This window comes from Rhodococcus sp. WB9 (assembly GCF_007558985.1).
GTDB classification, from domain to species: domain Bacteria; phylum Actinomycetota; class Actinomycetes; order Mycobacteriales; family Mycobacteriaceae; genus Rhodococcus_F; species Rhodococcus_F opacus.
The window spans coordinates 2,834,507-2,949,849 of record NZ_CP041769.1; the positions used below are offsets into that span (position 1 = coordinate 2,834,507).

General features: G+C 67.5%; 105 protein-coding genes and 2 pseudogenes (2 of these 107 running past the window's edge). 83 read left to right on the plus strand and 24 right to left on the minus strand.

The genetic code is table 11. From position 1 onward, the window contains the following. Positions 1–19,572 carry the 3' portion of a non-ribosomal peptide synthase/polyketide synthase gene (locus FND50_RS13010; protein WP_260850977.1) on the plus strand. The gene continues 14,154 nt to the left of window position 1, outside the view, so 19,572 of the gene's 33,726 nt are visible here — the last part of the coding sequence; its start codon lies off the left edge, out of view; its stop codon occupies positions 19,570–19,572. Between the two features lie 72 nt (positions 19,573–19,644). Here the strand turns inward: FND50_RS13010 and FND50_RS13015 are convergent, their stop codons facing one another. Genes FND50_RS13015 through FND50_RS13030 form a run of 4 tightly spaced genes read right to left on the minus strand, consistent with a single transcriptional unit; the run spans position 19,645 to position 24,039 of the window. Further along, positions 19,645–20,604, minus strand: coding sequence for a diiron oxygenase (locus FND50_RS13015; RefSeq protein ID WP_054245390.1), 960 nt, complete (start codon positions 20,602–20,604; stop codon positions 19,645–19,647). Then, positions 20,601–21,533 (minus strand): prephenate dehydrogenase, encoded by a 933-nt coding sequence (locus tag FND50_RS13020; RefSeq protein ID WP_144286040.1) that lies wholly within the window; start codon positions 21,531–21,533, stop codon positions 20,601–20,603. Before FND50_RS13020 ends, FND50_RS13015 begins: the two co-directional genes overlap by 4 nt. Then, positions 21,530–23,602 carry an aminodeoxychorismate synthase component I gene (pabB, locus tag FND50_RS13025; RefSeq protein WP_065490294.1) on the minus strand — a complete coding sequence of 691 codons (2,073 nt, stop codon included), beginning with the start codon at positions 23,600–23,602 and terminating at the stop codon, positions 21,530–21,532. Before pabB ends, FND50_RS13020 begins: the two co-directional genes overlap by 4 nt. Further along, the gene (locus tag FND50_RS13030) at positions 23,602–24,039 is read right to left on the minus strand and encodes a chorismate mutase family protein (protein ID WP_144286041.1); all 438 of its coding nucleotides are present in this window, start codon (positions 24,037–24,039) and stop codon (positions 23,602–23,604) included. The genes pabB and FND50_RS13030 overlap by 1 nt, the downstream gene beginning before the upstream one ends. A 232-nt stretch (positions 24,040–24,271) precedes the next feature. Between FND50_RS13030 and FND50_RS13035 the strand changes: the two genes are divergently transcribed. After that, entirely contained in the window at positions 24,272–25,207 is a 936-nt protein-coding gene (locus FND50_RS13035) for a triacylglycerol lipase (RefSeq protein WP_144286042.1), read from the plus strand. A gap of 28 nt (positions 25,208–25,235) precedes the next feature. Here the strand turns inward: FND50_RS13035 and FND50_RS13040 are convergent, their stop codons facing one another. Together FND50_RS13040 and FND50_RS13045 are read right to left on the minus strand one after the other, a co-directional pair. Further along, a complete protein-coding gene (locus FND50_RS13040) occupies positions 25,236–25,931 on the minus strand; it encodes a GntR family transcriptional regulator (protein ID WP_025432228.1) in 696 nt (231 codons plus the stop codon). A gap of 47 nt (positions 25,932–25,978) precedes the next feature. Continuing rightward, complete coding sequence (locus FND50_RS13045) at positions 25,979–27,121, minus strand: acyl-CoA dehydrogenase family protein (RefSeq protein ID WP_144286043.1); 1,143 nt, start codon at positions 27,119–27,121, stop codon at positions 25,979–25,981. Between the two features lie 156 nt (positions 27,122–27,277). On the opposite strand from FND50_RS13045, the gene FND50_RS13050 reads away from it, so the two are divergent. Continuing rightward, positions 27,278–28,810 (plus strand): aldehyde dehydrogenase family protein, encoded by a 1,533-nt coding sequence (locus FND50_RS13050; protein WP_144286044.1) that lies wholly within the window; start codon positions 27,278–27,280, stop codon positions 28,808–28,810. Positions 28,811–28,833: 23 nt separating this feature from the next. After that, the gene (locus tag FND50_RS13055) at positions 28,834–29,766 is read left to right on the plus strand and encodes an oxygenase MpaB family protein (protein ID WP_144286045.1); all 933 of its coding nucleotides are present in this window, start codon (positions 28,834–28,836) and stop codon (positions 29,764–29,766) included. Positions 29,767–29,804: 38 nt separating this feature from the next. Here FND50_RS13055 and FND50_RS13060 read toward each other — a convergent pair whose 3' ends face one another. After that, positions 29,805–31,043: a TetR/AcrR family transcriptional regulator gene (locus tag FND50_RS13060; RefSeq protein WP_144286046.1), complete on the minus strand. Its 1,239-nt coding sequence runs from the start codon at positions 31,041–31,043 to the stop codon at positions 29,805–29,807. A gap of 437 nt (positions 31,044–31,480) precedes the next feature. On the opposite strand from FND50_RS13060, the pseudogene FND50_RS13065 reads away from it, so the two are divergent. The 13 genes and pseudogenes from FND50_RS13065 to FND50_RS13125 all read left to right on the plus strand — a co-directional run. Continuing rightward, positions 31,481–31,906 (plus strand): annotated as a pseudogene (locus FND50_RS13065) (3-hydroxyacyl-CoA dehydrogenase); the annotation flags it as partial. Continuing rightward, on the plus strand, positions 31,907–32,896 hold the full coding sequence (locus FND50_RS13070; RefSeq protein WP_144286047.1) for a nitronate monooxygenase family protein: 990 nt from the start codon (positions 31,907–31,909) through the stop codon (positions 32,894–32,896). It abuts the pseudogene before it with no gap. Next, positions 32,893–33,684, plus strand: a complete 792-nt coding sequence (locus FND50_RS13075) for an enoyl-CoA hydratase (protein ID WP_144286048.1) — start codon at positions 32,893–32,895, stop codon at positions 33,682–33,684. Before FND50_RS13070 ends, FND50_RS13075 begins: the two co-directional genes overlap by 4 nt. 126 nt (positions 33,685–33,810) lie before the next feature. After that, complete coding sequence (gene fadD5, locus FND50_RS13080; RefSeq protein ID WP_144286049.1) at positions 33,811–35,403, plus strand: fatty-acid--CoA ligase FadD5; 1,593 nt, start codon at positions 33,811–33,813, stop codon at positions 35,401–35,403. Between the two features lie 63 nt (positions 35,404–35,466). Further along, positions 35,467–36,276 carry an ABC transporter permease gene (locus tag FND50_RS13085; RefSeq protein WP_144286050.1) on the plus strand — a complete coding sequence of 270 codons (810 nt, stop codon included), beginning with the start codon at positions 35,467–35,469 and terminating at the stop codon, positions 36,274–36,276. Beyond that, on the plus strand, positions 36,276–37,136 hold the full coding sequence (locus FND50_RS13090; RefSeq protein WP_144286051.1) for an ABC transporter permease: 861 nt from the start codon (positions 36,276–36,278) through the stop codon (positions 37,134–37,136). Before FND50_RS13085 ends, FND50_RS13090 begins: the two co-directional genes overlap by 1 nt. Then, positions 37,136–38,188, plus strand: a complete 1,053-nt coding sequence (locus tag FND50_RS13095) for an MCE family protein (protein WP_144286052.1) — start codon at positions 37,136–37,138, stop codon at positions 38,186–38,188. The genes FND50_RS13090 and FND50_RS13095 overlap by 1 nt, the downstream gene beginning before the upstream one ends. After that, entirely contained in the window at positions 38,185–39,201 is a 1,017-nt protein-coding gene (locus tag FND50_RS13100) for an MCE family protein (protein ID WP_144286053.1), read from the plus strand. The genes FND50_RS13095 and FND50_RS13100 overlap by 4 nt, the downstream gene beginning before the upstream one ends. After that, positions 39,198–40,238: an MCE family protein gene (locus tag FND50_RS13105; RefSeq protein ID WP_144286054.1), complete on the plus strand. Its 1,041-nt coding sequence runs from the start codon at positions 39,198–39,200 to the stop codon at positions 40,236–40,238. The genes FND50_RS13100 and FND50_RS13105 overlap by 4 nt, the downstream gene beginning before the upstream one ends. Beyond that, on the plus strand, positions 40,235–41,326 hold the full coding sequence (locus FND50_RS13110) for an MCE family protein (RefSeq protein WP_260850978.1): 1,092 nt from the start codon (positions 40,235–40,237) through the stop codon (positions 41,324–41,326). The genes FND50_RS13105 and FND50_RS13110 overlap by 4 nt, the downstream gene beginning before the upstream one ends. Then, positions 41,323–42,372, plus strand: a complete 1,050-nt coding sequence (locus FND50_RS13115) for an MCE family protein (RefSeq protein WP_144286056.1) — start codon at positions 41,323–41,325, stop codon at positions 42,370–42,372. The genes FND50_RS13110 and FND50_RS13115 overlap by 4 nt, the downstream gene beginning before the upstream one ends. Next, positions 42,369–43,556, plus strand: a complete 1,188-nt coding sequence (locus FND50_RS13120; protein WP_144286057.1) for an MlaD family protein — start codon at positions 42,369–42,371, stop codon at positions 43,554–43,556. Before FND50_RS13115 ends, FND50_RS13120 begins: the two co-directional genes overlap by 4 nt. A 30-nt stretch (positions 43,557–43,586) precedes the next feature. Next, positions 43,587–43,964 (plus strand): hypothetical protein, encoded by a 378-nt coding sequence (locus FND50_RS13125; protein ID WP_144286058.1) that lies wholly within the window; start codon positions 43,587–43,589, stop codon positions 43,962–43,964. 19 nt (positions 43,965–43,983) lie between these two features. Here the strand turns inward: FND50_RS13125 and FND50_RS13130 are convergent, their stop codons facing one another. From FND50_RS13130 to FND50_RS13145, 4 genes are all read right to left on the minus strand, one after another. Continuing rightward, entirely contained in the window at positions 43,984–44,832 is an 849-nt protein-coding gene (locus FND50_RS13130; protein ID WP_144286059.1) for an ABC transporter permease, read from the minus strand. Continuing rightward, positions 44,829–45,644, minus strand: coding sequence for an ABC transporter permease (locus FND50_RS13135; RefSeq protein ID WP_144286060.1), 816 nt, complete (start codon positions 45,642–45,644; stop codon positions 44,829–44,831). The genes FND50_RS13130 and FND50_RS13135 overlap by 4 nt, the downstream gene beginning before the upstream one ends. Next, positions 45,641–46,609, minus strand: a complete 969-nt coding sequence (locus tag FND50_RS13140) for an ATP-binding cassette domain-containing protein (protein WP_005253854.1) — start codon at positions 46,607–46,609, stop codon at positions 45,641–45,643. The genes FND50_RS13135 and FND50_RS13140 overlap by 4 nt, the downstream gene beginning before the upstream one ends. A 288-nt stretch (positions 46,610–46,897) precedes the next feature. After that, positions 46,898–47,374 carry a hotdog fold domain-containing protein gene (locus FND50_RS13145; RefSeq protein ID WP_144286061.1) on the minus strand — a complete coding sequence of 159 codons (477 nt, stop codon included), beginning with the start codon at positions 47,372–47,374 and terminating at the stop codon, positions 46,898–46,900. A gap of 466 nt (positions 47,375–47,840) precedes the next feature. Between FND50_RS13145 and rpsJ the strand changes: the two genes are divergently transcribed. The 24 genes from rpsJ to map all read left to right on the plus strand — a co-directional run bounded on the left by rpsJ (position 47,841) and on the right by map (position 60,415). Further along, positions 47,841–48,146 (plus strand): 30S ribosomal protein S10, encoded by a 306-nt coding sequence (rpsJ, locus tag FND50_RS13150; RefSeq protein WP_003938093.1) that lies wholly within the window; start codon positions 47,841–47,843, stop codon positions 48,144–48,146. A gap of 20 nt (positions 48,147–48,166) precedes the next feature. Continuing rightward, positions 48,167–48,823, plus strand: a complete 657-nt coding sequence (gene rplC, locus FND50_RS13155; RefSeq protein ID WP_005239628.1) for a 50S ribosomal protein L3 — start codon at positions 48,167–48,169, stop codon at positions 48,821–48,823. Continuing rightward, positions 48,820–49,509, plus strand: a complete 690-nt coding sequence (rplD, locus tag FND50_RS13160) for a 50S ribosomal protein L4 (RefSeq protein ID WP_005239630.1) — start codon at positions 48,820–48,822, stop codon at positions 49,507–49,509. Before rplC ends, rplD begins: the two co-directional genes overlap by 4 nt. Continuing rightward, positions 49,506–49,811 carry a 50S ribosomal protein L23 gene (gene rplW / locus FND50_RS13165; RefSeq protein WP_005239632.1) on the plus strand — a complete coding sequence of 102 codons (306 nt, stop codon included), beginning with the start codon at positions 49,506–49,508 and terminating at the stop codon, positions 49,809–49,811. The genes rplD and rplW overlap by 4 nt, the downstream gene beginning before the upstream one ends. A 40-nt stretch (positions 49,812–49,851) precedes the next feature. Next, positions 49,852–50,688: a 50S ribosomal protein L2 gene (rplB, locus tag FND50_RS13170; protein ID WP_005239633.1), complete on the plus strand. Its 837-nt coding sequence runs from the start codon at positions 49,852–49,854 to the stop codon at positions 50,686–50,688. A gap of 13 nt (positions 50,689–50,701) precedes the next feature. Beyond that, positions 50,702–50,983, plus strand: a complete 282-nt coding sequence (rpsS, locus tag FND50_RS13175) for a 30S ribosomal protein S19 (protein ID WP_003940820.1) — start codon at positions 50,702–50,704, stop codon at positions 50,981–50,983. Then, positions 50,980–51,384, plus strand: a complete 405-nt coding sequence (rplV, locus tag FND50_RS13180) for a 50S ribosomal protein L22 (protein ID WP_005239634.1) — start codon at positions 50,980–50,982, stop codon at positions 51,382–51,384. Before rpsS ends, rplV begins: the two co-directional genes overlap by 4 nt. Continuing rightward, positions 51,384–52,190, plus strand: coding sequence for a 30S ribosomal protein S3 (gene rpsC / locus FND50_RS13185; RefSeq protein ID WP_005239635.1), 807 nt, complete (start codon positions 51,384–51,386; stop codon positions 52,188–52,190). Before rplV ends, rpsC begins: the two co-directional genes overlap by 1 nt. 3 nt (positions 52,191–52,193) lie before the next feature. Continuing rightward, on the plus strand, positions 52,194–52,610 hold the full coding sequence (gene rplP / locus FND50_RS13190; protein WP_005239636.1) for a 50S ribosomal protein L16: 417 nt from the start codon (positions 52,194–52,196) through the stop codon (positions 52,608–52,610). Beyond that, on the plus strand, positions 52,610–52,846 hold the full coding sequence (gene rpmC, locus FND50_RS13195) for a 50S ribosomal protein L29 (protein WP_005239637.1): 237 nt from the start codon (positions 52,610–52,612) through the stop codon (positions 52,844–52,846). Before rplP ends, rpmC begins: the two co-directional genes overlap by 1 nt. Next, positions 52,843–53,124 carry a 30S ribosomal protein S17 gene (gene rpsQ, locus FND50_RS13200; RefSeq protein WP_005239638.1) on the plus strand — a complete coding sequence of 94 codons (282 nt, stop codon included), beginning with the start codon at positions 52,843–52,845 and terminating at the stop codon, positions 53,122–53,124. The genes rpmC and rpsQ overlap by 4 nt, the downstream gene beginning before the upstream one ends. A gap of 170 nt (positions 53,125–53,294) precedes the next feature. Continuing rightward, a complete protein-coding gene (gene rplN / locus FND50_RS13205; protein ID WP_005239639.1) occupies positions 53,295–53,663 on the plus strand; it encodes a 50S ribosomal protein L14 in 369 nt (122 codons plus the stop codon). After that, positions 53,663–53,980, plus strand: a complete 318-nt coding sequence (gene rplX / locus FND50_RS13210) for a 50S ribosomal protein L24 (protein ID WP_005239640.1) — start codon at positions 53,663–53,665, stop codon at positions 53,978–53,980. The genes rplN and rplX overlap by 1 nt, the downstream gene beginning before the upstream one ends. Position 53,981: 1 nt before the next feature. After that, positions 53,982–54,548: a 50S ribosomal protein L5 gene (gene rplE, locus FND50_RS13215; protein ID WP_005239642.1), complete on the plus strand. Its 567-nt coding sequence runs from the start codon at positions 53,982–53,984 to the stop codon at positions 54,546–54,548. A 4-nt stretch (positions 54,549–54,552) separates the two neighbouring features. After that, positions 54,553–54,738 carry a type Z 30S ribosomal protein S14 gene (locus FND50_RS13220; RefSeq protein ID WP_005239644.1) on the plus strand — a complete coding sequence of 62 codons (186 nt, stop codon included), beginning with the start codon at positions 54,553–54,555 and terminating at the stop codon, positions 54,736–54,738. Positions 54,739–54,891: 153 nt separating this feature from the next. Further along, positions 54,892–55,290, plus strand: a complete 399-nt coding sequence (gene rpsH, locus FND50_RS13225; protein WP_005239657.1) for a 30S ribosomal protein S8 — start codon at positions 54,892–54,894, stop codon at positions 55,288–55,290. 14 nt (positions 55,291–55,304) lie between these two features. Beyond that, on the plus strand, positions 55,305–55,844 hold the full coding sequence (rplF, locus tag FND50_RS13230; protein WP_005239658.1) for a 50S ribosomal protein L6: 540 nt from the start codon (positions 55,305–55,307) through the stop codon (positions 55,842–55,844). 1 nt (position 55,845) lies between these two features. Next, positions 55,846–56,253: a 50S ribosomal protein L18 gene (rplR, locus tag FND50_RS13235; protein ID WP_005239660.1), complete on the plus strand. Its 408-nt coding sequence runs from the start codon at positions 55,846–55,848 to the stop codon at positions 56,251–56,253. Positions 56,254–56,290: 37 nt separating this feature from the next. After that, positions 56,291–56,947, plus strand: a complete 657-nt coding sequence (gene rpsE / locus FND50_RS13240) for a 30S ribosomal protein S5 (protein ID WP_005253858.1) — start codon at positions 56,291–56,293, stop codon at positions 56,945–56,947. Next, positions 56,947–57,126: a 50S ribosomal protein L30 gene (rpmD, locus tag FND50_RS13245; protein ID WP_005253859.1), complete on the plus strand. Its 180-nt coding sequence runs from the start codon at positions 56,947–56,949 to the stop codon at positions 57,124–57,126. The genes rpsE and rpmD overlap by 1 nt, the downstream gene beginning before the upstream one ends. Positions 57,127–57,128: 2 nt before the next feature. Continuing rightward, entirely contained in the window at positions 57,129–57,572 is a 444-nt protein-coding gene (gene rplO / locus FND50_RS13250; protein ID WP_005239667.1) for a 50S ribosomal protein L15, read from the plus strand. A gap of 190 nt (positions 57,573–57,762) precedes the next feature. Next, positions 57,763–59,076 carry a preprotein translocase subunit SecY gene (gene secY / locus FND50_RS13255; protein ID WP_005239668.1) on the plus strand — a complete coding sequence of 438 codons (1,314 nt, stop codon included), beginning with the start codon at positions 57,763–57,765 and terminating at the stop codon, positions 59,074–59,076. Continuing rightward, positions 59,073–59,618, plus strand: a complete 546-nt coding sequence (locus FND50_RS13260) for an adenylate kinase (RefSeq protein WP_005253860.1) — start codon at positions 59,073–59,075, stop codon at positions 59,616–59,618. Before secY ends, FND50_RS13260 begins: the two co-directional genes overlap by 4 nt. Next, on the plus strand, positions 59,618–60,415 hold the full coding sequence (map, locus tag FND50_RS13265; protein WP_144286062.1) for a type I methionyl aminopeptidase: 798 nt from the start codon (positions 59,618–59,620) through the stop codon (positions 60,413–60,415). Before FND50_RS13260 ends, map begins: the two co-directional genes overlap by 1 nt. Before the next feature lie 21 nt (positions 60,416–60,436). On the opposite strand, the gene dtd is transcribed toward map, so the two are convergent. After that, complete coding sequence (dtd, locus tag FND50_RS13270) at positions 60,437–60,874, minus strand: D-aminoacyl-tRNA deacylase (protein ID WP_144286063.1); 438 nt, start codon at positions 60,872–60,874, stop codon at positions 60,437–60,439. 265 nt (positions 60,875–61,139) lie between these two features. Here dtd and infA point away from each other — a divergent pair, with 265 nt between their 5' ends. The 9 genes from infA to FND50_RS13315 all read left to right on the plus strand — a co-directional run bounded on the left by infA (position 61,140) and on the right by FND50_RS13315 (position 66,521). After that, positions 61,140–61,361: a translation initiation factor IF-1 gene (infA, locus tag FND50_RS13275; protein ID WP_003418601.1), complete on the plus strand. Its 222-nt coding sequence runs from the start codon at positions 61,140–61,142 to the stop codon at positions 61,359–61,361. An 86-nt stretch (positions 61,362–61,447) separates the two neighbouring features. Then, complete coding sequence (gene rpmJ, locus FND50_RS13280; protein ID WP_003938068.1) at positions 61,448–61,561, plus strand: 50S ribosomal protein L36; 114 nt, start codon at positions 61,448–61,450, stop codon at positions 61,559–61,561. Between the two features lie 221 nt (positions 61,562–61,782). Then, positions 61,783–62,157, plus strand: a complete 375-nt coding sequence (rpsM, locus tag FND50_RS13285) for a 30S ribosomal protein S13 (RefSeq protein WP_005239677.1) — start codon at positions 61,783–61,785, stop codon at positions 62,155–62,157. Next, complete coding sequence (gene rpsK / locus FND50_RS13290; protein WP_144286064.1) at positions 62,157–62,570, plus strand: 30S ribosomal protein S11; 414 nt, start codon at positions 62,157–62,159, stop codon at positions 62,568–62,570. Before rpsM ends, rpsK begins: the two co-directional genes overlap by 1 nt. 22 nt (positions 62,571–62,592) lie before the next feature. Next, positions 62,593–63,198, plus strand: coding sequence for a 30S ribosomal protein S4 (gene rpsD / locus FND50_RS13295; protein WP_005253863.1), 606 nt, complete (start codon positions 62,593–62,595; stop codon positions 63,196–63,198). A 116-nt stretch (positions 63,199–63,314) separates the two neighbouring features. Continuing rightward, positions 63,315–64,376, plus strand: a complete 1,062-nt coding sequence (locus tag FND50_RS13300) for a DNA-directed RNA polymerase subunit alpha (protein WP_005239684.1) — start codon at positions 63,315–63,317, stop codon at positions 64,374–64,376. Between the two features lie 27 nt (positions 64,377–64,403). Next, positions 64,404–64,973, plus strand: coding sequence for a 50S ribosomal protein L17 (rplQ, locus tag FND50_RS13305; RefSeq protein WP_144286065.1), 570 nt, complete (start codon positions 64,404–64,406; stop codon positions 64,971–64,973). 5 nt (positions 64,974–64,978) lie between these two features. Then, positions 64,979–65,872 carry a tRNA pseudouridine(38-40) synthase TruA gene (gene truA / locus FND50_RS13310; protein ID WP_186301281.1) on the plus strand — a complete coding sequence of 298 codons (894 nt, stop codon included), beginning with the start codon at positions 64,979–64,981 and terminating at the stop codon, positions 65,870–65,872. A gap of 82 nt (positions 65,873–65,954) precedes the next feature. Further along, the gene (locus FND50_RS13315) at positions 65,955–66,521 is read left to right on the plus strand and encodes an NADPH-dependent FMN reductase (protein WP_144286067.1); all 567 of its coding nucleotides are present in this window, start codon (positions 65,955–65,957) and stop codon (positions 66,519–66,521) included. Here the strand turns inward: FND50_RS13315 and eccE are convergent. After that, positions 66,518–68,167, minus strand: a complete 1,650-nt coding sequence (eccE, locus tag FND50_RS13320) for a type VII secretion protein EccE (protein ID WP_144286068.1) — start codon at positions 68,165–68,167, stop codon at positions 66,518–66,520. The two genes, FND50_RS13315 and eccE, sit on opposite strands and share 4 nt — an antisense overlap. A gap of 112 nt (positions 68,168–68,279) precedes the next feature. Here eccE and eccB point away from each other — a divergent pair, with 112 nt between their 5' ends. Then, positions 68,280–69,758 (plus strand): type VII secretion protein EccB, encoded by a 1,479-nt coding sequence (gene eccB, locus FND50_RS13325; RefSeq protein ID WP_144286069.1) that lies wholly within the window; start codon positions 68,280–68,282, stop codon positions 69,756–69,758. Between the two features lie 10 nt (positions 69,759–69,768). Here the strand turns inward: eccB and mycP are convergent, their stop codons facing one another. Next, the gene (gene mycP / locus FND50_RS13330; protein ID WP_144286070.1) at positions 69,769–71,160 is read right to left on the minus strand and encodes a type VII secretion-associated serine protease mycosin; all 1,392 of its coding nucleotides are present in this window, start codon (positions 71,158–71,160) and stop codon (positions 69,769–69,771) included. Then, positions 71,157–72,629 carry a type VII secretion integral membrane protein EccD gene (gene eccD / locus FND50_RS13335; RefSeq protein ID WP_144286071.1) on the minus strand — a complete coding sequence of 491 codons (1,473 nt, stop codon included), beginning with the start codon at positions 72,627–72,629 and terminating at the stop codon, positions 71,157–71,159. Before eccD ends, mycP begins: the two co-directional genes overlap by 4 nt. Before the next feature lie 284 nt (positions 72,630–72,913). Here eccD and eccCa point away from each other — a divergent pair, with 284 nt between their 5' ends. The 4 genes from eccCa to FND50_RS13355 all read left to right on the plus strand — a co-directional run bounded on the left by eccCa (position 72,914) and on the right by FND50_RS13355 (position 79,089). Continuing rightward, on the plus strand, positions 72,914–76,915 hold the full coding sequence (gene eccCa, locus FND50_RS13340; RefSeq protein WP_144286072.1) for a type VII secretion protein EccCa: 4,002 nt from the start codon (positions 72,914–72,916) through the stop codon (positions 76,913–76,915). 56 nt (positions 76,916–76,971) lie between these two features. Continuing rightward, positions 76,972–78,309, plus strand: a complete 1,338-nt coding sequence (locus tag FND50_RS13345) for a type VII secretion-associated protein (protein WP_260850979.1) — start codon at positions 76,972–76,974, stop codon at positions 78,307–78,309. 131 nt (positions 78,310–78,440) lie between these two features. Next, positions 78,441–78,758, plus strand: a complete 318-nt coding sequence (locus FND50_RS13350; RefSeq protein ID WP_144286073.1) for a WXG100 family type VII secretion target — start codon at positions 78,441–78,443, stop codon at positions 78,756–78,758. Positions 78,759–78,801: 43 nt separating this feature from the next. Next, on the plus strand, positions 78,802–79,089 hold the full coding sequence (locus tag FND50_RS13355) for a WXG100 family type VII secretion target (protein WP_005253873.1): 288 nt from the start codon (positions 78,802–78,804) through the stop codon (positions 79,087–79,089). 78 nt (positions 79,090–79,167) lie between these two features. On the opposite strand, the gene FND50_RS13360 is transcribed toward FND50_RS13355, so the two are convergent. After that, entirely contained in the window at positions 79,168–79,620 is a 453-nt protein-coding gene (locus tag FND50_RS13360) for an Lrp/AsnC family transcriptional regulator (RefSeq protein ID WP_005253874.1), read from the minus strand. Between the two features lie 81 nt (positions 79,621–79,701). On the opposite strand from FND50_RS13360, the gene ddaH reads away from it, so the two are divergent. From ddaH to FND50_RS13400, 8 genes are all read left to right on the plus strand, one after another. After that, on the plus strand, positions 79,702–80,628 hold the full coding sequence (gene ddaH, locus FND50_RS13365) for a dimethylargininase (protein WP_144286074.1): 927 nt from the start codon (positions 79,702–79,704) through the stop codon (positions 80,626–80,628). Positions 80,629–80,634: 6 nt separating this feature from the next. Further along, a complete protein-coding gene (gene rocD / locus FND50_RS13370) occupies positions 80,635–81,861 on the plus strand; it encodes an ornithine--oxo-acid transaminase (protein WP_144286075.1) in 1,227 nt (408 codons plus the stop codon). Between the two features lie 168 nt (positions 81,862–82,029). Next, entirely contained in the window at positions 82,030–82,473 is a 444-nt protein-coding gene (gene rplM / locus FND50_RS13375) for a 50S ribosomal protein L13 (protein ID WP_005239728.1), read from the plus strand. Beyond that, entirely contained in the window at positions 82,470–83,006 is a 537-nt protein-coding gene (rpsI, locus tag FND50_RS13380; protein ID WP_005239729.1) for a 30S ribosomal protein S9, read from the plus strand. Before rplM ends, rpsI begins: the two co-directional genes overlap by 4 nt. Before the next feature lie 137 nt (positions 83,007–83,143). Further along, complete coding sequence (gene glmM, locus FND50_RS13385) at positions 83,144–84,481, plus strand: phosphoglucosamine mutase (RefSeq protein ID WP_144286076.1); 1,338 nt, start codon at positions 83,144–83,146, stop codon at positions 84,479–84,481. An 86-nt stretch (positions 84,482–84,567) separates the two neighbouring features. Then, positions 84,568–84,876 carry a type VII secretion target gene (locus tag FND50_RS13390; RefSeq protein WP_144286077.1) on the plus strand — a complete coding sequence of 103 codons (309 nt, stop codon included), beginning with the start codon at positions 84,568–84,570 and terminating at the stop codon, positions 84,874–84,876. Further along, positions 84,873–87,005, plus strand: coding sequence for a hypothetical protein (locus tag FND50_RS13395; RefSeq protein WP_313905317.1), 2,133 nt, complete (start codon positions 84,873–84,875; stop codon positions 87,003–87,005). Before FND50_RS13390 ends, FND50_RS13395 begins: the two co-directional genes overlap by 4 nt. A 38-nt stretch (positions 87,006–87,043) precedes the next feature. Continuing rightward, complete coding sequence (locus FND50_RS13400; RefSeq protein WP_144286079.1) at positions 87,044–87,226, plus strand: hypothetical protein; 183 nt, start codon at positions 87,044–87,046, stop codon at positions 87,224–87,226. A 9-nt stretch (positions 87,227–87,235) separates the two neighbouring features. Here FND50_RS13400 and FND50_RS13405 read toward each other — a convergent pair whose 3' ends face one another. Continuing rightward, positions 87,236–88,072, minus strand: a complete 837-nt coding sequence (locus FND50_RS13405; RefSeq protein WP_039953024.1) for a dienelactone hydrolase family protein — start codon at positions 88,070–88,072, stop codon at positions 87,236–87,238. A gap of 97 nt (positions 88,073–88,169) precedes the next feature. Between FND50_RS13405 and glmS the strand changes: the two genes are divergently transcribed. Further along, the gene (glmS, locus tag FND50_RS13410) at positions 88,170–90,032 is read left to right on the plus strand and encodes a glutamine--fructose-6-phosphate transaminase (isomerizing) (protein ID WP_144286080.1); all 1,863 of its coding nucleotides are present in this window, start codon (positions 88,170–88,172) and stop codon (positions 90,030–90,032) included. Positions 90,033–90,065: 33 nt separating this feature from the next. On the opposite strand, the gene FND50_RS13415 is transcribed toward glmS, so the two are convergent. Continuing rightward, entirely contained in the window at positions 90,066–90,494 is a 429-nt protein-coding gene (locus tag FND50_RS13415; RefSeq protein WP_144286081.1) for a cupredoxin domain-containing protein, read from the minus strand. On the opposite strand from FND50_RS13415, the gene FND50_RS13420 reads away from it, so the two are divergent. The 7 genes from FND50_RS13420 to tsaD are packed head-to-tail and all read left to right on the plus strand — an operon-like array spanning position 90,493 to position 96,966. Next, positions 90,493–91,977, plus strand: coding sequence for an NAD(P)H-hydrate dehydratase (locus FND50_RS13420; RefSeq protein WP_144286082.1), 1,485 nt, complete (start codon positions 90,493–90,495; stop codon positions 91,975–91,977). The two genes, FND50_RS13415 and FND50_RS13420, sit on opposite strands and share 2 nt — an antisense overlap. Positions 91,978–91,994: 17 nt before the next feature. Next, positions 91,995–93,200, plus strand: a complete 1,206-nt coding sequence (alr, locus tag FND50_RS13425) for an alanine racemase (protein WP_144286083.1) — start codon at positions 91,995–91,997, stop codon at positions 93,198–93,200. A gap of 3 nt (positions 93,201–93,203) precedes the next feature. Further along, on the plus strand, positions 93,204–94,268 hold the full coding sequence (locus tag FND50_RS13430) for an alpha/beta fold hydrolase (protein WP_144286084.1): 1,065 nt from the start codon (positions 93,204–93,206) through the stop codon (positions 94,266–94,268). Further along, positions 94,258–94,746 carry a tRNA (adenosine(37)-N6)-threonylcarbamoyltransferase complex ATPase subunit type 1 TsaE gene (gene tsaE / locus FND50_RS13435; protein ID WP_005239749.1) on the plus strand — a complete coding sequence of 163 codons (489 nt, stop codon included), beginning with the start codon at positions 94,258–94,260 and terminating at the stop codon, positions 94,744–94,746. Before FND50_RS13430 ends, tsaE begins: the two co-directional genes overlap by 11 nt. A 50-nt stretch (positions 94,747–94,796) precedes the next feature. Further along, positions 94,797–95,456, plus strand: coding sequence for a tRNA (adenosine(37)-N6)-threonylcarbamoyltransferase complex dimerization subunit type 1 TsaB (gene tsaB, locus FND50_RS13440; protein ID WP_037244766.1), 660 nt, complete (start codon positions 94,797–94,799; stop codon positions 95,454–95,456). After that, entirely contained in the window at positions 95,453–95,932 is a 480-nt protein-coding gene (rimI, locus tag FND50_RS13445) for a ribosomal protein S18-alanine N-acetyltransferase (RefSeq protein ID WP_144286085.1), read from the plus strand. Before tsaB ends, rimI begins: the two co-directional genes overlap by 4 nt. Continuing rightward, the gene (gene tsaD, locus FND50_RS13450; protein WP_007301251.1) at positions 95,929–96,966 is read left to right on the plus strand and encodes a tRNA (adenosine(37)-N6)-threonylcarbamoyltransferase complex transferase subunit TsaD; all 1,038 of its coding nucleotides are present in this window, start codon (positions 95,929–95,931) and stop codon (positions 96,964–96,966) included. The genes rimI and tsaD overlap by 4 nt, the downstream gene beginning before the upstream one ends. Here the strand turns inward: tsaD and FND50_RS13455 are convergent. After that, the gene (locus tag FND50_RS13455; protein ID WP_144286086.1) at positions 96,959–98,563 is read right to left on the minus strand and encodes an Hsp70 family protein; all 1,605 of its coding nucleotides are present in this window, start codon (positions 98,561–98,563) and stop codon (positions 96,959–96,961) included. The two genes, tsaD and FND50_RS13455, sit on opposite strands and share 8 nt — an antisense overlap. 207 nt (positions 98,564–98,770) lie before the next feature. On the opposite strand from FND50_RS13455, the gene FND50_RS13460 reads away from it, so the two are divergent. Continuing rightward, positions 98,771–99,307: a potassium channel family protein gene (locus FND50_RS13460; RefSeq protein ID WP_144286087.1), complete on the plus strand. Its 537-nt coding sequence runs from the start codon at positions 98,771–98,773 to the stop codon at positions 99,305–99,307. On the opposite strand, the gene FND50_RS13465 is transcribed toward FND50_RS13460, so the two are convergent. Continuing rightward, on the minus strand, positions 99,304–101,022 hold the full coding sequence (locus tag FND50_RS13465) for a TIGR03767 family metallophosphoesterase (RefSeq protein ID WP_144286088.1): 1,719 nt from the start codon (positions 101,020–101,022) through the stop codon (positions 99,304–99,306). The two genes, FND50_RS13460 and FND50_RS13465, sit on opposite strands and share 4 nt — an antisense overlap. A 230-nt stretch (positions 101,023–101,252) precedes the next feature. Here FND50_RS13465 and groES point away from each other — a divergent pair, with 230 nt between their 5' ends. Together groES and groL are read left to right on the plus strand one after the other, a co-directional pair. After that, positions 101,253–101,552, plus strand: a complete 300-nt coding sequence (gene groES, locus FND50_RS13470) for a co-chaperone GroES (protein ID WP_003940763.1) — start codon at positions 101,253–101,255, stop codon at positions 101,550–101,552. A 92-nt stretch (positions 101,553–101,644) separates the two neighbouring features. Then, the gene (gene groL, locus FND50_RS13475; RefSeq protein ID WP_005253893.1) at positions 101,645–103,258 is read left to right on the plus strand and encodes a chaperonin GroEL; all 1,614 of its coding nucleotides are present in this window, start codon (positions 101,645–101,647) and stop codon (positions 103,256–103,258) included. 97 nt (positions 103,259–103,355) lie between these two features. Here the strand turns inward: groL and FND50_RS13480 are convergent, their stop codons facing one another. From FND50_RS13480 to FND50_RS13490, 3 genes are all read right to left on the minus strand, one after another. Next, positions 103,356–104,075, minus strand: a complete 720-nt coding sequence (locus FND50_RS13480; RefSeq protein WP_144286089.1) for an anti-sigma factor domain-containing protein — start codon at positions 104,073–104,075, stop codon at positions 103,356–103,358. Between the two features lies 1 nt (position 104,076). Next, positions 104,077–104,709, minus strand: a complete 633-nt coding sequence (locus FND50_RS13485) for a sigma-70 family RNA polymerase sigma factor (RefSeq protein ID WP_005253895.1) — start codon at positions 104,707–104,709, stop codon at positions 104,077–104,079. Between the two features lie 170 nt (positions 104,710–104,879). Then, positions 104,880–105,173 (minus strand): WhiB family transcriptional regulator, encoded by a 294-nt coding sequence (locus tag FND50_RS13490; RefSeq protein ID WP_005239766.1) that lies wholly within the window; start codon positions 105,171–105,173, stop codon positions 104,880–104,882. Positions 105,174–105,517: 344 nt separating this feature from the next. Between FND50_RS13490 and FND50_RS36745 the strand changes: the two are divergent. The 5 genes and pseudogenes from FND50_RS36745 to FND50_RS13510 form a co-directional block, all read left to right on the plus strand. Further along, positions 105,518–105,622 (plus strand): annotated as a pseudogene (locus tag FND50_RS36745) (MerR family transcriptional regulator); the annotation flags it as partial. Between the two features lie 144 nt (positions 105,623–105,766). Beyond that, the gene (locus tag FND50_RS13495; protein WP_260851034.1) at positions 105,767–106,438 is read left to right on the plus strand and encodes a transcriptional regulator; all 672 of its coding nucleotides are present in this window, start codon (positions 105,767–105,769) and stop codon (positions 106,436–106,438) included. 34 nt (positions 106,439–106,472) lie between these two features. Continuing rightward, positions 106,473–107,306, plus strand: coding sequence for a hypothetical protein (locus tag FND50_RS13500; RefSeq protein ID WP_144286091.1), 834 nt, complete (start codon positions 106,473–106,475; stop codon positions 107,304–107,306). A 160-nt stretch (positions 107,307–107,466) separates the two neighbouring features. Continuing rightward, positions 107,467–108,045: a sigma-70 family RNA polymerase sigma factor gene (locus FND50_RS13505; protein WP_005239770.1), complete on the plus strand. Its 579-nt coding sequence runs from the start codon at positions 107,467–107,469 to the stop codon at positions 108,043–108,045. After that, positions 108,029–109,045, plus strand: a complete 1,017-nt coding sequence (locus FND50_RS13510) for an anti-sigma-D factor RsdA (RefSeq protein WP_144286092.1) — start codon at positions 108,029–108,031, stop codon at positions 109,043–109,045. Before FND50_RS13505 ends, FND50_RS13510 begins: the two co-directional genes overlap by 17 nt. An 85-nt stretch (positions 109,046–109,130) precedes the next feature. Here FND50_RS13510 and FND50_RS13515 read toward each other — a convergent pair whose 3' ends face one another. Further along, complete coding sequence (locus FND50_RS13515; protein WP_005239778.1) at positions 109,131–109,535, minus strand: DUF5319 domain-containing protein; 405 nt, start codon at positions 109,533–109,535, stop codon at positions 109,131–109,133. A 243-nt stretch (positions 109,536–109,778) separates the two neighbouring features. Here FND50_RS13515 and guaB point away from each other — a divergent pair, with 243 nt between their 5' ends. The 4 genes from guaB to guaA all read left to right on the plus strand — a co-directional run. After that, positions 109,779–111,302, plus strand: a complete 1,524-nt coding sequence (guaB, locus tag FND50_RS13520; protein WP_144286093.1) for an IMP dehydrogenase — start codon at positions 109,779–109,781, stop codon at positions 111,300–111,302. A gap of 33 nt (positions 111,303–111,335) precedes the next feature. Then, entirely contained in the window at positions 111,336–112,475 is a 1,140-nt protein-coding gene (locus FND50_RS13525; RefSeq protein WP_005257142.1) for a GuaB3 family IMP dehydrogenase-related protein, read from the plus strand. A gap of 210 nt (positions 112,476–112,685) precedes the next feature. Further along, positions 112,686–114,428, plus strand: a complete 1,743-nt coding sequence (locus FND50_RS13530; RefSeq protein WP_144286094.1) for a GMC family oxidoreductase N-terminal domain-containing protein — start codon at positions 112,686–112,688, stop codon at positions 114,426–114,428. Positions 114,429–114,492: 64 nt separating this feature from the next. Continuing rightward, positions 114,493–115,343 carry the 5' portion of a glutamine-hydrolyzing GMP synthase gene (gene guaA / locus FND50_RS13535; protein WP_144286095.1) on the plus strand. Its footprint extends 721 nt past the window's final position, so only the first 851 of its 1,572 coding nucleotides appear in the window; it begins with the start codon at positions 114,493–114,495; its stop codon lies beyond the right edge, outside the window.

Genomic DNA, 115,343 nt, shown 5'->3' on the forward strand with positions numbered 1-115,343 from the left:
CGGATGCTGGACTTCGTGGGCGAGTTCGTGCCCACGTACATGGTGCCGTCGACGATCGTGACCCTCGACGCCATCCCGCTCACCCCGGTGGGCAAACTCGACCGCCGCGCCCTGCCCGAGCCCGAGTTCCTGGCGGAGGACCGTGAGTTCCGTGCCGCGAGAACCGCTCTCGAGCAGCGGGTCGCCGCGGTGTTCGCGGAGGTGCTCGGTGTCGACGTGGTCGGTGCCGACGACTCCTTCTTCACGCTCGGCGGAAACTCGCTCGCTGCCACCCGCGTGATGGCGCATATCAACGAGGCCGTCGGCATCGACGCTCCGGTGCGCGAGATCTTCGAGGCTCCCACGGTGGCGCAGCTGGCGCGCAGGCTGGAAGAGCTCGGTGTGGACGGCGGCGCGCGTCCGCCCCTCACCGCCGGACCGCGTCCGGACCGGCTGCCGCTGTCTCTGGCACAACAGCGGATGTGGTACGCCAACCGGTTCGATCCCGAATCGGCCGAGTACAACATCCCGTTGGCGCTGCGGCTCACCGGCGCACTGGACGTCGACGCGCTGCGGTCGGCGATCGCGGATGTCGTTGCCCGGCACGAATCGCTGCGCACGGTGTACCCGGATTCGGTCGACGGCCCCTACCAGGTCGTCCGGTCCGCATCCGACACGAAGTCCGGGCTCGACGTCGTCCGCGTGGCCGACGAGCAGGAACTGCGGGAGCGGGTCGTCGCGCTGGCATCGGCCGGCTTCGACGTCACCGCCGACGTGCCGGTGCGCGCCGCCCTGTTCGAACTCGGGGAACGCGACCACGTCCTCGTGGTCGTGGTCCACCACATCTCGGCGGACGGTTCGTCGATGGCCCCGCTCGCACGGGACTTGTTCGGCGCCTACGGCGCTCGCGTGCAGGGGGAGGAGCCCAGCCTCTCACCGCTGCCCGTGCAGTACCCGGACTTCGCCCTGTGGCAGCGGAATCTCCTCGGCTCCGAGGACGACCCGGAGTCGCTCGCGGGCAAGCAGATCGCGTACTGGACGCACGCGCTCGGCGATGCACCGGAGGTCCTCGACCTCCCCGCCGACCGGCCGCGCCCGGCCGTCCGCAACCCGCAGGGTGGCCTGATCGAGTTCGAGATCGGGCAGGACGTGCACCGGTCGCTGAACGAACTCGCGCAGATCCATCAGGCGTCGCTGTTCATGGTGGTGCACACCGCACTCGCCGTGCTCCTGGGACGTCTGAGCAACACCAGCGACATCTCCGTCAGCACCCCCGTCGCGGGCCGCGGTGACCGCGCGCTCGACGACCTCGTCGGGATGTTCGTCAACACGCTCGTGCTGCGCACCGATGTCGACCCGAACGCCCGCTTCAGCACGCTGCTCACGCAGGCACGCGAGGTCGATCTGAATGCATTCGGCAACGCCGACGTGCCGTTCGAGCAGATCGTCGAGGTGCTCCGTCCGTCGCGCACCGCCGCGTACGCGCCGCTCGCGCAGGTGATGCTGAGCTTCCAGAACCTCGAACGCCCGAAGCTCGAGCTCGCCGGGCTGACCGTCGAGGTCCTCGAGAGCGGACTCACCACGAGCAAGACCGATCTCGGTGTCGCCGTCGAGGAACGGTTCGACGAGGGCTCCGTCGCGACCGGTATGCGGGGCTGGTTCTCCTACGCCACCGATCTCTTCGACGAGTCGACGGTCCGCGGTTTCGCCGATCGCTTCGTTCGCGTGCTCGAGGCCGTCACGGCCGACGCGGATGCTGTCGTCGGTGACATCGACATCCTGACCGAGGACGAGAAGGCCGGTCTGGCCGTGCCGGATGAGGGGGCGCAGTCCCTGATGTCGCACTCGATCTCGCAGGAGCTGGCGGCCACCAAGTCGCTGCCCGAACTCCTCGACGGTGCGGCGACGATCAACCCGGACGGAATCGCGCTGTCGCACAACGGCACCGATGTCACGTATGCGCAGTTGCGGGACAAGTCCGCGGAACTCGCGCGCACGCTCGCCGGTGTGGGTGTGGGCCCGGAGGCCGCGGTCACGGTGGCCCTGTCCACTCTGCTGCCCGGACTGCTCGACGGGTCGTCGGGTGAAGGCTTCGCCGACACGTTCGCCGGTGTCCTCGCCGGCGTGATCGCCGACGCGACGTCGGCGACCTCCGCGACCGCGGCGGAGGAGCGCACGCTCGTCGACCTGTTCGACGAGCAGGTGGCGCGGACGCCGGACGCGGTTGCCCTGGTGTTCGGCGACGACGCGCTGACGTATGCCGAGTTCGACGCCAGGACCAACCGACTGGCACGGGAACTGCTCGCACGGGGTGTCGGCCCGGAGTCCCGGGTCGCGGTCGCGCTGCGCCGCTCCCTCGAGATGATGATCGCGATCTACGCGATCGAGAAGACGGGCGCCGCCTACGTGCCGCTCGACCCGGATCATCCGGCGGCGCGCACCGCGTACGTGATCGACAGCGCCTCCCCGGTCTGCGTGCTGACCTCGTCGGCCGATCGGGATGCAGAGACGGCTGCGCCGCGGATCGAGGTGGACACCGTCGACCTCTCCGGTCACCCCGACGGTCCGATCACCGATGACGAGCGCGGGGCACCGGTCCGTCCGGATTCGACCGCCTACGTGATCTACACGTCCGGATCGACCGGTAAGCCGAAGGGCGTCGCCGTCAGTCACCGGGCGATCGTCAACCGGTTGCTGTGGATGCAGGACACCTACCCGATGGATTCCACGGACGTCGTCCTGCAAAAGACCCCCGTCACGTTCGACGTGTCCGTGTGGGAACTGTTCTGGCCGCTCGAGGTCGGAGCCAAGCTCGTTCTCGCGATCCCGGACGGGCACCGCGACCCGGTGTACCTCTCCGAGGTCATCGCCGGGCACAGCGTGACCACGATGCACTTCGTGCCGTCCATGCTGGCGGTGTTCACCGCAGGTGCGGACGCCGCGCTGTGCGGTTCGCTGCGTCAGGTGTTCTGCAGCGGTGAAGCCCTTCCGCCTGCCTCCGCGGCCGCGTTCCGGGACTTCTCCTCCGCAGCGCTGCACAACCTGTACGGCCCGACGGAGGCCGCGGTCGACGTCACCTACTGGGAGTGCACCGAAGCGGACCGCACGACGGTGCCGATCGGCGCGCCCGTGTGGAACACGCAGCTGTACGTGCTCGACTCCCGGCTGCGTCCCGTCCCCGCGGGCGTGCACGGCGAGCTGTACCTCGCCGGCATCCAGCTGGCCCGCGGCTACGTCGGCCGCAGCGACCTGACGTCGGACCGGTTCGTCGCGAACCCGTTCGGCACGGCCGGGCAGCGGATGTACCGCACCGGCGATATCGTCCGCAAGCGCGCCGACGGCATCGTCGAGTACATCGGGCGCCGCGACTTCCAGGTCAAGCTCCGCGGACAGCGGCTCGAGCTCGGCGAGGTCGAGTCCGCGCTTCTGGCGCACCCGTCGGTGGCGCAGGCCGTGGTCGTCGTGCACCGCAGCGAGACCACCGGCGAGAACCTGGTGGGCTACGTGATCCCGGTGGCCGATGTGGCGATCGATACCGCGTCGGTTCTGGACGCGGCAGCGGAGACGCTGCCCGCGTACATGGTGCCCGCCCGGATCCTCGTCCTGGACAGCTTCCCGCTCGGCGCCACCGGCAAGCTGGACCGGGGTGCACTTCCCGAACCGGACTTCGTCACGTCCGAGGCCGAATACGTCGCACCCCGTACCCCGATCGAGGAGATCGTCGCCGGGGTGTTCGGCGAGGTGCTCGGCGTCGAACGCGTCGGTGCCGCCGACTCGTTCTTCGACCTCGGCGGAAACTCGATCAGCGCAACGAGGCTCACCGCCAGGCTGACCGCCGCGCTCGGCGCGCACCTTTCGGTCCGGGAATGCTTCGAGCATCCGACCGTCGCAGAACTCGCTGCGCTGCTCGAAGCGAGCGCGGGAACCGCCGAACACCGTCCCGCACTCGTCGCACGTCCCCGCCCCGACCGTATCCCGCTGTCGCTGGCGCAGCAGCGGATGTGGTTCGTCAACCAGTTCGATCCGTCCTCCCCGGCGTACAACCTGCCGCTGGCGGTGCGGTTGACCGGCTCGATCGATACGGCGGCGCTGAATGCGGCGTGGGCGGACGTGGTCGAGCGGCACGAGTCGCTGCGGACGGTCTTCCCGGTCGGCGACGAGGACGCGCACCAGGTCGTGCTGCCCGCAGCCGACGTGGTGTCCGACCTGACCCCGACCCCGGTCGCCGACGAGCAGGACCTGTACGCGCGGTTGCGTGAACTCGGCGCCACCGGATTCGACGTCACCGAGACGGTGCCGGTGCGGGTCGCCTGCTTCGAGGTGAACCCCACCGACCACATCCTGATGATGGTCGTGCACCACATCTCGGCCGACGGTGCGTCGCTGGCGCCCCTGTTCACCGACATCATGACCGCCTACGCGGCGCGTGCGACCGGCACTGCTCCCGGGTGGGAACCGCTGCCCGTCCAGTACGCCGACTACGCGTTGTGGCAGCGTGAGTCGCTCGGCGACGAGTCCGACCCCGAATCGCTGGTCGCCCGCCAGCTCGGCTACTGGCAGCAGGCGCTCGGCGGGCTCCCCGAGGTGCTCGAGTTGCCGACCGACCGGCCCCGGCCGCCCGTGCAGTCGCTGCGCGGTGCGTCGGCACGGTTCACGATCGACGCGCAGACCCACAGCGGGCTGCTCGCGATCGCCCGGGAAACGAACTCGACCCTGTTCATGGTCGTGCACGCCGCGCTCGCTGTCCTGCTCGAGCGGCTGTCTTCGCAGACGGACGTCGCGATCGGCACGCCGGTCGCCGGCCGCGGCGAGCAGGAACTGGACAGGCTCGTCGGCATGTTCGTCAACACCCTCGTGCTCCGCGCGTCGGTGCGTCCCGACGACACCTTCGCCGACCTGCTGGCGCAGGTGCGCACCACCGATCTGAATGCGTTCAGCCACAGCGACGTTCCGTTCGAGCGTCTCGTCGAGGTACTCGACGTCCCGCGGTCGACGGCGCACCAGCCGCTGTTCCAGGTGGCGTTGTCGTTCGACAACAACGAATCGGTCCGGATGGAGTTCCCGGGTCTCGAGATCTCCGCGCTCGACGCCCCGCTCGAGGTCGCCAAATTCGACCTCCAGCTCAGCGTCGGCGAGCGCTACGTCGACGGGGCCGCCGCGGGTATCGCCGCGACGTTCAACTACTCGACCGACATCTTCGACGAGCAGACCATAGTGAGCTTCGCGGACCGGTTCGGCCGGATCCTCGATGCCGTGTCGGCCGACCGCGACGTGGTCCTCGGCGACATCGAGATCCTCGACGCCGTGGAGAAGGCCGCGATCGCCCCGGTCCGCGGACCGCAGTCGATCGAGCCGCGCACACTGCCCGAACTGCTGCGTTCGGGTGTCGAGATCTCCCCGGAGTCGGTCGCGGTGACCTTCGAAGGACGTGAGGTCACGTACCGGGAACTCGACGAGCGGTCGAATCAGCTCGCGCGCGTCCTGATCGATCGGGGCGTGGGGCCGGAGACCTATGTCGCACTGGCGATCACGCGTTCCGTCGAATCCATCCTCGGGATCTGGTCGATCGCCAAGGCCGGCGGCGCCTACCTGCCCGTCGACCCGAAGCTGCCGTTCGAGCGGATCGCCGAGATGCTGTCCGATTCGGCGGCGGTCCTCGGACTGACGGTCGCCCGCCATCACGACGACCTTCCCGGCACGGTGCCGTGGATCGTCCTCGACGAGACGGCGGCGGCCGAGGAGATCGGAGCCCGCAGTGCGGGCGCGGTGGAGGACGCGGATCTGCGCCGCGCGCTGACGGTCGACCACCCGGCGTATCTCATCTACACCTCGGGTTCGACGGGTAAGCCGAAGGGCGTGGTGGTCACCCACCGCGGTCTGGCGAACCTCACCCGCGAGGTGCGCGAGCACTACGTCGTGTCGCCGAACTCCCGATTCCTGCACGTGGCGTCGCCGAGCTTCGACACGTCGGTCGGGGAGATGCTCGCCGCGTTCAGCGCGGGCGCCACCCTGGTGATCTCGCCCGCGGACGTCTACGGCGGCGACGAACTCGCCGACCTGATCCGCCGCGAACGGGTCAACAACGTGGTCATGACACCGACGGCGCTGATGACCGTCGACCCCGACGGCCTCGACTCCGTCACGTCCGTCGTGGTCGGCGGCGACACCTGCACACCGGAACTCGTGGCACGGTGGGCTCCCGGCCGCGAGATGCGCAACGCCTACGGTCCCACCGAGACCACGGTCATCGTCACCATCACCGAACCGATGGTGGCGGGTGAGCGCGTGACGATCGGTTCGCCGCTGCGTGGCGTCGAATCCCTCATCCTCGATTCACGGTTGCGTCCGGTGCCGGAGGGAGTGCCCGGCGAGCTCTACATCTGCGGCCCGTCGGTGACCCGCGGCTACCACAACCGTCCGTCGGTCACGGCGGAGCGGTTCGTGGCCAACCCGTTCGGCGAACCCGGCGCGCGCATGTACCGCACCGGCGACGTCGTGCGCTGGGCGGACGGACATCGAGTGGAGTACGTCGGCCGGTCCGACTTCCAGGTGAAGGTCCGCGGGTTCCGCGTCGAACTCGGTGAGATCGACGCCGCCCTGGCCGCACAGTCGGATATCGAGTTCGCCGTGACCGTGGGTCGCGAGAACCCGGCCGGGCTGACGACCCTCGTGTCGTACGTCCTGCCCGCCGACGGTGCAACGGTCGATCCGGAATCGCTGAAGTCGGTTGTCGGCGAGACGCTTCCGCCGTACATGGTGCCGTCCGTCGTGATCCTCCTCGACGAGATCCCGCTGACGGGCATCGGCAAGCTGGATCGCGCGCGGCTGCCCGAACCCGAGTTCGTCACCGCGGGCGCGGAGTTCCGTGCCCCGACGACGCTCGCGGAAGAGACGATCGCAGACATCTTCGCCGACGTGCTCGGACTCGAGCAGGTCAGCGTCGACGACAGCTTCTTCGACCTCGGCGGGAACTCGCTGAGCGCCACCCGTGTCGTGTCGCGGGCCGGACAGGTCTTCGGTCGCCGCATCGGCGTCCGGGAACTGTTCGAGGCGCCGACGGTCGCTGGTCTGGCCGCCCGCATCGGCACCCCCGACGAGAACATCCGACAGCGACCCGTCCTCGCGCCGCGGGAGAGGTCTGCCTTCGTCCCGTTGTCGCTGGCGCAGTCCCGGATGTGGTTCATCAACCGCTTCGACCCGGACTCGCCCGCCTACAACATTCCGCTCGCGGTCCGATTGACCGGTGCGCTGGACGTGGACGCCCTGCAGTCCGCCGTGCTCGACGTGCTCGACCGCCACGAGTCGCTGCGCACGATCTATCCGGACTCGCCGGAGGGCCCGCACCAGGTGATCCTCCCCGCCGACCAGGTCCGGTTGGACCTGACGCCCGCCGCGGTGTCGGACGACGAACTGCGCGAGCAGTTGGTGGAGATGGTCACCGCCGGATTCGACGTCACCGCCGACGCCCCGCCGATCCGGACGCGACTGTTCGAGGTCGGCCCGCAGGACTACGTGCTGGCACTCGTCGTGCACCACGTGTCCACCGACGGCGAATCCACTGCGCCGTTCGTGCGCGACGTCATGGTGGCGTACGCGTCGCGGGCGGCAGGCCGGGAACCCGGCTACGCGCCGCTCCCGGTGCAGTACGCGGATTACGCGATCTGGCAGCGTGAACTCCTCGGCAGCGAGGACGACCCCGACAGCCTGATCGCCGCCCAGCTGGCCTTCTGGAAGAAGACGCTGGCCGGCGTGCCCGACCTCCTCGAGCTGCCGGTGGACCGGCCGCGACCGCCCGTACAGTCCCTGCGCGGGTCGCGGATCGACTTCACCATCGACGCCGAGGTGCACCGCGGTCTGGCCGCACTGGCCCGGAGGCACAATGCCAGCGTGTTCATGGCCGTGCACGCCGCATTCGCGGTGCTGCTCAGCCGTCTGTCCGGCACCGAGGACATCTCGGTGGGCACCCCGATCGCAGGCCGCGGCGAGCGCGAACTCGACGACGTCGTCGGCATGTTCGTCAACACCCTCGCACTGCGGGTACAGGTCGACGGGCAGCAGACGTTCGACGAGATCCTCGACCGTGCCCGAGAGGCCGACCTCGAGGCGTTCTCGCACGCCGACGTCCCGTTCGAGCGCCTGGTCGAGGTCCTGAACCCGGCACGCTCGATGGCCCACCACCCGATCTTCCAGGTGGGCTACTCGTTCCAGAACACGACGAAGGCCGAGCTGGAACTGCCCGACCTCACCGTCACACCGCTCGAGGTCGAGGGCGACACCGCGCAGTTCGACCTGCATCTGATCCTGGGGGACAGCCCCGAGGGGGAGCAGATGTCGGGCGTGTTCACGTTCGCCACCGACCTGTTCGACGCCGCCACCGTCAAGCGTTTCGCGGCCATGTTCCGCCGCGTCCTCGCCGCCGCGGTGGATTCGCCGCGGACCGCGGTCGGCGACCTGCCCCTCGCAGGCAGCGACGAGCGTGCGCTCGTGGTGTCCGGATGGAACGACACCGAGCGGGCGCTGCCGGAGACGACGCTCGCGGACATGTTCGCGTCCGCCGCCGCGGAGAACCCGGACGTCACCGCTCTCGTGTTCGAGGGCGAGTCGCTGACGTACGCCGACTTCTCGACGAGGGTCAACCGGTTGGCCCGGCACCTCGTCGGCCGCGGGGTCGGCCCGGAAACCGTGGTCGGCCTGGCGATTCCGCGTTCGGTGGAACTGCTGGTCGGCATGTACGCGATCGCCGCGGCCGGCGGCGCTTACCTGCCGATCGACCCGGACCATCCGGCCGAGCGCACCGCGTACGTGCTGGAGAGCGCGCAACCCGTCTGCGTCCTGGCGAGCCGCGCCGTCGTCGGGGGACTGCCGGGCGGGGTCGACTACCTCCTCCTCGACGAACTGGATCTGGGTGGAATCAACGCGGCTCCGCTGACCGATTCGGAGCGGATCGCACCGCTGCGGCCGGAGAACGCCGCGTACGTGATCTACACGTCCGGCTCGACCGGTCGCCCGAAGGGTGTGGCGATCGCGCACCGTGCGATCGCGAACCAGTTGCGGTGGAAGCAGTCGGAATACCCGCTCACCGCGGAGGATTCGGTGCTGCTCAAGACGGCGGCGACATTCGACCTGTCGGTGTGGGAGTTCTGGTGGGCGCTGACCGCGGGTGCACGTCTGGTCGTCGCCACACCGGACGGCCACCGCGACCCGTCGTACCTGGCCGCACTCGTTGCGGAGCAGCAGGTCTCGACCGTGCACTTCGTGCCTTCGCTGCTGTCGGCGTTCGTCGCGGTGGCGGAGCCTGCCCAGCTGGTGTCGTTGACACGGGTGCTCTGCATCGGTGAGGCACTGCCCGCCGACACGATGCTCCGTTTCCGCGACGTCTCGAACGCGGAGATCTTCAACCTGTACGGCCCCACCGAGGCCGCCGTCAGCGTCACCCACTACCGGTGCGGCGACGAGCGCGACGGTTCGGTCCCGATCGGCAGACCCGAATGGAACACGCAGACCTACGTTCTCGATTCGCGTCTGCACCCCGTTCCCGCCGGAGTCACAGGTGAGCTCTATCTCGCGGGCGAGCAGTTGGCGCGCGGCTACTTCGGCCGCCACGACCTCACCGCGGAACGGTTCGTCGCCAACCCGTTCGGCGACGCCGGACACCGGATGTACCGCACCGGTGACCTGGTGCGATGGAACCGCGACGGCAACCTCGACTACGTCGGCCGGAGCGACTTCCAGGTCAAGGTCCGCGGTTTCCGGATCGAACTCGGCGAGATCGAGCGGGCGCTCGTGGCGCATCCGTCGGTGGCGCAGGCCGTCGTCGTGGTCCACCACGACCGTCATACCGGGGACCGGCTCGTCGGTTACGTGGTGCCGGAGCAAGGCAACTCCGTCGACGACACCGACGTTCTCACGTTCGCCGGCCGGTCGGTGCCGGGGTACATGGTGCCGTCCGCGCTGATCGCCCTCGATGCGCTGCCGCTGAACATCAACGGCAAGCTCGATCGCAAGGCGCTCCCCGAACCCGAGTTCGGTGGCGCCGCGGACCATTACAAGGGCCCGCGCACCCCCGTCGAGGAGATCGTCGCCGGAGTCTTCGCGGACGTGCTCGGTCACGAGCGGGTCAGCGTGGACACGAGCTTCTTCGACCTCGGCGGCAACTCGCTGGTCGCGACGCGCGTGGTCGCCCGCGTCAATGCCGCGCTCGACACGTCGATCGGTGTGCGCGAACTGTTCGAGGCTCCGACGGTGATCGCGCTGTCGGCACGCGCCGAGCAGTCCGATTCGGCGGGCGCGACCCGCCCGGCGCTGGTGCCCCAGCCACGTCCGGCCCGGATTCCGCTGTCCCCGGCGCAGTCCCGCATGTGGTTCATCAACCAGTTCGACACGGCGTCGGCGGCGTACAACATTCCGCTGGCGATCAAGCTGACGGGCCACCTCGACGTCGCGGCGCTCGAACAGGCACTCGGCGACGTCGTCGAACGGCACGAGACGCTGCGCACGACGTACCCCGACACCGGCGACGGCCCGGGCCAGGTCGTGTTGTCGCGGGCCCGGAGTTTCACCTCACTGGACGTGGAGAACGTCGCCGACGAGAACACCCTGCGTGAGCGCGTGATCTCCCTCGTCACCGCCGGTTTCGACGTCGCGAAGGCCGTCCCGGTCCGCGCGCGTCTCCTGCGGATCGACGCCGAGCAGCACGTGCTGGTCATCGTCGTCCACCACATCTCGTCCGACGGCGCCTCGACGGCACCGCTGGCACGGGACGTGGTGATCGCCTACAGCGCCCGCGCCGCCGGTTCCGAACCCGCCTGGGCTCCGCTCGACGTCCAGTACGCGGACTTCTCGCTCTGGCAGCACGAGTTGCTGGGCGACGAGAACGCGTCGGATTCGCTGGCCACCCAGCAGATCGACTACTGGCGGACCACGCTCAGCGGTCTGCCGGACGTGCTGCCGTTGCCGACGGACCGGCCGCGGCCGCCCGCGCAGTCGATGCGCGGCGCGAACTTCGACTTCGAGATCGACGCGGAACTGCGCGATCGGCTCGGGGCGCTGGCGCGTGAGCACAACGCGTCGCTGTTCATGGTCGCGCACGCGGCACTGTCGGTGCTGCTCGCTCGGCTGAGCGCCACGGACGACATCGCGGTGGGTACTGCCATCGAGGGCCGCGGCGAGGCCGCGCTCGACGATCTGGTCGGCATGTTCGTCAACACGCTCGTGTTGCGCGCGCAGGTCGACGTCGACGCGACGTTCTCCGACCTCCTCGCGCAGGTGCGTCAGCACGACCTCGGTGCGTTCACGCACACCGACGTGCCGTTCGAGCGGCTGGTCGAGATCCTCCAGCCGGAACGTTCGACGGCGTTCTCGCCGCTCTTCCAGGTGGCTCTGGCGTTCCAGAACATCGAGCAGGCGCACCTGGAGCTGCCCGGCCTGACGGTCGAGGGACTCGACGGTGGCATCAGCGCCGCGAAGTTCGATCTGCAGCTCACGCTCGCGGACGCAGCCGACGCGGACGGGGACGCGCCGATGCGGGGCGTCTTCACCTACGCGACGGATCTGTTCGACGAACGCACCATCGCGTCGTTCGCGTTCCGTTTCCAGCGCATCCTCGAGGCGATCACCGCCGACGCGTCCGTGCTGATCGGGGACATCGACGTCCTGAGCGAGAACGAGCACGAGGTGCTGGCACCCGTCCGCGGCGCCGACAGCGCCGCACCCGAGCTCCTGTCGAGCATCCTGGCCACCGCCGCGGCGGTCGACCCCGACGCCGTCGCCGTCGTGTGCGGCGACGAGCAGGTCACCTACCGTGAGCTCGACGAGCGCTCGAACCGTCTCGCCCGCGTCCTGATCGGCAGGGGCATCGGAGCCGACGACTTCGTCGCGCTGGCACTGACGCGTTCCGTCGAATCCATCCTCTCCATCTGGGCGGTCGCGAAGACCGGCGCGGCATTCGTGCCCGTCGATCCGAGCTACCCGTTCGACCGGATCCTGCACATGGTCACGGACTCTCGCGTGGAGGTCGGTCTCACCACCGGCGCCCACGTCGGCGAGCTGCCCGACACCGTGCGGTGGCTGGTGCTCGGTGAGGACGAGATGGACGGCGACTGCGCGTCCGTGTCCTCCGAGGCCGTCACCGACGCCGACCGCATCCGTCCGACACGGGTCGACGACGCGGCGTACGTCATCTACACGTCCGGGTCGACGGGTCTGCCCAAGGGCGTCGTCGTCACCCACACCGGGTTGGCGAACGTCACGACCGAACAGGTCGAGCGGCTCCGGCTCACCCCGCAGTCGCGGGTGCTGCACTTCGCCTCGCCGAGCTTCGACGCGTCCGTGTTCGAGTTGCTGCACGCCGTCGCCGCCGCGTCGACGATGGTCATCGCGTCCGGCGTCGTCTACGGTGGCGACGAACTCGCCCGGTTGCTGAAGAAGCAGAAGGTCACGCACGCGTTCATCACACCCGCGGCCCTCACCACGGTCGACCCGGCAGGGCTCGAACGCATCGAGGTGCTGTCGGTGGCCGGCGAGGCCTGCCCGCCGGAACTCATGCAGAAGTGGGCACCCGGCCGGCGCATGTTCAACCTGTACGGCCCGTCCGAGGCGACGATCTGGAGCACGTCGAGCAACCCGATGAAGGCGGATCGGCCCGTCACCATCGGCGGTCCCACCCGGGGTGTCGACGTGGTCGTGCTCGACTCCCGTCTCACGCCGGTCCCGGTAGGGGTCGCGGGTGAGCTGTACGTGGCGGGTCCGAGCGTGGCGCGCGGCTATCACAACCGGTTCGCCCTGACGGCGGAGCGTTTCGTCGCCAACCCGTTCGGCGGTCCCGGTGAGCGGCTCTACCGCACCGGCGACGTCGTCCGCTGGGTGCACGACGCGGAGACCGGCGACCTCGTCCTTGACTACGTCGGCCGGTCCGACTTCCAGGTGAAGGTCCGTGGGTTCCGCATCGAACTCGGCGAGATCGACGCCGAACTCGGCAGCCACCCGAGCGTGGACTTCGCGGTCACGCTGGGCCACCACCGCGAGCAGACCGGTCAGACCGTCCTGGTGTCGTACGTGATGCCCGCTCAGGGCGCGTCGATCGACGTCGCGGAACTGTCGGCGTTCGTGTCCGAGACCCTGCCCGGGTACATGGTGCCGTCGTCGATCATGGCGATCGATTCGGTGCCGCTGACGCCCGCCGGAAAGCTCGACCGCAAGGCGCTTCCCGAGCCGCAGTTCGTGTCGGCCGCCAGTGAGTACTGCGCGCCGTCGACGCCGATGGAGAAGGCCATCGCCGACGTCTTCGCGCAGGTGCTCGGCGTGGACCGCGTCAGCGTCGACGACTCGTTCTTCGCCCTCGGCGGTGACAGCATCGTGTCCATCCAGCTCACGACCCGCGCGAAGAACGCCGGTGTGCTGTTCACGGCGCGGGACGTCTTCGAGCGCAAGACCGTCTCGGCGCTGGCCGACGTGGCCGACTGGGCCACCGACGTCGAGTCGGTGAAGCTCGAGGAGCTGCCGGGCGGCGGCGTCGGTTCGATTCCGCTCACGCCTATCGCGCACTGGCTGGTGGAGACGGCAGGGACCTTCGAGAAGTTCTCGCAGGCGGTTCTGCTGACCACCCCGCCCGCGGTCACGCGGGATCAGCTGGTGGCCACGGTGGATGCTGTTGTGGAACGCCACGACATCCTCCGATCCCGGCTCACCCGGACCGGGGACGACTGGGCGTTCGAGGCTCTCCCGACCGAAGCCGCATTCGGTGCGGACGGCCTGATCGAGCAGATCGAGTTCACCGACAAACCGGGAACGGACGGATTCGAGAGGCTGGCACGCACGGCTCTCGACCGTGCGGCGGAACGGCTGGATCCGGCGTCGGGCCGGATGACGCAGTTCGTGTGGTTCGCTCCCGCGGCGTCGTTGCCGGGGCAGAGCGGCCGCCTGCTGGTGCTCGCGCATCACCTCGTCGTCGACGGTGTGTCCTGGCGAGTGCTGTTGCCGGACTTCGCGACCGCGGGTTCGCAGATCACTGCGGGACAGCCGGCGCAGCTCGAACCGGTCGGCTCCTCGGTCCGAGCGTGGGCGCACGGTCTGGTCGAGGAGGCGAAGTCGCCGCACCGTGTGGCGGAACTCGACTTCTGGCGCGGAATGCTCGCAGGCACGGATCCGCTGATCGGAAAGCGTGCGTTCGATCCCGCACGCGACGTGATCGCCCGGACCGACCGCCTGAGCATGACGTTCTCGACGCAGGTGACGCAGGCGTTGCTCACCACGATCCCGCAGTCCGTGAACGGCGGTGTCAACGACGGCCTGCTCGCGGCTCTCGCTCTCGCGGTCGCGCGCTGGCGTGGACTCCGCAACGGGACCGAGGATCGCTCGGTGCTGATCAACCTCGAGGGACACGGCAGGGAAGAGGCGACCGTGCCCGGTGCCGACCTCTCCCGCACAGTGGGCTGGTTCACGAGCCTGTACCCGGTGCGGCTGGACGTCTCCCGGGCCGATCTCGACGACGCGTTCGACGGCGGGACGTCGACAGGCGCGGCGCTGAAGGCGGTCAAGGAACAGCTGCTTGCCGTGCCCGACAAGGGCATCGGCTACGGGCTGCTTCGCTACCTGAACGAGGAGACCGCTCCGGCCCTGGCATCGTTGCCGACTCCGCAGATCGGGTTCAACTACCTCGGTCGCGCGGGCTCGGTGGATCTGCCCGCCGAGATCCGGGATCTCGGCTGGATTCCCGACAGCGATTCGGGTGAGTTCGGCGGTGCCATGGACGACGACATGGTGGCACCGGCGGTGCTCAGCATCAACGCGGTGACGTCGGAGACGGCGTCCGGTCCCGAGATCGAGGCCAAGATCGCGTTCGCCACCGAGATTCTCGACGAGGCGGACGTGTGGGAGCTCGCCGAACTGTGGCACGCCGCGGCGACCGCACTGGCCGAGCACGCCTCCGGGCCGAACGGCGGCGGTCTCACACCGTCCGACGTTCCGCTGGTGTCCGTGACGCAGGACGACCTCGAGGCGCTCGAGCGGCGCTACCCCGACGCCACCGACGTGTGGCCGCTCGCCCCGCTGCAGTCGGGAATGTTCTTCCATTCCGTTCTCGCCGAGGACGCGGTGGACGTCTACACCGCTCAGGTGGTGCTGGACTTCCAGGGCATCGTCGACACCGGCCGGCTCCGCGGCGCGGCGGAGGCGTTGATCGCACGTCACGCGAACCTGCGCACGGCGTTCGTCCCCGACGATTCGGGGACCGCGGTCCAGGTAGTCGTCGACCGTGTCGCACTGCCGTGGGAAGAGCTCGACCTCTCCGGTCTGTCCGAGGCCGAACGCGCGGAGCGGATGAGTTCCGTTCTGAGCGAACATCGTTCGGCGCGGTTCGACATGAGTCGTCCGCCCCTGATGCGGTTCCTGCTGATCCGCACGGGTGAGAACAGCTACCGGTTCTCCATCAGCAACCACCACATCCTGCTCGACGGATGGTCGATGCCGTTGCTGATGAAGGACCTGCTGGTGCTGTACGCCACCCGCGGAGACGGTTCGGTGCTGCCGCGCGTGCGTGGCTACCGCGACTTCCTCGGCTGGCTGTCCGAACGCGACACCGACGCATCGCGCAGCGCGTGGGCGCACGCACTGGCGGGACTGGACGGTCCGACCGTGCTGGCCCCGGCGCCGAGCAGCGAGGACCGTCCCGAACCGGCCGAGTTCGCGCTGCACCTCGGCGAGGTGGTGAGCGAGAACCTGGCGCGCATCGCCCGGGACCGTGGCCTGACGATGAACACGATCGTCCAGGCGGCGTGGGGTCTGCTGCTGGCCCGCATGACGGCCTCGGACGACGTCGTCTTCGGCGCCACCGTGTCGGGTCGTCCCCCGGAGGTCGCAGGCATCGAGTCGATGGTGGGCTTGTTCATCAACACCATCCCGATTCGCGTGCGTATCGACCCCCGTGAGTCGCTCCTCGGACTGCTCGAGCGGCTGCAGGCGGAACAGTCGACGTTGTTCGACCACCATCACATCGGTCTTCCGGAGATCCAGCAGATCGCCGGAATCGGTGGGCTGTTCGACACGTTGACGGTGTTCGAGTCGTACCCGGTGGACCGCGCAGGTCTCACCGAGGACAGCGACATCGACGGGCTCCGGGTCGCCGGGGTGCAGATCAGCGACGCCTCGCACTACCCGCTGAGCCTGCTGGCCCAGTCGGACAGCGAGCTACAGCTGGTCCTGAAATACCTCCCGGACGTATTGGGCGCCGACACCGTCGAGCGGCTCGGCTCCCGGCTGAACCGGATCCTGCAGACCATCGCGGCCGGCAGGTCCACGCTGGTGGGCGATCTCGATCTGCTGACCGGCGACGAACGCGAACTCGTCCTGTCCGGGTGGAACGACTCGGGGCACGACGTCACCGACGAATCCGTGGTGTCGATGTTCGGCGCCCAGGTCGCTCGCACGCCGGATCGAACGGCCGTGGTGGCGGACCACGTACGCCTCACCTACGCCGAGTTCGACGCGCGGGTGAATCGTCTGGCGCGGCACCTGATGTCGATGGGTGTGGGGCCGGACTCGGTGGTGGGCATCGCGATGCGACGCTCGCTCGACATGGTGATCAGCCTCTACGCTGTCCACGCGGCGGGCGGCGCGTACGTGCCGATCGACCCGGAGCACCCGGCGGACCGCACCTCGTACGTCGTGGACAGTGCCGTGCCGACCTGTGTGCTGAGCCAGGCCGACGACATCGCGAATCTCGACGTGGACGTGCCGGTGTACCTGGTCGAGGACTTCGACCTGTCCGAGTACGCGGATGGCCCGGTCGAGGATTCCGAGCGGCTCGCCGAGTTGCGCCCGGACAACCTGGCCTACGCGCTGTACACGTCGGGTTCGACGGGACGTCCGAAGGGCGTGGCGATTCCGCACTCGGCGCTGGCCAACCAGCTGGCGTGGATGCGGGACGTCTACGGCATCGGCGCGCAGGACGTGGTGCTGCAGAAGACACCGTTCACGTTCGACGCCTCGGTGTGGGAGCTGTTCCTGCCGTTGGTGGTCGGTGGCACTCTCGTGATCGCCTCGCCGGACGGTCACCGCGACCCCGACTACATGGCAGCGACCGTGGGCACGGAAGCGGTGACGGTGATCCAGTTCGTCCCGTCCGTGCTGACCATGTTCCTCGACGCTGCCACGGCCGACCGGTGCGGTTCGCTGCGCCTGGTCTTCGCGGGCGGTGAGCCGCTGCCGCAGTCGGCGGCCGACCGGGTTTCCGGTCTCGGTTCCGCGGAATTGGTGAACCTGTACGGCCCGACCGAGGTGACCATCAACTCGACGGCCCACGTGGTGGAGCCGTCGGGCACGGCGACGATCGCGCCGATCGGTTCGCCGGCCTGGAACACCCGCGCGTACGTGCTCGACGCTCATCTGAACCCGGCGCCGATCGGTGTTCCCGGTGAGCTGTACCTCGACGGCGCGCAACTCGCCCGCGGATACGTCAACAGTTCCGCACTGAGTGCGGAACGGTTCGTCGCGAACCCGTTCGGCGATTCGGGTGCGCGGATGTACCGCACCGGCGACCTCGTCCGGTGGAACGAGAACGGCGTCCTCGAGTTCGTGGGCCGCACCGACTTCCAGGTGAAGGTGCGCGGACTGCGTATCGAACTCGGCGAGGTCGAGGAGGCGTTCGTCCGGTACCGCGACGTGGCGCAGGCCGCCGTGATCGTCCACAACAGCGAGGTGGGTGCGCGGCTCGTCGCCTACGTCGTGCCGAAGCCGGACGCGGTTCTCGACCCGGCAGCGCTGAATGGGTTCGTCGCGGAATCGTTGCCCGAGTACATGATTCCGGATTCTGTGATGGTTCTCGCCGAACTTCCGCTGGGCACCAGCGGCAAGCTCGACCGGCGCGCGCTGCCGGTGCCGGACTTCGCGTCGGCGGCCGACTTCCGGGCGCCGCGCACCGACACCGAGCGTGCACTCGCGACCGTGTTCGGTGAACTGCTCGGCCGGGAGAGCGTCGGAATCGACGACTCGTTCTTCGAGCTCGGCGGCGACAGCATCGTGTCCATCCAGCTGGTGGCGCGGGCACGTTCGGCCCGTATCCACTTCACCGCGCGAGATGTGTTCGAGCGGCGCACGGTTGCCGAGCTGGCCGCGGTGGCCGATTCGGGCGAGTCCGCGGCGGCCGCACTGCAGGAGTACGAGGGTGGTGGCGTCGGAACGGTGCCGCTCACCCCGGTCGCCCGCAAGATGGTCGAGCGCGGCGGCGACTTCGACCGGTTCGTCATGCCGTTGATGCTGACGTTGCCCGCCGGGATCGAACGCGAGCAGGTGACCGCGACGATCGCCGCCGTGGTCGACAAGCATGACGTGCTGCGGTCGACCCTGGTCACGTCCGGTGTAGAGGACGCGCTCGAGATCGCACCCGCGGGTAGCGTCGACATCGACGCCACCGTGCATCGGGTGGAGATCGCGGCCGGCGACGAGCCCGGTTCGCCGGAGTTCGACGCGGTGGCGAGTGCGGCCTTCGACGCGGCGCTGAATCGCCTGGATCCGCGCACCGGGTCGATGCTCCAGTTCGTCTGGTTCGACCCCGCCGAGTCGGATCGGCGCGGACGGCTCCTCGTGGTGCCGCACCACCTCGTCATCGACTCCGTGTCGTGGCGGATCCTGGTGCCGGACTTCGCGACCGCGGGCGCGCAGATCGCTGCCGGCACGTCGCCGTCACTCGAGCCGGTCGGAACGTCGCTGCGGCGCTGGACCGACGGTCTGCTCGAGGCGGCGGTCGAGCCGGAGCGGGTGGCCGAACTCGAGGTGTGGGAACACATGCTGACCGGCCCGGATCCGCTGCTCGGATCGCGTGAGCTGGACCTGGAAACCGACCTGGTCAGCACGCTGGAGCGGACCCGGGTGGATGTTCCCGCACCGGTCACCGAGGCATTGCTGGGTGGCACGCCGGGTGCGCTCGACGGTGAGATCGGCGACGTTCTCGCGGCAGCCGTCGCGTTGGCGGTGGCCGCGTGGCGACGCGACCGCGGAGTCGAGGCTTCGTCGACGGTCGTCACCCTCGAGGGTCACGGACGTGAAGAGTCCACGGTGCCGGGTGCTGATCTGTCGCGGACGGTCGGCTGGTTCACCACGATGTACCCGGCACGTCTCGACCTCGCCGGGGTCGACATCGCCGATGCACTGCGGGGTGGCGCGGGCGCGGCGGACGCCGTACACGCGGTCCGGGATCAGCTGAGCGCGATCCCGGACCGGGGAATCGGATACGGGCTGCTCCGGTATCTGAACCCCGACACCTCGGCGGTGATGAGGAACTGGCCGGAACCGCAGATCGTGTTCAACTACATCGGACGCGTGAGCGCGGCCGAGGTTCCCGAGGCGGTACGTGGACTCGACTGGCTGCCCGATTTCGAATCGCCCGTCACGGGTGGATTCGAGAAGAGCGCGATGCCCGCCCAGGCTGTTCTCGACATCCAGTCGGTGATCTCGGAAACCGCGGAGGGCCTGCAGTTGTCGGCGTTCATGTCCTTCCCGCCCGGCATCCTCTCGGCACCGGAAGTGGACCGGTTCGGAGAGTTCTGGGTTGCCGCGCTCACCGCGCTCGTGGCTCAGGCCGAGGAGCGATCCGGGCGCTGATCTCCGCGGCCCGTGGTGGGAAGGCTCCGCGCGTTCCCACCACGTGGCCCCGTCTGTCCCGTCGCCGCGGAGTCAGGCCCACTCGAAGGACATCTCGCCGGCGACGCCGAGGTGCTTGCACAGCTTGTGGATGCCACCGAAATCCTGGACCAGTGCGGATCGGCGGGTGTCGTGTTCGGCGTCGTCGATCATCGCCTGACCGCCGCCCAGGTCCATGAGTCCGACGATGGTGTGCCACGTCGAGTAGTCGTTGCTGCTGAAAGCCGTCATCGCGTCGACCAGCCCGTCCAGGAAGTGGCGGCGGTCGTCGGGGCTCAGCGTGTCGTAGACGACGCCGGCGATGTCGTCGGCGATCGAGGCGTGGCAGTACTCGTCGCGATTGTGCAGCCTCACCGTCGCCCGGTTGACCGGCTGGATGACGTCGTTCTCGGAGATCAGGTCGAGGTAGGAGCTGATCGAGATCTCCGCCACCGTCATGAAGGCGAACGTCGTGATCGCCCGCTTCCTCGGGTCGGCGGCCTCGGCCGTCGCCGCGCGTTGTCGGCGCAACGTCAGGACGTCGGGAAGGGCGTTGTTCGGCATCGCCCAACCGCGTTGCCTGCGCGTGACCGCGCTCGCGTTCAGGTGCATGAGGGTGTGGTACTGCTCGTCGACCATCGCCTGGTGGACGGCCACGGCGAACGTGTCTCCGAGCCCGGTGTCCAGGGCGTCGTGCGCGACGAGGTCGAACCCGGGATTGACCACGTACTGCTCGATGTCCATGACGTTCTTGTTGAATGCGATCCAGGCCCACGCCCGGAGCTGGTTCCGTTGCTCCTCGCTCATGCCGAGGAACCGATCGTGATCGGCGAAGGGCAGCAACTCGTTCGGGTAGTCCTGCTTGTCGAGGTCGAACAGCGCGTCGAGGTCCGGTTCCGGCTTCTTCACGGTCGCCCGCTGACCCCAGTTCCGGGCGAGCCGGGACACGACTGCGCTCTCCACCGGATCCGCCGGGTCGTACTCCGGGAGCGAGGGCGTCTTCTGGGGCGTCATGACGAATCTCCGTTCCTGTCCCACGACTGCGGCTGTATGTGAACGAGATCGGTGAAGAGATCGGCGCACACCCGGGCGAGGGGTTCGCTCCGGTCGCCGAGCGCCGATGTCGAGCGGGACATGAGCGAAGCGAAATCGTCCTCCGAGCCCCGCTCGACGGTTTCGGTGAGAGTGGTCAGCGCCGCGGCGAGCGCGCGGCGGGCCTCGCCCGCGAAGGGATTGCCCGCCTGGATGTCCCGGTAGACCTCCGGGACGCCTCCGCCGACCCGCGCGAGGAGCGCGAGCGACACGAGATGGGGAGGGGTCGCCACCGCGGTGAGTTCGGCGCCGTCGACACCGAGGTCCGCCAGCGCGAGGCCGAACGCGAGGACGCCGGCGTGTGTCAGCGCCTGGGTCGCTGCGGTGAGCCGGTCGTGGTGTTCGGCGTCCAGACGGACCACCGACGACCCCCAGCCGGACAGCACCGACAGGAACCACTCGACCTCACCACTGTCCCGGTAGGTCACCGCCGCGACGGGGCGGCCCTCCGGTCCGAGGGAAGGCGCGAACATCGGGTTGATGCCCACCGCACCGGTGCGCAGCGCACTGTCGCGCAGGGCGGCGTCGAATCGGGACTTCACCGACAGCGTGTCGACCAGCAGGGCGTGTTCGGCCAACTCCGCGACGACGAACGGAATCGCCTCCAGCGCGATGCTTTCGGGGATCGCCAGGATCACCGCATCGGCAGCGTTCACCACCGCCCGCAGCTCGGGCGACGGGTCGGTGACGTCGCCCTTCACCTGATCCGGGTCGGATCGGTCGGAGAATCGGATGTCGATGGTGCGCACCGTGTTTCCGTCGGCACGCAGCCGAGCCGCCAGCATCCGGCCGACATCGCCGGAACCGCCGATCAGCGCGACGGTCCGGGCGGATGCGGCCGGGACGTTCACGGCCCGATCTCGTTCGGCCGGTCTGCCGTCACGGTCAGTGCCCGCAACATGGTGGCGGCCTTGACCATAGCCTCGTCGAACTCCTCCTCCGGGTCGGAGAGGGCGGTGATCGCCCCACCGATACCGAACGTCACCTCGGTGTTTGTGGCGACGATCGTGCGGATGACGATCGACAGGTCGGCCGTCCCCGTCAGTGAGAAGTAGCCGATCGACCCGGAATACACACCGCGCGGCCCGGACTCGAGCCGGTCGATGATCTCCATGGTCCGGATCTTCGGGGCGCCCGTCATCGATCCGCCCGGGAAGGCGGCGCGAACACACTCGACGACGGAGGCATCCGCGCTGAGGGTCCCGCGCACGGTCGACACGAGTTGATGCACGGCCGCGTACGTCTCGACGTCGAAGAGTTTGGGAACGTGCACCGATCCGGGAACGCACACCCGGGCCAGATCGTTGCGCGTCAGATCGACGATCATCAGGTTCTCGGCGCGGTCCTTCTCGCTGTCGAGCAGGTCCTGCCGCAGCGCCGCATCCTTGGCGGGGGTCGCGCCGCGCGGGCGCGTCCCCTTGATGGGCTTGGACTCCACCACCCGGTCCGCGCCGATCCTGAGAAACCGTTCGGGGGAGGCGCTGAGTACCGACAGTCCGGCGAACTGGAGGTACGCGCTGTACGGGGTGGGGCTGATGGAGCGCAGCAACTCGAACGTGTGCAGGGGATCGATCGACTGGTCCACCGTCGCCATGTTGGTCAGGCACACCTCGTAGGACTCACCGGTCCGGATCTCACCGAGCGAGGTCGCGATGTGTTCGAGATACTTGTCGTGTTCGTGGCGCAGGGCGAGTTCGGCGGACTCCGGCTTCCGGATCGGCGACACCGCGGTCGGCGGGTTGTCCGGCTCGGCCAGCCGATGCAGCGCCACCTCCATCTCGTCGAGCCAGCGGCGCAACTCCGGATCGTCCTGATGGTCACTCAGGCACAGCGCGTAGGTGCGCTCGCCCGAATGGTCGATGACGACGGCGCGGTCGGCGAACACCAGCGCGGCATCGGGGGTGGGCGACTTGTGGGCCGCCGTGCCGCCGGTCTCGGCCTTCAGTTCGTAGCCGAGGTACCCCACGTAGCCGAGGCCGAACGGCACACCCGGGAGACCGGGCACCGACCGGGCCTGCAGTTGCCGCTCGAGGTAGTCGAAGAACGGTGCGTGCACCTGTTCGACCGGCAACCCCTCCCGGGTGATCCGGACGATCGATTCGCTGACGTCGTACGTGATGTACTCGGCGCGCGGGCCGGAACAATTGCCCATGATGGTGAATCGCGACGTCGGTTCCGAGGCCGACGTCCCGTCCAGCCAGAACGCGTTGGGTCCGGACGCGAAGAGATCCTCGAACGTGGTGCGGGGATCGACTTCGTGATCGACGCGCACCTGCTGGACCACGTACGGCGCGTGGGGAATCGGGATTCTCAGCATGGACCCGTGCGTGGGTGTCCCGGAATGCGTCTGCGTGAGATCGCGGAAGTTCGCGAGCAGTTCGTGACCGAACGCGGTGCTGATCGATTCGGGGTGGAACTGGACGCCCCACAGCGGACGAGTCCGGTGGCGGACACCCATCAGCAGGCCGTCGGCGGTCCAGGCGGTGGCCTCGAGGTCGTCGGGGAGATCCTCGACGATCAGCGAGTGGTAGCGGACGGTCGGGAACGGTGACGGAATGCCGGCGAAGAGTTCGGAACCGTCGTGTTCGACGAGGGACACGCGGCCGTGCATCGGTTCGGGTGCGAGAACCACGCTGCCCCCGAACAGCTGGCACAGTCCCTGATGGCCGAGGCACACGCCGAGGACGGGGAGTTCGGTCTCCGTGATGACGCGCGCACTGATGCCGAAGTCTCGTTGCCGCTCCGGGCGTCCGGGGCCGGGGGAGATGACGATGTTGTCGAAGTCGGACCAGGGGATCGAATCCCACTCCACGTCGTTGTGCACGACCGTCGGGGGCTCACCGTTCACCTCGGCCAGCAGGGTGAACAGGTTGTAGGTGAACGAATCGTAGTTGTCGACCAAGAGCGTCCGGGTACTCATCACGACTCGACATTCGCAGATGCCGCGGAACTGCGACGAACGTGATGGTTGTCACGGTGGTTGTGGTGTCCGTTGTGGTGGGGGCCCTCGTCGGCGGGCTCCCTGTTGATCACGAGGTCCTCGAGCCGGCACGTCTCGGCGATGAGAAGGTCGTACAGCGAGTCGAAGAACTCCGGGGAGAGTGAGTGGCTGTCCGCGTACTGCCGCGCCCGTTCGTGGACGATGTGGATCCGGCCTGGCTGCATCATGGCGATGTGTTCGCGGCGCTTCAATTCGCCGATGCGCAGGCACACCTCCAAGCGATGCCGCACCGCTTCGAGCAGGGTTGCGTCGACGGCGTCGAGTTCCGCGCGCAGACCCTCGAGTGCCTGCTGCGCCGAGGCGTCAGAATGCTCTCCGGAATCGTCGCCGTCCCGCTGTTCTACGGAGAAATACATAATCGCCCCACTCACTCGATTGGCAGTAGCTTTCTCATCCCGACTATCGTGTGTCGTTAGTGGTTCGTTTCGGTGAGCCTTCCGGATGGCCGGGGGGCTGTCCGTGATCAGTCGAAGACGAACCGTGTGGGTTATCACCCCCCCCAGAGTCTCGATCTCAGGTTGAGACTTTGATGGACAGTTGGGTAACGTAACCTGAAGTCTATTTCCGTCAACTCAGGATACGAGGAATATGCGCAGATCGTCGGCCGGTAGGGCCCTGTTGTTCGCGCTGGCAGGCATCGTGATGCTCTGCGGCGTGGCACCAGCGGCAGCGGATCCCGTGGAAGCGGAACCCGCACCCGCGGCCGACCTGTCGGTGCTGCCGGGGGCGAATGACTGGAGTTGTAAGCCGTCCGCGGCGCATCCGCGTCCCGTCGTGCTGGTGCACGGCACCTGGACCGGCATGGTGGGAACATGGAAGGACCTCGCGCCGGCGCTCACGGCGGAGGGATACTGCGTGTTCGCCCTCAACTACGGACAGGCCGCCGGTCTGACCGAGGGCAACCTGATGCGGATGTTCGGCGGCGCCGACATCGCGGAGTCCGCGCAGCAGCTCGCCGGATTCGTCGACCAGGTCCGCACCATCACCGGCGCTTCGCAGGTCGACATGATCGGGCATTCGCTCGGTGGGACGGTGTCCCGCCAGTACCTGCGGTTCGTCGGCGGCGCCGACCGCACGAACCCCGCGCTGAACAAGGTGCACTCGCTCGTCACACTCGGTGCCACCAACCACGGCACCAGCTTCGGGGACGTCCAGTCGCTCGGTGCGATCGCGCAGGCACTGGGTGTGCCGGTCACGACTCTCGCCGGTGTCGCGGTCGGACCGTCCTACATCCAGCAGATGGTGGGCTCGCCCTTCCTCCAGCTCCTCAACGCGGGCGGCGACACCGACCCGGGCATCGAGTACACGGTGGTCGCCAGCCGCAGCGACACCGTGTCGACCCCGCCGGAGAACACGTTCCTGACGGCCGGTCCGGGTGCCGTCGTGCACAACATCTGGCTCCAGGACGGCTGCGAGACGAACACGGCCGAACACATCCAGCTGACCACCGATGCGCGGGCCGTGTACATCATCCAGCGGGCGCTGGACCCGACCTATGGAGAGCGCAACCTCGCACCGTGCTGACCCCGGCGCCGGGCACCGGTGGTGCCGGTCAGTCCCAGATGCCGACCTCGTCGAGATGTGCGACCAGTCGCTGGGCGCCGTCGATGAAGTGGGCCTTGTTCTCCGCACCCACCACGTCGGCCTTCCCGTCGGCGAGCGCGGCGATGAGACGGCGATGGCTCTCGACCGCCGACTCACCCCAGGCCGGATCGGACGAATAGAACTGCACCGGGGTGTACCGGGTGGCGCTGAGCAGGAACCACGACAGCTTGCTCGCGTCGGCGAGACGGTTGATGACCCGGTGGAACGAGAACTCGAGATCCTCGATGCGGTCGGCGTCGCCGTCCTGGACGGCGCGTCGCAGCTTCTCGTTGATCGCGGTCAGCTCCTCGACGGCCTCCGGGGTGGCCGACCGACTTGCGCGGACCGCGAGTTCCTCGGCGATCTGCCCCTGCAGCCAGAAGAGGTCGTGGATGTCGTCCCGGCTGAGCGGTGCGACCACGTACCCGCGGTGGGGGACCAGTTCGACGAGTCCCTCCCCTCGCAGGGTCAGGAGCGCCTCACGGACGGGTGTGACGCTGACCCCCAGGTCCGCCGCGGTCTCGTCGAGGCGGATGAAGTCACCCGGGCGAACGCCCCCGGACATGATCAGGTTGCGGACGTGCACGGCGACGTCGTCCGACAGCTGGGGTCGGCGGCGCAGGGTGCGGCCCGCTGGGGATCGTGACACGGAGGGCGATGCCATGGAGAACTCCTTCGATGCGGCAAACCAGCATAAACCGCGGGTGGTGATTACAAGCCGTAGGTCTTGCCGATGATGTCGCGCTGAATCTCGTTGGTACCGCCGTAGATGCTCGACACGATGGTGGAGCGGACGTGCTTCTCCATGTCGAACTCGGTGGCGTAGCCGTACCCTCCCATCATCTGCATGCCCTCGAGCGCGACCTTCTTCGCCGTCTCCGTGACCTTCAGTTTGGCCATCGACGCCTCGCGGGCCAGCATCTTGTCCGGGTTCGCGTCGACGTCGTTGGCGACGCTGTAGACGAGCAGTTTGCAGCACTCGATCTCCGTCGCGAGATCGGCGATGCGGTGGCGCAACGCCTGGAACGATCCGACCGGCCGCCCGAACTGCTTGCGCTGGGTGACGAAGTCGAGGGTGTCGGCGAACGCGCGCTGCGCGGTGCCGAGCATCATGGCGGCGAGGATCAGGCGTTCGAAGTTCAGGCCGGTCATCAGCTGGCGCCAGCCGTTGCCGACCTCGCCCACCACCGCGTCCTCGGGTAGGACGCAATCGGTGAAGTAGAGATCGTTGACCTCCTTGCCGCCCATCGTGTCGATGCCGCTGATCTTCAGCCCGGCGGTATCGGCGGGGACGTGGAACATCGTGAGGCCTTCGTGCTTGCCGTCGCCGCGCCCGGTGCGGGCCACGAGCAGGATGTTGTCGGCGAAGTGCGCGTTGGAGCACCACGTCTTCTGACCGTTGATCACCCAGCCGTCGGCGGTCTTCTCCGCGCGGGTGCTGAGGTTGCCGACGTCGGAACCGGCTTCCGGCTCGGACATCGAGATGGACTGTGATCGGCCGGCCACGATGCCGCGCAACACGATGTCCTTCTGTGCGTCGGTTCCGAACTTGGTGTAGGCACCGCCCGTGATCAGGGTGGGACCGATGCCGCCGATGGGTGCCATCCCCTTGGCGGCCTCCTCGAGGAGGATGCACATGTCGACGTGGCTGGCGGCCGAGCCCTCGTACTCCTCGGGAATGGTGATGCCCAGCCAGCCCAGCTTGGCCATCTTCTCGTAGACGTCCTGATTGTGGTTGTGCTCGCCGTGATTCGTCAGCCTGTCGCGCTGCTCGCGGGTGCCGCTCTCGCGCTTGCAGAAATCGGCGATCGCCGCCGCGAAGTCCTTCTGTTCACTGGTGAATTCGACGCTCATGTCCGGGGGACTCCTCATGGTTGATTCGGCCGGCGAATCGGTCGGCCGGAGGTGAGTGTGTGGGGCTTGCCGCGATGGGGTCTGCCGCATACTGTGATGTCCACTACATTACATCACATCAAATATATTTGATGTGATCTCGAGGGAGGACAGACCATGCCACAGCAGGCGGAGACAGCCGAGACGACGGCCGGCGAGCAGCCCGCAGCCCGGACGGAGCCGGCGCCGAAGACGTTCGCGTCCCTGGACCCGCGCGACGGCAACGTCCTGGCCGAATACCCGATCCAAGGGGAGCGGGAGGTGCGCGACGCCGTCGACGCGGCCCGCGCCGCCGCGCAGTGGTGGAACGCCCTCGGGTTCGACGGCCGCAAACAATGGCTCCTCGACTGGAAGAAGTCGATGGCCCGGGACGGCGAGCAGCTGGCCGCGCTCGTCGCCGCGGAAACCGGCAAGCCGTACGACGACGCGCTCCTCGAAGTGATGCTCGCCATCGAACACCTCGATTGGGCCGCGAAGAACGCGGGCAAGGTTCTGAAGCGGCGGAAGGTGCCGTCGGGCCTGGTCAGCGCGAACCAGGCCAGTAGCGTCGGATACGAGCCGATGGGTGTGGTCGGTGTCATCGGGCCGTGGAACTACCCCGTGTACACGCCGATGGGGTCGATCTCCTATGCGCTGGCGGCGGGCAACACCGTCGTCTTCAAGCCCAGTGAGCTGACCCCCGGGGTCGCGGTGTGGCTCGCCGACAAGTGGAAGGCGCTCGTCCCCAACCAACCCGTACTGCAGGTGGTCACCGGAGACGGCTCGACCGGCGCTGCTCTCGTCTCGGCCGGGGTCGACAAGATTGCCTTCACCGGATCTGCCGCCACCGGCAAGCGCGTCATGGCCGCGTGTGCCGAAACGCTGACCCCCCTCGTCGTCGAGGCGGGCGGCAAGGACGCCATGCTCGTCGACGCCGACGCGAACCTGGACGAGGCCGCCGGCTTCGCGGTGTTCGGGGCGATGGGCAACGCTGGACAGACGTGCGCCGGCGTCGAGCGCATCTACGTCGTCGACTCGGTCTACGACGAGTTCGTCCGGCTGGTCGCCGAGAAGTCGAAGGTCCTGCGCCCCGGCCCCCGGGACGCCGCATACGGTCCGATGACGATGACCAGCCAGTCCGACGTCGTCCGCGGCCACGTCCAGGATGCACTCGACAAGGGCGGATCCGCTGTGGTCGGCGGACTGGAATCCATCAAGGACGGCTACGTCGGACCGATCGTGCTGACCGGCGTTCCCGAGGACAGCACCGCGATCCGCGAGGAGACGTTCGGCCCCACGGTCGTCATCAACAGGGTCGCCAGCCTCGACGAGGCGGTCACGAAGGCCAACGGCACCACGTTCGGGCTCGGTGCGTCCATCTTCACCAGGGATGCGACGAAGGCGATGCAGGCTGCCGAAAAACTCAGGGTCGGAGTGGTGACGATCGGTTCGGTGCTCGGGTTCGCCGGCGTGGCGGCGCTGCCGTTCGGCGGTGTCGGAGACTCGGGCTTCGGCCGGATCCACGGAGCGGACGGTCTGCGTGAATTCAGCCGGGTCAAGTCCATCGCCCGGCAGAGATTCGCGGCTCCGCTGAACCTGCTCACCATGCAGCGCAAGTCGCGGGACATGAAGATCTCGGCCTGGATGTTGAAGAACCGGCACGGACGCTGATCACGCGGCGGGAGGGTATCCACATGCTGATGAAGACCAAGCGCGCCGACTCCGGCGCGCCGGGCGGGGTTCCGCGGGGCAGGCACGGCTGGCAGCGGCGGATCGAGGAACTCGACCCGGTCCGGGATCACCAGGAGATCCATCGCATCACGGCCGGCTACGAGTTTCCGTGGGACTATCAGCGGTCGCTCGAGTTCGCGCTGTTCCGGACATACTGCGTCCCCACCATTTCGGAACTGCTGCAGCGCACCGGTGAGTTCGAGAAACGGCCGCAGAAGAGGTACGACGACACCGCACTGCTGGTGGCCGAACTCGTCGAACACGGCTACGACTCCGAGCGCGGCATCGAATCACTGCGCGTCGTGAACCGAATGCACGGCAAGTACGACATTGACAACGACGACATGCTGTACGTGCTGACCACCTTCATCTACGAGCCGATCGACTGGATCGACCGCTTCGGATGGCGGCGGCTGACTCCGAACGAGCGTCTCGCGTGTTTCCACTTCTACCGTCAGGTGGGAATCCGAATGGGAATCAAGAACATTCCCGAAAGTTTCGAGGACTTCTACCGGTTCAAAGTCGACTACGAGCGGAAGCATTTCCGGTACACCGACGACAACCATCGCGTCGGCACATACACGCTGAAGCTGTTCTGTTCCTGGTTTCCGGCGCCACTCCGGCCGCTCGTCGCGCAGGGGGTCTACGCGCTCCTCGACCCGATGATGCTGGCAGCGTTCGGGTTTCCTGCCGCCCCGATCTGGCTGCAGAACGCGTCCGACCGTGCGCTGCGGGTCCGTGCAAGGTTCGTGCGCTTCCTACCGCCACGCCGGGAGTCCAAGGCCGCACGGGATCGGCACAACCGGAGCTACCCCGGATACCCGGTGGGCTACCGTCCCCGTGATCTGGGCGCGGACAGCGACAATCACCGCGGACCCCGGCGACGGGCCGCGTGACGGCTGTGTCCCTGGGCGACTCGTCCAGGGACACAGCCTCAGTGGCCCAGTAGGACCGCCGTCATCAGGGTGTGGAGACGCGCACGCGACTCCTCGCGGGTGTCGAAGTGGACCAGTCGGCCGATGTCGAGCACCAGTCCCAGCGCTGCGTGTACCAGGAACCGTGCCTCCGGAGCCGAGAGTTCGGTGCGCACGGTGGTCACCAGGTGGACCCACTCTTCGACGTGCAGGCGCTGCACGTTGCGGAGATTGGTCCGCTCGTTCTTCGGGAGGTTCCCGATTTCCGCGAAGTACACCGACAGCACTTCCGGGTTCCTGAACGAGAGTTCCAGGTAGGACTCGGCGAGTGTGCGGAGCGCATCCTCGGGGCCGGTGGCGGTGGACAGCGCCGCCGAGGTGGCCACGGCCAGCCGGTCGGACGCGCGGTAGAACACCGCTGCGAGAAGGTCGGCCTTACTGGGGAAGTGGCGGTACACGCTCGACGCGTTGATGCCGGCCGCGGCGCCGATTTCTTCGATGCTCGAGTCGTGGTAGCCGTGTCGGTCGAAGATCTTCACGGCCTCGTTGATCAGCAACTCACGCTTGGACGTCACCGCCAGGCCGCGTACCGCACCTGTGCCCGTGTTCCTTCCTTCGGTCGGGACTGCGGGAGGCAGTGTCGCGCGCAGGATCGATTCGCACGCCGACTTCAGAAGCGCGTCGAGCCGGCGCGTCGCGAGAGTGGTGCGGTGAGCGCTGATGCTCCCCATCACGCTCAGCGTCGACGCCCCCAGCGTCGTGGCGTCGACGGACGTGAGTTCGGGTCGCAGTTCCCGCAGCGGGTCTGCCACGCATCGGGTGACGTGAACGAAGACGTCGCGGATGCGCGTGCGATCCTCGGCCTCGAGGTACCGGCCCTCCCAACGGTAGAGTCCGGCGACCTTGCGGTTCTCGATGGTGTTCGCGACGAGCGCGGAGATCAGATGGTCGAGTCGGTCGCCGGGCTCGCGCTCGGCCATGCCGTCGAGGGCGCCGTCCGCTGCCGCCTGCAGTGCGTCGGCTGTCGTGGTGGCGGCGTGTACGAGCAGGGCGTACTTGTTGGGGTAGTGCCGGTAGAGGGCGGGGCCGGAGATCCCGATGGTGGCCGCGATCTCGTCGACGCCGACCGCGTGGTAGCCGCGCTCGCTGAAGGCCTCGGCAGCGACGTTCGCGATCTGGGCCTTGCGGTTCTTCGGGCGACGGCGGATCGGCCGTTCGGTGGCGGCACCGGCCGTCGTGCTGGTCCGAGCCACGGTCACCTCCAGTAATCGGCAGTCATCTGCCAGTTTAACTGTCGATCATCTTAACCGAGACTTTCGCATCGTCTGTTCGGCTGAGGGTTGCGTTCGGAGAAATCGTCACGCCGCATTCTCGGAAAATGCCGGTGAATCCGGCCGCCAAGGTGTCGTGGGGGTATTGACACGTGAGGAACAGGCGGAATAAGTTAACCGAAATTCGCATGTGTCCGCGGTCTCCCGACGGTCGTGCGCTCCTGGATGTCACATTTCGAACTATCGGAGGTAGCTGGATCATGAGTGCAACCCGGCAGAGCGGGCAGGAATTGATCTTCGACGCGATCGGAACCCCTCGTGGACGGGGCAAGAGCAACGGTGCCCTCCACGGCACCAAGCCCATCGACCTGGCGGTCGGGTTGATCGAGGAGATCCAGGTCCGGAATCCGAATCTGGACCCGGCACTGATCGACGAATTCGGCCGCAAGGGCCGCTCCACGGGCGCCGGCTTCTACGAGTACGCGGACGGTAAGCGCGTCGGATTGTGGTCCGGGCTCGAGACGTTCCGGCGCGACGGTGCGCGCACCGAGATTCCGTTCGAGGACATCAAGGAGCGGATGCTCTTCATCGAAGCCGTCGAGACGGTCCGCTGCTTGGAAGAGGGGGTGCTCGAATCGACCACCGACGCCAACGTCGGTTCCATTCTGGGCATCGGCTACCCCGGCTGGACGGGCGGCGTGGCCCGCTACATCGACCAGTACCCGGGCGGGATCCAGGGATTCGTCTCCCGGGCGCAGCTTCTCGCCGCGCGGTACGGGGACCGATTCCTCCCACCCCAACTACTGCTGGACAAGGCCGCCACCGGCGGTACGTTCGAAGAGGTGAACTGAATGAGGACGAAATTCACCGAGGCCTTCGGTGTCGAGCACCCGATCGTCCAGGGTGGCATGATGTGGGTCGGCCGTGCCGAACTCGTAGCGGCCGTGGCCGATTCGGGAGCGCTCGGATTTCTCACCGCGCTCACCCAGCCGACCCCCGAAGATCTCGTCGCGGAGATCGCCCGCACACGGGAGCTCACCGACAAACCGTTCGGCGTGAATCTCACCATCCTCCCGTCGATCAACCCGCCGCCGTACGCCGAGTACCGCCAGGCGATCATCGATTCCGGAATCGGCATCGTCGAGACCGCCGGCTCCAATCCCGTGGACCACCTCCCGCACCTCAAGGACGCGGGGATCAAGGTGATCCACAAGTGCACGAGCGTGCGGCACGCGGTGAAGGCGGAACAGGTCGGTGTCGACGCGGTCAGCATCGACGGCTTCGAATGCGCAGGCCACCCCGGTGAGGACGACGTCGCGGGCCTGATCTTGATCCCGGCCGCCACCCGAAAGCTCACGATCCCCGTGATCGCGTCCGGCGGTATCGCGGACGCGCGCGGTCTCGTCGCCGCGCTCGCACTCGGCGCCGACGGCGTGAACATGGGCACCCGATTCATGTGCACGGTCGAATCCCCGGTGGCACACGCCGTCAAGGAACAGATCGTCGCCAACACCGAACGCGACACCGAACTCATCTTCCGATCGCTTCGCAACACCGCCCGCGTCGCGAGCAACGCGGTCAGCGCCGAGGTGGTCGACATCGAGTCCCGTGGCTGCGAATTCGCCGACATCCAGCATCTCGTCGCCGGAGCCCGGGGACGCACGGTGTTCGAAATGGGCGATCTCGACGCCGGAATCTGGACCGCGGGACAGAGTCAGGGCCTGATCGACGACATCCCGACCGTGCGCGAACTCGTGACCCGGATGGTCGCGGAGGCGGAATCGATCATCACCGGGCGGCTCGCGCGCACGGTCGACTCGCGCATCGGAGCGGTGTCGTGACCGCGCCGGCGGTCGACGGGCTGCGCGTCGTCAACGAGGCCGGGGTCCTCCGGATCACGATCGACCGCCCCGACCGGATGAATGCCCTCGACCTGGCACACATGACGGCGCTGGGCGACGTGCTCACCGCAGCCGCCATGGACTCCTCGGTTCGCGTCGTGATCATCGCGGGGGCGGGCAAGGCGTTCAGCACGGGCGCGGACCTCGCGGCGGCCGCCGCGGCCGGAGGCCGGGAAGCGCCCGCGGAGGTGGTGATGGACTCCGCCAACAGGGTGGTTCGTGCCATCGTCGAGTTGCCGGTCCCGGTCATCGCGCAGGTGAACGGGGCGGCCGCGGGAGTCGGGGCGTCCATCGCTCTGACGGCCGACCTGACATATGCCTCCGAGAATGCCTATCTACTCCTCGCGTTCGTCAACATCGGGTTGATGCCCGACGGCGGTTCCAGCGCGCTGATCGCGGCGTCCATCGGCCGGGCACGGGCTACCCGGATGGCTCTCCTCGGAGAGCGCTTACCCGCCGCACAGGCGGAGCGGGACGGACTGATCGCCGGCGTCCTCCCTCCGGACGAACTCGCCGCGCACGTCGATGCCGTGGCGGCCCGGCTCGCTCGTGGTCCGAGGCGGGCCATCGAACTCACCAAGCGGGCACTCACCGCAGCGACGCTCACAGCTCTGGACGCATCACTCGACCGCGAGAAGGCGGGCCAGGCGGAACTGCTGCAGGCCCCCGACTTCGTCGAAGGCGTCACCGCGATGCTCGCGAAACGCGCTCCGAACTTCCGGAGCTGATGCGAATTGCGGTTAACAAAACTGTTCCGGTAGACGTCGAGATCTGTAATACTCGTCACAGCTCGGTGCAGGTCCGAACGGACGGACGGGCGCCGGGCACGAGTACAGCGAAGGGACCACCACCACATGTCGTCACGTAGCGAGCTGCTGGAGCAGCCACTGCAATCCCGCCGCAACCACTGGAACAACTGGGTTGCGTCGCACGCGGAGATGAAGCCCGATCAGGCCGCGTTCCGCTTTCTCGGCCAGAGTACGACCTGGCGCGAATTGCACGACCGGTCGGAGGCGCTCGCCGGCGCGCTGTCCCGCCGAGGTGTGAACTTCGGCGACCGTGTTCTGCTGCTCACCCTCAACCGCACCGAATTCTTCGAAGCGGTTCTCGCGATCAATGCCCTCGGTGCCATCGCGGTCCCCGTCAACTTCCGGCTGACCACGCCCGAGGTCGCGTTCATCGCCCGTGACTGCGGGGCTCGTGCGGTGTTCACCGAGCCCGCGCTCGCACCGCTGGTCGCGGCGGTGCGTCAGGACGTTCCCGAACTGAGCCTGGTTGTGAACATCGGCGCCGACTCGGAAGCCGACGTGCTCGGTTACGAAGAACTCGTGTCGGAGGCCGGCCCGGCGTATGCACCCGTCGATCTGCCCGAGGACACACCGTCCCTGATTCTCTACACGTCCGGAACGACGGGTACACCCAAGGGTGCGGTGCTGTCGCACTCGAACATGGTCGGACAATCCATCACCTGTATCCGCGCGATGCGCTACGACCGCGGCGACGACATCGGGTTCCTCGCGTCCCCCGTCTTCCACGTGGCCGCGCTCGGTTCCGTCGCCCCGATGCTGATGCTGGGCGGTACCACGGTGATTCACCCGCTCAAGGCGTTCAACCCCACCGAGATGCTCGACGTGTGGGAGCAGGAGCGGATCACGACGGTGTTCCTCGTGCCGGTGCAGTGGCAGGCCGTCTGCGCCGACCCGACCGTCCGGGGTCGCGATCTCGCCCTTCGTGTCATCAGCTGGGGTGCGGCGCCCGCATCGGATACGGTGCTGCGCGCCATGGCGGACACGTTCCCGCGGGCGCTCATCGTCGCCGTGTTCGGGCAGACCGAGATGTCGCCCATCACCTGCGTCCTCGACGGGGACGACGCGATCCGCAAGCTGGGCTCGGTGGGCAAACCGATCCCGACGATCCAGACGCGCGTCGTGGACGACGACATGAACGTCGTCGCACCCGGGACCGTCGGCGAAATCGTCTACCGCGGACCGACGATGATGCTCGAGTACTGGCAGAACCCGACCGCCACGGCGGATGCGTTCGCCGGTGGGTGGTTCCACTCCGGAGATCTGGTGCGGCAGGACGACGAAGGATTCGTCTACGTCGTCGACAGAAAGAAGGACATGATCATCTCCGGCGGCGAGAACATCTACTGCGCCGAGGTGGAGAACGTCCTGTTCGGACACCCGCGGATCCGGGAGGCCGCCGTCGTGGGCAGGCCCGATCCCAAGTGGACCGAGGTGCCCGTCGCCGTCGTCGCACTCGACGACGAGGGATCCGACCTGACCGTGGAAGAACTCGCGGCGTGGCTCGACGACAAGCTTGCCCGGTACAAGCACCCGAAAGACGTCGTGATCGTCGACGCACTGCCCCGCAACGCCAGCGGCAAGGTCGTCAAAGGCGAGCTCCGAAAGGCCCACGGCGCAACCGGCGTCGCGGTCGTCTGACCCCGTATCGAACATCTCGAGCCGGTCGCCGCTCTGCGGTGACCGGCAACGGGGGAGGACCGCGTGACATTCGAGTTGCCACCCGCCAAAGGGCCCGTGAGTCATTTCGCCAACGAAGTCGGCGCACTCATCGGATTCTCGATCGCGACTACGGTGGCCGCGCTGCGAGTTCTGGTGCGGCGCAAGCTGGCCTGGCGGGAACTGCTGGACCAGGCCTGGCGGATCGCGTCGGTCACGTCGGCGCCCGCCCTGCTGTTGATGATCCCCATCGGAGTCCTCATCGCGGTCACGATCGGTAGCCTCGCCGGTCAGCTCGGCGCTGAGGGGTACACCGGGGCGGTCGTGGGGTTCGTGATCGTCGGGCAGGCGTCCGCCCTGGTCTGCGCGCTGATGCTGGCCGGGGTCGGAGGGTCCGCGATCTGCGCCGACCTCGGCTCGCGGACGATCCGCGAAGAGGTCGAGGCCATGGAGGTCCTCGGGCTCAACGTGATCGAGCGGCTCGTCGTCCCGCGAGTGCTCGCGGCGGTGATCGTCGGCGTCGCACTGTGCGCGATGGTCACCGCCGTCGGAGTGTCGGCCTGCTTCCTCTTCCAGGTGGTCGTCCAGAACAGTTCGGCGGGAAGCTTTCTCACCGCACTGTCCCAGTACACGCGGTTGTCGGATTTTGTGGTCGCCCTCGTCAAATCGATGGCGTTCGCGGTGACATCGGCGCTCGTCGCCAGTTTCAAGGGGCTGCACGCCAAGGGCGGACCCAGCGGTGTCGCCGACGCCGTCAACGAGGCCGTCGTCCTGGCCTTCATCCTGGTCTTCATCGTCAACACGGTGCTCAGTCAGCTCTATTCCGTTCTCGTCGTCCCGGTAGGTGGTTACTGATGGTCGTGAGTGCCAGATGGCCCGCCGGGCACTGGGTGCGGACCCGGGCCCGCCAGCCCCTCGACCTGATGACGGGGCTGGGCCGGGAATTCACGTTCTACGGCAGTGTGATCGCCGGAGTTCCCCTCGCGATCGTCAAGTACTGGCGGCACATCATGCGTCAGATCGGCGACATCAGTTTCGGCGGCGCCACGCTGCTCGCCGGCGGCGGCGCGATCGGCGTCGTCTTCGCGATGTCCGCCGTCGCCGCGACGCAGGTGGGCATCGAGGGGCTGCGCGGACTGGACCTGCTCGGTATGGGATCGCTGTCCGGACTCCTGTCGGCGATCCTCAACACCCGCGAACTGGCGCCCGTGATCGCCAGCATCGCGCTCGCGGCGAAGGTCGGAACCGGGTTCACCGCCCAGCTCGGCGCCATGCGAATCTCGGAGGAGATCAGTGCGCTGGATGCGATGGCGATCCGGTCGCTGCCGTTCCTCGCGAGCACACGACTCGTCTCGTGCCTGATCTGTGTGATCCCGTTGTACATCGTCGGCCTGCTGTCGTCGTACCTGGCTTCGCGGCTGGTGATCGTCACATTCGGCGGGCAGTCGGCCGGAACCTACGACTACTACTTCCATCTCATGCTCACCCCCACCGACGTCGTGTACTCCTTCGTCAAGGCTGTCGTGTTCGCGACGATCATCGCGCTCGTCCATTGCTCGTACGGGTACCACGCGTACGGCGGCCCCGAGGGCGTCGGCCGTGCGGCCGGACGCGCCTTGCGTACCAGCATCCTCGCCATCGGCATCGTCGACCTGCTCCTGACGCTCTCGCTGTGGGGCCTCGTCCCGTCCGCCCCCGCACTGGGGTTGCCGTGATGCGCGGCCGTCCGGGGGGACCGGGCACCGGCGCACTCGCCGTGCGGGGGGTGATCGGAGTGGCCGTCCTGATCCTGGGATCGGCATTGCTGGTCGGTTTCGGCACCGGTGCGATCGTCACCGATCCGGTGGTGACAGCGACGCTTCCGGCCGACGCCGGTGCCGTGAAGTCGCACACCACGGTGTCCTACAAGGGGGCGACCGTGGGGACCGTGTCGAGTGTCGACCCCGGAATGAACGAGACCGGCATGGACATCAGTCTCCGCCCGGAACAGATGCGTCACATCCCGGCGTCCGTGCAGGTGCGGGTCGTGCCCCGCACGCTGTTCGGTGACCAGACCGTAGAGCTGGTGTCGACCGCCGGAACCGGCGGCGCCCGACTCGAGGCCGGCGCGCGGCTGCAACCCGACACCTCGGCCGATACCGTCCAGATGTACGACCTGTATTCGAAGGTCTACGACATGCTGTCGCGGGTGAAGCCGGAGCAGATGCAGGCCGCACTCAGCGCCGTCGCGGACGCGTTGCGTGGCCGCGGCGAGCAGCTGGGGCACACCATCGACAGCCTCCACACGGTGGCGACGTCGACCGCGCCTCTCGTCGAGTCGGTCGCGGAGCGGACGCCACAGATCGCCCGGATCAGTGAGCAGCTGGCCGCGGCCGCACCGGACGTCCTCGCCACCATGGACGCCGCGGTGTCCCTGTCGAGCACTCTCGTCGAGAACACCGACAGCTTCACCGGTTTCCTCGCCGCCTCACTCGTCGTCTCGAGGAACTCCGGCGACGTCCTGGAACAGAACGCGGACAACATGATCGCGGTGGCCCTGAACGTCTCGCCGACCCTGGGCACCATGGCCAGCAAGTCCGATCTGCTGCGGGCCACCCTCGACGAGGCAGGCCCGTTCGGCGAGTCCGGCGCCGCCGTCTTCTCCACCGGCAAGTTCGCGGTCCGCGTTGCCGCGGACCTGTCCAACCCGCGGCCCTACACGTCGGCCGACTGCCCGCAGTATCCCGGCATGAACGGACCGAACTGCGGGGGAGGTGGCGGAGGATGAGCGTCCGGAACTCGGCAATCAAACTGGCGATCTTCGCCGTCCTCGGCATCCTCTCGGCAGTGCTCGTCGTGAACACGCTGCGGGTCCCGGTCGAGGGGCAGACCGTCACGTACACCGCGTTGTTCACCGACGCCCAGGGGGTCACTCCCGGCAGCGACGTCACCATCGCCGGTGTGCGGGTGGGACGCGTCGATTCGATCGACATCGTCGACGGCACCGCCGGAAGTGCCACCGCCCTGGTGGACTTCGAGGTGCAGCGCGATCAGAAACTTCCCGCCGACACCAGCGTCGCCATCCGATACGGCGACCTGCTGGGGGTCCGGTATCTCGATCTCGCGGCCGGGCCGTCGGGCCAGGGCACGCTCGAGGAGGGCGACACGATCCCGCTCGACCGAACGTCGCCCGCACTCGATCTCACCAGTCTCTTCAACGGATTCAAGCCACTGTTCGACGCCATCGACCCGAAACAGGTCAACGCACTCGCCACCGAAGTCGTCGCCGTGTTCGACGGCAGGAAGACGAGCATGGAAACTCTGCTGCGCCGGGTGGCGGACGTCACCGGCAACCTGGCGAACCACGATCAGCTGATCGGTGATCTCATCCGAAACCTCGAGGTGGTGGTGGGCACGGCGGCGGCGCGGGGTCCCGAGCTGTCCCACCTCGTCGACAGCCTCACCCAGTTCACCGGAATGCTCGCCGAGAACAACGAGGTGCTCTTGGACACCCTCGATCAGAGTGCGGCGGTGAGTCGCTCGGCGCTGCAGATCGTGGACGGGCGCGTCCCGGAGCTCGGCCGCACCGTGAAACAACTTCACTCGCTGACGGGGGCGATGCTGGGCGCCAACCCGGAATTCGATCACCTGATGGTGGCCATGCCGGAGTTCTTCTCGTCCGTCGACCGCTCGGGCTCGTACGGCTCGTGGCTCAACATCTACCTGTGCACCTTCATCGTCAACGTCGACGGTCGCGAAGGTGTCCTCGGTCCCGATCTGCATTCGAGGTACTGCCAATGAGTGTCACCGAGAAGGTGCGCGACGTCTGGGACTCGCTGGCCGGAAATCAGCGACTGCGGCCCGTCAACCCGCTGATCGTCGGGATCGCCGGAATCCTCGCGGCAACTCTGGTGCTGGCGCTGGTTCTGGTGATCCCGCGGGTGAGCTTCGCCGTGCGGACCGACGGTTACACGGCCGAACTCGCGAACGCTGCGGGCCTGACCGATTCGGACTACGTGAACGTGGCGGGGGTCCCCGCCGGCCGGGTGACCGCAGTGGACTTGGCGGGCGATCACGTGGTCGTGCACTTCCGGCTCGACGGCGAGCGTCACCTCGGATCGACGACGTCCGCGGGAGTGAAGCTGTCGACCATCCTCGGCAAGCGCTATCTGGACGTCGCGCCGTCGGGGCCGGGAGACCTGGGGGACGACGGGGTGATTCCACTCCGCCGCACCAGCGTCCCGTACTCGCTCGACGACATCGGGTCGTCCGCGATCGAGACGGCGGACGAACTCGACCTCGGGGGACTGCAGAAGATGCTCGCTGTCGTGACGGAGACGTTGCCGCAGGAAGCGAACCTGAACCGGGAGGCACTGGCGGGGGTGAGTGCGGCGTCCGCGATCCTGGCGAAGAACGCCGACCAGGTCACGCAACTGCTCGACAGCTCGCGGACCCTCACGGACGTGCTGGTCGGTCAGCAGGATCAGCTCACCACCCTGCTCGGTAACGCGGACATCGTGATGAACACGCTCGCCACCCGGCGTGCGGCCATCCGCCAGATGGTCGACGATCTCCAGGCGCTCGTCGCACAGGCATCCCAGTTCCTGGGTGAGAACACCGCCGAGCTGGATTCACTGCTCGCGAACGCGAGGCAGGTGACGGACCGGTTGCAGGCGAACCTCGCGAACCTCGACGCGCTCCTGACCACGGGTGCACCGGCCGCGAGGGCACTCGTGAACGCGACCGGAACCGGTGACTGGGCCGACGTCTCGGCGCCGTCGGCCGTGATCGCCGACAATCTGCTCTGCGTCGTCGGGCTGATCACGGGGTGCTCGTGAACGCGGGCATCACGCGCCGGGCCGCCGGGATCGGCGGCGTGCTGGCCCTCGTGGTGGCGGTCGTCGTGGCCGGCTGGCTGCTGATCTTCCGCACGTCGTCCACTGTCGTGCATTCCAAATTCGGCTACGTCAACGGCGTGTTCCCCGGCACCACGGTCTCGGTACTCGGGGTTCCGGTCGGCACCGTCGAGGCGGTCGAGCCGAGAGGCGCGACCGTGATGGTCACGATGTCCGTCGCGTCGGACGTCGTGCTCCCCGCGGACGCGAACGCGTACGTGCTGGTGACGTCCGCGATCGGTGAGCGCTTCGTCGAACTCGGTCCCGCGTACACCGGCGGCCCGGTGTTCGAGAGTGGGCAGACCATTCCACCCGAACGCAGTCATTCGCCCATCACCTGGGACCAGCTGATGGACAGCGTCGACACCGTCGTCAAGGCGCTCGGCCCGGACGGAGGCGACGCCGGCGCCGCGATCTCCGCTGCCGCCGCGTCGACGGACGGCCTCGGTCCCGCGATGAACGACGCCATCCGCACACTGTCGCAAGCGAGTTCGGTGGTCGCGGGCAACAGTGCGGATGTCGGAGCGCTCGTCGACAACCTCGAGGTACTCGTGAACACGATCTCTTCGCGTCAGGCGCAGGTCGATTCACTGGCCGGTTCGCTCACCGCGATCGGGGACGAGTTCGCCGGCCAGAAGTTCGCGATCGGCGACACGGTGAACCAGTTGTCCGCGCTCCTGAACCAGATCGACCAACTCGTGTCCGCCAGGGGCGGCGACGTCGCCGCCGGCATCGACAACCTCGCGGGCGTGAGCGAGGTGCTGCAGAGGCACGACACCGACCTCGCCGAGATCATGGACCTGGTGCCCTTGCTGATCGACAACATCCAGCGTGCGGTCACTCCGGACCAGCGTGCCCGCATCAGACTGAACATCTCCACGAACCTGGCGCAAGCCGAGCCGACGTCCCCGCTCTGCGCGGTGGTCGATCCGATCCTCTGCCGAGGAGCGGGAATCACCAACCCGATTCAGTTTCCGCCCAGCATGTCCGACCCGTTCGGGCTGCGCGAACTCATGGTCGGAGGACGATGACGATCCGGACGAGAACGAAGTCGCTGACGGCGGCACTGATCGTCGGTGTGACCCTGCCCGCCGCAGGGTGTTCGCTGAGCCTGCAGGATCTGTCGGTGGGCCGTTCGCCGGAAGGTCCGTCGTATCAGATCTCCGCCCAGTTCGACGGAGTCGATCGCGTCGTCCCGGGCGCCGAGGTCCGGGTGGGCCAGGAAGTCGTGGGCCGCGTCTCGGACGTGTCGACCCGGGACTTCACCGCAAACATCGAGATGCGGATCCGCGACGACGTCCCGATACCGCAGGATGCGACGGCCCGGATCGAATTGCCCACGGCCCTCGGCAATCCCTTCGTCCGGCTCGACGTCGGGGACGCGGCGGGCGCGCCGATGAGCGAGGGCGACACCATCCCACTGGATCGGACGTCGCGCGGTCCCGACATCGAGAGCGGCCTGGCCGCGCTGGCCACCGTGCTGAACGGCAGCGGCATCGACCAGATGCACGCCATCATGAACGAATTGACCGTCGCCTTCACGGGCCGCTCGGACAAGGTCCGGGAACTGGTGGACATGCTGAACGACACGCTGGGGGTCGTCGACGACCACCGGGACGAACTCGACCGGGCGATGGTGGCGTCCAATGCCTTCGCAGCGGAACTCGCTGCCGGGCAACCGATCCTCGACCGGGCGATGACCGGTCTGGCGCCGGCGGTGGATCTCCTGGTGTCGCAACGAGATCAGATCGTCGCGCTGATGGGGGAGGCGTCCCGTCTCAGCCGCGAGGCGCAGCACGTCCTCGGCAGCGCCGGATCCGAATTGTCGGCCGAGATCAGCGACGCGGGGGCCGTACTCACGGCGCTCGACGGGTTCGAGTCGCAACTCGCGCCGACACTGAATTCGGTGGCGACGTTCCTGGGTGGATTCGCCGCGGCCACACCCGGCGATTACACGACGTTCGACGGAACGTTCGACGTCACCGCCGTCATCGCCAAGCTGCTCACCGGATCGGCTCCGCTCGAGGTGCCGGAAGCCCGCACGCTGCCCGAGGTACTCGGCGGAGGCGTCCGATGATGACACGTCACGTGGTGGCGCAGCTGGTCCTGTTCCTCGTGATCTCGATCGCCGCGATTCTGTTCGGGCTGCGGTATGTCGCCGGCCCGGACACGTTCGGAACTCCCATTCACCTGAGTGCCCGGCTCGACCACGCCGCAGGCCTCGCCCAGGGAGCGTCCGTCAACTATCGCGGCGTCGGAGTGGGCACGATCAGCTCCGTCGATGTGAACCCCGAAGGGACGGGCGTCGTCCTCGGCATCGAACTGCATCCCGGTACGCAGGTGCCGGCCGGTTCGACCGCGAAGATCACCACCGAGAACGCGATCGGCATCCAGGCGCTCGACATCATGCCCGACGGCGCGGACCCGCCGTACCTCGCGGACGGAGACGTCGTCGAGGTTCCGGAGGAGGGAATCCCGCGCTCGCTCGACGCGACCCTCGTCGAGACCACGGACCTCGTGAACTCGATGGACGTCACCGCTCTGTCCTCCCTGGCCGATACGTTCGGCACCGCCTTCGGGGGCACGGGACCGGACCTGCAGAACCTGCTCGACAGTTCCGCCGACATCGCACGGACACTCGAAACCCGCACCGACGCACTGTCGACCATCGTGAACAAGGGCATGCCGCTCCTCGACACGGCGGACGGTCTCACCGCGGCTCTGCCGGAATCGGCGAGTACGGCGCGGAGCGTCCTCGAGCAATTGCGGGCCCACGATTCCGCCCTCGTCGACCTGCTCGGACGCTCGCCGCAGACGATGGCGAGCCTGGACGCGTTGCTGTCCGGAAATCGGGACTCACTGGGTGCGCTGATGGCGAATCTGGTTCTCCCCACCCAGATCGTCGGTGACCGCACACCCTCCCTCGACTACGGCCTGACGATCATGCCCGGCGCGCTGCCGAAGATCGCGTCGATCGAGAAGGGCGGACTCGCCGACCTACTCCTGGTCGGAACGCAGGGACCGATGTGCGTCTACGACGCCCCGCGCCGTCTGGTGACCGACGCGGAACCGAGTCAGCCCGCACTGGACTGGACGTGCCAGTCGCAGCAGTACCTGGAGCAGCGGGGTGCCGTGAACGTGCCACGACCGGACAACCTGGGTCAGGCGAACGCGACGAGGAACGGCGGCGTCTACGGACCACCGGCTGCGGACGATCCGCTGGTGATCGAGCCGCCACTCACCGGGCACACCCCGCGCTAGGTCCGTGCACGAGCCGAGGAGAGACCATCGATGAGTAAACCGACGGGTGAGGCGGCGGGCGGCGTCGACACGGCCGGCCGTATCAGGAGGCTCACTCAGGCCGCACTCAATGCCGACGTCACGATCGGCCGCGTCGACGGCGTGGCACACGAGATCGGGACGTCCCTCGACGAATTCACCCGTGTGCTGGGCAGGTTCGACGCGTTGCTGGACAAGTTCGCCGACGGGCTCGACACCTTCGCCGGCACGGTCCGGTCGGTGGACGGCGTCGTCGGGTCGCTGGCGGCCACCGAACAGGACCTCGACGAGCTACTGCTGCGCGTCGGCCGGATCGTCGAGACGGTCGACTGGCTGCTGACCCCCGCGACCGCGGCGCGTCGCCGTTTGGCCGGCATCAGATTCTTCTGACGTCCGGGAATACGAGTGGCTACGCCGGGTTGCCCGCGGCCCGGCGATAGCCGCGCACCGCGGGGTAGGTGAAGATCAGCAGCCCGGCGAGCGACCACGCGATGGTCTTGATCAGTGGTTCCGCGACGGGTCCGCCCATCGACAGTCCCTTCATCGCGTCGATCGCGCACGACATCGGCTGGTTCTCCACGAACGGCTGAAGCCACGTGGGGTAGGCGCCTGTGGGTACGAATCCCGAGTTGAAGAACAGCAGGAGGGTGCACAGCAGGGAGAGGATTTCGACGAGCGGCGCCTTCGCCGCGTTGACGGCGAGAGCGGTCACCATCGTCGCGAAACTCACCCCGAACAGCAGCGGCAGGAGCATCAATGCGATACCGGCGAGAATGCCCTGATCGAACCGGAACCCGATAGCGAAACCGACGGCGATGATCAGCACCGTGGTGAGCATGATCCGCACGGATTCGGCCATGAGTCGGCTGAGCAGGCCCGACGCGCGGTGCACGGGCAGCACCCAGAACCGGCTCAGGAGCCCGTCCGCCCATTCCTTCTTCAGCGACAGACCGCCCGCGATGGACCCGAACATCGCGCCGACGAGCGTGATCATCGGAACGGTCCCGAAGACGCTGTTGACCCCGGTGGCCTTGGTGATCGAGATCCCGAGGACCGCCCAGAACATCAGCAACATCAACGACGGGTACACGATCGCCTGAAGCATGGTGTACGGGTCGCGCGCCCAGCGGAGCAGAAGTCGTCTGGTCTGCAGCAGGCTGTGCGAGAACAGCGCGGCGAGGGAATTCTCCGGGTGGGGTTCGAGCACCTCGGGGAAGGTCACCGTCGCCGGTGTGTCGGATCGGTACTCGGTGGTCATCCGCGCCTCACATTCGACCAGATCGACAACGGAATGAAGACCAGCGCCAGCCCTCCGCACCACAACAGGGTGGGGGTCAGCTGGTGGAACGTGATCGTGCCTTCCGTCATGGCACGCATGGACGAGGAGAACTGCGAGATGGGCTGATTTCGCACGAAGCCCTGCGCCCACTCCGGGAACTGCGACACCGGAACGAAACCGGACGAGAACATGCCGAGGATCAGCTGGGGGAGCGTCAGCGCCTGACTGGTGACCTCGGGGCTCCGGGTCAGGGTGCCGAGCGCATCGGCACCCGTCGTGAGCGTGAACCCGATCAGCATCGCCAGCCCGCAGAACGCCGCGGTCAGCCCGAAGCCGCCGTCGAACCGGAAGCCGATCGCGTATCCGTAGCCGATCGCGGCGACGAGCGAGATCGTCGAGTGCACGAGGGAGGCGGTCATGCGCGCGACCAGCGGGACCGCCGCCCCGACCGGCATCGTCTGGAAGCGGGAATTCATGCCGTTCGACGCCTCGGTGGCCGCGCGGTGCGCCGCCGAGATCGCGGTGAACGCCATGGCCTGCAGGACGATGATCGGCATGACGAACTGCGCGTAGTCGATGCCCTGAAACTTCATCACCAGACGCAGTGGCAGATAGAAACCGACGGTGAAGATCAGCGGGGCGAACACCGCGATGAAGAACTGACCGAACACCCACATCGTGTGCAGATTCCGCTGGGACATCGCAATCCACTGCTGGACGATCGACGGTTGCGGCCGCCGGTGCCTGCCTTCGAGGGCACTCTCGAATCCGAGCTGGGCGGGCGCCGTCACGACGGCAGGCTCTCGTCGACGCGGACGTGACCGGTGAGGGAGAGGAAGACGTCGTCGAGGGACGGGCGCCGCAGGGCGATGTCGGCGAGCGTGACCCCGGCGAGGTCGAGTCGGCGCAGAACCTCGGCGAGGGTCTGGGCGCCGTGTTCGGCGGGAATCGACAACCGGTCGGTGCCTTCTTCGATGACCCGGCCGGGTGGGCACAGGCTCGAGAGGATCTCCCGGACGCGCGGCAGGTCGTCGAGACTCACCGGGACGACCTCGCAGTAGCTTCCGCCGGTCCGGGCCTTCAATTCGTCGGCCGTGCCTTCGGCGATCACGGTGCCCTTGTCGATGACGACGATGTTGTCGCTCAGCAGGTCGGCCTCTTCGAGGTACTGCGTGGTCAGCAGGATCGTGATGCCCTGCTCCTTCAGCGCGGACACGAGGGACCACACGCCCTGGCGGCTGCGGGGGTCGAGACCGGTGGTGGGCTCGTCGAGGAACACCACCTCGGGGCGGATCACCAGGCCACAGGCGATGTCGACGCGCCGGCGCATGCCGCCGGAGTACCCGGACACCTTCCGGTCGCCCGCTTCGAGCAGATCGAACTGGGTCAGTAGGTCCTGCGCGCGCGATTTGGCGGACGCCTTCGGCAGGCCCATCAGGCGGCCGAAGAGCACCAGATTCTCGCGACCGGTCAGCGACTCGTCGAGGGCGGCGTACTGGCCCGTCATCATGATGCTGCGACGGACGTTCGCCGACTCCTCGACGACGTCGTGTCCGGCGACGAATGCGCGGCCCGCATCGGGTCGCAGCAGAGTGGACAGCACGTTGACGGTGGTGGTCTTCCCTGCGCCGTTGGGGCCCAGGATGCCCAGGACCGTGCCGCGGGGCACCTCGAAGCTCACACCCCGCAGCGCTGCTACGTCACCGAAGGATTTCTCGATTCCCTCGACAAGAACGGCGGTGTCAGCTGCTGGCATGTCCCGAGTATGTCACGCGAAGAGGGTGATCAAGGCAGACCGGGGAACACCTTCGCGCCCGAGGAACGGGAGGGGAAATCTTCTGTAACGCGGAAAGACAGGTACGCGATAAATGCCGGACGTCTGTACCACTTCGGCCCCGGCGACCGCGGCGGAAACCGGTCCCGTCCGGCCGGAAGGTGGTGCTGTGCCGCGACGTCCCGGCTCCGGGGAAGTGCCACACGGCAATTCGGGTCACCCCCGATGACGCCGCAACGAATGTGAGCTTCGACATGCGCCTTTCGCGTTCTACCGCGACGTGACCCACGTCGTGATGTCGGCGTGAACCACCTCTACCCCCTGCCCGTCGAAGATGCGTACCGGCACGACGACGTCGGTGCCCGCAGTGATCGCGGTGAAGTCCGGCAGCTCCGGCAGTTCCGCGACGGCGCGCAGCTTTCCGTTCGCCTTGGCGAGGTAGTGGACCGTCATCGACTTCGGGATCCACCGGTGGGTCGAGGGCACGGTCGCCTCGGACAGCATGCCCATGGCGGCCTCGGCGAGGTTGCACGCCGCGATCGCGTGGAACGTGCCCAGGTGGTTGCGGACGCCCCACCATTTCGGGGCGCGGACCTCGCAGCGGCCGGGCCGCATCTCGACGACGCGGGGGAGGACCGAGCCGAAGTAGGGGACGCGGAGACACATGCCGACGGAGAAGAGGGCGTGTCCGAGCGCGTTGTCGGGGAGTTTCTGCCACGCGGCGTACGTGGGACTCGAGATCGTCATCCACGCATCTTACTTCAGAGTAAGTTCGGGCGATGGCGGGAGGGATCGAGCCCGGTTTGAAGTCTCCCGCCCGGTACGGCATACTGGTCGGGTTGCCTTGTCTGGGACGCGATCGTTTGCGGCCCGAAACAGGTGGGGTGAAACGTCGCGGTGTAGATCACATGACCTGCTCGCGGCCACATGCAAGACGGAAGCAGTACCTACTGGCACTCGAATTCGAGTGCATCCGGTGCGCGTTCCCGGCCCGAAAAGCTGAAAAGTTCCGGGTCGGAGAATGAGTGGGTGGGCGACACGCCCGACCGCGTGTACCGGAGAACCATGACAGATGAACAGCGGCAGCGGATCGGGTGTGTCCCGGTCGCCTAGCGTTCGGACAGTTGCGGCCCAGGTAAGGGACTGTGCAGACGAGGTAGTTCGGCCCGACTCGGGTGGGACTACGAAACGCGGCAAGAAAAGGACACTAAGCGTGGCGGGACAGAAGATCCGCATCAGGCTCAAGGCCTACGACCATGAGGCGATCGACGCGTCAGCGCGCAAGATCGTCGAGACGGTGACCCGTACCGGGGCCCGCGTCGTTGGACCCGTGCCGTTGCCGACCGAAAAGAACGTGTACTGCGTCATCCGCTCGCCGCACAAGTACAAGGACTCGCGCGAGCACTTCGAGATGCGTACTCACAAGCGGCTTATCGACATCCTCGACCCGACGCCCAAGACGGTTGACGCGCTCATGCGCATCGACCTTCCGGCCAGCGTCGACGTCAACATTCAGTGAGCGCGGCGGAGACAAAAACAATGACTGATACCAAGATCAAGGGAATCCTGGGCACCAAGCTCGGCATGACCCAGGTCTTCGACGAGAACAACCGGGTCGTTCCGGTCACCGTCGTGAAGGCCGGACCGAACGTCGTGACCCAGATTCGTACCGAAGAGCGTGACGGCTACAGCGCCGTGCAGCTCGCGTTCGGCGCCATCGACCCGCGCAAGGTGAACAAGCCGACTTCCGGCCAGTTCACCAAGGCCGGCGTCACCCCGCGCCGCCACGTTGTGGAGCTCCGCGTTGCCGACACCTCGGAGTACGAGGTCGGCCAGGAACTTACCGCCGAGGTCTTCGAGGACGGCGCCTACGTCGACGTCACCGGAACCAGCAAGGGTAAGGGCTTCGCCGGAACCATGAAGCGCCACGGCTTCGCCGGTCAGGGTGCATCGCACGGTGCGCAGGCCGTTCACCGTCGCCCCGGTTCCATCGGTGGTTGCGCCACTCCGGGCCGCGTGTTCAAGGGCATGCGCATGTCCGGCCGCATGGGTAGCGACCGCATCACGACGCAGAACCTCTCCGTTCACAAGGTGGACGCCGAGAACGGCCTGCTGCTGATCAAGGGTGCGATCCCCGGCCGCAAGGGCGGCCTCGTGATCGTCAAGAGTGCAGTGAAGGGTGGTGCACGAGCATGACCAGCACCGAGACATCGACGACCAAGCTGACGCTGGACGTCAAGGTCGCCGGCGGCAAGACCAACGGCACCGTCGACCTCCCCGCGGAGATCTTCGACGCGCCTGCCAACATCGCGCTTCTCCACCAGGTTGTCGTCGCGCAGCTCGCTGCTGCACGTCAGGGCACCCACGCCACCAAGACCCGCGGCGAGGTTCGCGGTGGTGGCAAGAAGCCATACCGCCAGAAGGGCACCGGCCGCGCTCGTCAGGGCTCGACCCGTGCACCGCAGTTCGCCGGTGGTGGCACCGTCCACGGCCCGCAGCCGCGCGACTACAGCCAGCGGACCCCCAAGAAGATGAAGGCCGCCGCCCTGCGCGGAGCCCTCTCCGACCGGGCCCGCAACGAGCGCATCCACGTGATCACCGAACTGGTTGCCGGTCAGACTCCGTCCACGAAGTCCGCCCGCACCTTCCTCGGCGAGATCTCGGACCGCAAGAAGGTCCTGCTCGTCGTCGGACGCGAGGACATCGCGGCCTGGAAGAGCGTGCAGAACCTGGACGGCGTGCACCCCATTGCACCCGACCAGCTCAACACCTACGACGTGCTCAACAGCGATGACGTCGTGTTCAGCGTCGAGGCGCTCAACGCGTTCATCCACGGGCCCGCCGAGACCGCCCAGGAAGAGAACAAGGAGGAGGGCAAGTGAGCACCATCGCCGATCCCCGCGACATCCTGCTCGCCCCGGTCATCTCCGAGAAGTCCTACGGACTGATCGAGGAAGGCACCTACACCTTCCTGGTGCACCCGGACTCGAACAAGACGCAGATCAAGATTGCCGTCGAGAAGATCTTCGGCGTCACCGTGACCAGCGTCAACACCGCCAACCGTCAGGGCAAGCGCAAGCGGACCCGGTTCGGTTACGGCAAGCGCAAGGACACCAAGCGCGCGCTCGTGACCCTCTCGGCCGACAGCAAGCCCATCGAGATCTTCGGAGGACCGGTCGCGTAAGCGCCCGGGACTTGACGAGACATAGAGGACGAGAAGACTCATGGCAATCCGTAAGTACAAGCCGACTACCCCGGGCCGTCGTGGCTCGAGCGTCTCGGACTTCGCCGAGATCACTCGGTCGACCCCCGAGAAGTCGCTGGTTCGCCCGCTCCACGGACGCGGTGGACGTAACGCACACGGTCGTATCACCACCCGGCACAAGGGTGGCGGACACAAGCGCGCCTACCGGCTGATCGATTTCCGTCGCAACGACAAGGACGGCGTGCCGGCCAAGGTCGCTCACATCGAGTACGACCCCAACCGCACCGCGCGTATCGCCCTGCTGCACTACGCGGACGGCGAGAAGCGCTACATCATCGCCCCCAAGGGCCTGGTCCAGGGTGCTCCGGTCGAATCCGGCGCAGGCGCCGACATCAAGCCCGGCAACAACCTGCCCCTTCGCAACATCCCGACGGGTACCACCATCCACGCGGTGGAACTCCGCCCGGGTGGCGGCGCCAAGATGGCCCGCTCGGCCGGATCCAGCATCCAGCTGCTCGGTAAGGAAGGCACCTACGCCACGCTGCGTATGCCGTCCGGCGAAATCCGTCGTGTCGACGTTCGCTGCCGCGCCTCGATCGGTGAGGTCGGCAACGCCGAACAGTCGAACATCAACTGGGGCAAGGCCGGCCGTATGCGCTGGAAGGGCAAGCGCCCGACCGTCCGTGGTGTCGTGATGAACCCGGTCGACCACCCGCACGGTGGTGGTGAGGGTAAGACCTCCGGTGGTCGCCACCCGGTCAGCCCGTGGGGCAAGCCCGAGGGCCGCACCCGCAAGAACAAGGCGAGCGACAAGCTCATTGTCCGTCGTCGCCGTACCGGCAAGAACAAGCGCTAGGAGGGAGTGAAGGATGCCACGCAGCCTCAAGAAGGGCCCGTTCGTCGATGACCACCTCCTCGCGAAGGTGGACGTGCAGAACGAAAAGGGAACCAAGCAGGTCATCAAGACCTGGTCCCGTCGTTCCACGATCATCCCGGACTTCATCGGCCACACGTTTGCGGTTCACGACGGCCGCAAGCACGTCCCCGTGTTCGTTTCCGACTCGATGGTCGGACACAAGCTCGGAGAGTTTGCACCGACCCGCACGTTCAAGGGTCACATCAAGGATGATCGGAAGGCGAAGAGGCGATGAGCAACACCGAAACCGCCAACCCGACCGCCAAGGCTGTAGCGCGCCACGTGCGCGTCACGCCGATGAAGGCGCGTCGTGTTGTGGACCTGGTCCGCGGGCGTTCGGTTGAAGACGCCCTGAACATCCTGAAGTTCGCGCCGCAGGCCGCGAGCGAGCCGGTCGCCAAGGTGATCGCCTCCGCAGCAGCCAACGCCGAGAACAACCTCGACCTCGACCCGAGCACGCTTGTCGTCGCCACGGCGTTCGTGGACGAGGGCGCGACCCTCAAGCGGTTCCAGCCGCGTGCACAGGGACGTGCGTTCCGTATCCGCAAGCGCACCAGTCACATCACCGTGATCGTGGAGAGCCTGCCGAAGACCGGAACATCGACCCGTAATCGCCGGAAGGGAAGTGCTCAGTAGTGGGCCAGAAAATCAACCCGCACGGCTTCCGCCTCGGCATCACCACCGACTGGAAGTCTCGCTGGTACGCAGACAAGCAGTACGCGGAGTACGTCAAGGAAGACGTCGCGATCCGTAAGCTCCTCGCCACCGGCATGGAGCGCGCGGGCATCGCGAAGGTCGAGATCGAGCGCACCCGTGACCGTGTGCGTGTGGACATCCACACCGCTCGCCCGGGCATCGTCATCGGCCGCCGCGGCGCCGAAGCCGATCGCATCCGTTCCGAGCTCGAGAAGCTGACCGGCAAGCAGGTCCAGCTGAACATCCTCGAGGTCAAGAACGCCGAGGCCGAGGCTCAGCTCGTCGCACAGGGTGTGGCCGAGCAGCTCTCGAACCGTGTCGCCTTCCGTCGCGCCATGCGCAAGGCCATCCAGTCGGCCATGCGTCAGCCCAACGTCAAGGGAATCCGCGTTCAGTGCTCCGGTCGTCTCGGCGGCGCCGAGATGTCCCGGTCGGAGTTCTACCGCGAAGGCCGTGTGCCGCTGCACACGCTTCGTGCGGACATCGACTACGGCCTCTACGAGGCCAAGACCACCTTCGGCCGCATCGGCGTGAAGGTCTGGATCTACAAGGGCGACATCGTGGGTGGCAAGCGTGAGCTCGCCGCCAACGTGGCAGCTCCCGCAGGCGACCGCCCGCGCCGTGAGCGTCCGAGCCGTCCCCGTCGTTCCGGTGCCACCGGCACCACCGCGACCAGCACCGAGGCCGGCCGCGCAGCGACCGCCACTGCCGATGCACCCGCTACGACTGAACAGAAGGAGGGCTGACGCATGTTGATCCCACGGCGGGTCAAGCACCGCAAGCAGCACCATCCGAGCCGTTCGGGTGCCGCCAAGGGTGGAACCCAGGTGACCTTCGGTGACTACGGCATCCAGGCTCTCGAGCCGGCCTACATCACCAACCGGCAGATCGAGTCCGCTCGTATCGCCATGACCCGGCACATCAAGCGTGGCGGCAAGATCTGGATCAACATCTTCCCGGATCGCCCCCTCACCAAGAAGCCGGCCGAAACCCGCATGGGTTCCGGTAAGGGTTCGCCCGAGTGGTGGATCGCGAACGTCAAGCCCGGTCGCGTGATGTTCGAGATGAGCTACCCCAATGAGGAGATCGCTCGTGAGGCTCTGCGCCGCGCGATGCACAAGCTCCCGTGCAAGTGCCGGATCGTGACAAGGGAGGAGCAGTTCTGATGGCTACTGGAACCCCAGCCGCAGAGCTCCGCGAGCTCACCGAAGAAGAGCTGGTCACCCGGCTTCGTGAGTCGAAGGAAGAGCTGTTCAACCTTCGTTTCCAGATGGCCACGGGTCAGATGGACAACAACCGTCGACTTCGTACCGTTCGTCACGAGATCGCGCGTATCTACACCGTTCTGCGTGAGCGTGAGCTCGGGCTGGCCGTTGGTCCGGACGCAGGTGACGCGGCATGAGTGAGGAAAAAGCAGTGAGCACTGAAGAGCGCGGCAGCCGCAAGGTCCGCACCGGATACGTCGTCTCCGACAAGATGGAGAAGACGATCGTGGTCGAGCTCGAAGACCGGGTCAAGCACCCGCTCTACGGCAAGATCATCCGGCGCACCAGCAAGGTGAAGGCGCACGACGAGAACGGCGTCGCAGGCATCGGTGACCGCGTGCAGCTGATGGAGACCCGTCCGCTGTCCGCGACCAAGCACTGGCGTCTCGTCGAGGTCCTCGAGAAGGCCAAGTAAGAAACCGAATAATGTATCCAGTACGATGGTGGGGTTGCCTTGCGGCAGACGCACGGCAACCCCACCGTTGTGCCGCCCACCCGGGCGGCCCCTCTCGGAGGGCACGGGTACAGACCGCGCACGTCGGGTCGGAAATCTGCCGTGCAACAGTCCAGGTCAAGGAGAAGTAAGTGATTCAGCAGGAGTCGCGGCTGCGCGTCGCCGACAACACGGGTGCCAAGGAGATTCTCTGCATCCGCGTTCTCGGTGGTTCGTCTCGCCGCTACGCCGGGATCGGTGACATCATCGTCGCCACCGTCAAGGACGCCATCCCGGGTGGAAACATCAAGAAGGGCGAGGTCGTCAAGGCCGTCATCGTCCGCACCACCAAGGAACGTCGCCGTCCGGACGGGTCGTACATCAAGTTCGACGAGAACGCCGCCGTCCTCATCAAGCCGGACAACGATCCCCGTGGCACCCGCATCTTCGGCCCCGTCGGCCGCGAGCTGCGTGAGAAGAAGTTCATGAAGATCGTCTCGCTCGCCCCGGAGGTGCTGTGATGAAGGTGCACAAGGGTGACACCGTGCTGGTCATCGCCGGCAAGGACAAGGGCGCGAAGGGCAAGGTCATCCAGGCCTACCCCGCGACCAACAAGGTCCTCGTCGAAGGCGTGAACCGCATCAAGAAGCACACCGCGGTTTCCGCGAACGAGCGCGGAGCTTCCTCCGGCGGCATCGTCACGCAGGAAGCCCCGATCCACGTTTCCAACGTCGCGGTCGTCGACTCGGACGGCAACCCCACTCGCGTGGGCTACCGGACCGACGAAGAGTCCGGCAAGCGCGTTCGGATTTCCCGGAAGAACGGGAAGGACATCTGACATGACCTCCACTGAGAACAAGATCCAGCCGCGCCTGAAGACTCGCTACCGCGAGGAGATCAAGGCTGCGCTGAACACCGAGTTCGACTACGCCAACGTGATGCAGATCCCCGGCGTCGTCAAGGTCGTCGTCAACATGGGTGTCGGCGACGCCGCGCGCGACGCCAAGCTGATCAACGGTGCCGTCAACGATCTCGCTCTGATCACCGGTCAGAAGCCTGAGATCCGCAAGGCACGCAAGTCCATCGCGCAGTTCAAGCTTCGCGAGGGAATGCCGATCGGTGCCCGCGTCACGCTGCGTGGCGACCGCATGTGGGAGTTCCTGGACCGTCTCGTGTCCGTCGCGCTTCCCCGCATCAGGGACTTCCGCGGCCTGTCGGGCAACCAGTTCGACGGCAACGGCAACTACACGTTCGGCCTGAACGAGCAGTCGATGTTCCACGAGATCGACGTGGACAAGATCGACCGCCCGCGCGGCATGGACATCACCGTGGTGACCACCGCGACCAACAACGAAGAAGGCCGTGCCCTGCTGAAGCACCTCGGCTTCCCGTTCAAGGAGAACTGAGCTAATGGCTAAGAAGGCATTGGTCAACAAGGCCAACAAGAAGCCCAAGTTCGCGGTGCGCGCCTACACCCGCTGCCAGCGCTGCGGCCGTCCGCACTCGGTGTTCCGCAAGTTCGGCCTGTGCCGAATCTGCGTCCGTGAGATGGCGCACGCCGGCGAGCTGCCCGGCGTTCACAAGAGCTCCTGGTGAGCCGGTGACGCCGTCGCCCTCTCCGGCGGCGGCGTCACCCCCACAGACTTCCGGTTCGTAACCTCGGACCGGGAAACGTAAGACCTACTTCGCGATAGGCCTGCGCCGGAAACGGCAGAGGGAACCGTTGTGAGAAAGGTAGAGGTCAACCTCATGACCATGACCGACCCCATCGCAGACTTCTTGACGCGTCTGCGCAACGCCAACACGGCGTACCACGATGAGGTGAAGTTGCCCCACTCGAAGATCAAGGCGAACATCGCCGAGATCCTCAAGCGCGAGGGTTACATCGCCGACTACCGCACCGAAGACGCCGAGGTGGGCAAGACCCTCATCGTCGACCTGAAGTACGGCCCGAGTCGTGAGCGCAGCCTTGCCGGCGTGCGTCGCGTCTCCAAGCCCGGTCTGCGTGTGTACGCGAAGTCCACCAACCTGCCCAAGGTTCTGGGCGGCCTCGGCGTGGCGATCATTTCCACGTCCACCGGCCTGCTCACCGATCGCCAGGCGGCCAATCAAGGAGTGGGCGGGGAAGTCCTCGCCTACGTCTGGTAAGGGAGGCCACCACAATGTCGCGTATTGGAAAGATTCCCGTCACCGTCCCCGGCGGCGTCGACGTCTCGATCGACGGCCAGGACGTCACGGTCAAGGGTCCCAAGGGCACGCTGGCCCTGACGATCTCCGAGCCGATTGCCATTGCGAAGAACGACGACGGCACGCTCAGCGTGACGCGTCCGGACGACGAGCGTCGCAGCCGCGCGCTGCACGGTCTGTCTCGCACCCTGGTGCAGAACCTCATCACCGGTGTCACCGACGGTTACACCACCAAGATGGAGATTCACGGCGTCGGTTACCGCGTCGCTCTCAAGGGCAAGGACCTCGAGTTCGCACTCGGCTACAGCCACCCGGTCCCGATCGAGGCTCCGGAAGGCATCACCTTCGCGGTCGAGTCGCCCACCAAGTTCTCGGTGTCGGGCATCGACAAGCAGAAGGTCGGGCAGATCTCGGCCAACATCCGTCGTCTCCGTCGTCCGGACCCGTACAAGGGCAAGGGCGTGCGTTACGAGGGTGAGCAGATCCGCCGCAAGGTCGGAAAGACGGGTAAGTGATATGAGCCAGACTGCAAACCAGAAAGCCAAGCGGATTCCGCTCGGCAAGGATGCGTCCACGAAGCGTCGCCTGTCGAAGGTGCGTCGTCACTTCCGTCTCCGCAAGAAGGTCTCCGGCACGCCCGAGCGTCCCCGCCTGGTCGTCAACCGGTCCTCGCGCCACATCCACGTCCAGCTCGTGGACGACCTCGCAGGCCACACCCTGGCCGCTGCGTCGACCACCGAGGCCGACGTGCGTGCAGCGGACGGCGACAAGAAGGCCCTCAGTGCGAAGGTCGGTCAGCTGATCGCCGAGCGCGCGAAGGCAGCCGGTGTCGAGGCCGTCGTGTTCGACCACGGTGGACACGGCTACCACGGTCGCATCGCGGCCCTTGCGGACGCAGCTCGCGAAGGCGGGTTGAAGTTCTGATGACCAAGACCGAGTACATGAACGGAAGGACAGCCTGATGCCGGGACGTCAGAGGCGTGACGGCGGAAGCGGACCCGCCGGACAGAATGGCCCCAACACGGGGGACAACCGCGGCGGCGGCGACCGTCGTGGTGGCGGTCGCGACGATCGTCGCGGCGGACAGTCGGCCGAGAAGTCGAACCACATCGAGCGCGTCGTCACGATCAACCGCGTGTCGAAGGTCGTCAAGGGTGGTCGTCGCTTCAGCTTCACCGCTCTGGTGATCGTGGGCGACGGCAACGGACTGGTCGGCGTCGGCTACGGCAAGGCCAAGGAAGTTCCCGCGGCCATCCAGAAGGGCGTCGAGGAGGCTCGCAAGAGCTTCTTCCGTGTTCCGATGATCGGCAGCACCATCACGCACCCGGTTCAGGGTGAGGCCGCAGCGGGCGTCGTCATGCTGCGTCCGGCAAGCCCCGGTACCGGTGTCATCGCCGGTGGCGCGGTGCGTGCCGTGCTGGAATGCGCCGGCATCCACGACATTCTGTCGAAGTCGCTCGGTAGCGACAACGCCATCAATGTTGTGCATGCGACCGTTGCTGCGCTCAAGGGCCTGCAGCGCCCCGAGGAAGTTGCCGCTCGCCGCGGTCTCGCCCTCGAAGACGTTGCCCCCGCCGGCATGCTGCGTGCGCGCGCACAGGCTGGGAGCGTGAAGTAATGGCCGAACTCAAGGTCACTCAGATCAAGAGCACCATCGGTACCAAGCAGAACCAGCGGAACTCGCTGCGCACCCTCGGCTTGAAGGGCATCCGTCAGACGGTTGTCCGCGAGGACAATGCCCAGAACCGCGGTCTGATCAACGTGGTGCGCCACCTCGTCACAGTTGAGGAGGTCTAACCATGACCATCAAACTGCATCACCTGCGCCCCGCACCCGGAGCCAAGTCCGACAAGATTCGTGTCGGTCGCGGTGAAGGCGGCAAGCGCGGCAAGACCGCCGGTCGCGGCACGAAGGGCACCAAGGCCCGCAAGAACGTGCCCGCCGCCTTCGAGGGTGGACAGATGCCGCTGCACATGCGTCTGCCCAAGCTCAAGGGTTTCACCAACCCGTTCCGCACCGAGTACCAGGTCGTCAACGTCGGCGACATCGCCCGTCTGTTCCCCGAGGGTGGACAGGTCACGGTCGAGGACCTCGTTGCCAAGGGTGCCGTTCGCAAGAACCAGCTCGTCAAGGTTCTCGGCGACGGCGACCTGACTGTCGCCGTCCAGGTGACGGTCGACAAGTTCACCGGCTCCGCCAAGGAGAAGATCGCTGCTGCCGGTGGTACCGCCACCGAGCTGTGAGCTACCACCGCTAGCCAGTAGATGGCCGCAGTACAGCCTCGCGCTGTACTGCGGCCATTTGCGGCTGTACGGGCAGCACTGCCGCAGGTCTCCCAACTGCGCGTTCAGTTGCCACTGTTAGAGTTCTAGAGTTCATTCACGGACAAGTCTGCTTTCGACTCGTCTCCCCACCGTCGTGCCAGGAGGATCTTTGCTTTCCGCCTTCGTCTCGGCCCTCAGGACCCCGGACCTGAGGCGGAAGATCCTCATCGCGCTCGGTCTCGTTGCGCTCTATCGCATCGGTGCCGTGATTCCGTCGCCGGGCGTCGACTACGGGAACGTCCGAGCCTGTGTCGATCAGCTGTCGGGCGGTGACTCCGCGGGGATCTACTCGCTGATCAACCTGTTCTCCGGCGGCGCGCTACTCCAGCTGTCCATTTTCGCGATCGGCATCATGCCGTACATCACGGCCAGCATCATCGTCCAGCTGTTGACGGTCGTCATTCCGAAGTTCGAGGAACTCCGGAAGGAAGGCCAGTCCGGCCAGGCGAAGATGACGCAGTACACGCGTTATCTGTCGATCGCTCTGGCGATCCTGCAGGCCACCGGCATCGTGGCGCTCGCATCGCGAGGCCAGCTGCTGCAGGGATGCCAGGAAGAGATCATCGCCGACAAGAGCATCTTCGGCCTCGTGATCATCGTGCTGGTCATGACCGCGGGCGCAGCGCTCGTCATGTGGTTCGGTGAGGTCATCACCGAACGCGGTGTCGGTAACGGCATGTCCCTGCTGATCTTCTCGGGTATCGCGTCCCGCCTGCCGTCTGAGGGCAAGGCCATCCTGGACAGCCGCGGGGGACTGATCTTCGCGATCATCTGCGTCGCGGCCCTCGCCATCATCGCCGGCGTCGTGTTCGTCGAGCAGGGCCAGCGGCGGATCCCGGTCCAGTACGCCAAGCGCATGGTCGGCCGCAAGATGTACGGCGGCTCGTCGACGTATCTGCCGCTCAAGGTCAACCAGGCCGGCATCATCCCGGTCATCTTCGCGTCGTCGCTGCTGTACTTGCCGAACCTCATCGCGCAGCTCACCGGCGCCACGTCGTCCGCCGATCCCAGCTGGTGGCAGCGGATCATCAACGAGTATCTGGTGAATCCGAACAACCCGGTGTACATCGTCATCTACTTCGCGCTGATCGTGTTCTTCGTGTTCTTCTACGTCGCGATCACGTTCAATCCGGAAGAGCGCGCGGACGAGATGAAGAAGTTCGGCGGCTTCATTCCCGGTATCCGCCCGGGTCGCCCCACCGCGGACTACCTGAATTACGTGCTCAACCGCATCACCGTTCCCGGCTCGATCTACCTCGGCCTGATCGCGGTGCTGCCCCACTTCTTCCTGTCCGGAAGCCAGACCTCCAGCAGCATCTTCGGTGGTGCGGCCGTGCTGATCCTCGTCAGCGTCGCCCTGGACACGGTCAAGCAGATCGAAAGTCAATTGATGCAACGTAACTACGAAGGGTTCCTCAAGTGAGACTTGTCCTCCTTGGTCCTCCCGGTGCAGGCAAGGGCACCCAGGCCGCGATTCTGTCCGAGAAGCTCGGCGTCCCCCACATCTCCACGGGCGACCTGTTCCGCGCGAACATCGGCCAGGCCACGCCCCTCGGCCTCGAGGCGAAGAAGTACCTGGACGCCGGAGACCTGGTTCCCAGCGAGATCACCAACAACATGGTGAAGGCCCGCGTCGCCGAGCCGGACGCGGCCAACGGATTCCTCCTCGACGGCTTCCCCCGGACCGTCGACCAGGCTCAGGCGCTCGAGGCGATCCTCGCCGAGCTGAACACCAAGCTCGACGCAGTGCTGTCCTTCATCGTCGACGAGGACGTCGTGGTCGAGCGGATGCTGGCCCGTGGCCGCGCGGACGACAAGGAAGACGTCATCCGCAACCGGCTCCGGGTGTACCGCGAGGAGACCGCGCCGCTGCTGGACTACTACAAGGACCAGCTGGTGACCGTCGACGCCCTGGGCGAGGTCGACGAGGTCAACGCTCGCGCACTGGCAGCGTTGGGTAAGTAATGGGCTTCGGGCGTAAGCGCAAGGTCGTTCCGTTCCGGACCGCAGGCGAGCTCGACGCAATGGCGGCCGCCGGTGCCATCGTCGGCGCGGCTCTGGTGGCGGTCCGCGAAGCGGCGAAGCCGGGTGTGAGCACGCTCGAACTCGACGAGGTGGCCGAATCGGTCATCCGCGACGCCGGCGCCGTGCCGTCGTTCAAGGGCTACCACGGGTTCAGCGGATCGATCTGTTCGTCCGTGAACGATCGTGTGGTGCACGGGATTCCCTCGGCGGAAGACATTCTCGCCGAGGGAGACCTCGTCTCCATCGACTGCGGCGCCATTCTCGACGGCTGGCACGGCGACTCTGCGTGGACCTTCGGTGTCGGAGACATCATCGAAGCGGACCAGCAGCTCAGCGAGGCCACCCGGCTGTCCATGGAGGCGGGGATCGCGGCGATGCTGCCCGGCAACCGCCTCACCGACATTTCCCACGCCATCGAACTCGGCACCCGCGCCGCCGAGGTCGCGCACGACCGCAAGTACGGCATCGTCGACGGCTACGGCGGTCACGGCATCGGCCGGGAAATGCACATGGAGCCGTTCCTTGCCAATGAAGGAGCTCCGGGCAAGGGGCCGCAACTGGTGGTCGGTTCGGTTCTGGCGATCGAACCGATGCTGACCCTCGGCACCACCGATACCGTTGTCCTCGAGGATGATTGGACGGTTGTCACCTCCGACGGAACCCGTGCAGCGCACTGGGAGCACACGGTCGCCGTCACCGAGGACGGGCCGCGCATCCTGACCCTGCGTCCGGAGTAGCGGCCTCCTGCGGGTAAGGGCCTACACGTCGATCAGCAGAGTCACCGGGCCGTCGTTGACGAGGCTGATCTCCATGTGTTCGCCGAACACGCCGGTCTCGACGGTCGCTCCCAGCTCGCGCAGAGCGCCGGTGAACTCGTCCACCAGTGGTTCCGCCACCGGCCTCGGCGCCGCGGCGGACCAGGACGGGCGCCGGCCCCGGCGGGTGTCCGCCATGAGCGTGAACTGACTGGCGACGAGTACTGGGGCGTCGAGGTCGGACGCGGACTGTTCGTTCTCCAGGATGCGCATGGTCCACACCTTCTTCGCGAGCAGGGCCGCCTTCGCCTCGTCGTCCGTATGGGTGACGCCGACCAGGACGAGCAGCCCGTGGCCGCCGGCCGGGGGAGTGATCCGCCCGACATCGTCGCCGTCGACGCGGACCGACGCGGACGTCACTCGCTGTACCAGGGCGCGCACGCACACCATCCTTCGCATTGTTGCCGGTGGGTCTCGGAAGTCGAATTCTCGCCGGGCGGGCGGGTCCGTCAGGGACCGCATTTGGCCTGGTGAGCAATTTCCCGTAACATGGATCAACGGTGCGCTATGCGTGCCGGTTGTCTGCGTGCCCAGTGCCGGATTCGATCCGGATTGTTCATGTTTCGGCCGGTGAAGATCCCATTGGGCGCCACGGTAACGGAAACAGATGCAATAAGCACGCCAAACCACATGGATCGCGGAGGATATGGCTAAGAAAGACGGGGCCATCGAGGTCGAGGGACGAGTAGTCGAGCCGCTGCCCAATGCGATGTTCCGCATTGAGCTCGAGAACGGCCACAAGGTTCTCGCCCACATCAGCGGAAAGATGCGTCAGCACTACATTCGCATCCTCCCGGAAGATCGCGTCGTCGTAGAGCTCTCGCCCTACGACTTGTCGCGCGGACGCATCGTTTACCGGTACAAGTAAAAGCTTCCCCGCCGACCAGGTCGGGGAGAAGTACGTCCGCTGCGGATCTGCGTAGTGGGCTGCCACAAAACAGGAGATCAGAAGACGTGAAGGTTCAGCCGAGCGTCAAGAAGATCTGCGAAAAGTGCAAGGTGATCCGTCGTAACGGCCGGGTCATGGTGATCTGCGAGAACCTGCGCCACAAGCAGCGTCAGGGCTAGATCTCCGCTTTTCGAGGATCTGCTTGGCAACAAGCAAAGATGACCTCCCAGCACCAGCCAGTACTCACGGCTCTCGAGCAGGTACTGGTTCACCCCCGGCACGGAGGCCGGGGCCCCACTGAGTTAGTTGAAGCATTGTCGGTCGTGAGACCGCCGACGTTTGAAGAGGCACAGGGGATGGACTGGGAGCAGACCTCCGCACACCGATAGGAAATGCCGACATGGCACGTCTCGCAGGTGTCGATCTTCCCCGTGAAAAGCGGATGGAGATCGCACTTACTTACATCTACGGCATCGGCCGTACCCGCTCCAAGGAGATCCTGGACGCCACCGGCGTCAGCCCGGATCTGCGGAGCAAGGATCTCTCGGACGAGGATCTGGCCAAGCTCCGCGAGTACATCGAGGAGTCGCTGAAGGTCGAGGGTGACCTTCGCCGCGAGGTCCAGGCCGACATCCGACGCAAGATCGAGATCGGCTGCTACCAGGGCCTGCGCCACCGTCGTGGTCTGCCCGTGCGTGGTCAGCGCACCAAGACCAACGCCCGCACCCGTAAGGGTCCGAAGCGCACCATTGCAGGCAAGAAGAAGGCGAAGTAATGCCCCCCAAGTCACGTAGCACCGGTCCGAAGAAGACCCAGAAGGCGCGTCGCAGGGACAAGAAGAACGTCCCGCACGGCGCCGCTCACATCAAGAGCACGTTCAACAACACCATCGTGTCCATCTCGGACCCCGCCGGAAACGTGATTTCCTGGGCGTCCTCGGGACACGTCGGCTTCAAGGGTTCGCGTAAGTCGACCCCGTTCGCCGCTCAGCTGGCCGCCGAGAACGCAGCCCGCAAGGCGCAGGAGCACGGTGTCAAGAAGGTCGACGTCTTCGTCAAGGGCCCCGGCTCCGGCCGTGAGACCGCGATCCGCTCGCTTCAGGCCGCAGGCCTCGAGGTCGGCACCATCTCCGATGTCACCCCCCAGCCGCACAACGGCTGCCGTCCGCCCAAGCGGCGTCGGGTCTAGCGGGAAGGATAGGTAGAAGAAAATGGCACGTTATACCGGACCCATCACCCGCAAGTCGCGTCGTCTGCGCGTCGACCTCGTTGGAGGCGACCAGGCGTTCGAGCGTCGTCCCTACCCGCCGGGCCAGCACGGCCGCGCGCGGATCAAGGAGAGCGAGTACCTGCTCCAGCTGCAGGAGAAGCAGAAGGCTCGCTTCACCTACGGCGTCATGGAGAAGCAGTTCCGCCTGTACTACAAGGAGGCGAACAACCGCCCCGGTAAGACCGGTGAGAACCTGCTCCGCATCCTGGAGTCGCGTCTCGACAACGTCGTGTACCGCGCCGGCCTGGCTCGCACCCGCCGCCAGGCCCGTCAGCTGGTCACCCACGGCCACCTCCTTGTGAACAACAAGAAGGTCGACATCCCCAGCTACCGCGTCTCCCAGTACGACATCATCGATGTCAAGGAGAAGTCGCTGTCCACGCTTCCCTTCCAGGTTGCGCGCGAGACCCAGGGCGATCGCCCGATCCCGGGTTGGCTGCAGGTTGTCGGTGGACGTCTCCGGGTTCTGGTTCACCAGCTTCCCGAGCGTGCGCAGATCGACGTTCCTCTGCAGGAACAGCTCATCGTCGAGTACTACTCGAAGTAGGCCTGACGGCTCGTGCGCCTTTCCGGTAGTTCCGACTACCGGAAAGGCGCACGGGCACGAAGTGCCTTTCCCATCGTGGGCGTCAAATAGCGGACGCCCGTACAGGAGGAAATCCAATGCTCATTTCTCAGCGACCCACGCTGACCGAAGAGGTCATCGCTGACAACCGCTCGAAGTTCGTCATCGAGCCCCTCGAGCCAGGCTTCGGGTACACCCTCGGCAACTCGCTCCGCCGCACGCTGCTCTCGTCGATTCCCGGCGCTGCTGTCACCAGCATCCGCATCGACGGCGTTCTGCACGAGTTCACCACAGTTCCCGGTGTGAAGGAAGATGTCACCGACATCATCCTGAACCTCAAGGGCCTCGTCGTGAGCTCCGAAGAGGACGAGCCGGTCACCATGTACGTCCGCAAGCAGGGCCCCGGCGCCGTGACTGCAGGCGACATCGTGCCCCCGGCCGGCGTCACCGTGAACAACCCGGATCTGCACATCGCCACCCTGAACGACAAGGGAAAGCTGGAGATCGAGCTCGTCGTCGAGCGCGGTCGCGGCTACGTCCCCGCCGTCCAGAACAAGGCGTCCGGCGCCGAGATCGGCCGTATCCCGGTCGACTCGATCTACTCGCCGGTGCTCAAGGTCACCTACAAGGTGGAGGCCACCCGCGTCGAGCAGCGCACCGACTTCGATCGGCTCGTACTCGATGTGGAAACCAAGAACTCCATCACCGCTCGGGACGCGCTCGCTTCGGCGGGCAAGACCCTGGTTGAGCTCTTCGGCCTGGCCCGTGAGCTGAACGTCGAAGCAGAAGGCATCGAGATCGGACCCTCGCCCGCCGAGGCCGATCACATCGCTTCGTTCGGACTGCCCATCGAGGACCTGGACCTGACGGTCCGCTCCTACAACTGCCTCAAGCGCGAAGGTGTTCACACCGTCGGTGAGCTTGTCGGCCGTACCGAGTCCGATCTGCTCGACATCCGCAACTTCGGACAGAAGTCCATCGACGAGGTGAAGGTCAAGCTGCATTCGCTCGGCCTGGCCCTCAAGGACAGCCCCGCGTCCTTCGATCCCACCACCGTTGCCGGCTACGACGCCGCCACCGGAACGTGGAGCGACACGGACGCCGGTTCCTTCGGTGATGCCGAGGGCACCGAGGACTACGCCGAGACCGAACAGCTATAGCTCACGGTCCTTTACTAGGAGATCATCATGCCCAAGCCCAAGAAGGGTGCCCGCTTCGGCGGGTCGGCTTCGCACCAGAAGGCGATCTTCGCCAATCTGGCTACCGCGCTCTTCGAGCACGGCCGCATCACCACCACGGAGTCCAAGGCCAAGGCCCTGCGCCCGTACGCCGAGAAGCTCGTCACGCACGCCAAGGCCGGAACCCTGGCTCACCGTCGTGAGGTTCTGAAGGTCATCCGCAACAAGGATGTCGTGCACACCCTGTTCGCGGAGATCGGCCCGTTCTACGCCGATCGTGACGGCGGCTACACCCGCATCATCAAGACGGTCCCCCGCAAGGGCGACAACGCGCCGATGGCAATCATCGAGCTCGTCAAGGAGAAGACCGTCACCTCCGAGGCCGACCGCGCTCGTCGCGTGAAGGCATCGAAGGATGCGCCGGCTGCTGCTCCCGCCGAGGAGAACGTCGTCGAGGCCGTCGAGGCCGAGGCAACCGACGCCGAGGTCGAGAACGCTGACGACGTCGTCGAGGCCATCGAGGACGAGACCGCCACCGCGGCCGACGCCCCCGAGGCCGAAGAGGCCAAGAAGGACTAGTCCACTTGGTTTCGGCACACGCTGAATCGAACGAGCCCGTCGTCCCCCCGAGGGACGGCGGGCCCGTTTCGTATGGGACCCGTCGCTTGCGCCTGGACATCGCGTACGACGGAACGGATTTCTCTGGGTGGGCCCGCCAGAACGGGCTGCGCACGGTGTGCGGGGAGATCGAGGAGAAGCTCGGCGCCGTCCTGCGCACACCGTTGCAGCTCACGGTGGCGGGGCGCACCGACGCCGGGGTCCACGCCACCGGACAGGTGGCGCACGTCGACGTTCCGCTCGACACCGTGCCGGACGACCCGTCCCGGCTCGTCCGCCGGCTCGCGCGGTTCCTGCCGAAGGACGTGCGGATCAAACAGATCGCCTTCGCACCCGAACACTTCGATGCGCGGTTCTCCGCGATGCGCAGGCACTACGAGTACCGCCTGACGTCGGCAGCCTACGGCGCCGATCCGCTCCGAGCCCGGGACACCGTGTCGTATCCGAAGGTCCTGGATCTCGAACTCATGCGCGCGGCGTCCGCGACGCTGCTGGGGTTGCACGACTTCGCGGCGTTCTGCAAACGCCGGGAAGGCGCCACGACTGTCCGCGATCTCCAACGTTTCGACTGGGAGCGCGACGGCGACGTGTTCACGGCCTTCGTCAGCGCCGACGCCTTCTGCTGGTCGATGGTGCGCAGTCTCGTCGGTGCGGTTCTCGCAGTGGGGGAGGGACGTCGCGACCTCGACTGGATCGCAGGACTCCTCCGCGAGAAGTCGCGGTCGAGTTCGATCCTGGTGGCCCCGGCGCACGGACTGTCCCTGGTGCGCGTCGACTACCCGGACGACGCGGATCTGGCGGCACGCAACGAGATCACCCGGGACGTCAGGACCGTGCCGGGCGGCTGCTGCGGCGACTGACCCGAACCTGCGGCGATCATCGCCGCCGCGGTTGCGGCGGCGCCAGCACCTACGATGGCTCCGGAAGAGAAGGAGCCTGTTCATGACCGCAGTCGCACCCGTCCGGATCGAGATCATCATCGGATCCGTCAGAGTGGGTCGGATCGCTCCCGTCGTCGCCGGCTGGTTCGCCGAACGTGCACGCGCCTACCCAGGACTGGACGTGGGCATCATCGATCTCGCCGACACGCCGTTGCCGCAGGATCTCGGCGCATCCCCGGTGACGGACGAATTCCGGGAACGAGTGGGCAGAGCCGACGGGTTCGTGGCCGTCACCTCCGAGTACAACCACGGCTACCCTGCGGCGCTGAAGACCGCGTTCGACAGCGTCAAACACGAATGGCGCTCGAAGCCCATCGGTTTCGTGTCGTACGGCGGGTTGGCAGGCGGGCTCCGGGCAACCGAACAGCTGCGCCAGGTGGTGGCCGAATTGCACATGGTGTCGGTGCGGCAGAGCGTAAGTTTCCACCGGGTGCGCAAGCGATTCGACGACCAGGGGCAGACGACCGACGGCGCCGCCGTCGACTCGGCTGACCGCATGCTGGCGCAGCTCGTATGGTGGGCCGACGCGGTCCGTGTTCAGCGCGGGACCGCGCCGTACCCCGGCTAGAACTGGTGCACCGGCACGTACTCGTCCACCGCGCGAGGCCGACCGATGAACGCCGTCTCGGACGAGATCGTGACCAGCATCAGTTCGATGCTCGTCCCTCCGGTCGACAGAAGAATGCGGTCGCCCAGCGCATTCGGTTGGACGATCGACAGGTCCGGTTCGGCACCGGGCCACTGGCTCGGTTCGCCGTAGAGGTAGATCGCGGTGACCCCGGCGCGGGGCGGCAGCGCGTTGACGCCGTCGAACACGACGGTGTTGAACCTGTTGTCGGACTGCGGATTGTGGCCGGCGATGCGCAACCGGTCGGGCGTGGCGATGGAGTCGATCAATGACGACCACGCGTCCGGCCGATCGGTGTGAATGAGCACGCGGGCGCCGGTGGCGACGGCGCGGAACACCAGTTGCTGGGCGAGATACAGCTCGCCCGCCACGTAGACCATGCCGACGCCGGGACCTGCGATGCGAGCGGTGATTCCGTGACCGTAGTCGTCGGAGCCGATGAGCTGGCCGCACCCCGCCGGGGGTAACTGCAGCGCACGCAGGTCCTCGACGGACATGTCGGTCAACGGCATCACGTCGTCGAGGTCCGACACCGCGACGGGAAGATTGGACAGCAGCCCGTCCCGGTGCCTGCCCTGCATCGAGACGAGCCCGGGGATCGTGAGCGGTTCGGGCATCGTGCGGGTGGTTACCCGGCAGGCCGCACCGACCTTCACCTGCCCGTCGTGTCCGCTGGGGCGCAGCCGGATCGTCACGGTCGTGCCGAGGCTCGACGGAGTCCAGAGCTTCGCGAGCAGATCTCGCGTCAGGTAGCGCGGGTCGACGCCGTAGCCGGTGTTGCACACTCCGGGCAGAGGTGCATGCTTCCACGTCTCCGTGAAGGTCTTCGGATCGACGCCCCGACTGATCTGCAGCGCGGCGGATTCGATCTCCGGGGCCGTGAGAATGCGCGCGCGGCACCCTGAATCGGCCAGTGCACGCACGACGCGACTTGCCGCGATCGTGATCGCGCGCGACGCACCTTCCTCGCCGCCGCCACGCCGCGCCACGGCAGCGACGCTCTCCGTGGCGTCGAATCGCAGCGCGAGCCAGACCATCCGGGTCGCCGTCGCGGGCAGCGGGCCGACCAGCCTGTCGTACACCTCGGTTGCGGGGGAGCCGGCCGCGGCGCGATAACCGTGGCTGACGATGTCGATTCCGCTCAGCGAGATGTCGTGCTGGACGAGACACGCGGCGAGCGCGTCGGTCGGGAGTTCGTGCGTCGTCTGGAAGCCGTCTCGGGTGATCTGCGTGAGGCTCCCCGCGGGAGGAAGTACTTCGACGACGGCGACCACGCTGCCACCGTCCCACCGGATCCCGATGGACTGACCTGTCGGTGCCTGGAAGCTGACGGTGCGGGACTGCGTCCGAACGGGTTTGGTGCAATATCGCCAGCACGTCCGGGCCCAGTCCAGGCTCGACCAGCGGCCCACGCGGACGAGCGCGGCGAGAACGAGGACGAACGCGACGACGACGGCGCCCCACCACACCAACCCGCACAGCGAGGCCACGACGCCGCCGGTCACCCCCAGTAGTTGCGCAACGATCATCTCGGTCGCCGAAAACCTAAGAGACGACGGCCGACGGGTGACGCGCGAACGGTCCATGGTTCCTCCCCCGAATACCTGAACCCAGCAGACCCGTACCCGTCCGCCGTGAAGATTGTCGAGGGAACTGTACTGTGTCACCCCGAGCGCTGTGCAGCACGGGGGAGGAACAATGGCTGTAACACCCACCACCCGGTGGCAGGTCAACGGGTATCGATTTCTGGTCAGACGGATGGAGCACGCCCTGGTGCGTCGCGACGTCCGAATGTTGCACGACCCCATGCGGTCGCAGTCGCGCGCACTCGCGGTGGGGATCGTGATCGCGTCGCTCGGACTCGCCGGCTGCGCCGCGCTGGCGCTGTTCCGTCCGCAGGACAAGATCGGCGACGCGTCGATCGTCGTCGGCAAGGATTCGGGCGCGATGTTCGTGGTCATGGGCGACACACTTCGTCCCGTCCTGAATCTCGCGTCCGCGCGGCTCATAGTCGGAAAGTCCGAGAATCCGGTGATCGTCAAGGAATCCGAACTCGACACCCGACCCCGCGGTGCCCTCGTCGGGATCCCCGGCGCGCCGTCCGCGCTGCCGGCCGGGGACCCCTCGGCGAAGACACCGTGGACGGTGTGCGATTCGATCGCAGCCGACGGAAATCGCTCCGTCACAACATCGGTCATCGTCGGCGAGGCGGAGGACTCCGAGGGTGGCGGGACTCTTACGGGAGATCAGGCGTTGCTCGCGTCGACCCCCGACGCGTCGTACCTGATCTATGGCGGGAAGCGTGCCAAGATCGATCTGGACGATCCGGCGGTCACCCGCGCGCTGGACCTCGAAGGCGCTCGACCACGCCCGGTGAGCAAGGGTTTCGTCAACGCCATCCCCGAAGTACCGCCGCTCGCCGCGCCCGTCATCCCGGGGTCCGGGAGCAGCCCACGCTATCCGTTGCAGAACAAGGTCGTGGGATCGGTCTTTCAAGTACTGATCGGCTCCGAGACCACGCACTACGTGGTACTCCGCGACGGAATCCAGAAGATCAGCTCGGCCGTCGCGAACCTGATTTTCCTGTCGGACTCGCACGGCGACACCGAGATGTCGAGCATCATGCCCGACGCCACCAAGCGAATCCCTTCCGTGGAACAGATTGCGGTGAACAGCTTCCCGGAGTCGGCACCGAAAATCGTCGACGCCGCCGAAAGTCCCGTCAGCTGCCTGTCCTGGCAACCACTCCGTGCAGCGGACGACACGAGCGCGAGCGGTCCGGCGGCCGAGCTGTCCTTGGTAGCGGGTCGCACCCTTCCGATTCCCGGCGATGCTCGCGCGGTCGAGTTGGCCCAGGCGGACGACGCGGGCGACAACGCGGATTCGGTGTACGTGCAGCCGGGTACGAGCGGTTTCGTGCAGTCGACCGGAATCGAGCCTACGAGCACGCGACGCGACAGCATCTTCTTCGTCGCGGACACGGGAGTCCGGTTCGGTATCCCGGATGGCGACTCCGCCAAGGCGTTGGGACTGGAGGGCGCCCGTCGCCTTGCGCCCTGGCAAATTCTCGGCCTCCTGGCGCAGGGCCCGGCGCTCGGGAAGTCGTCGGCACTCGTCGCGCACGACGGGGTGGCACCGGACGCCGCCCCGGCCGCTGTCGCGGCAGGGTCCAACTGAGCGGGTTCGGTCAGCGCCGATCGGTCGCCGACTGGAACCGGCGGCGGAGTGGGAACGACGCCAGGACGCCGAGCACGAGCAGCGCGCCCAGCGTCGCTGTTGCCGCGACAGCGACGTTGCGCGGTCGATGATCCGGGGGAGCAGCGGCCGGGAGCGCCTCGACCGCGACGGAAGTCGACTGATCGACGGTCGCACCCTCGAGGGGAACGTCGGCGGTGACTGCGGCCAGCGGATCGATGATCCCGTGCCCGACAGACGTATTCCACCCCTCCGCCGGCGCATGCGCCGTGGCCTCGATCCGGGCCATGACCTGTTGTGCGGACAGTTGCGGGAACCGTGAGCGGACCAGCGCGACGGTCGCCGAGACGTACGGCGCGGCGAAACTCGTGCCCTTCACCGGTTCCGCGTTGCCTTGCACGCCGTACGTCGTATTCGTCAGGTCGCCCGTGCTCGGATGCAGTGATGTCAGACCGGATCCCGGAGCTGCCACGTCGACCCACGGGCCGGCCAGGCTGAACTCGCTCGGTGATCCGTTCGCCTCGACGGAGCCGACGGTCAGCACGTAGTCGTCGTACCAGGCGGGACTGGCGATGGTGCTGACGGAGTCCCACAGATCGGCGCCGGGACGGAGGGGATCGTGTGCCGGATTCTGAAGCTTGCATTCTCCGGAACCGAAGTTCCCTGCCGCCGCGACCACCACGGCGTTGTGCACCGTGACGGCGTATTTCACGGCCGACCCCAGGTACCGGTCGCCATCGCCGATTCCCTCGGCGGCGGTCTTGCACGCGACCTCGGAGATGTTGATGACCGTGGCGCCCGAGTCGGCTGCACGCCGGATCGCCGTCGCCATTGTCGCAACGTTCCCGTATCCGCCGACCGAGTTGCCCGCGTTGTCGACCTGATCGGCCTGGCCCGCGGCGTTGTACGCGCTACTCGTCTGCCGGATGGACAGGATCCGGGAATCCGGTGCACCACCGGAGAAGCCGGAACCGGGAACCTGAGCGGCGCCGATCAGCCCGGCGACGAGCGTGCCGTGCGCGTCGCAGTCGACCGTGCCGGTCTCCGTCCCCACGAGGTCGCCGCCGTCCATGAGGCCGCGAAGTCGCGGATGCGGGGAGACGCCGGTGTCGATCACCGCGACGATCTGACCGGCGCCCCGGGTGATCGGCCAGACCGATTGAAAGTCGAGATCGCGCTGGGCGACGGGGACGTCGGGACCGTCCGGCACGCGCACAGCGTCTTTGCACGGCTGGCGTTTCTCGACCTTCGTGCTGTCCTTCGGTGGAATGAGCCCGGCGTCCACGGGAGCGGGCACGACAGCGGAGGCGCCGCCCTGACCCACGGCGGCGGTGACTGCCACGACCGCGGTGGCGAGGACTACGCGGATGAGCCGGCGCCTCACAGTCCACGCATCAGCGAGTAGAGACCGGTCACCCAGCACACCAGCGGAACGATCGATGCGATCACCGCCAGATCGATGAGCTCGGCTACCCGTCGCATCACGGGTGAGAACGTCTGGCGGGGGGCGAGGATTCCCAGTACCAGCCCACCGACGGCGAACAGGATCGCGACGGCGAACGAGGCGATGGCGAAGTCGGGCACGGCAACGGCCGCGGTGGTGAGCAGCAGAACCAGTATCGTCACCCCGCCCGCGATAAGCGGTACCGCCTGCTCGGCGCTGCTGTACGTGCGTCCCCGGAACATCAGGACGGCGGCGGTGGCGACGGCGAGAGAGAGCCCGGGCCAGAAGATTCCGTCCGACACACCGGATTTAGCCGCGATGAGGGCGCCGGAAACGGCGAGTGCCGTCATCGCGCCGACCAGACCGGTGAGGTACCTGCGGGCGCGTGCCGCACGCTGTACCAGAGAGTCGAACGACGGCATCGTCACCTCGTCGTCCGGGTCGTCCTCGGACGGATCGACCGAGGTGCCCGGCGCCGGGACGGGAGGCAGTGGAAGCTTCGCCAGCAGGATCGATACCCGTGCCGAGAAGGCGAGTCCGATCAGCGCCGCCGCCACGACACCTGCGCCGACAGCGGAAACCGGATTGCCGAACAGGGTCGCCACGAGGGCGGCGAGCGAACCGAACAGGGACGTCACCGACAGGGCCGTGAACAATCGCAGTCCGACACCGCCCAGCCGCAGCGCAAGAACGGCGGTGGTTTCCGCCAGCACGAGTCCGAGGAGCAGGTGCGGAGCGCCGAGACCGCCGGGCACGAACAGCATCCCCGCGGCGAACGAGAGGGGAACGGCGCATCCGCTGAGGACGACGGAACTTGCCGCGTCGCCGTAGATTCGACCGGTGACCGCGCCGGCGATCAGGAACAGTAGGGCCGCCGCGAGTGCACACCCCGCCCCCAGGAATCCTTCGGTCCCCGCTCCGGACCACAGCAGCGCGAACGATCCGACGACGGTGCCGAGCACCGCGGCGACGGAACCCACGACCCGTGCGGAACCCCGGGTCCACTCACGGTCGCCCTCGGCGTCGGCGATCGCCACGTTGTACATGATGTCGTCGAACAGCGGCGGCGGCGCGCTGGCGTGCACGCTCTGCAGTACGAGGAGGTCACCGTCGCGGATTCCGTGTTCGTGCAACGTCAACGTGGTCGAGAGCGGCGAGTGCCCGATCTTCGCGAGAACCCACTCGCTGGGTTCGTACTGTTCGAGCGAGTCGTCGAAGTCGTTGGTACTGCGATGGGTGCGGATGGTGTCGACGATGCCCGGAACGAGGATGGCCAGCGGCACACCGAACGGCACGGCCATGTCGACCTGCGAATGCGTCGACAGGACGGTGATCCGGCAGAGATCTGCTGCGGCACCGGGACGGGTGGACGAGGCGGATCCCCGCGATTCGTCATGGGTGATGGACACTGCGATTTCCCCCAACTCTGCGACGCACAACCCCATCTGCGCCGTTACGACACCGATCGACGACCGGTCACAGATCGTCATCCGATTTGATCACCGGTGACCTTACGACACCGCGGGCGCCGCCTCCAGTGTCCGGCAGGGGCGCGGACCTTCTATATGCCCGATCGCCATTCATGGGTTAATGTCTGACTTCGCGGATCGAGCCCAGGGGGGCGACCCGGAGTTCCGGGATCGGATCGGCTGCACGGTTTTTTCGGGGCGGTTGTAGTCATGGGGGGCGAGTAGTGAGCACTATTCGGTTCGTGCGCAAGGCGCGACGGGAAGTACCTCGTATCCCGGGCGGCGAAGTGAGTCTGCAGGCTCCGCCCGAGATTCCACGCCTGGTACCGGGAAACCTTCTGACCAAGCTCCTTCCCGTGGTCATGGTCGTCGCCATGGTCGGGATGATGGCCCTGATGTTCTCGTCGGGCATGGCCCGCAATCCGATGTCGATGCTCTTTCCCGCCATGATGATGGTGTCGATGCTCGGCATGCTGGCCGGTGGCGGCCGCGGCGGCCCGAAAGCGGCGGAGGCCAACGAAGACCGCAAGGACTACCTGCGCTACCTCGATCAGTTGCGCCGCGACGTCGACGAGACCGCCGAGCAGCAGCGAAAGGCGCTCGACTGGAGCCACCCCGAGCCCGGCCTGCTGTGGACCATCGCAGGCACAGCGCGCATGTGGGAGCGCCGCATCACCGACCCCGACTACTGCCACGTGCGCGTCGGCCGTGGAAGCCAGCGCCTCGCAACCCGCCTGATCGCACCGGAGACCGGACCGGTGGAGGATCTGGAACCGGTTGCCGCGGTGTCGCTTCGTCGCTTCGTCCGCGCGCACTCCGTCGTTCAGGATCTGCCCACTGCAGTGTCGCTGCGCGGCTTCGCGGCCATCTCTGTGGATGGGGAACGCGGTACGGCACGGTCCCTGGTGCGGTCGATGCTCATGCAGTTGTGCGCATTCCACGGCCCGGACAACCTCCTCGTCGCCGTCGTGTGCGGCCCCGACACCGAGCACGAGTGGGACTGGGCCAAGTGGCTGCCGCACGCGCAGCATCCGGATTCGTCGGACGGTGTCGGTTCGTCCCGCATGATCTACGGGTCGATCCTCGAACTCGAATCTTCGCTCGGCCCCCAGCTGTCGATGCGAAACCGATTCTCGCGCAATGCTCCCGCCGCCCCCGGTGTCCCGCAGTTCGTCATCGTCGTCGACGGTGGGATTCTCGAGGGCGAATCGGGGATGATCACCGACGGCGGGGTCGACTCGGTCTCCGTTCTCGACATCAGTGGCTTCTGCCCGCGACTGACGGCCACACGAGGACTCCAGCTGGTGGCGCAGGACGGATCCCTCGGCGCCCGCAGCGGAGCCGGCGTGGAGATGTTCGCGACAGCAGACCTCGTCAGCGCTCATCAGGCCGAAACGCTGGCCCGGCGACTCGCGCCGTACCGGACGGCGTCGCAGACGGCAGTGGACGCGGGCGACGACGATCAGCCGGTGCAGACGTGGAGCCAGATGCTGGGGATCGGCGACGTCGGCCGTCTCAACCCGGATCACGCGTGGCTGCCCCGCCAGGGCCGCGACCGGCTGCGGGTCCCGATCGGTGTCGGAGTGGACGGCCACCCGGTCGAGATCGACCTCAAGGAGTCGGCCGAGAACGGCATGGGGCCACACGGTCTGTGCATCGGGGCGACCGGTTCGGGCAAGTCGGAGTTCCTGCGGACGTTGGTGCTCGGCCTGATCGCGACGCATTCGCCCGACGCGCTCAACCTCGTCCTCGTCGATTTCAAGGGCGGCGCCACGTTCCTCGGCCTCGAGGAGGCTCCGCACGTCGCCGCGGTGATCACCAACCTGGCCGAGGAACTCGCAATGGTCGACCGGATGCGGGACGCACTCGCCGGTGAGATGAACCGGCGTCAGGAACTCCTGCGCTCCTCCGGGAACTTCGCGAACGTCACCGAATACGAGAAGGCCCGCCAGGCGGGCGCCGACCTCGACCCGCTGCCCGCATTGTTCATCGTCGTCGACGAATTCTCCGAACTGCTCAGTCAGCAGCCCGAGTTCGCGGACCTCTTCGTCGCGATCGGCAGGCTCGGCCGGTCGCTGCACATCCACCTACTGTTGGCGAGTCAGAGGCTCGAGGAGGGCAAACTGCGGGGACTCGACAGCCACCTGTCGTACCGCATCGGTCTCAAGACCTTCTCGGCCAACGAATCGCGCACGGTGCTCGGCGTTCCGGATGCCTACCACCTGCCCGCGACCCCGGGTGCCGGATACCTCAAATGCGATTCGGCGGAGATCGTCCGCTTCCAGGCCTCGTACGTGTCCGGTACCTACGAGGGCAGGCGGGAAGACAGTGTCCGACGGCCGGGAGAGGCGGCTGTCGAGCTGCGGGCCAAGATCTTCACGGCTGCACCGGTCGCGCTCGACGTCGTCGAGATCCACGACGAACCACAGTCGCTCCACCTGGCCGAGGAGCCGACGGAGATCCGCACCACCATGGACGTCGTGGTCGAACGGATCACGGGTCGCGGGCCGCGAGCCCATGAGGTGTGGCTCCGGCCGCTCGACGCCGCGCCGAGCCTCGACCAGATGCTGCCGAGGTCGGTTCTCACCGAACCGGTTCCCGCGCTGAGCTCGCTGCGTACACCGATCGGGATCATCGACAGGCCGTACGACCAGAGGCGCGACGCCCTGGTCGTGGATCTGTCCGGGTCCACCGGCAACATGGCGGTGGTGGGCGGGCCGCAGTCGGGCAAGTCGACTGCGATCCGCACGCTCATCACGTCGTTGGCTGCCACCCATTCCGCGGAGCAGGTGCAGTTCTACTGCCTCGACTTCGGTGGTGGCACGCTCGCCGGACTGTCGGGACTGCCGCACGTCGGCTCGGTCGCCAACCGCCTCGACGTCGATCGGGTGCGTCGCACCATCGCGGAGATGAACACCATCGTGCGTCAGCGCGAGGAGCGTTTCCGCGAACTCGGGGTCGAGTCGATGGCCGAGTTCCGGCGACTGCGCGCCACCGATCCCGGCAGCGGCGGCGCGGCGGCCGGGGTCGCGCAGGATCCGTTCGGGGACGTCTTCCTGGTGATCGACGGTTTCGGCAGCGTTCGTCAGGACTTCGAGGCTCTCGAACAGCAAATCACCAACCTTGCGTCCCAGGGGTTGTCGTACGGTGTGCACGTCGTGCTCACCGCCTCACGGTGGGGCGAGGTCCGGCCGGCGCTCAAAGATCAGCTCGGCACTCGGATCGAGCTGCGCCTCGGTGATCCCTCGGATTCCGACCTCGGTCGGAAGACCGCGGCACTCGTTCCCGAAGGCCGACCCGGACGCGGCATGACCCGCGACAGCCTGCATCTGCTCGTCGGGTTGCCGAGGATCGACGGGAGCTCGGATCCGACCGACCTGGCATCCGGTGTGGCGCACGCGGTGTCGTCCATCGCCGCCGCGACACACGGCCGGCCCGCGCCGGCAGTGCGAATGCTGCCTGCACAGATCGCCCGCGACGACGTGCTCCATGCGGCCGGGGGGTGGCCGTCCTACCTCGACCCGGCGCAGGCCTGTCTGCAGATTCCGATCGGTCTCGACGAGGCGGAGTTGGCTCCGGCGTTCCTGAACTTCGCCGAGCAGCCCCACTTCCTGGTGTTCGGCGACACCGAATGCGGAAAGACGACCCTCCTGCGGAACATCTGCGAGGGCATCATGGCATCGAACACGAGCAAACAGGCGAAGATCATTCTCGGCGACTATCGGCGCACGATGCTCGGCGTCGTCGAGACGGAGCACCTGGCTTCGTACGCGCCGTCCGAGGACGTGTTGACGACGAACATGAGGGACCTCGCGATCCTGCTGAAGGGACGCATGCCAGGCCCCGGCTTCAATCGCCAGCAGCAGCGCGACCGGTCCTGGTGGTCGGGACCCGAGGTCTTCGTCGTCATCGACGACTACGACCTAGTCGTGACCTCGAGCGGCAACCCGGTCGCCGCGATCGTCGAATTCCTGCCGCACGCCCGCGACATCGGATTCCACCTGATCATCGCGCGCCGCTCCGGCGGTGCGGCACGGGCAATGTACGAACCGGTCATCGCACGCTTGCGCGATCTGCAGTCGACGGGCCTCGTGATGAGTGGCAACAGGGAGGAGGGCAATCTCATCGGCACCGTTCGTCCGAGTGCGATGCCTCCCGGGCGCGGAACGCTGGTCAACCGTGCAGGTGCCGGCCTGATCCAGCTCGCGTGGATGCCGCCGCTGTGATGTCGTCGGTCGCGATTCATCTCACTGAATCCGGCATGTGGTCCTGCGCTCAGGGCTTGACGACGGCAGCTCACGAGATGACGCCGCTGTGCTTCGTCGACGACGAGTACGTCGACGTCGATGGCGGAGTTCTCGCGGTGTCCGAAGCCCTGGCAACGATGTTCCGGTCTGTGATCGACGGTGCGGGGGAGGCGGCGCCGATCGCGACTGCAGTGATGTCACACCCGACGGAATGGGGTTCTGCGAGGCGGAACGCGCTGTCCGACGCGGGGTCGCGCGTTGCCGCCGACACGGTGCTGGTTCCCGTTGCCGTGGCGGCGGCCGAGGGTGCTGCGATGTCGGGTGGCCGATGGGTGGTGCTCGAAAGCCGGACCGTGGGTGCAACGGCCAGCTACGTGGTCGGCGAGGTCGGCGGATACCGGGTCGTCGAATGCGAGCACGATCCGTCGCTCTGCCCCGACGAGGGGATCGAGGAGTGGGCGACAGCGATAGTGGAACTCGGTGCGCGAGCCCGCGGTGATCGGCCGGTCGACGGAATACTCCTGACCGGCGGCGGAGAGTCGCAGGAGCGCACAACGATGCGTGACGCCGTGATCGCCCACGCGTCCCCGAACGCCGACGTCCGGATCGTCACCGGTGAAGAGATCGCGCGCGCACTCGCGTCCAGCCTGGTCGACTCTTCGGACGAGCTGACCACGATGGCTGTGCCGCAGGCGAACTGGCTCGAACCGGCGCTGCAGGGATCGGAGCGCGGTGGCCGACGGAGCACCCGCCCGACGTTCTTCGCCGTGGTCGCGGTGCTGGCTGTCGTCGTCGGAGCTGTTCTCGTGTTCACTCTTCGGGAGCCCGGTACCGGCACCGAATCCGTCCGTGCTCTGGACGCGAGTGCGGCACCGGCGGCTCCGGTCACGACGACCACCCGATCCGCGGTGCCGGCCACCACGACCGCCACCGCGGCGGCGGACCTCGAGGTGGGCGGAATTCGCGTGACACTGCCGAGTGGGTGGAAGGAGCGGGCGCCCGCCGCGTCGGCTTCTTCCGGATCGCGAGTGGAGTTGGTGCCTGCGGGTGGAGCCGACAGGCGAATCATCATCACGCAGAACGCGGTTCGAGAGGATTCCGGATACGACGAAGTGGCGGTGACGCTCACGGCGAAGATTGCGCAGCGCGGCCGTCCCGAGCTGTTCGGCGAACTGGAGCGCGATGTCGTCTTCGGAGGTCGACCCGGCATCGCGTACAGCGAGTTTCCCGACGCGAGCTCCGTGGTGCGGTGGCACGTACTCGTCGAGCGCGACCTCCAGGTGAGCGTCGGCTGTCAGTTCCTGGCGGAGGAGTGGGAGTCGATCGAGAGCGTGTGCGAAGAGGTCGTGCGGTCGCTGGTGATAGTTCGGTGACCCCTTTCTCGTCGCCGAAAAAACTTCCACCGTGGTGGAACCGATTGGGCGGTTGATGCGTCCAATCTTGTGTAGGGGTGAATGCGGGCAGTCCAGAGGGGGCCGCCGCACCGAGAACAGAAGGAGTCACAATGGCGGGAGTTGTTACCGATGTCGGCCAGATGGAGGTCGCGGCCAATCACGTGCAGACGGTGAACAGCCAGCTGCAGGGCACGATCAACAGCCTCAAGGGCCGTTGCGAGGAGTCGTCTTCGGCCTGGCAGGGTGGAGCCCAGGCGGCGTTCATGGAGCTGATGGCGCGGTACGGAGATGCAGCGCGCCGTATGCAGGACTCGCTGGACGAGATTGCGGTGAAGATCCGCGAGAACGGCAAAGGATACGACGCCGCCGAGCAGGCCAACCAGGACGCGATTCATGCGGCCGGAGCTTCGGGATCGCTCGACATCTGACGCCGGCGCCGACAACAATTACCACGCTCGAGGGGAGCACCGAATGTCTTCATTGAAGTACGGATTTGCCGAGTTGCAGGCGCTGGCGAGCGACATCAAGTCGAACGAGGCGAAGCTGCGCGAGACGCACGACGAGCTCCGGGGCTACGTCAACGGGCTCGTCGCGCAGTGGGAGAGCGGTGCGCGGGAGAACTACCAAGCTGTGCAGGCGAAGTGGGACAGCTCCCACGAGGATCTGCTCCAGGTTCTGCAGACGATCTCGAAGGTCGTCCAGGACGGCGCCGTCGACATGCAGACTGCGGAAGACCGGAACGCCACGGCGTGGCTCTGATCTTCGCGTGACACGTCGAGTGCCCCAGCAATCCACGGTTGCTGGGGCACTGTCTTCTCCGACGGTGGAGCGAGTGGATCAATCGGCGGGCGGTATCAGCCGGCTGAGGACGACGCTGCTCTTGGTCTGAAGGACGGCCGGCTCCGACCGCAGATTCTCCAGCGTGCGTTCGAGGTGTGCCGTGTCGGTGGTGCGGACGCGGAGGAGGGCGTTGGCATCGCCGGTGACGGTGTACGCCTCCTGAACCTCGGCGTGACGGGACACGATCCGTGCGATCTCGACGGCCGAGGTGCGACCGCTGCAGTACAACTCGACGAACACCTCGACGCCGTGGCCGAGAGCACGCGGATCGAGCGCCGCATGGAATCCGGTGATCACCCCGGACTCGACCAGTCGATCGACCCGACGCTTCACGGCGGGTGCGGACAGGCCGACCTCGGCGCCGATGGTGGCGAAGCTGGACCGTGCGTTGCGCTCCAGCCGCGCAACGATCCGCCGATCGAGCCCGTCCAGACGCAACGAATCATCCATGTGATGGAACGCTAGCGCATTGATCAGGCCTTTTGGTGGGTGGATACTGATTTCACCGACACCGATCGAGGGGGAGTGGAGATGGCGCCCACTGCTGGTATCGAGTCCGAGAACCCGTACGAGGAGACGACGGAGGTGCCGGGCGCCGCCGCCCGCGTTTCGCGGCAGGCTCACTCGCGGAGCTACCTGATGTGCCCGCCCACGTATTTCGACGTCGTCTATGCCATCAACGACTGGATGCGGCCCGAGGAGCCCGTGGACCGGGATCGTGCGATGTCGCAGTGGTCGGCGCTCGCAGACACGTACCGGCGACTCGGGCACGAGGTCCTCACGATCGACCCTGTCGAGGGGCTTCCGGACATGGTGTTCGTCACCGACAGCGGACTCGTCGTCGACGGGGTGGCGCTCGGCGCCCGCTACCGGTCCGCCGAGCGGCGGGCCGAGGCCGAACACGTGTTCCGGTGGTTCCGGGACAACAGGCTGATCAGACCCACCCTGCCGCGGTATGCCAACGAGGGGGAGGGCGACTTCCTCGTCGTCGGCGACGTGATCCTCGCCGGAACCGGATTTCGGTCCGACCCGCGGTCACACGCCGAGGCCTCGGCGCATCTCGGCCGCCCGGTGATCACGTTGAACCTGGTGAATCCCCGCTACTACCACCTCAACACCGCGTTGGGTGTGCTCGACGACTCGACCATCGCCTACCTGCCGGCGGCGTTCTCGCCGGACAGTCGCGCTCTGCTCGAGCAGATGTATCCCGACGCGGTGATCGCGGCCGAGACGGACACCGACTGGCTCGGACTGAACCTGGTCAGTGACGGTGCCAATGTGGTGCTACCCGTGCAGGCTTCGCACCTTGCCGACCAACTGTCCGCCCGCGGGTACGAGCCCGTGCCGGTCGACTATTCGGAGTTCCTCAAATCCGGTGGCGGAATCAAGTGCAGCACTTTGGAGCTCCGCGGATTCCGCGGATTCCGCGGGCTCCGGGTCGTGGAAGATCAGGGGTGACCAGCAATGTCGGACGGTGTCGTTTCCGTGTCGGATGCCACGCGTGAGCTGCTGAGCAGGGCCGACGAGCACAGCGCACACAACTACTCGCCGCTGCCGGTCGTGATCGAGACGGGCGCGGGCTCGTGGGTGAAGGGAATCGACGGCGTCGACTACCTGGACGTACTCGCCGGATACTCGGCTCTCAATTTCGGCCACGCCCACCCCACCCTCGTCCGGGTGGCACGCGAACAACTCGGCCGACTCACCCTGACCAGCCGCGCCTTCCAGCACGATCGGTTCGCGTCCTTCTGCGAGGACCTGAGCCGGCTGTGCCGGAAGGACGCCGTACTGCCGATGAACACGGGTGCCGAAGCCGTGGAGACCGCGCTGAAACTGGCCCGCAAATGGGGTTACGACGTCAAGGGGGTGCCACCGGGGCGTGCCGAGGTGATCACGTGCACCGGGAACTTCCACGGTCGCACCATCTCGATCGTCGGGTTCTCGTCCGATCCGGACGCGTACACCGGATTCGGTCCGTTCCCGCCGGGCTTCGCGTCCGTCGAATACGGGAACGCGGACGCGTTCGAGGCCGCGATCACCGAGAACACCGTGGCGGTGCTCCTCGAACCGATCCAGGGGGAGGCCGGAGTGCTGGTGCCACCGCCCGGTTACCTCACGGCGGTCCGGGACATCTGCACCCGTCGCGGGATCCTGATGATCGCCGACGAGATCCAGAGCGGGCTCGGGCGGACCGGCGACACGTTCGCGTGCGACCACGAGAACGTGACCCCCGACGTGTACGTCCTGGGCAAGGCGCTCGGGGGTGGCCTGATGCCGGTCTCCGCCGTCGTCGCCGACTGGCCGGTGATGGCGGTGATCGGCCCCGGGCAGCACGGGAGCACGTTCGGGGGCAACCCCCTCGCCTGCGCGGTCGGGAGCGCGGTCGTCGACCTGCTCGAGACCGGCGAATATCAGCAGCGAAGCCGTGAGCTGGGCGCCTACCTGCACAGCATGTTGTCGCAACTGCCCCCCGACCACGTGTCGGAGGTGCGTGGGCGCGGACTGTGGGCCGGTGTGCAGCTGGCCGACGGTATGCCGTCCGCCCGAACGATCTGTGAAAGACTCCTGGCGCGCAGGGTCCTCGCGAAGGACGCGCACGAAGGAACGATCCGCATCGCCCCGCCGCTGGTGATCGAACGGGACGAGCTGACGTGGGCGGTCGAACAGCTCGCCGATGCGCTCGCCGAGTGAGTTTTGACCCTGGGCCTCACCGACCGGTATTGTTCTCCGTTGGCGTGCCGTGCGCCGCTGCGTCCTCGTGTCGCAGTGGCTGGCGGTTCTCGGGTCTCAACTGGCCGCCGAGAATCGCTCGACGATACGCAATGGCCAGCAGCGGATTGAACAAGACGAGGAAGTTCTGTGTCTACGTACACCCCGAAGGCCGGAGATGTGACCCGCACGTGGCACGTCATCGACGCCACTGACGTGGTGCTCGGCCGCCTTGCCGTCCAGGCAGCCAACTTGCTGCGCGGCAAGCACAAGCCCACCTTTGCACCGCACGTTGACGGCGGCGACTTCGTCGTCATCATCAACGCCGAGAAGGTTGCCATCAGCGGCAACAAGCGTGAGGGCAAGTTCCTCTACCACCACTCCGGACACCCCGGTGGTCTGAAGTCCCGCTCCGTCGGTGAGGTTCTCGACAAGAACCCCGACCGCCTCGTGGAGAAGGCCATCGTCGGCATGCTCCCCAAGAACAAGCTGGGTCGCGCCATCAGCAGCAAGCTGAAGGTCTACGCGGGCCCGAACCACCCCCACGCCGCGCAGCAGCCGGTGCCATTCGAGATCAAGCAGGTGGCCCAGTGACGGCGCCGGAGGAGCAGAACGTGTCCAACCCCGAAGAGATCACCGAGGCTGTCGAGGTCGCGGCGGACGAGTACGTGTCCGTCGAGGAGCCCGAGGTCGCCGAAGACATCGAGGCCGCTGCTGCACCACAGGCCCCGATCGTGATCGATCGCCCCATCCAGACCGTCGGTCGTCGTAAGGAAGCGGTTGTCCGCGTCCGACTGACCCCCGGCTCGGGCGACTTCAAGCTCAACGGCCGCACCATCGAGGACTACTTCCCGAACAAGGTGCACCAGCAGCTGATCAAGGCTCCGCTGGTCACGGTCGAGCGTGCCGAGTCCTTCGACATCGTGGCACTGCTGCACGGTGGAGGACCGTCCGGACAGGCCGGCGCACTGCGTCTCGCCATCGCCCGCGCGCTCATCGAGGTCACCCCCGAGGACCGTCCGGCTCTCAAGAGCGCCGGCTTCCTCACGCGTGACGCCCGCGCCGTCGAGCGCAAGAAGTACGGCCTGAAGAAGGCCCGCAAGGCATCTCAGTACTCGAAGCGCTGATGTGTCGCCGAAGCCGCCCTCCGGGGTCGGCTTCGGCACCTGTTCTTCCCGAGAGCAGGCGTCCATCGTTACCGGACGCCTGCTCTCGTGCTTTATCCGAGATGTAGTGGGTTTCCTAGGTGCGAGGGGTCTGGTCTATGGGTCGATTGTTCGGGACGGATGGGGTTCGTGGTCTCGCGAATACCGAGCTGACCGCCGAGTTGGCGTTGCAGGTGGCCTCCGCCGCCGCGACGGTGCTGGCGTCGCCGGGTTCGGGTGGACGAAAGACGGCCGTAGTCGGCCGTGACCCGAGAGCCAGCGGTGAAATGCTCGAGGCGGCGGTCGTCGCAGGCCTGACGTCTGCCGGCGTCGACGTTCTGAACGTCGGGGTGCTGCCGACACCCGCGGTGGCCTACCTGACCGCGGAGCTGGACGCAGCTCTCGGTGTCATGATCTCCGCCTCGCACAATCCCATGCCCGACAACGGCATCAAGATCTTCGCGGCCGGCGGGCACAAACTCGACGACGAGGTGGAAGACCGCATCGAGGCCGTCGCCGCCGGAACAACGACACGGCGGGCGCCGACCGGCGCGGGGATCGGACGTGTTCGCACGGTGCCCGACGGCGCGGAACGGTATCTGCAGCACCTGGCCACCGCGCTCCCGAACAGCCTCGACGGGCTGACGGTGGTGGTGGACTGTGCGCACGGCGCGGCATCGGGCGTCGCTCCCGCCGCCTACCGGGCCGCCGGCGCCACCGTCGTCGCGATCAACGCCGAACCCGACGGACTCAACATCAACGAGAACTGCGGGTCGACGCACCTCGAGAGCCTGCAGAAGGCAGTCGTGCAGCACGGTGCCGATCTGGGGCTCGCGCACGACGGCGATGCGGATCGATGCCTCGCCGTCGACGCCGCCGGTTCCCTCATCGACGGTGACGCCATCATGACCGTCCTCGCTCTGGGCATGCGCGATGCCGGTGAACTGGTGGACAACACCCTCGTCGCGACAGTCATGAGCAATCTCGGTTTGCACATCGCGATGCGCGAGGCCGGGATCTCACTGGTCACCACTGCTGTCGGTGATCGCTACGTCCTCGAAGGGCTCCGGTCCGGCGGCTTCAGCCTGGGCGGCGAACAGTCCGGACACGTCGTGTTCCCCGCTTTCGGCACCACCGGCGACGGAGTGCTGACGGGACTGCGGCTGATGGGCCGGATGGCGGAGACCGGACAGCCGATCGCGGACCTGGCGGCGGCGATGACGACACTCCCGCAGGTTCTGGTCAACGTGAGGGTCGCCGACAAGCGCGCCGTCGCCGCGTCTCCGGTCGTGCTGGACGCGGTCCTGGCAGCCGAGCGCAGCCTGGGCGACAACGGCAGGGTACTGCTGCGACCGTCGGGCACCGAACAACTCGTACGCGTGATGGTCGAGGCTTCGGACATCGAAGTGGCCAGGAAGCTCGCCGACGAACTGGCGGGCACTGTCGCCTCCGTGTGAGCGGACACAGCGCACCGATCGGCCGGGGGAACCGATCGGTGCGCTGTCGCGTCTAATGCAGTAGGTCGCGAAGAGAGGGTGGGGCAATGAGCGATGGGCTCGAGGTGGACGTCGCGGTGGTGACGGACGCGGGCGCGGGACTGCTGCGGTCGGCGGAGGTCCTGAGACAGCAGGCCGCCGAGACCGCCCGGCTGGAATTCGGTGGGGCGCACGCGGGCCGCGACTACGCCGCGAAAGGTGACGCGGTGCATGACGCCCTCGGCATCGTCGGGGCCGCGCTCGGCCAGTGGGCCGCGGACGCGGAATCGTTCGGCCACGCGTTCCGGGCCGCTGCGGCGCGCTACTCGGGAACGGACGCGAACGTCACCGCCGACGTGAACGGGGTGCGGTGGTGACCACGGATCCGAGAACGCTGATCGACGACCCGAACCTGAGTCGCGAATACAAGGAGCAACTCCTCCAGGCCTGGGCCGCCTCCCGCGAGGAGGACGAGGCGTCGTGGCAGCCGTACTTCGACGAGTACGGGCTCGACAAGCGTGACCGGACTCCGTCCGCCGACCAGCGCTACGCCGCATTGTTGGAGCACGGCAGCGACGCCCAGACCGCGAACGCATCCCGGAACGCGCTGCGGGAGCACCTGGGCCCGAATGGTCTCAACGTTCCCGACGACATGCTCGATCTCGGCGCGCGGGGCCTCGAATTCTTCGAGTTGTTCCTCCCCGCGGCGAGAAAACTGGGATACGAGTCTCGCGAACTCACCGACTACTACGCGACGTTCGACGCCGAGCGGGGGATGCGATTGAACGTCCTCGCCCGCGACGTCGACACCCTCGGACGCAGTCTCGACACGGCCCGCACCGAACTCGACGAGAACGAGAGATGCGTCGCCGCAGTGCGAACCGGGTGGAGTGGAGTCGCCGCCGCGGCGGCGATCGACGCCGTCGACCGACAGAACATCCAGGCGGACGCCACCATTGGTCGGCTCCACGGACTCGCCGAAGTGCTGTTCGAGGCGAACCTCACGCTGAGCGCCGCGGTGACGAACAAGGCGTACAAGGTGGTGTCTCTGCACCAGCCGACGGTCGCGGGGTACAGCGCGGCCCAGATCGACGTTCTCGCCCAGATCTACGCCGACGGCAAGGACGGCGACAACTCCGCCGCGAAGGACTGCATGGAAGACGCGTCCTACTGGTTCCCCGGACTCGCCGACGACGACTACCGGCACGTCAACGGCCTGTACAAGGACGGGGGCGCTGGTGCGCTCCGCCGACTCGACCGTGACGACGTGGTGCGGCGGGCCGCCGGAATCGCCAAGGACTGGCTCGACGCGAACTTCCGCCACGTGTACGAGGAGAAGCAGCAGGAGTTCACCGCTGCGTGTGCGGACTGCGCCGAAGCGGTGCACGCCGCCTACGACGTCGTCATCGCCGAGGCGCGGTCGATCGAGGTGAAGCCCGGTTTTCGTCCCGAGGACACTCCCGATCCGGCACCCGCGCCGAGGGTGCCCGAGGTGCCACACGCCGACACCGTCCCCGCCGCTGCGCCGGCGCCGGCGCCGGCGCCCGCCCCGCACCTGCAGCGCCGACGGCGCCCGCCGCGGCCTGCAACGGGCGGACCGGCGTACGTCCCGCCTCGATCCGGTGGTGGGGACGCGGCCACCAGTCCGATGGCCGCGGCGCTACCGACAACTGCACCTCCGATGGCCGCGGCGCCGCCGACAACCGCACCGCCGGTGGTCGCCGTGCCTCCGACGACCGCACCGCCGGTGGTCGCCGTGCCTCCGACGACTACTGCCCCGGGCCTCGGGAGCATTCCCGGCCCGGGTGACCTGGTGCGTCCGGGTCTCGCAGGAGGTCTGGCGGATCTCGGTTCGATCCTTCGCCCGTTGATCGAGGACACCGTCTCGGCCCTCACCCACAGGGACGATGAGGAACAGAACACCGAGGACCTCGGCGACGAGCACGCCGATCCGCGGGAGGACGACGGTGAGTCGGCCGACGGCATCCCACACGACACGAGCCTCGAACTGAACCTCGACGGACAGTCGTGGACGCTCGCCGTCGATGCCGACGGTCAGGGGATTCATCTCGAGATGAGCGACGGACAGGGGGGGACGGCCAGGTTCGGAGTCGAGATCGGCCCGAACGGTCTGCCGCAGATCACAGCGGAAACCGCTGCCAGCGAAGGAGACGCCGGCTGCGCACCCGCCGCGCCGACCCCGGAATCGCAGGTCAGCGCTGGTGCCGAGGGCGCCCCGGACGCGGCAGCCGAGGAAGAGCCGACGCCCGGTGGGGCTGCCACGGACAACGTCCCGGCCCACGAGAACACACCTGCCCTTGCGCCGGCCGGAGACGCCGCAGCCGTCCCACAACCACAGGTGGTGCCAGTGCAGCAGGAGCCGGCTCCCGAGACACCCGTCGAGGTCCCGCCGCTACAGGAGCCGCGGTCCGCACCCGAACTGGCGACAGGTCCCGGGGCCGGATTCGACAGCGGCGCCGAGTTGGCCGAGGCCGGGCCGCTGTGAGCCACCGAGCCGCACAGTTGCGTGCACAACGGGCACAAATGCGAGCCGACCTGGAAATGTTCCGGGAGCGGATCGACGAGCGCAGAGCCAGAGACGAGGAAGCCGCGGCGAATCGGTCCGGCCGCGGCCGGACCGAGTCTGCAACGGCACCGCCTGCGGCTGCGCAACCGAGCACACTCGACGACGACGAGTTCTATCGGCCGCGCAGCTGGCTGGTGTGACCGGCGACGTCAGATGTGCGGGAGCACGCCCTCGAAGCCGGCGTCGGTGTGCTCCTCGTGCGGATCGACGAGCGTGGTGTGCGGAAGTTCGGCATCCGCCTTCGCGAACACCTCGTACTTCTTGTCCTCGGTGAGGTGATACAGCAGGAAGCCGGTGAGCAGCGCGCGCGTGATCTGCTGGGTCTTCCGCTCGGAACCGCCGATGCCGAGTGCGCCCAGGAGGCGGCGTCCTTCGGTGAGCCCCGACTCCTTCGCCCCGTTGACGGCGCGCAGGACGTGTTCCCCGCCCCATGCCTCGGCCAGCGCCTTGGCGTTGCTGTTCATGGTGTCGATGTCGGCACCGGCCACGATCAGACCCGGCGCTGTGATCTTGGACGCATACTTCTCGGCCTTCGGTGCGGTCGGCGCCGGGAACAGGGCGGCGACCGCCGACACGTCCCGCTGCGCGGCGGCGAGCACTGCCACACCCGCACCCATCCCGTGTCCTGCGAACGCGACGCGGTCGGGCTGCACGCTGATCTGGCCGGGACCGAGTCGCACGCCCACACAGATGTCGAGGGTGGCCCGGAGGTCGGTGGCGAGGCCCAGGTGAGAGGGCACGGGACCCCGCTCGCTGTTGGGGGCTGCCACGACGATTCCCCACGAAGCCAGATGCTCGAGCGTCTTCCGGTAGTGGTCGGCACCTGCCATCCAGCTGTGCGCGAACGCGACGGCGGGCAGGTTGAAGCCTGATTCGGGCGTGTATACGACGCCCGGCTGTCCGGCGAGTGCGAGGTCACCCCGCAGCACGCGGTGCGGTCCTCGCTTGGATAGTTCACGGGCCAGGGTCTTCGGTTTCGGCGCCACGGGGAGAACGTTATCCGATTCTCGGGCCGGCGAGAGAGCCGATGCGGCACACACTCCGACTTCGCCGCGTCGCCCGGTCCAAGTACCCTGATGAACCATGTGCGGAATCGTGGGATACGTCGGCCACCGGCAGGCTCTGACTGTTGTGGTGGAGGCCTTGCGGCGAATGGAATACCGCGGATACGACTCTGCCGGCATCGCCGTGCTCGACGGACACGGCGGCATGGCGGTCGAGCGGAAGGCGGGTCGTCTCGCGAATCTCGAGGCCGAACTCGACGAGGTCGGAGCCGAGCACTTCACCGGGAGCACCGGGATCGGTCACACACGGTGGGCCACGCACGGCAGGCCGACCGACCGCAACGCGCACCCGCATCGTGACACGGGCAACACGGTTGCCGTCGTGCACAACGGCATCATCGAGAACTTCGCCCCGCTGCGGGCCGAACTCGAGCACGACGGAGTCGACTTCACCAGCGACACCGACACCGAGGTCGCGGTGCACCTGGTCGCCCGCGCCTACGCCTCGGGCGAGACGGCCGGTGACTTCGTCGCGAGCGCGCTGAGCGTGCTGCGCAGGCTCGAGGGCGCGTTCACGCTCGTCTTCACGCACTCGGACCACCCGGACACCATCGTCGCGGCGCGCCGCTCGACGCCCCTCGTCATCGGTGTCGGCGAGGGAGAGACGTTCCTCGGGTCCGATGTCGCGGCGTTCATCGAGCACACCCGTGACGCGGTCGAGCTGGGGCAGGACCAGGTCGTGGTGATCACCGCGGACGGGTACTCGATTCTGAACTTCGACGGATCCGAGGCGCAGGGCCGCCCGTTCCGCATCGATTGGGATCTCGCCGCGGCCGAGAAGGGCGGCCACGACTACTTCATGCTCAAGGAGATCGAGGAGCAGCCGGCCGCCGTCGCGGACACCCTGCTCGGTCACTTCCAGGACGGGAAGATCGTTCTCGACGAGCAGCGACTGTCGGATCAGGAGCTGCGCGACGTCGACAAGGTCTTCGTCGTCGCCTGCGGCAGCGCCTACCACTCGGGGCTGCTCGCGAAATACGCCATCGAGCACTGGACCCGCCTGCCCGTGGAGGTCGAGCTCGCCAGCGAATTCCGCTACCGCGACCCGGTTCTCGACCGGTCGACGCTGGTCGTGGCCATCTCGCAGTCCGGTGAGACGGCCGACACCCTCGAGGCCGTGCGCCACGCCAAGGACCAGAAGGCGCGGGTGCTGGCGGTGTGTAACACGAACGGCGCCCAGATTCCGCGCGAGGCCGACGCCGTCCTCTACACCCGGGCAGGTCCGGAGATCGGTGTCGCGTCGACCAAGGCGTTCCTCGCGCAGGTCACGGCGAACTACCTGGTCGGCCTGGCCCTCGCCCAGGCCCGCGGCACCAAGTACCCGGACGAGGTCGCACGCGAGTACGCCGACCTCGAGGCGATGCCCAACCTGGTGAGCCGGGTGCTCGAGACGGTCGAGCCGGTGCGGGCGCTGGCGCGGGAGCTGGCGTCCTCGTCGACGGTGCTGTTCCTCGGCCGCCACGTGGGCTACCCCGTGGCGCTCGAGGGTGCGCTCAAGCTCAAGGAGCTGGCATACATGCACGCCGAGGGCTTCGCGGCCGGCGAGCTCAAGCACGGGCCGATCGCGCTGATCGAGGACGGGCTGCCGGTGATCATCGTCATGCCGTCCCCGAAGGGGCGCGCGGTGCTGCACTCGAAGCTGCTGAGCAACATCCGGGAGATCCAGGCCCGCGGGGCGCGGACCGTCGTGATCGCGGAGGAGGGCGACGAGGCCGTGCGCCCGTTCGCCGACCACCTGATCGAGATCCCGGCGGCACCGACGCTGCTGCAGCCGCTGCTGTCGACGGTGCCGTTGCAGGTGTTCGCGGCGGAGGTCGCGCAGACACGGGGTTACGACGTCGACAAGCCGCGTAACCTCGCCAAGTCCGTCACCGTCGAATAGCGGCGACCGTAGGGGCGTGGCAGGGCCGCGCCCCTACGGGGTGACCACGACGGTGCCCGTCATCTCGGGGTGCAGCGAACACGTGTATTCGTAGGTCCCCGGTTCGGTGAACGTGTACGTAAAGGTGCCGGTCTGCATCAACCGGCTTCGCAGCACACTCTTCGCGGCGCCGACACCCACCACGTCGTGGGTGACGCCCCGGTCGTCGAAGTTCCAGGTGACGGTGTCTCCGGCCGTGACGGTGAGCGTCGCCGGCGCATACGCCATGTTCGCGACCTGCACGACGGGTCCGGTCGGCGCCTCGGGCGCCGCGCTGTCCGGCGAACCACATCCGGCCACGACGCCCGCCATCGAAATGCTTGCGGCGAGAGCCACTCCGGCGATCCACGAGCTTCCACGTCCACGCATGACGTCGAGCGTAGTCTGACCCGGTACCGACCCTTCTCGACGAGGAGTTCCCATGCGGGGCTACTACACCGCTGACGAGGTTCGAGCCGCGGAGGCGCCGTTGCTGGCGTCTCTTCCCGACGGCGCGCTGATGCGACGCGCAGCGCATGGGCTCGCCACGGTGGTGGCGGCGGAGCTGCGGGCGCGGACCGGGGGCATCGCCGGTCGAACGATCACGGTGCTGGTGGGGTCCGGGGACAACGGCGGGGACGCGCTGTGGGCGGCGTCGATGCTGCGCAAGCGCGGTGCCGCGGCCACCGCGGTGCTGCTGAAACCGGAGAAGGCGCACGCGGCCGGGCTGGCGGCGTTCACCGCGGCCGGCGGCCGGGTGGCCGCCCCGTCGGACGAGCTGGGCCTGCCCGATCTGGTGATCGACGGAATCGTCGGAATCTCCGGCAGGGGGCCGCTGCGACCCGATGCTGCGGCGCTGGTCGACCGGATCGAGGCTGCTCCGATCGTGTCGGCGGACCTGCCGAGCGGTGTGGACCCGGACACGGGAGCGGTCGACGGCCCCGCCGTGAGCGCCGCCGTCACCGTCGCATTCGGCGCCCTCAAACCGGTCCACGCGCTCGGTGCAGCGCACTGCGGCCGGGTCGAGCTCGTGGGCATCGGACTGTCGCTCGCCGCTGCCGGGATCACTGCCCTCGACGCCGCCGACGTGGGTGCCGCGTGGCCGGTGCCGGGAGCCGGCGACGACAAGTACTCGCAGGGCGTGGTGGGGGTGGTCGCGGGCAGCGACGGCTACCCGGGCGCCGGTGTGCTGTGCACGGGCGCCGCGGTCACGGCCACGTCCGGGCTCGTCCGCTACGCCGGGCCGTGCACGAACGAAGTGCTCGCGCACTCGCCGGAGGTGATCGCGACCGCCGATCTCGCGAAGGCGGGACGCGTCCAGTCGTGGGTGGTCGGGCCGGGCATGGGAACCGACGACGCCGCCCGTCGCACGCTGCGGACGGTGCTCGGGTCCGATGTGCCCGTGCTCGTCGACGCGGACGGTCTGACCCTGCTCGCCGAGGATCCGGACCTGGTGCGTTCGCGGACCGCAGCGACACTGCTGACCCCGCACGCCGGGGAGTTCGCCCGGCTGACGGGGACGGATACGGGTCCGGACCGGGTGGCGTCGGCACGCGCTCTCGCGGCCGACTGGAATGTTCACCTGCTGCTCAAGGGGCGTGCCACCGTGATCGCGGAACCCGGGGGCCGCATCTTCGTCAACGAGGCGGGCGGATCGTGGTCCGCCACCGCGGGTGCGGGGGACGTGCTCGCCGGGATCATCGGCTCGCTCATGGCGGCGGGCATCACCCCGGCGCGGGCCGCCGCGGTGGGTGCGCGAGCTCACTCGCTGGCCGCGAACCTGGCTGCCCGTGGCGGTGGCGCGGACCTCTCCGCAGGGCGCGGAACAGCACCGATCTCCGCCGGGACGCTGCTCGCACACCTCAGGGAGTCGATCAGAGTCCTCCGTGCGGGGGTGTCACCCGGAGAAATGCCGGCCTCCTCGTGAATGGCAGGATCGAACATATGACGCTTGCTGAAGCAGTACCGGCCGACGACCACGGACACAGCGAACCCGCAGCGCCCGCGCAGGCCGCGCCGGCACCGCAGGCCGAGGCCGTGGTCGATCTGGACGCGATTGCCCACAACGTCCGCATCCTGCGCGACAGCGCCCGGGACGCGGCGATGATGGCCGTCGTGAAGGCGGACGGCTACAACCACGGCGCGGTGCCCGTGGCACGCGCAGCGCTGGCCGCCGGAGCGTCGGAACTGGGCGTGACGACGGTGGCGGAGGCGCTGACTCTGCGCCGCGCGGGCATCGACGCACCCGTCCTCGCGTGGCTGCACACCGTCGACGCCGATTTCGCCCCCGCGATCGCGGCCGGTGTCGAACTCGGCGTGTCCTCGCCCCGCCACCTCGCCGCGGTGGTCGCTGCCGCCCGGCGCGTCGGCACCCCGGCGATCGTCACGATCAAGGTCGACACCGGACTGAACCGCAACGGGGTGGCACCCGACGAGCTGGCGCAGGTCCTCGTCGATCTGGCGCGCGCACAGGCCGAGGGCTCGGTGCGGCTGCGCGGCATCTTCTCGCATCTCGCCCACGCCGACGAGCCGCACCACGCCTGGATCGATTCCCAGCGCGACCGACTGGTCAGCGCGATCGCGGATGCCAAGCGTCAGGGATTGGTCCCCGAAGTGGTGCACCTGTCCAATTCCGCGGCCACCCTGACCCGTCCCGACCTGCGGTTTGACATGGTTCGCCCGGGAATCGCGATATATGGGTTGTCGCCTGTACCCGAACTCGGTCAGTTCGGGTTGCGCCCGGCGATGACACTGCGATCGAGGGTGGCTCTGGTGAAGAAGGTGGCGGCAGGTGAAGGCGTGTCCTACGGGCACCAGTGGGTGGCCCCACGGGATACGACGGTGGCGCTGCTGCCGTTCGGGTACGCCGACGGGCTCCCGCGCTCGCTCAGTGGCCGTTTCGAGGTCCAGCTGGGCGCGGAACGACGGCCGGGGATCGGGCGGGTGTGCATGGACCAGGTGGTCGTGGATCTCGGGCCGGACGGCGGGGGAGTCCGGGAGGGGGACACCGCGGTGTTCTTCGGCAACGGAGACCTCGGCGAGCCCATCGCGCAGGCGTGGGCCGACGAACTCGACACCATCCACTACGAGGTGGTGACGGGGGTACGCGGACGCACGGTGCGCAGTTACGTCGGCGGAACGGGTACGTAGGACATGGGTGTGTCGAAGCGTCTGGGGCTCGTCGGCGGCGTGCTGAGCGCGCTGGCGCTCGGTTCGGTCGCCGGGGCCAACGCGCTGCGCAGCGCGACCCGGCCGGGCCGCGAGATCTATCGTGACGAGGACTTCACGCTGATGTCGCGGGACCGGCGCAGCGTCGTGGTCACCGAGGACGGCGTCGCGCTCGCGGTCCGCGAGGCCGGTCCCGAGGACGCGCCCGTGACGGCGGTGTTCGTGCACGGCTACTGCCTGGACATGACGTCGTGGCATTTCCAGCGCCGCCAGCTCGCCGAGCGGTGGGGCGACGACGTGCGGATGGTGTTCTACGACCAACGCGGGCACGGCGATTCGGGTGTGCCGTCCACGGCGAGCTGCACCATCGCTCAGCTGGGCGCCGATCTCGCGACCGTGATCGCAGCGAAGGCCCCCACCGGACCGGTTGTGCTCGTGGGGCATTCGATGGGCGGGATGACGGTGCTCGCCTTCGCCGGGCAGCGACCCGAACTGGTGGCGTCGCGGGTGGTCGGTGTGGGCCTGGTTGCCACGGCCGCTGCGGGTCTCAGCGAGACCGGATTGACGCGGAACCTGCAGAACCCGGTCATCGACGGCTTCCGGCTGGCCGTCCGGACGTCGCCCGAACTCGTCCAGCACGCGCGCGGCGCGGCTCGCGTGCTGATCACCCCGATCCTGCGGGCAGCGTCATACGGCACGGATGTGAGCCCGCGGCTGCACAGGTTCTCCGACTCCATGCTGGACCGGACGTCGGTGGTCACCGTCGTGAACTTTCTGCGCACACTCGAATTGCACGACGAGTCCGCCTCACTCGAGGCGATCGAGCACATCCCGTCCGTCGTGGTGTGCGGCGACAGCGACATGATCATCCCGTTCGGCAGTTCCCGGAAACTGGCGGCGGACCTATTGGAGTCCGAACTGGTGCGGGTGCGCGGTGCCGGCCATCTGGTGCAGCTCGAGTTCCCGTCCGTGGTATCGGACGCCGTCGACCGGGTGCTGCATCGTGGCCTGGCGACGTACGAATCGCGTGAGCAGTCCGATGTCGGCTGAAGAGGGAGTGTTGCCCGTGAGCGGGACCGTGGTGTTGCCGACGGCGGAGGACACCGAGCAGTTCGGGCGGGACCTCGCCCGGGGACTTGTCGCCGGTGATCTCGTGGTCCTCGACGGACCCCTCGGTGCGGGGAAGACCGCGCTGACGAAGGGAATCGGAGCGGGGCTCGGCGTGCAGGGGCGAGTGACTTCGCCCACATTCGTGATCGCGCGGGAGCACCGGGCGGGCACGCGACCCGACGGGGGCGCGCCGGTCGGAATGGTGCACGTGGACGCGTACCGACTGGGCGGAAGCGGCCCGCACGCGCTGGACGAACTCGACGCGCTCGACCTCGACACCGACCTGGCTGCAGCGGTTGTCGTCGTCGAATGGGGCGAGGGCATTGCCGAGCAGCTGGCCGATCGTCACCTGCGGGTACGCCTGCGCCGGGAACCGGAGACGGACGTCCGCACCGCCCACTGGGAGTGGATTTCCTGACGGGGTCGGGTGTCGGGAGCGGTTCTGACGTGCGAGTACCCTCAGTTACCGTGCTTGTTCTCGCCATCGACACGTCCACGCCTGCCGTGACCGCCGGAGTCGTCCGGGTTTCGGCCGATTCCGCATCGGTGGAGGCGGTGGACACCCTCGCGGTGCGCGTGACGGTCAACCCGCGCGCCCACGCGGAAGTGCTCACCCCGCACATCCTCGAGTGCCTCACCGAGTCGGGTCACGTCGCCGCGGACCTCGACGCGGTGGTGGTCGGCGCCGGACCGGGGCCGTTCACGGGACTGCGCGTGGGGATGGCCACCGCCGCCGCGTTCGCCGACGCCCTCGGTATTCCGGCCCACGGTGTGTGCAGCCTCGACGCCATCGCCGCACAGGTGGACGGTGACCGGAATCTGCTGGTCGTCACGGACGCACGCCGACGTGAGGTGTACTGGGCGCGCTACTCGGCAGGGGTGCGGGTGGAAGGCCCCGCCGTGGTGAAGCCGCGCGAGCTCGAGCCGATGCCGTCCGAGGTAGTGGCGGGATCGCCGTCACACGTCGACTTCTTCGATCTGCCGGTCGAACCCGTGGAAACACCGTCGCCCGCAGGGCTGGTCGCGGTGGCCGCGGATGCCCTGTTCAGCGGTGCGGCACCGGCGGCGCTCGTACCGCTCTACCTGCGGCGCCCGGACGCGGTCGAACTGGCGGACCGGAAGAAATGACATTCCGCATCGAACCGATGGCGGCCACGGATGCCGACCGGTGCGCGGAGCTCGAAACACTCCTCTTCACCGGTGACGGGCCCTGGAGCGCCGGCGCATTCAGGGCGGAACTCGCCGCACCGCACGTGCACTACACCGTGGCGCGGGACGACACCGGCCACGTCGTCGGGTACGCCGGAATCGCTCTGCTGGGCAACGGTTCGCATCCCGAATCCGAGATACACACCATCGGAACGGACCCGGCGTGTCAGCGCCGGGGGATCGGCGGGGCCCTCCTCGACGAACTCCTGCGCGTCGCGGACGCGCGGGGTGGCCCGGTGTTTCTCGAAGTGCGCACCGACAACGACGCGGCGATCGCCCTGTACAGACGTGAAGGATTCGAGATCGTGGGAACCCGTAAGAAGTACTACCAACCGAGCGGTGCGGACGCCTTCACGATGCGTCGCCCCGGATCGGGTGAGGAGCCGGTGCAATGATCGTCATGGGGATCGAAAGCTCTTGTGACGAGACCGGAGTCGGCATCGTCCGGTGGAACGGTGACGGAACGTGCGAACTCCTCGCGGACGAGGTCGCATCCAGCGTCGAAGAGCATGCCCGGTACGGCGGGGTGGTGCCGGAGGTCGCGTCCCGCGCGCACCTCGAGGCGATCGTCCCGACGATGCGGCGGGCCCTCGCCGCGGCCGGCATCGCCAAGCCGGACGCTCTCGCCGTCACCATCGGACCCGGTCTGGCCGGCGCCCTGCTCGTCGGTGTCGCGGCCGCGAAAGCCTATGCGGCGGCCTGGGACGTCCCGTTCTACGCGGTGAACCACCTCGGCGGCCACGTCTCGGTCGACACCCTCGAACACGGACCGATGCCACCGTGCGTGGCGCTGCTCGTGTCCGGTGGGCACACCCACCTCCTGCACGTCGAGGATCTCGCGAAGCCCATCGTCGAACTCGGCACCACCGTGGACGACGCGGCCGGCGAAGCCTTCGACAAGGTGGCCCGCCTCCTCGGCCTCGGATTCCCCGGTGGCCCGGCCCTCGACGCCGCGGCGCAGGTCGGCGACCGAGACGCCATTCCCTTCCCGCGCGGGATGACCGGGCCCCGGGACGCCCGGCACGACTTCTCGTTCTCCGGGCTGAAGACGGCTGTCGCACGGTACGTGGAGTCCAAGGAGCGGGCAGGGGAGGCGTGTTCGGTGCCGGATATCGCCGCGAGTTTCCAGGAAGCCGTGGCGGACGTGCTGACGATGAAAGCGGTGCGCGCGGCCCGCGACGTCGGCGTGGACACACTCGTTCTCGGGGGCGGCGCCACGGCCAACTCGCGCATCCGCGCACTCGCCGAGGAACGCTGCGCCGAAGCCGGACTTACCCTGCGGGTGCCGAAACCGCGCCTGTGCACCGACAACGGGGTGATGATCGCCTCGCTCGGCGCGCATCTGATCGCCGGCGGCGCCGCGCCGTCCCTGCTGACCGTGGCCAGCGACCCAGGACTGTCGGTGGCGACCAGTCAGGTGTTCAGCTGACCGGAATCGTGACGGTCTGCGTGGCCGGGGGAGTGAGCGTCTCGCCGCGCTGAGCACCACTCGGTTGCGCCGCATCGGGACTCGGAGCAACCGTGCCCGGGGCCGGGATCATCGGGAAGAGCCCTTCGGGCGCCGCGGGGGCAGTGGATTCCGCGGGCGCGGCGGGCGTCTCGGTGGGCGGCGGTGCTACTTCCGGTACGTCGGGTGCGGGCGTACCCGGGCGCGGTTCGTTCGGCGTGGATTCTCCCGGAACCTGCGGCCACAGCGGCGGAATCGCGGGCCATTCGATGTGCGGCCACGACGGCTGCGACGGGTTCGTTCCGGGCAGGGTCGGACGCGGGGGAGCCGTGGGTGTCGGCACCGGGGTGGTGGTGCGCGGTGTCGTGGTCTCGCTCGTCGAATCGGGCGTCTGCTCAGGGGACCGGTCCGTCTGCGGTTCGGAGGTGGGCGGGGCAACCTGATTCGGGTAGTACGCCGATGTCGGCGTCGGATCGTACGACGGAATCCGCGTCGCGGGCGGTTCGTCCGATGTCGTGGTCGTGACCTGCTCGGTGGTCTGGAACATGTCCGTCCCCGCGGGGGAGACGTTGGGGTCGGGTGCGGGTGCGAGTTCCTTCACGCCGTAGCCGAGAACGAGCCCTCCGACCACGAGGGCGCCGACGAGTGCCCCCGACACCTTGGCGGCCGAACCGGGACGGGTCGACTCGGTGGCCGGGTAGTCGCGGATGGCGGAGGAGACGGCGAGCAACGCCGCACCTTTCGCGGTCGCCGTGTCGGGTTCGGGCACAGCGATGACCCGTGCGGTGAACGCGTCGGCGACGGCGGCGGTGATCGCGGGTATGTTCGCGCCGCCACCGACCAGGGCCAGGGCGTCCGGTCGACGCGGGGCGTCGGCGACGGTGGCACGGATGAACTCCACCGCGACCCGGACGGTCGGTGCGGCGATCTCGTCGAACCTGGTGCGGCTGATCTCGACCGGGCGGATGCCGTGCAGGTCGATGTCGACGTGCGCATTCGGCTCCGAGGACAACTGCTCCTTGGCGACGCGGCACCGCGCCGAGAGCAGGTCGCGGTCCAGGTGCCGCAGGGGATGCGGGGTGGCGAGGCTGCCGACGACGTGGTGGAAGACGAGGTCGTCGATTCCGGTGCCGCTCACGCGGCTCGTGCGGTCGGCGTGCAGGACGGTGCCGTCGACCTGGTCGACGACGGCGACGGACAGTCCGGACTCGCCGAAGTCGACGATCGCGACCGTGGCATGCTGGGCGACCTCGCCGGTGTGCCGAAGATAGGTGAGGGTGGCGGCGGTCTCGGGCACGAGATGCACGCGGTGCCGCTGCCTGCTGACGGCGCTGCGGATCGAATGCGCCTGCTCCGCCGTCCGGTACGCGACAGCGAACGCGTCGGGTGTGGTGGGGTCGGCGGGAACCTGGGTGGTCATCAGCGAGATGGAGGAACGGACCAGGTCGCCGAGGTCGGTGTGCGCCTGATCGGCGGACAGGTAACGGAACTCGACGTTCTGTGTACCGTTGGAGGCGGTGGTGACGAGGGCGGACCCGACACCGGCCGCACCGGTCGACATCCCCAAGGACATACCCATCTCACACACCCCCTCACGTTTTCGACGCGTGACCTGCTGTCTCTGTCGGAACGCCCTGCTCAGCGGGGAATCCCTGCCCGTTGAATCGGCGACTGTTATCTGAACGTTACAGAAAACAAACGGATTTCGCTCCCGACTTTCGGCCGTGGAAGACGAGGATGGCGCTCGATATCCGGTCTCACCTGCACAGTTGTCCAAAGGAATCTGATGCGACGCGCCAGCAATTTTCGCAACCTCACGAGACGTGAGCGCCGACGGCTTTTGCTGCGTGCAGTTCTGCGCCCGCTGGTCACCGTCTTCCTGTGCACGGTGGTCTACTTCGCCCTGCCGTGGACGTCGCTCGGGGAAGTGTCCGCCCTGTTCTTCCTGGCGGGCGGCTTGCTCGTGGTCGCGCTCGTCGCGGGCTGGCAGATCTGGCGGATCGTCAGGTCCGACGTACCGGCGCTCCAGGCGATCGAGGCGCTGGCCCTGATCCTGCCGCTCTACCTGCTCGGGTTCTCGGCAGGATATTGCCTGATGTCCGAAAGTGATTCGGGTTACTTCACCGAGCCCCTCACGCGGATGGGTGCGTTGTACTTCTCGCTCACCGTCTTCTCGACCGTCGGGTTCGGCGACATCGCCGCGACGACCGATCCGTCGCGAGCCGTCGTGAGTGTGCAGATCATCGGAAATCTGATCCTTCTCGGCGTCGGCATCCGCGCGGTCGTCGCGGCCGTCGGCTGGGCCCGCAGGCGCCGGGTCTAGCGACCCGACCCCAGTACCAGTTCGACGTTCCGGTCGGGTGTCCCGCCGAGCAGGTCGGGGTCCGCGTGAATGTCGTTGAACGACAACTCCCGGTACAGCGACGCCAACCCGAGGGGTGAGAGATCGGTGTGGTCGATGGAGTAGGGGCTGTCGGCCTCGAACAGCGTCGTGAGCAGCGACACGGTTCCGTCGACGTTGTCGACCACCTCGATGATCCGTCCGTGCTGGGGGAAGTCGATGTGCGAGGCCGTGTTGATCTCCCAGAACGACTGCTCCGGAGTCGATCCGGGCCACGGTGTGATCCGGTTCTCGTGGGTGTGCCCGTTGACCCAGGCGAGGACGTTCGGGAATCGGTGCAGCAGATCCACCAGTCGCGAACCTCGGATCCGGGGTTCCGCCGGGGCGGAGGGGTCGGGGACGACGTTGTCCATGCTGCCGCTGGTGTGGTGACTGAACAGGACGAACCAGGTGTCGTTGCGTACCTGGGACACCGGGTTGCCCGCCGTGTCGAAGTACCGGCTGCTGCCCGCCACCAGGGTGTCCTCGATCCACCGGAACTGCGCAGCACCGAGCGAGCCGTCGACGAACCCCGCCCGGTTGGTGGAATCCATGCTGATGCCGACCACGCCGGGTGCGATCTCGAACGAGAAGTAGCCGATCCCGGTCTCGCCGGCATCCGGTGCGAAGCCGTGACCGACCGGTCCGGGGCCGGTGTTGGCCGGGTCCAGGTGTGCGGCGATGAACTGGCGGGGAGTGAACGGCGCGCGTGCGGGGTCGGGTGTGACGACCCGCGCGGGGGTCGTGATCGCGGACAGGGCGGCGGGAATGGCGCCGGGATCGAACCTGGTGGCGATGTCGACCGTCTTCGCCTCTTCCGGCGATCCCGGGACCTCGAACTTCAGCGAACCGGTGTACATGGCTTCGAGCGGTGGGATGCCGCTCGGGACGGTGCCCTGCACCGAGTTGTCGTGATTGCCGAAGACGCAATACCAGGGGGTGCGGAGGCCGGGGCTCGTGACGGGAGAGATCGCCGCGCCGAGCAGGCCGGGTATCTCGGGGAACCCGGCCTTCTTGTACATGTCCTGGATGGACGACTCCGGGTTCCAGTACAGATCGGCGCCCGAGTTCTGCACGCCTTCGTAGCGGTCGGGTGCGCCCGTGTTGGGGACGATGGTGCCGCCGTTGAGTGCGGTGAGGAACCAGCCGAGTTCGGCGAATTCGTTGTTGTCGGTGTTGTCGCCGGTGCTCACGACCGCGTCGAACGGGCGCTGGGTATGCGGGCCGGATGCGAGCGCGTTGACCCGTGCGACGAGGGCGACGAGACCCTGGGCGGTGAGTGTCTCGTGCGGGCGGAACGCGGACCCCGTGAAGGGGTGCACGTATTCGAAACGCATCGGGGACTGGGCGTCGACCAGGTGGACGTCCGTGAGCTGGACGAGGGAGGCGAGGGCGGTGCGCCGGTCCTCGCGCCCGCTGCGGGCCTCGGCGAGTTCCGTGCGAACGATGGTCGGCCACCCCGGTCCCGCGCCGAGCCTGCGGTATCCGGAGTCGCCGAGGGGGACGGCCACCGCTTCGAGGGTGGTGCCGGCCCCGGACGTGGGAAGCGGCGCCGCGCCCGCGTACTGCAACCCCCACGGGCGTGCTTCGAATCCCACTGCCCCGATCGCCCCGAGTCCGGCAAATGTCAGGAATTTACGCCGAGTGATGTCAGACACCAGAGGAACCTTAGGTGACGACCCGTGAGACAGGCCGATATTCGGCTCGGCGCGGTCTACCACCCCCTTCTCCTTGAGCGTTGGCACTCTCACGTATAGAGTGCCAAGTGGCGCCGATCGAGCTCCGGCACCCGCGACGACGGGGCTGTGTGAAGTGCCGTAAACGGAACACTCAAACAGGAGTCCGGAGAAGTCTCCGGATCCGCATACCCCAAAGTGGAGGGCTCATCGTGGCGAGCGTCAACATCAAGCCGCTCGAGGACAAGATCCTCGTCCAGGCCAACGAGGCTGAGACGACGACTGCCTCCGGCCTGGTCATTCCCGACACGGCCAAGGAGAAGCCCCAGGAGGGCACCGTCGTCGCAGTCGGCGAAGGCCGCGTCAACGAGCAGGGCAACCGCATCCCGGTCGACGTCAAGGAGGGTGACACGGTCATCTACTCCAAGTACGGCGGAACCGAGATCAAGTACGCCGGCCAGGAGTACCTGATCCTGTCGGCACGCGACGTGCTGGCTGTCGTCTCCAAGTAAGCCATACGTGATCCGCCCCGGAGTCCCCACAGGATCCCGGGGCGGAGTGCGTTCACGCGCGTAACCCTGAGATCCAGGAGAAGACAGAACACATGTCCAAGCAGATTGAGTTCAACGAGGTCGCACGCCGGTCTCTCGAGCGTGGAGTCGACAAGCTTGCCGACGCGGTCAAGGTGACCTTGGGTCCGCGTGGCCGCCACGTAGTGCTGGCGAAGGCCTTCGGCGGCCCGACCGTCACCAACGACGGTGTCAGCATCGCCCGGGAAATCGAGCTCGAGGACCCGTTCGAGAACCTTGGCGCGCAGCTCGTCAAGAGCGTCGCCACCAAGACCAACGACGTCGCCGGCGACGGCACCACCACCGCCACCGTGCTGGCTCAGGCCATCGTGCGGGGCGGTTTGAAGAACATCGCCGCGGGTGCGAACCCGATGGCACTCGGCATCGGCATCAACGCCGCGGCCGACAAGGTCGTCGAAGCACTGCTCGCCGCCGCGAAGCCGGTCGAGGGCAAGACGTCCATCGCCCAGGTCGCGACCGTGTCCTCGCGTGACGAGGAGATCGGCGAAATGGTCGGCGAGGCGCTCACCCGCGTCGGCACCGACGGCGTCGTGACGGTCGAGGAATCCTCGACCCTGGCGACCGAGCTCGTGATCACCGAGGGCGTCCAGTTCGACAAGGGCTACCTGTCGCCGTACTTCGTCACGGACCTCGATGCACAGAAGGCCGTGTACGAGGACGCGCTCGTGTTGCTGTACCGCGAGAAGATCACGTCCCTGCCCGACTTCCTGCCGCTGCTGGAGAAGGTTGCCGAGAGCGGCAAGCCCCTCCTCATCATCGCGGAGGACGTCGAGGGCGAGGTTCTCTCGACGCTCGTGGTCAACTCCATCCGGAAGACCATCAAGGCCGTCGCCGTCAAGGCGCCGTTCTTCGGTGACCGCCGGAAGGCGTTCCTCGACGACCTCGCCGTCGTCACCGGTGGCACGGTCATCAACTCCGACGTCGGCCTCACGCTGAAGGACGCCGGCCTGGACCTGCTCGGCAGCGCACGCCGCGTCGTGGTCAGCAAGGACGAGACCACGATCGTCGACGGCGCCGGAACCGACGACGACATCAAGGGTCGCGTCGCGCAGCTGCGCCGCGAAATCGAGAACACCGACTCCGACTGGGATCGCGAGAAGCTCGAAGAGCGTCTGGCGAAGCTGGCCGGTGGCGTCGCCGTCATCAAGGTCGGCGCGGCCACGGAGACGGACCTCAAGGAGCGCAAGTTCCGCGTCGAGGACGCCGTCAACGCCGCGAAGGCTGCTGTCGCCGAGGGCATCGTCCCCGGTGGCGGTTCCGCACTCGTCCAGGCGAGCACCGAGCTGGCCGATAACCTCGGTCTGACCGGTGACGAGGCCACGGGCGTCAAGGTCGTGCGCGAAGCACTGCAGGCGCCGCTGTTCTGGATCGCCAGCAATGCCGGTCTCGACGGTTCAGTCGTCACCAGCAAGGTTGCCGAGCAGCCCAAGGGCCACGGTTTCAACGCCGCGACCCTGACCTACGGCGACCTGCTCGCCGACGGTGTCGTCGACCCCGTGAAGGTCACCCGCTCCGCGGTCGTCAACGCGGCCTCGGTCGCGCGGATGATCCTCACCACGGAGAGCGCCGTGGTCGAGAAGCCTGCGGAAGAGGACGAGCAGCAGACCGGTCACGGGCACAGCCACTAGGCTCTGGCGTCGCGACCGATCGGGCTCCGATCGTTCGAGAGAAGACACCCCCGTGCGGATCACCGCGCGGGGGTTTCTTCTGCCTGCAGGCGCCGGATCAGCTCAGTTGCAGCACCGCGAACGGTTCCGACGTCGGCTGGGGAGATCCTCCGGGCGGTTCGACGGTGACGGCCAGCTTCGACATCGACCCCACGTCGTCGAGGACGACCGTCGTGGTCGGTTGCATCTCTCCGGGAGAGATGGTTCCCGCGGGCACGGGGGCGTCCCCGGATGCGGGCATCAACCACAGCTGGTACACGGTGTCGGCGCTGGGCGGGGCGACACCGTCCAGCACGAACACCACGGCGTCCTGTGACTTCGAGTAGTTGGCGGTCGCGGACCCGCCGGCGGCAATCGCGCTCGTCGACGAGTGCACGTCGGAGGCGTCGAGAACCTGCTCCGCCACAGTCGGCGACGGACCTTCCGTGAGCTGCCGGACGATCACCGTACCGCCGGCGAGCACCCCGACTGCCGCGGCAGCGGCGACGGCGATCTGCCAGCGACGCCGGCGGGAGCGGCGTTCGGTCAGCGACGTCGGCCCGGCGGCGGAGTGCCGGACTTCGTAGAGGACTCGAGTCCGCACCCGGGGCGGGGGTTCTACGGCTCCCACCGCGCTCACCACCGCGAAAGCTTCCCGGATCCGCCGGACCTCGTCGGTGAAGGTGGAGCGGGTGTCCTCGTCGGCGGTGGCGAGATCGGTGTCGAGTTCGCGGCGCTCCCTGTCGTCGAGCGCGTCGAGTGCGTACGGGTACGCCATGCCCACGAGTTCGTCGTTCATGTCACAGACCTCCCAGGCACCCGCGAAGACGCGTCAATCCGTCACGGATGCGCGTCTTCACCGTGGACAGGGCGACCCCCAGCTGGGAGGCGACCTCTCGGTAGGTGCGGCCGTCGTAGTACGCCATCGCGACGGACTCACGTTGGGTGTCCGTGAGCGAGTCGAGGCAGGCGAGCACCGATTGATGCTCGAGCCGGCGGGTCACCTCCTCGGTGACGTGGTCGAACGGCCCTGCGATGTTGGTGGTCTCGTAGAGCGCCTCGCGGTCGGTGCCGGCCTGCTCGGACCGCACGCGGTCGACCGCACGGCGGTGCGCGAGCGTCATCAGCCAGGACAGGACGGAACCTCGGGCCGGATCGAAGTTGGACGCGGTGCGCCACGCCTGGAGGAAGACTTCCTGCGTCGTCTCCTCCGCGTACCCGGGATCCCGCAGGACCCGCAGGACCATGCCGTGGACCCGGGCGCTCGTCCGGTCGTAGAGTTCGGCGAAAGCGTCGGCGTCCCCGTTCGCGACGCGGGCCATGGTCTCGTACAGTTCCGCGGATTCGGTGGTCCGGGCCCCGTGTGCCCCGGCTGCGTCCGCCGAACACACGTCTTCTGCTGGAGTGTTGCCCTCGGGGTTCGTCACCGGCACTCGTCTCGGTTCATCGAGAACCACGGTAGCGTGCACATCCACTCATCTCCTCCAGCCGGTAGGCATTCGGAGACCGCGTCGCGGTGGATGGGTGGGAGGGTGCCGATGTGACGAGACGAGAGGAACCCCCGTGCGGCGACGAGGGTTCCCCGGTGAGTGTGGTCGAGCGGTCAGACTGCTATCCGGCCGCGTCTGTGCCGGGCGTGCATCTCGCGTTCCGTCTCGGACATTCCGCCCCAGATCCCGTACGGTTCGGACACGCTCAGGGCGTGATTGCGGCACTGGGCGAGGACCGGGCAGCGTCTGCACATTTCCTTGGCCCGGGTCTCTCGCTGCGCACGAGCTCGGCCACGCTCTCCGTCGGGATGGAAGAACATCGAGGAGTCGACCCCGCGGCACAGTCCGTGCATCTGCCAATCCCAGATATCGGCGTTCGGGCCGGGCAGGTGGTTGGGTGCAGGCATGTGGACTCCTTAGCTGCAAGCTCGCCTCGGGCGACGAGCGGACCGTGGGCTCGTAGGTACGTTCAAGCCACTGAATCATTCACGTCGCTAACCGTAGAGTCGGTTGTGAAATCGCGTCAATAGTTGTTCACAGTGGCGATTTACATATCCCACGAACTGAAAGTTAACCTGGAAAATATTTACTTTCCCGCGGTTCCGTGATTCCGTTTCGGGTTGAAAGACCCCGGGGCGCGGGTAACGATGTCCGGGTGCCCCAGCCCGCGGAGCCAGAAACCCAGCCCTCTTCCGGATCCCCGGACGAGGGACCCACGATCTCGGTATCGGCCCTGGCCAGAAAGCTCGGGGTGGCTCCGTCGACGCTCCGCACCTGGGACCGCAGATACGGCATCGGGCCCTCCGTTCACGTGCAGGGAAGTCACCGGCGGTACACGCCGCGCGACGTCGCCCGGCTCGAATGCATGCAACATGCGCTGGACGGTGGTGCAAACTCCGCGGAGGCCGCGAGATATGCGATTAACGCAATGGCTACGTATTCGTCAGAAAGCGACCGCCGACCGGGTGTGAAAAATCTGGGTGACAACTCGGTGAACGGGATGAAAACATACCCGTCGAACCTTTTGTCACCTTTTTCCGGCCTCGGTGGCGCCGAGGCGTCCGTCCGGAATTTATCGGGTGCGCTGCTGGCGCGAGACGTCGTGACCATCCGGCGGATCATCGTGCGGGCCGTCGCGGAGCGGGGATTCGGCTCCATGTGGACGACCCTGGTCGTTCCGGTGCTCGAATGGGCAGACGAGGGCAGGAATTCGGACGCCGCCGCTGCGAGTGTCCGCGTCTTCGCCGAATGCGTCGCAGGGATTCTGTCCACGATGACGCTGGACGCGCCGATCGGTGGCGGTGGCCGTGTCCTGCTCGTGCACGTGCCTGCGGACTCGCAGGACACGGTTCCCGCCGATCCGTACGGCCTCGAATTCCGGGCACTGGGCGCCGCCCTGGCCACTGCCTCGGTGGACACGCGGATGGCGCTGCCACTGTGCCGGTCGGCGCTCCTCGCCTCCGTGACCAACGCCGAGCCGGACGTGATCGTCCTGTGGTTGCCCGCCGCCGGATGCGCCCTCCCGTCTCTCCTGCGGGCGATCCGCCGGCGGCGCACCGGGCTGACGATGCTCGCGGGCGGCCCCGGATGCGGGACGCAGTCACTTCCACGGTCGATAGCGGTGCTGGGCACGTTGGACGAGGCGGTGGACGCCGTCACCGCGGTCACCTGACGGCAGAGCGGCCGGACGATGCAATGATCTCGGCGTGCCCGACTCCACTCTCCGGTCCGACCCCACGAATTCGTTGATCCGCGCGGCTTTCGGCGCCGATCCGGGCGCGTGCCCGCTATCGGTGTCCGACGTTCCCGTCGAGCGCTGGATGCGAGCGGTGGCGTGGGGCGCCCGGGGGCACTACGCCCGATCCCGCGCAGAGCTGGACGCACTGACGCGCGGCGAGGTGGCCGAACCCGCGGTCGCCTCACTCGCCTGGAGCACGCAGGCGTCGTTGCTGAGGCAGCTCGGCTGGCACGGTGCGGCGTCCGGGTTCGACGGCCGGGCTCTCGCCGTCGTCGGGACGGGTCCCGGCGACGGCGACGACGTCCTCGTTCACGAAGCGCGGTGCGACGCGATGACGGGGCTGGCGGCCGACGCGTTGGGGTGCGGCCGGCTGGCACTGGGCCGGCGGCTGCTCGACAGGTGCTCCGAATACCTCGACGAGCGTGCTCCCGGCGAACTGTGGCGACAGCGCGTACGCAGGCACTGGGTGAGCGCCGAGTTGTTTCTCGCGGGCGGAGACTTCGCCTCGGCGCGCCGCCACGCCGAGACCGCAGCGGAAATTTCGGAGGCTGCCGGATCTGTGCGGCACCACGTCAAATCGGATCTGCTGCGGAGCGCGTCGATGACAGGGGAGCCCGATTCGGGTCCGGCGGCACGGCTTGCCGCGGATGTGCTCGACCGGTGCGATCGGCACGGCTTGATACCTCTGAAGTGGGCAGCTGCGATGTTGCTGAGTGGTGTGACATCCGACTCCCGTGCGGAGGCCGTGCGTGCGGAGTGCGAAGCCGTCATCAGGGCGCGAGGTGGGCGCTTCCGAATCTGACTCCGCTGGTCGGGCCCCGTACGGGCGGGTTGCGCGCGAATCGCTGCGAATCCGGGCGAATACCGTTCGGTCCGCACCGTTACTCTTGGAGTGTTCCGCTGAGAGCGGGAGCACACCCATCGGGGGAGGTGCCACTGTAACGCCAGGATATTCAGCAACGATGACTAATACGAGCGAGGAGTTGGACTCCGCCGTCGCCGCTGCAACGCAGGGTGACCGGGCCGCTTTAGCTCTGGTCCTGGAAAACATTCGGCCCTTGGTTGTGCGTTACTGCAGAGCCAGGGTCGGTGCTGCGGAGAGGGGACAACTCTCCGCGGACGACGTGGCACAGGAAGTGTGCCTCGCCGTGATGACGGCCTTACCTCGCTACGAGGATCAAGGCCGCCCGTTCATGGCATTCGTCTACGGGATCGCCGCGCACAAGGTTGCCGACGCGCATCGGAACTCCGCCCGTAACAAGTCGGAGCCCGTCGCCGAAGTACCGGATGTCGTAGCTAACGATGACGGACCCGAACAGAGGGCGCTGGACTCGGAAGCGAGCAGGCAGATGAACGAACTGCTGAGCACGCTGCCGGAAAAGCACCGGGAGATCTTGATCCTCCGCCTCGTGGTCGGTATGTCAGCCGAGGAGACGGCCGCGGCCGTGGGTAGTACTGCGGGAGCTGTCCGCGTGGCTCAACACCGAGCCATCGCGAAACTGAAAAAAGAAGTGACGAGGGCAGGTGAGAGGTTTGGCTAGGGGCATCAAGCGCAACGGCAATCCCGATGCCGATCTCCCAGGAGACGACGCACCGGTGGACGTCGCGGCAGTGCGCCGCGACGACGCTTTGATCGACGCGATCGCCGGTGGCGGTCCTGTCGCGACGGATTCGCCGGAACAGTACGAGCTCGCGCTTCTGCTGACCAATTGGCGCGCCGACATCGTGGCGACGCCGATGCCGACCGGGCCGCTGCTCGACGACGTGATCGCGGCGATCGACGCCTCGGACGCCCGTTCCGCACGCAGCGCTGCCCGCGGCAAGCTCCGCTTGTTGCGACCCATCGCCGGCGCTGCCGCCGCGATCGCGGTCGTCATGGGTGGCGCCACCATCTTCTCGTACAACGCCGCACCCGGCGATCCGCTGTGGAGCGTCAAGTCGGTCGTGTTCAGCCAGCAGGCCGATTCGACCGTCGCGCAGATCGACACCACGTCGCAGCTGCAGGAGGCCGAGCGGCTGATCGCCGCGGGCGACGCGGAGGCGGCGAAGAACCTGCTCGAGGGCGCCGCAGACCGTTCCGGCGGGGTGCTCGACGCCGACCTGCGCAACGAACTCGACGTGTGGCGTGCGAAGCTCGCCGCGGAGGTCGAGAAGATCGCTCCCACCACGCCGCCCGCGGCGACGACGCCGGGTACCACCACCACCGACGCGCCGACACAGACCACCGAGTTGCCGGCCACGGTGCCGGGGACACCCGGTTCCACGACCGCGCCGGGAGTCGAGCAGTTGCCGGGAACCCTGCCCACGGATCTGCAGATTCCGGGACTGCCGCCCATTCCGCTGCCGCAGCTGCCCACGCTGCCGCCTCCGCCCGAGACGTTGCCGTCCACGAGCCCGGATCCCACGATCATGTTGGTTCCGACGCTGCCCTCGGACATTCCGGCGACGGAGCCATCCACCCAGCAGCCGTCGCAGGAGCCTTCGACGGTGCCGCTACCCACCACCACGACCCCGGTCCCGGTGCTGCCGCCCACCAGCTAGCGGTTCGGCGGACCTTCCGCACAGACCACTGTGGCCCGACACTTCGCGTGTCGGGCCACAGTGGTCTGTATCGGGTTGTGCCGGATCAGGCGTCGAAACCGTCGCCGTGCAGAGCGTCGTTCATCGAGGCGTCCGCGTAGCCGCGGCAGTAATCCCAGGTGACGTATGCCTCGGGTGTCGGGTCGTAAGCGGGCTCGTGCGGGCGCACGGTGCCGTCGACCAGAAGCTGGAGGAGATTGGCACGGAGCATGTCCCAATCGTGGTAGTGATCTTGCTGGCAGTCTTCGCAGCAGACGACGAGACCGCGGATCCCGCGATGCGCCAGCAGCGCCTCGTACACGGCGAGGTCGGCCAGATCTTCCTCCACGGCGAGACGCTCGTGGGGGTCGAGTGGCTGGCCCGGTTCGATCGCATCGAGAGCTGCGGACGGGTCGGCGGGGTCGCCGGCGAAGGGGTCCGGGGGCAGACCTGGAGGCAGTTGATCGCGCACAGCACCACGGTACGCAGGTCAGCCCGGTCTGCGCCAGCCGTTCGGCGTACGCCCAGCGTGGGTGGGCTCCGTGGTGGTCGCGTCGAGCCGATATCATGGTTTGTGGAGCTGGGAATATCGATCGTCGCTCCGGCCTTTTTCTTGTATCCGTGTTCCCGAAAGTTTCCACCAGATCGAAGATCTGAATGTCCACAGACGGCGCCACCGGCGCCGCACCTATGTTCCATGGAGGGCCCGAACCGCATGACAAGTTCAGCAGGGCATGTACACACCGGCGGTGACGACCCGAACAAGGTCGCGATGCTGGGTCTCACGTACGACGACGTCCTGCTCTTGCCGGCGGCGTCGAATGTCATCCCCGGCCAGGTCGACACGTCCAGCCAGCTGACCAGGGATATCCGGCTGCGAGTGCCGCTCGTCAGCTCCGCGATGGACACCGTCACCGAGGCGCGAATGGCCATCGCCATGGCCCGCGCCGGTGGGATGGGCGTCCTGCATCGCAACCTGTCGGTCGAGGCGCAGGCCGGGCAGGTGGAGACGGTCAAGCGGTCCGAGGCGGGAATGGTCACCGACCCGGTCACCTGCAAGCCGTCGGACACCCTCGCCGAGGTCGACGCCAAGTGCGCCCGCTTCCGGATCTCCGGACTTCCGGTGACCGACGAGGCCGGGCAGCTCGTCGGCATCATCACCAACCGAGACATGCGCTTCGAGGTCGATCAGAACCGCGCCGTGTCCGAGGTCATGACGAAGGCCCCGCTGATCACCGCCCAGGAGGGTGTGACCGCGGAGGTGGCGCTGGGCCTGCTCCGCCGCCACAAGATCGAGAAGCTGCCGATCGTGGACGGTCAGGGCAAGCTCACGGGCCTCATCACGGTCAAGGACTTCGTGAAGACCGAGCAGCACCCGGACGCCACCAAGGACCGCGACGGCCGGCTCCTCGTCGGCGCCGCCGTGGGTGTGGGCGACGAGGCGTGGAGCCGCGCAATGGCCCTCACCGACGCCGGGGTGGACGTGCTCGTCGTCGACAGCGCCCACGGTCACTCGGCCGGCGTGCTGGACATGATCTCGAAGCTCAAGGCAGAGGTCGACGAGCGTGTGCAGATCATCGGCGGCAACGTCGCCACCCGCAGTGGTGCGGCCGCTCTCATCGAAGCCGGTGTGGACGCGGTGAAGGTCGGTGTGGGCCCCGGCTCCATCTGCACCACCCGTGTCATCGCCGGTGTCGGCGCCCCGCAGATCACGGCGATCCTCGAAGCGGTCGCCGCGGCCAAGCCGCACGGTGTGCCGGTGATCGCCGACGGTGGACTGCAGTTCTCCGGCGACATCGCGAAGGCCCTGGCGGCAGGCGCGTCGACGGCCATGCTCGGTTCGCTGCTCGCAGGCACCGCGGAGTCGCCGGGCGAGCTGATCCTGGTCAACGGCAAGCAGTTCAAGAGCTACCGCGGAATGGGTTCCCTCGGCGCGATGCAGAGCCGTGGCGCCGCGAAGTCGTATTCCAAGGACCGCTACTTCCAGGACGACGTGCTGTCCGAGGACAAGCTGGTTCCGGAGGGCATCGAGGGCCGGGTCGCGTTCCGCGGTCCGCTGTCCCAGGTCACCCATCAGCTCACGGGCGGTCTGCGGGCCGCCATGGGTTACACGGGAGCGTCGTCGATCGAGGAGCTGCAGAACGCGCAGTTCGTGCAGATCACGGCTGCGGGTCTGAAGGAGAGCCACCCGCACGACATCACGATGACGGTCGAAGCTCCCAACTACACCGCTCGCTAGCAACCAGTCACGATTCACGAGAAAGGGGCGCGCGTGCGCGACCTCGTTGAGATCGGCATGGGCCGAACAGCCCGACGAACCTATGAGCTGGACGACATCGACATCGTCCCCTCCCGCCGGACCCGCTCCTCCAAGGAAGTGTCGACGTCCTGGCAGCTCGACGCATACCGGTTCGACATTCCGGTGCTGGCGCATCCGACCGACGCGCTGGTCTCGCCGTCGTTCGCGATCGAACTCGGCAAGCGTGGTGGCCTCGGGGTCATCAACGGTGAGGGTCTGTGGGGCCGGCACGCGGACGTCGAGGCGAAGCTCGCCGAACTCGTCGCACTGGCCGAGTCGGACGTCGACGTCGAGGCGCCGATCAAGAAGCTGCAGGAACTGCACGCGGCGCCGTTGCAGCCGGGACTTCTGGCCGCTGCCGTGGCCCAGGTCCGCGATGCAGGTGTCACGACCGCGGTGCGGGTCAGCCCGCAGAACGCCCGGGCGCTGACCCCGCAGTTGCTCGAGGCGGGCATCGACCTGCTGGTCGTGCACGGCACGATCATCTCCGCCGAGCACGTCGCGCACGGCGACAGCGAGCCGCTGAACCTCAAGACGTTCATCTCCGAGCTCGACGTCCCCGTGGTGGCCGGTGGGGTGAGCGATCACCGCACCGCACTGCACCTGATGCGCACGGGCGCGGCCGGTGTGATCGTCGGATACGGCTCCACCGAGGGCGCCACGACCACCGGTGAGGTGCTGGGCATCGGTCTTCCGATGGCCACGGCCATCGCCGACGCCGCTGCTGCCCGCCGCGACTACCTCGACGAGACGGGTGGACGCTACGTCCACGTGATCGCGGACGGCGACATCACGTCCTCGGGCGACCTCGCCAAGGCGATTGCCTGTGGCGCGGACGCCGCAGTCCTGGGCGCACCGCTGGCCGTTGCCGCGGAAGCTCCCGGCGGCGGCTGGTACTGGCCGTCGGCCGCGGCGCACCCCTCGGTTCCGCGCGGCACGATGCTGCCGGTCTCGTTCGGTGACCGTCCGTCGCTCGACCGGGTCCTCACGGGTCCGTCCGATGACCCGTTCGGTTCGCTGAACTTCGTCGGCGGGCTGCGCCGCTCGATGGCGAAGTCGGGGTACTCGGATCTGAAGGAATTCCAGAAGGTGGGCCTGACGGTCCGCGCCTGAGGCGTCCGTCCGTCACTGCTTTCTCTCGTCGCCCGATGTCACATCGGTGCAGTTCAACTGCACTGGTGAGGCATCGGGCGACGTGCGTTTGCGGGTATCGCGACGATTCCTGATACCTCTCGTTACAGTTAGGTGACCCTTGTGGCAGCTGTCACAGCCGCGGGGTGCATACTGGCGAGTAATAACTCAGGTGTCGTTGGAGGTCGAGTGATGAGCAAGCAGCGCGCAACGGAGTACGACGTCCTCATCGTCGGTTCCGGATTCGGTGGCAGTGTCACCGCGCTCCGATTGGTCGAGAAGGGCTACAAGGTCGGCATCCTCGAGGCGGGCCGTCGCTACGCCGACGCGGACTTCGCGAAGACCAGCTGGGATCTCAAGAAGTTCCTGTGGGCGCCCGCTCTCGGTTTCTTCGGCATCCAGCGCGTCCACCTGCTGCGCGACTGCCTCATCCTCGCCGGCGCCGGCGTCGGTGGCGGTTCGCTCAACTACGCGAACACGCTCTACAAGCCGCCTGCCTCCTTCTTCCAGGACAAGCAGTGGTCGCACATCACCGACTGGCACGACGAGCTCACGCCGTACTACGAGCAGGCCCGCAAGATGCTGGGCGTGGTCCAGAACCCGCACATGACCCCCGCCGACGAGATCATCAAGTCGGTCGCGGAGGACATGGGCGTGGGCGACACGTTCATCCAGACCCCGGTCGGTGTCTTCTTCGGTGAAGCGGGCAAGACCGTGCCCGACCCGTACTTCGGCGGCGTCGGCCCCGACCGCACCGGGTGCATCGAATGTGGCGAATGCATGACCGGATGCCGGCACGGCGCCAAGAACACCCTGCTGAAGAACTACCTGGGCCTCGCAGAGAAGGCCGGTGCCGAGATCATCCCGATGACGACGGTCACCGGTCTGCGCGAGGCATCCGACGGCACCTGGGACGTCTTCACCCGGCGCAGCGGGCCGCGCAAGAACCGGAACCGCATGACGTACACGGCCGCGAACGTCGTCCTCGCCGCGGGCACGTGGGGCACTCAGCATCTGCTGTTCGACCAGAAGGAGACGGGCGCGCTGCCCAAGATCTCCGACCGCCTGGGGGTACTCACCCGCACCAATTCGGAGTCGATCCTCGGCGCCGCCAAGAACAAGGTGGACCCCGCGCTCGAGCTCACGAAGGGCGTCGCCATCACGTCGTCCTTCCACCCGACGTCCGACACCCACGTCGAGCCGGTGCGCTACGGCAAGGGGTCGAACTCGATGGCCCTGCTGCAGACGCTGCTGACCGACGGCGGCGGCAGGCGGTGGGTGACGTTCCTCAAGGAACTGGCGAAGGATCCGACGGCTCTGAAGGTCCTCACCCCGTACAAGTGGAGCGAGCGCACCATCATCGCCCTCGTGATGCAGAACCTCGACAACTCCATCACCACGTACACGAAGAAGGGTCTGTTCGGTCGGCGCAAGGTCACCAGCAAGCAGGGCCACGGCCAGCCGAACCCCAGCTGGATCCCGGCGGGCAACGAGGCGACCCGCCGGATCGCGGAGAAGATCGACGGCCGCGCGGGAGGCACCTGGGGAGACGTGTTCAACATCCCGCTCACCGCGCACTTCCTCGGCGGCTGCACGATCGCGTCGGAACCGTCGAAGGGCGTCATCGACCCCTACCACCGCGTGTGGGGTTACCCGACGCTGAGCGTGGTCGACGGTTCGGCCGTGTCCGCGAACCTGGGCGTCAACCCGTCGCTGACGATCTCGGCGCAGGCCGAGCGTGCGGCTTCGCTGTGGCCGAACAAGGGCGAGAAGGATCAGCGGCCGGCACAGGGCGAGGGATACCGGCGCCTGAACCCGGTCGCCCCGGTCGCCCCGGTCGTCCCGGAGGGGGCACCCGCCGCACTGGTGCTGCCGATCGTCGAGATCCGCAACAGCTCTGTGGTGCCCGACACGCAGAAGCACGGCGTTGCATAGGACCCGAGAGGGCCGGGTCATGGGGTCGCGCAGACCACAGAGCTGCGCCGATTAGACTGACCCGGTGGCAGATATCGAGCAACAGAGACCGGTCCTCGTCGTCGACTTCGGCGCGCAGTACGCGCAGCTGATCGCCCGGCGGGTGCGTGAGGCCAAGGTCTATTCCGAGGTGGTTCCGCACACCGCGACCGTCGAGGAGATCGCGGCCAAGAATCCCCTCGCCGTGGTGCTGTCGGGCGGGCCGTCGAGCGTCTACGCAGACGGGGCGCCCCAGCTCGATCCGGCACTGTTCGATCTGGACATTCCGGTGTTCGGCATCTGCTACGGATTCCAGGCCATGGCCGGCGCACTCGGCGGGACGGTGGCACACACCGGCACCCGGGAGTACGGGCGCACCGACCTGAAGGTGCAGGGCGGTCTGCTGCACGAGGGGCTTCCGTCCAGTCAGCCCGTGTGGATGAGTCACGGCGACGCGGTCACCGAGGCCCCGGCGGGCTTCGAGGTGACGGCCACGAGCGAGGGCGCACCCGTCGCCGCGTTCGAGGACCGGGCCCGCAAGCTCGCCGGTGTGCAGTACCACCCGGAGGTGCTGCACTCGCCGCACGGCCAGCAGGTGCTCAGCCGGTTCCTCCACGAGATCGCAGGCATTCCTCCCGCATGGACGGCCGCGAACATCGCCGACGCCCTCGTCGAGCAGGTCCGCGAGCAGGTCGGCGACGGCAAGGCGATCTGCGGACTTTCGGGCGGTGTCGACTCCGCTGTCGCGGCGGCGCTCGTGCAGCGCGCGATCGGCGACAACCTCACGTGTGTGTTCGTCGACCACGGTCTGATGCGTGCGGGGGAGCGTGCGCAGGTCGAACAGGATTTCGTTGCCGCCACGGGCGCCAAGCTGATCACGGTCGACGCCGCCGACAC

Bases quoted from the DNA above. Each gene is read 5' to 3' on its own strand.
- guaB (WP_144286093.1), top strand. From the start codon at position 109,779: ATGACAAGTTCAGCAGGGCATGTACACACCGGCGGTGACGACCCGAAC.
- rplO (WP_005239667.1), top strand. From the start codon at position 57,129: ATGACCATCAAACTGCATCACCTGCGCCCCGCACCCGGAGCCAAGTCC.
- FND50_RS13400 (WP_144286079.1), top strand. From the start codon at position 87,044: ATGCGAGCCGACCTGGAAATGTTCCGGGAGCGGATCGACGAGCGCAGA.
- rocD (WP_144286075.1), top strand. From the start codon at position 80,635: ATGTCGGACGGTGTCGTTTCCGTGTCGGATGCCACGCGTGAGCTGCTG.
- rpsQ (WP_005239638.1), top strand. From the start codon at position 52,843: ATGAGTGAGGAAAAAGCAGTGAGCACTGAAGAGCGCGGCAGCCGCAAG.
- FND50_RS13220 (WP_005239644.1), top strand. From the start codon at position 54,553: ATGGCTAAGAAGGCATTGGTCAACAAGGCCAACAAGAAGCCCAAGTTC.
- rplQ (WP_144286065.1), top strand. From the start codon at position 64,404: ATGCCCAAGCCCAAGAAGGGTGCCCGCTTCGGCGGGTCGGCTTCGCAC.
- glmM (WP_144286076.1), top strand. From the start codon at position 83,144: ATGGGTCGATTGTTCGGGACGGATGGGGTTCGTGGTCTCGCGAATACC.
- FND50_RS13505 (WP_005239770.1), top strand. From the start codon at position 107,467: ATGACTAATACGAGCGAGGAGTTGGACTCCGCCGTCGCCGCTGCAACG.
- FND50_RS13015 (WP_054245390.1), bottom strand. From the start codon at position 20,604: ATGACGCCCCAGAAGACGCCCTCGCTCCCGGAGTACGACCCGGCGGAT.
- FND50_RS13100 (WP_144286053.1), top strand. From the start codon at position 38,185: ATGAGCGTCCGGAACTCGGCAATCAAACTGGCGATCTTCGCCGTCCTC.
- FND50_RS13090 (WP_144286051.1), top strand. From the start codon at position 36,276: ATGGTCGTGAGTGCCAGATGGCCCGCCGGGCACTGGGTGCGGACCCGG.
- FND50_RS13355 (WP_005253873.1), top strand. From the start codon at position 78,802: ATGTCTTCATTGAAGTACGGATTTGCCGAGTTGCAGGCGCTGGCGAGC.
- rplR (WP_005239660.1), top strand. From the start codon at position 55,846: ATGAGCCAGACTGCAAACCAGAAAGCCAAGCGGATTCCGCTCGGCAAG.
- rpsS (WP_003940820.1), top strand. From the start codon at position 50,702: ATGCCACGCAGCCTCAAGAAGGGCCCGTTCGTCGATGACCACCTCCTC.
- rplC (WP_005239628.1), top strand. From the start codon at position 48,167: ATGACTGATACCAAGATCAAGGGAATCCTGGGCACCAAGCTCGGCATG.
- rimI (WP_144286085.1), top strand. From the start codon at position 95,453: ATGACATTCCGCATCGAACCGATGGCGGCCACGGATGCCGACCGGTGC.
- FND50_RS13120 (WP_144286057.1), top strand. From the start codon at position 42,369: ATGATGACACGTCACGTGGTGGCGCAGCTGGTCCTGTTCCTCGTGATC.
- map (WP_144286062.1), top strand. From the start codon at position 59,618: ATGGGCTTCGGGCGTAAGCGCAAGGTCGTTCCGTTCCGGACCGCAGGC.
- FND50_RS13125 (WP_144286058.1), top strand. From the start codon at position 43,587: ATGAGTAAACCGACGGGTGAGGCGGCGGGCGGCGTCGACACGGCCGGC.
- rpsH (WP_005239657.1), top strand. From the start codon at position 54,892: ATGACCATGACCGACCCCATCGCAGACTTCTTGACGCGTCTGCGCAAC.
- eccE (WP_144286068.1), bottom strand. From the start codon at position 68,167: ATGGACCGTTCGCGCGTCACCCGTCGGCCGTCGTCTCTTAGGTTTTCG.
- rpsE (WP_005253858.1), top strand. From the start codon at position 56,291: ATGCCGGGACGTCAGAGGCGTGACGGCGGAAGCGGACCCGCCGGACAG.
- rplP (WP_005239636.1), top strand. From the start codon at position 52,194: ATGTTGATCCCACGGCGGGTCAAGCACCGCAAGCAGCACCATCCGAGC.
- FND50_RS13030 (WP_144286041.1), bottom strand. From the start codon at position 24,039: ATGTATTTCTCCGTAGAACAGCGGGACGGCGACGATTCCGGAGAGCAT.
- FND50_RS13050 (WP_144286044.1), top strand. From the start codon at position 27,278: ATGCCACAGCAGGCGGAGACAGCCGAGACGACGGCCGGCGAGCAGCCC.
- FND50_RS13035 (WP_144286042.1), top strand. From the start codon at position 24,272: ATGCGCAGATCGTCGGCCGGTAGGGCCCTGTTGTTCGCGCTGGCAGGC.
- groL (WP_005253893.1), top strand. From the start codon at position 101,645: ATGTCCAAGCAGATTGAGTTCAACGAGGTCGCACGCCGGTCTCTCGAG.
- FND50_RS13490 (WP_005239766.1), bottom strand. From the start codon at position 105,173: ATGCCTGCACCCAACCACCTGCCCGGCCCGAACGCCGATATCTGGGAT.
- rplV (WP_005239634.1), top strand. From the start codon at position 50,980: ATGAGCAACACCGAAACCGCCAACCCGACCGCCAAGGCTGTAGCGCGC.
- pabB (WP_065490294.1), bottom strand. From the start codon at position 23,602: ATGAGTACCCGGACGCTCTTGGTCGACAACTACGATTCGTTCACCTAC.
- rpmC (WP_005239637.1), top strand. From the start codon at position 52,610: ATGGCTACTGGAACCCCAGCCGCAGAGCTCCGCGAGCTCACCGAAGAA.
- tsaD (WP_007301251.1), top strand. From the start codon at position 95,929: ATGATCGTCATGGGGATCGAAAGCTCTTGTGACGAGACCGGAGTCGGC.
- FND50_RS13070 (WP_144286047.1), top strand. From the start codon at position 31,907: ATGAGGACGAAATTCACCGAGGCCTTCGGTGTCGAGCACCCGATCGTC.
- FND50_RS13420 (WP_144286082.1), top strand. From the start codon at position 90,493: ATGCGGGGCTACTACACCGCTGACGAGGTTCGAGCCGCGGAGGCGCCG.
- rpsK (WP_144286064.1), top strand. From the start codon at position 62,157: ATGCCCCCCAAGTCACGTAGCACCGGTCCGAAGAAGACCCAGAAGGCG.
- ddaH (WP_144286074.1), top strand. From the start codon at position 79,702: ATGGCGCCCACTGCTGGTATCGAGTCCGAGAACCCGTACGAGGAGACG.
- FND50_RS13095 (WP_144286052.1), top strand. From the start codon at position 37,136: ATGCGCGGCCGTCCGGGGGGACCGGGCACCGGCGCACTCGCCGTGCGG.
- FND50_RS13045 (WP_144286043.1), bottom strand. From the start codon at position 27,121: ATGAGCGTCGAATTCACCAGTGAACAGAAGGACTTCGCGGCGGCGATC.
- FND50_RS13130 (WP_144286059.1), bottom strand. From the start codon at position 44,832: ATGACCACCGAGTACCGATCCGACACACCGGCGACGGTGACCTTCCCC.
- FND50_RS13300 (WP_005239684.1), top strand. From the start codon at position 63,315: ATGCTCATTTCTCAGCGACCCACGCTGACCGAAGAGGTCATCGCTGAC.
- FND50_RS13350 (WP_144286073.1), top strand. From the start codon at position 78,441: ATGGCGGGAGTTGTTACCGATGTCGGCCAGATGGAGGTCGCGGCCAAT.
- rplB (WP_005239633.1), top strand. From the start codon at position 49,852: ATGGCAATCCGTAAGTACAAGCCGACTACCCCGGGCCGTCGTGGCTCG.
- tsaE (WP_005239749.1), top strand. From the start codon at position 94,258: ATGTCGGCTGAAGAGGGAGTGTTGCCCGTGAGCGGGACCGTGGTGTTG.
- glmS (WP_144286080.1), top strand. From the start codon at position 88,170: ATGTGCGGAATCGTGGGATACGTCGGCCACCGGCAGGCTCTGACTGTT.
- FND50_RS13055 (WP_144286045.1), top strand. From the start codon at position 28,834: ATGCTGATGAAGACCAAGCGCGCCGACTCCGGCGCGCCGGGCGGGGTT.
- FND50_RS13495 (WP_260851034.1), top strand. From the start codon at position 105,767: ATGAAAACATACCCGTCGAACCTTTTGTCACCTTTTTCCGGCCTCGGT.
- FND50_RS13415 (WP_144286081.1), bottom strand. From the start codon at position 90,494: ATGGGAACTCCTCGTCGAGAAGGGTCGGTACCGGGTCAGACTACGCTC.
- FND50_RS13140 (WP_005253854.1), bottom strand. From the start codon at position 46,609: ATGCCAGCAGCTGACACCGCCGTTCTTGTCGAGGGAATCGAGAAATCC.
- infA (WP_003418601.1), top strand. From the start codon at position 61,140: ATGGCTAAGAAAGACGGGGCCATCGAGGTCGAGGGACGAGTAGTCGAG.
- FND50_RS13115 (WP_144286056.1), top strand. From the start codon at position 41,323: ATGACGATCCGGACGAGAACGAAGTCGCTGACGGCGGCACTGATCGTC.
- FND50_RS13145 (WP_144286061.1), bottom strand. From the start codon at position 47,374: ATGACGATCTCGAGTCCCACGTACGCCGCGTGGCAGAAACTCCCCGAC.
- FND50_RS13455 (WP_144286086.1), bottom strand. From the start codon at position 98,563: ATGGGTATGTCCTTGGGGATGTCGACCGGTGCGGCCGGTGTCGGGTCC.
- fadD5 (WP_144286049.1), top strand. From the start codon at position 33,811: ATGTCGTCACGTAGCGAGCTGCTGGAGCAGCCACTGCAATCCCGCCGC.
- alr (WP_144286083.1), top strand. From the start codon at position 91,995: ATGACGCTTGCTGAAGCAGTACCGGCCGACGACCACGGACACAGCGAA.
- rplX (WP_005239640.1), top strand. From the start codon at position 53,663: ATGAAGGTGCACAAGGGTGACACCGTGCTGGTCATCGCCGGCAAGGAC.
- FND50_RS13430 (WP_144286084.1), top strand. From the start codon at position 93,204: ATGGGTGTGTCGAAGCGTCTGGGGCTCGTCGGCGGCGTGCTGAGCGCG.
- FND50_RS13040 (WP_025432228.1), bottom strand. From the start codon at position 25,931: ATGGCATCGCCCTCCGTGTCACGATCCCCAGCGGGCCGCACCCTGCGC.
- rplD (WP_005239630.1), top strand. From the start codon at position 48,820: ATGACCAGCACCGAGACATCGACGACCAAGCTGACGCTGGACGTCAAG.
- rpsD (WP_005253863.1), top strand. From the start codon at position 62,593: ATGGCACGTTATACCGGACCCATCACCCGCAAGTCGCGTCGTCTGCGC.
- eccB (WP_144286069.1), top strand. From the start codon at position 68,280: ATGGCTGTAACACCCACCACCCGGTGGCAGGTCAACGGGTATCGATTT.
- FND50_RS13360 (WP_005253874.1), bottom strand. From the start codon at position 79,620: ATGGATGATTCGTTGCGTCTGGACGGGCTCGATCGGCGGATCGTTGCG.
- FND50_RS13315 (WP_144286067.1), top strand. From the start codon at position 65,955: ATGACCGCAGTCGCACCCGTCCGGATCGAGATCATCATCGGATCCGTC.
- FND50_RS13460 (WP_144286087.1), top strand. From the start codon at position 98,771: ATGCGACGCGCCAGCAATTTTCGCAACCTCACGAGACGTGAGCGCCGA.
- rplE (WP_005239642.1), top strand. From the start codon at position 53,982: ATGACCTCCACTGAGAACAAGATCCAGCCGCGCCTGAAGACTCGCTAC.
- FND50_RS13105 (WP_144286054.1), top strand. From the start codon at position 39,198: ATGAGTGTCACCGAGAAGGTGCGCGACGTCTGGGACTCGCTGGCCGGA.
- rplF (WP_005239658.1), top strand. From the start codon at position 55,305: ATGTCGCGTATTGGAAAGATTCCCGTCACCGTCCCCGGCGGCGTCGAC.
- FND50_RS13530 (WP_144286094.1), top strand. From the start codon at position 112,686: ATGAGCAAGCAGCGCGCAACGGAGTACGACGTCCTCATCGTCGGTTCC.
- FND50_RS13480 (WP_144286089.1), bottom strand. From the start codon at position 104,075: ATGAACGACGAACTCGTGGGCATGGCGTACCCGTACGCACTCGACGCG.
- FND50_RS13390 (WP_144286077.1), top strand. From the start codon at position 84,568: ATGAGCGATGGGCTCGAGGTGGACGTCGCGGTGGTGACGGACGCGGGC.
- rpmD (WP_005253859.1), top strand. From the start codon at position 56,947: ATGGCCGAACTCAAGGTCACTCAGATCAAGAGCACCATCGGTACCAAG.
- rpsM (WP_005239677.1), top strand. From the start codon at position 61,783: ATGGCACGTCTCGCAGGTGTCGATCTTCCCCGTGAAAAGCGGATGGAG.